The following is a 113,459-nucleotide window of genomic DNA, read 5'->3' as shown; positions in this document are numbered from 1 at the left end:
GCATCCCGAGCGAGGCGGTGTGCGGCCCGAGGAGCGCGGCCGGCGGCGTGAACTCGGAGCAGGAATGCCCCCAGCCGTATTCCGGATCGGTGAAGGTGCCCTGGTGGCAGAACGGGAAGCCGAAATGCTGCTTGCCCGGCTCGGTGAGCACGTTCAGCTCGTCGTTCGGAATGTCCTCCGAGACCCAGTCGCGCCCATTGTCGGTGAACCAGAGCTGCTTGGTCGCCGGGTTCCAGTCGAAGCCCACGGAGTTGCGCACGCCGCGGGCGATCACCTCGGCGTTCTTGCCGTCGAGGTCCATCCGCCGGATCTGGGCGTGGGTCTCGGGCGGCATGTTGATGTTGCCCGGCGCGCCGACCGGCACATAGAGCTTGTTGTCCGGCCCGATGGCGATGAACTTCCAGCCATGCGCCTCGTCCTTAGGCAAGTCGTCATAGACCACCGTGCCCTTGCCCGGATCGTCGAGGTGCTTGGCGATGTCGTCGTAGCGCGTGATCTTCGAGAGCTCGGCGACGTAGAGCGCCCCGTCATGCACCGCGACGCCGTTTGGCCGGTGCATCCCCGAGAACAGGGTTTTGACCACGCGCCGGCCCTCGGCATCGGGCTGCGGCAGCACGGCGTAGACCTTGCCGACGGTGCGGGTGCCGACGAAGACCGTGCCGTCCGGCGCCTGGACGATGGAGCGGGCATTGGCGAGCCCGCTGGCATAGACCTCGACCTTGAACCCCTCCGGCACCTTGAGCTTGTCGAGCGGCAGCTTGGCGGCGGCGGTGGCCAGCGGCGGCCCGGCGACCGGCGCAAGCTTCGAGGCCCCCGCCCCCTCCGGCCGCCCGTAGAGCGCCGAGCCCTTGTCGACCGGTGCGGCCGCCGGCGCCGCGGCGGGCGCGGGTGCCGCCGCCTTCGGGGCCGCCTCCTGCGCGAGAAGCGGCAGCGGCGCGAGCAGCGCGGCTCCCAGGCTCGCGACCAGGGCCGCAAGGCCCACGGACAGGCTCGATCTCATGGCGTCACTCCCGATTCCAGGCCGACCTTCGCCGCGACCCGGTTGGGATACATTATTCAACCCGTGCGACGGTTTCGCCAAGGCGTGGGAGGTGTGGCTCGCGGTTGTTTGATCGGGGCAGCCTGCCGCTGCCGCACCTCACGATGCTAGAGGCTTCAATTACCAAGCCCTGCTACGCAAGTGACGGCGAGCCGACTTCTGCGAAGCTAGCTCCATTCAGTAAATTTGTGTAATTATTGATCTGCAGTTCGTAGAAATTCCAGTCTTTTGCGAAAATAAAAAGTAATACGGACTACGGTTCTTATAAAGGTATAGATACTTTCGAATACAAGGATGTATAAAATAGTAAATAATAAGACTCGTAGCGCCATTTTTGCGATTAATGCCAAGTTTCGAATCTGTTCATAATAATCATGAAAATTGTCCATCAAATATTTAACGCAATATTCCGTGGTAGTAGATGATAAGCTAGGTATAAAAATGAGCAAAGAGAGAAAAACAGAAGATATTGATACAAGATTAAAATATGAAATATTACCAAATATCTCTTCAGACAATGCTATGATTTTGTTTCTGCGTAAATCTTGCTCTATTGACCCCTCTTTCTTGCTAGGCAAAACGTTCGCGTTCGATAGGAGAAAAAAGAGAACATTAAAACCGAATCCCGCAAGAATGGATTGCGCTGTTATAATGGCGGCAAGTGCATTATCGCTTAACTCACTAAATCCTGTTGCGAATATTAAACTAATAAAAATAATGGTGCCCGCGTATAAAACGCGGGACTGCTGAGCTCCTGTATTATAATCGTAAAAAGTTTCACGATTATATTTATAGATCTGCCCTATATTAAACATTTTCGCTCTTAGCTATTATTTCTGTCCCCAGAACGCGAAGCATTTCCTTTTGAGTTTCTTGGAAATCGGGATGCCCATCGGCATCGAGGGTTACGTTAAGTGGGAATTTTGTAGCGAAACTGCCACTGTCGAGCATATAAATAGTTTTTTTGCTCCCATTTACTTTTGCAATAATTGTACAGTCCTGGATATCAGTATCTTGTACAGCAATAAGCTCGTTTTGGTTGACAACCTCTGCTACGACTCTCTTGATATCCGAATTCGTCCTTCCAAAGAATGGCAGTAACTTCTGGGAAACTTCTCCTTCAAATCCGTCGTCGCGCGAATGTTTCTTGAAAGTAATTATCGAACTTTGGGAAAATACATTTGGCTTAGCAATAGAAGATGAGTGGCGCGACAAAGTAATGCGGACTTCTTTAGCTTCCGCTTTGCTTAAGTTAATTGAATCCAATCTATACGTGTGGGCTTTGATGTCATCGTAATCTGGAAGCATTTTCTGGATAGTTGTCTGCAGGGCTGTGTAACCGCCATGCTGACCAAGATACTAAGACGCAATATAAATACGTCCTTCGTCAGAAAGATAGATCAGGAAGTGAAACGGGCGCAAACTTACACTATCGGCAGGTATTTTTCCTTTATGCGTGTTCTCAAAGGCGTGGCCTGAATAGGGGTTCTTGAAGGTACCAATTATTGTTCGAGGGTTCTCGCGTTTAATATTTAGAAGAATAATTTCTGATCGGAAGCGCAGTCGATCAACGCTCTTTTGATCGCGAAAATCGATGGGCGTTTGTTTTTTCATGTTATCTTCAAGTAAGTTGAAATTATCACTTGTAAATGCCGTATGTATTACATCCCCTTTGTCGGATTCTTTTGATCTTGATAGGTAGTGAAAACTAACGGAGACCGCCTCCTTTTTCTTCTTCGCTGCCACGATGATGCCTTTCTTGCGATTTAATATTTGACGTCAGTATGAGCGTTTTTGATCGTTATAGTTTTTATTACAACATTTGATAGTTGGCAAGACATGTCATTTTTACATGTTATATTGATATTGAACTGTATAAAATTCCATTTTTACCGAAGTAAAGTTTGTAAAAGTTTTTGTTCTGGGCAAATTATCATCTTGGTGAGGACCGAGAAATTGATTATTTTCGATTTCGTTGTGAAATTACTTTTGTATTTGCGAGCCGACGGGGGCTAATTTGACCGGATATCTACCGCGCCGCTGATGGCGCTGATCGACCGCGGGTTTTCCGCGTGCAGCCCCGGCGAACCGTGTCGATGCCCGCGGTACCTTGCGTAGGCCGATCGGCAAGTTGGAGGGTGGAGCGTAATCCCCTAGGTGACACCAATGGAATCGCGATCGCTCCAAATTCGGCGCGAATTTGAAGCCGAGGGACGCCCCCTTTGGAAATGCCGCACTGGCGATCCTGTGTGCGGCAGATCACAGACATTGTAGAGAGCGAATGAAAATCTGCGATCTGTATTCGCGGATATTGAACAGCAAGAAAATTTCAATCGATAGCGTGGCCGCGGATCGCCCGGTAACTGCGCCGCACTCGAGCGACGCAGCGTGTGTGTCACCTCGCGTAAATCCTCATCGCTCTCGCCGCCTCGCGGCGCATTGGAGGTTTTGGCTATGGCTACACTTCTTGCTCGCGGTTCTGTCCCCACCAATTCCAGCACGACCGGCAAGCACGGCACGCGCGCCGGTACCATCCTGACGCTCGTCGTCTGTACGCTGGCGGCCCTCACGCTGCTGACGGTGTCCGTGCGCTACGGGATCACCGCCGATCCCATCCTCGAGCCCGTCGCGGCAGCCTCCGAGTAACGGGACTGCGGCGCCTTCCCCGTCTGCCGGGTTCGGTGGAGCGGGTCGAACGAGAGGCCCCGGCGCGAGGTTCTTGCGCTCGGGCGCCGATGAACCCCACGCGCCGCGGCACGTGACGAGGGCAGGCCGTCCCTCCGCGCATGGACGAAACCGGGTGGGACGTGCATGCGTCCGGCCAGTCTCCGCCGCCCCGTCCCTGCCTTGCCCCCTGCCCCGCCCCCGCCCGGCCCGAGCGACGCGCCCAACGCCTTCCGGCTGGCGCTGCTCTACACCGTGGTCTTCGTCGAGATCGGCATCGCGATGCCGTTCATGCCGGTCTGGCTGAACGCCCTGCATCTCGATGCCGGGCTGATCGGCGGGCTGCTGGCGCTGCCCATCGCCATCCGCATCGTCGCCACGGCGCCGCTGATGGGGCTGATCGACCGGGGGTTTTCCGCACGCACGCTCCTGCTCACCGGGAGCCTCGTCCTCGCCGCGACCTACGCGCTGATGCCGGCCGGCGCCGCCATCGGCTGGGGCCTGCTCGCGGTTCTGATCGCGATCAATGCCGTGGCCGCCGCGCCGATGGTGGCGAGCATCGACTACCTGACGCTGGCCGCCGTACGGCTCTCCGCCGAGGAGGAGAGCGCGGCGCAGGCCGGCGCGGGCCGGGCCGGGACCGCGCGCCCGAAGAGGCGGCTGGATTATCCGCGCATCCGCATGGCCGGCTCGATCGGGTTCCTGGGCGCGAACCTCGCCGGGGGCGCGCTGCTCGGGGTGCTCGGCGAGGCGTTCGCCGTGCCGCTGCTGCTCACCGGGCTGGCGCTGATCGCCTCCGCCGTCGCCTATGCCAGCCGGGACGTGGCGGGCGGCGCGGGCCGGGTCTCCCCCGGCACGGAGCGCCCTCGCCTGCCCCGCAAGCTGTGGCTGGCCATCGCCGCGGCGGCCCTGATCCAGGCGAGCCACGCGGCGATCTACGCCTTCGGCTCCATCGCCTGGAGCACGGCCGGGGTGCCGGGCGCCTGGATCGGCGCGCTCTGGGCCATCGGCGTCGCCGCCGAGATCCTCCTGTTCGCGGTAATCGGCCGGGTGCCGGCGCCGTGGCGCTCGCCCTTCCGGCTGCTGGCGCTCGGCGCCGCCGCCGCGATCCTGCGCGCCATCGGCATGGCCTGGGCCGGCGATTCCCTGCCCGCCCTGGTCGGCCTGCAGATGCTCCACGCCTTCACCTTCGGCGCCACGCATTTCGGCGCGATGAACGCCGTGTCGGCCTTCGCCCCCGACGGCGCCCGCGGCCGGGCCCAGGGCACCGTCAGCTCGGCCACGGCGCTGTGCTCGTCCATGGCCACGCTCGGCTGCGGCGTGGTCTACCGGAGCGCCGGGCCGGCCACGACCTTCGCCCTGATGGCGCCGGTGGCTTTCGCCGGGCTCTGCCTCGTCGGATTCGCCGCCAGGGTCGCCCGGCGCGGCGGATGATGCTCCGGATGAGCGCGCGGATGCGCATGCGCGCCATGTTCGGCGTGCGCGTGGCGTGCGTGAGCACCGCCGTCAGCATGGGACGGCTGCCGGGGAAGACACGCTTTGGTCACCATGTTGACCTCAAGGTGCAGGGCATTCCCGTCCCCGGGACGGATTCTGGAGACCTTTTCCCGTGCTGATCGAAGCCGGCACAGCCCATCCCGACGGCGCCGGCGCCACGCCCGGCGCGGGCGGCACGATCGCGCTTACGGGCCGCTGGACCGCCGACCAGGGCCCCGCCGTCGAGCGCGCCGCGGCTGCCATCGCCTTGCAGGGAAAGGCGAATCCGGTTCTGATCGACCTCGCCGGGATCGTCCGGCTCGACACGCTCGGGGCCTGGGTGCTGGAGCGGACGCGGGCCGAGATCGAGGCTGCAGGCGGGCAGATGGCCTATGCCAACCCGCGGCCGGAGCACAGGATTCTGCTCGGGGAGGTCGCGCTGCGGCCGGTCGAGACCCCGGCCAAGCCGCGGGTCGGCCGGCTCTACGGGATGCTCGACGGGGTGGGGCGCAGCGTCGTCGTCGGCGGGCGCGAAGTGCTTGCTGGCGTTTCGTTTTTGGGCGAGGTCGTGGCCGCCATCGGCCGCGTCGCCGCCCGCCCCTCCAGCTTCCGCTTCACCGCCCTGGTGAACCAGCTCGAGGCCATCGCCTATCGCGGCGTGCCCATCATCGCCCTCATCTCCTTCCTCGTCGGCGGCATCGTCGCGCAGCAGGGCATCATCCAGCTCCAGCGCTTCGGCGCCCAGAGCTTCGTCGTGAACCTCATCGGCATCCTCGTTCTGCGCGAACTCGGAGTGCTCCTGACGTCGATCATGGTGGCGGGTCGTTCCGGCTCCGCTTTCACCGCCGAAATTGGGTCGATGCGCATGCGGGAAGAGGTTGACGCGCTGCGCGTCATGGGCCTCGATCCGATCGAAATCCTGATTGTTCCCAGGATCTTGGCGCTGATGATCGGCCTGCCGATGCTCGCCTTCATTGCCAATCTCGCGGCGCTTTCGGGCGGCGGCGTCACGGCGATGATCTATGGCGGGCTGACCTCCGAGGGCTTCCTGTCGCGCCTGCAGAACGCGGTGTCGGACCATCACCTCTGGGTCGGCCTGCTCAAGGCGCCGTTCATGGCGCTGACCATCGGCATCATCGCGACGATCGAAGGCTTCGCTGTGGAGGGCTCGGCGGAGTCGCTTGGCCGCCACGTCACCGCCTCAGTCGTCAAGTCTATCTTCATGGTCATCGTGCTTGATGGTTTATTCGCGGTGTTCTTCGCCGCGATCGAATTCTGAGTGGGATCAGCGCCTTGCGCGCAGACCCTCAACCGGGACACAGCGTGACCTCATCGCCTCGCCAGCCGGGCCGGGACGCCATCATCCGCGTGCGCGAGCTCGTGGTGGGCTTCGGCGCGCGCAACGTGATGAAGGGGCTCGACCTCGACATCTGGCGCGGCGAGATTTTGGGCTTCGTCGGCCCCTCGGGGCAGGGCAAGTCGGTGCTCACCCGGACCATCCTCGGCCTGATCCAGAAGCGCTCGGGCACCATCGAGATTTTCGGTGAGGACGTCGACGGGCTGACGCTGGCCCGCCGCCGTGAGCTCGAGAAGCGCTGGGGCGTGCTTTTCCAGCAGGGCGCCCTCTTCTCCGGGCTCACGGTGAAGCAGAACATCCAGATGCCGATGCGCGAGCACCTGGACCTGTCCGAGCGCCTGCTCGACGAGTTCGCGCGCCTCAAGATCGAGATGGTCGGCCTGAAGCCCGATGCCGCGGACAAGTATCCGTCGGAACTCTCGGGCGGCATGATCAAGCGCGCGGCCTTGGCCCGCTCGCTGGCGCTCGATCCCGAGATCCTCTTCCTCGACGAGCCCACTTCCGGCCTCGACCCGATCGGCGCCGGCGAGTTCGACGAACTCGTCGCGACGCTGAAGCAGACGCTCGGGCTGACCGTCTTCATGGTCACCCACGACCTCGACAGCCTCTACACCGCCTGCGACCGCATCGCGGCCCTCGGCGACGGCAAGATCATCGCCGAGGGGCCGATCGAGGCGATGCTCGCCAGCGACCATCCCTGGCTGCGCTCGTATTTCCACGGAAAGCGCGCCCGCGCGATCGCGCCGCGGCCGAGCGTGCCGACCGGGAGCGTGGCTCATGCCTGAGCGTGTGCCCAACGCCGTCCCGTGTGCGATGGCGCACCGAAGCTATGCCGCTCATCGCGAGAAGGCCTGACCGATGGAGACCCGTGCCAACTACGCGCTGATCGGCGCCTTCACCATCGCGATCGTGCTCGCCGGCTTCGGCTTCGCGTTCTGGCTGAACGGCGGCTCACGCAGCGCGGCGAACCAGGCCCTGCGCATCGTTTTCTCGGGAAGCGTCGGCGGCCTCGCTAAAGGCTCGACCGTGTCGTTCAACGGCATCAAGGTCGGCGAGGCGACGGACGTGCGCCTGCTGCCGCAGGATCCGCGCCGGGTCGTCGCCCTCGTCGAGGTGCTGCCCTCGACGCCGCTCCGCGCCGACACCCGCGCCCGCCTCGACTCGGCGATGCTGACCGGTGTCTCGCAGATCTCGCTCTCGGGCGGCAGCGCCGATGCGCCGGTCCTGAAGCCGGCTGCCGACGATTCGATCCCGACGATCTTCGCCGATTCCGGCGACATCCAGGACATGATGACCGCCGCCCGCCAGATCGCGCAGCGGGCCGACGACATGCTCTCACGCCTCGACAAGGTGATCTCGAGCAATGAGGGCGCCATCAACCGCACGCTGGCCAATGTCGACACCTTCTCGAAGGCTCTGGCCGATGCCGGTCCGGCTATCGGTACGCTGGTCAAGGCGATTGACGGCGAGAAGCTCAACCGCGTCATCGACAACGTCGACCGCTTCTCGACCGCGCTGGCCAATTCCAGCCCGAACATCGAGGCTGGCCTCACCGATGCCCGCGCGATGATGGCCAAGCTCAACTCGGCGTCCGACCAGATCGATGCCGTGCTCAAGGGCGCTCAGGGCTTCCTCGGCTCGGCCTCGGGCGAGCAGGGCTCTTCGACCTTCGCCGAAATTCGCGAGGCCGCGATCTCGGTGCGCGATGCGGGCAAGGCCTTCCGGTTGCTGTCGGAAAATCTCGACAAGCGTACGGCCAACATCTCGTCGAGCGTGACGCGTCTCAGCGGGTCGAGCCGTCGTGAGGTCGAGGCGCTGGCGACCGACGGCCAGCGGACGCTGAACACCCTGAACCGGGCCGCCAAGAGCCTGGAGCGCGATCCGTCTCAGGTGATCTTCGGCGGCAAACCGTCGTTGCCGGAATACAACGGTGGCCGCTGAATGCGGCCTGTGTAGCCCAATGTGCCGCGTCGCACCGGCACAATCGAAGCTTTGCCGTAGTTTGATGCTGGCAGGCTGCTTCCCGGCCCGGAAAGGTGGACGATCTCGCCCATGACGACGGCCACGACCTTCGCGTTCTCGGCATTCCGCCGTGGCCCGATGCGGCTGCGCGCGGCCGGACTCGCGCTGGTTGCCGTGCTGGCCTCGGGCCTCGCCGGATGTGGCGGCGGGGCGACGCCTCTGACCTTCGACCTTGCTGCCGTGCCCGGCAATGCCCGCGCTGCCGGTTCATCGCGCTCGATCGTCGTCGCCGAGCCGATCGGGTTGCAGACCCTCGAAGCCGACCGAATCCTGGTACGCGAGCCCAACGGCTCGTTGTCCTTCCTCGGGGGCGGGCAGTGGTCGGACCGTCTGCCGCGCCTGATCCAGACGCGCCTGATCCAGAGCCTCGAGAATTCCGGCCGGCTGCGCTCGGTGACGCGGCCGGGCGACAAGGTGGTCTCAGATTACCAACTCGTCAGCGAGATCCGCGAGTTCGACGTCGCCGCTGGCTCTCGCGAGGCCGTGGTCGACATTTCCGTCAAGATGATCGCCGAAGGCAGCGGCCGCGTGGTCAATGCGCGCGTTTTCTCGGCGCGCATCCCGGTTGCCGCGGTCGATGCCGGCAATGCCGCGACGGCGCTCGACGCGGCGCTCGGTCGTGTGCTGACTGATATCGTGCGTTGGGTGAATTCCGGCCGCTGATCTACCCCGCGAGCCGAGCCCTTGGCCGAACTGCCATCTCGCGAAGTCTGGCTCGAAGGCCCCGGCGGCGAGCGGATTGGCGCGCTGATCAGCGGGGGCAGGGGCTGGTTGATGTTCCAGCGCGGGCCAGGCGATGCAGGGCTGAGCTCCCGCAATCCCGCCTATGACGGACCGGCCAATGCGCTGATCGACTACACGCTGTCGAACGGCCAGCGCGACCAGTATCCGGCCTCCTGGACGTATCCGGCTGAAGTGGTCGAGCGTGCCCTCGATCACTTCAGGCACACGGCCGAGGCGGCTCCGTTCATCGTCTGGCACGACGACGAGGTGGAGGGCTGACGGCTCTCGCCGTGTCCTATCGCTTTCGGTGTTCCCGGCCAGCGGTGGATAACAGCTGTCCGAAACCGGACCATGCCGGAACAGGCCTCACTGCATGCCGTTCCCGACTCCCGAACGCACGCGTTCGCGGCAGTTTTCTTAACAGCGGACTTCGATGCAGTTTCCCAGCAATGATCATGACCATGCCTGCGCCCGCGCGTTCCGCGCCTTCATCGGCAGCAAGCCCTTCCCGTGTGTCGGTGCCAAGTCCGCGGTCGCGAAGGAGCGTATGAAAGTCTTGGTGGCCCGCGACATCACCTCCGGTTGGGACGACATGCGGATCTACCCCGCGCTACTCGCCTTCATCGCGCGCTACCGCAGAGATCCCACGCTGTTCCAGAGCTTCGTGGTAGTGTTCGAGGGCCCGGACAATCTCTCGGAGGAGGCCTTCGAGGAGCACCTTTGGGTCCGCGTGCAATCCTTGTCCGACAAGGATTCTTGGCTTGGCCAACCCCTCGACAAGCGCGTGCATGGCGACCCGGACAATCCGCATTTTTCGTTGAGCTTCGGTGGCGAGGCCTTCTTCATCGTCGGGCTGCACCCGCGGGCGAGCCGGCCGGCGCGGCGGTTCTCATCGCCAGCCCTCGTCTTCAACCTCCATGCTCAGTTCGAGCAACTGCGCGAAGAAGGTCGCTACGAGACCCTGCGCAACTCCATCCTGAAGCGCGATGAGGCGCTCGCGGGCTCGACCAACCCGATGCTCGCTCGCCATGGCGAGGCTTCGGAGGCGCGCCAGTACAGCGGCAGGGCCGTCGATGAGTCCTGGAAATGCCCGTTCCAGTCCCGCGCCAAGGACGCCGTTCTCGATGGGCGCTGAGTGCCGCCACCACGAGATCCATCCCCGCTCCGGGACGGCTTTCACCCTGGCCAAGGGCGATCGGTTGACTGTGATCGATCCGTGCGGCGAGCAGGTCGCCGACCTGCTCGCGTACAATCACCACGACATCGGCGAGGTAATTTCGTCCGGCCGCACCCTCGATTATGCGAGCCGCATCTATCTGACGACGGGCGATGCGCTCTATTCCAATCGATCGAACGTGCTGCTGCGGATCGTCGAGGACACGGTCGGCCGGCACGATTTCCTGCTGACGCCCTGCTCGGCCGACACATTCCGCATCATCTACGGCGATGCCGATCCGCATCGTGGCTGCTTCGGCAACCTCGCCGCTGCACTCGCACCGTACGGAATTGAGCCGGACGCCATCCCGGTTGCCTTCAACTGCTTCATGAACGTGCCGATCGACGGCGTGACGGGCAGCTTCACCGTCGAGCCGCCGCTGAGCCGGGCCGGGGACCGCATCGTGTTCGAGGCCGAGACCGACCTGATCATTGGCCTCACGGCCTGCTCGGCGCTGCAATCGAATGGCGGCAGCTTCAAGCCGATCCACTACAAGATTGTTCGGGCCGGCCCAGAGGAGGGCGGACACTAGGTCAGAAGTGGCTGAACGAGCCGCGCTCGAACGTCTGCACGGAGCCATCCTCGCGCACGAACGATGCAGGCCCCTCCCCGGCTTCGACGGCGCCGATCTCCGCCACCACGACGCCGGCCTCACGTGCCTCGGCCAGGAAGCTGTCGAAGGCATCGGGCGGCACCGCGCAGAGCACTTCGTAATCGTCGCCGCCGGTGAGTGCGGTGGAGAGCAGCGCCGGGTCGACGCGAAGCGCCTGCCGGGCGGCCGGTGACAGCGGCACGTCGGCGATCCGGACGCGGGCCGTCACCCCTCCCCCCAGCATCTTTGCGAGGTCGCCGGCGAGGCCGTCGGAGACGTCCATAGCCGCGCGAGCGTGCCGGCGCAGGGCTGGAGCCAGCGCGAGGCGCGGTTGCGGATGACGATAGCGGTCGATCAGCGCCGCCTTGCTCTTCGGATCGAGCGCAGGCGCCTGCGCTCCCTGAACCACGAGCCCGAGCGCCGCATCGCCGATCGTGCCGCTGACGCAGAGCCGGTCACCGGGTCGCGCCCCCTGCCGTCGCACCATCGTCCCGGTCGGTACTTCGCCGAAGGCCGTCACCGAGAGCAGCATGGCGCCTCCTGCCCTCGTGGTGTCGCCGCCGAGCAGCGGGCAGCCGAAAGCCTCGCTCGCCTCACGCAGGCCGTCCGCGAAGGCAGAAAGCCAAGCTTCGGTCCAGTCGTCGGGTAGCGCCAGAGTGAGAAGGAACCCACGCGGGGTCGCGCCCTTGGCGGCGAGATCCGAGCAATTCACGCCGAGCACCTTACGGGCGATGGAGGCCGCCGGGTCGTTGGGGAAATAGTGGATGCCAGCGACGATGGCGTCGACCGTGACGACGAGGTCATGGGCGGGGCTCGGCGTGAGGCTCGCCGCGTCGTCGCGCAGGCCTTCGGCTCCGTGGCCAGCCAGCGGCGCGAAGTAGCGCGCGATCAGCGCCTCCTCGCCGGGCCGCCCGTCACTCACCCCTTCTGGCCGGCCGGGAGGGCCAGCTCCTCGGCGCGGACGTCGCGGGCGACGCGGTCGAGGACGCCGTTGACGAGGCCGGGCTCGTCGCCCTCGTAGAAGCTGTGGGCGACGTCGACGTATTCGGTGATGGCCGAGCGGGCCGGAACGTCACGGCGGAACATCAGCTCGTAGGCACCGGCACGCAGGATGGCGCGCAGCACGGCCTCGATGCGCTTCAGGGGCCACCCTTTCACGAGCGCCTTGTCGAGCACCGGATCGATGGCGCGCTGCTGGTCGACGGTGCCGCGCAGGATGTCGCGAAAGAAGCTGGCATCGGCCGGCGGATGAGTAATGCCCTCGACCTCGCTACCGATCCAGAAGGCTTCGAACTCCGCCAGCGCCTCAATGGTACCCTTGCCCGAGATCTCCATCTCATAGAGGGCCTGAACCACGGCGAGCCGCGCGCCGCTGCGCTCGGACTTGGCCTGCGGATCCTTTTTCTGCTGCGGGGCGTGGCTCATCGTGCCTGCTCCGCGGCCTGGCGCTTCAGGGCAAGGACGGTGAGCGCGGCGCGGGCCGCGCCGCCGCCCTTGTCCATCTCGTCTGGCTTGGCACGGGCCATGGCCTGCTCGTGGTTCTCGACCGTGAGAATGCCGTTGCCGAGTGGCAGTCGTTCGGCAACCGACAAATCCATCAGGCCGCGCGCGCTCTCGTTGGAGACGGTGTCGTAATGGCTGGTCTCGCCGCGGATCACACAGCCCAGCGCCACCACCGCGTCGTAAGGCAGTTCGGCCCGCTTTGCGGAATCCACCAGGATCGCGATGGCAGCCGGCAACTCCAGCGCACCCGGAACGGTAACGAGTGTCGTCTCGGCGCCGGCCTCGTCGAGGGTCCGACGAGCGCCGTCGAGCAGGGCGTCGGCGACGTCATCGTAGAAGCGTGCCTCGATGATGAGGACGCGAGCACCGGCGGCATCGATCGGCGCGGGTGCCTCGCGGCTGTGAGAGACCATGGAACCGTGATCCGAAGGGAGAAGCGGCGCATCCTCGCGGGCCGTCACCGGACTGTCGCGGTGTTCGGGCGCCGCGAGCGTTAGCCCGGAACGGGCCGGAGCGGCAAGGCAGAGGATGCGAGGCTGATGTGCTCGCGCCTCACGCCGCCTCAGCAAAGTACTGCGCGCGCATGCGCCGCTCGTAAGCGACTAGGTTGGCCCGTGCCACCGTCGCGTCGCGCAGCGGCGTCTCGAAGACCGGGCAGAGCAAGCTGGCGATGAAGGCGCAAGCCGTCGCGTCTGAGCCCGAGGGTGTCGCGCCCAGGAGGTACGGCTTGTCACCGAGGATGTCGGCGAGCGCCCCGATCGAGCGCATGCCCATCGCCTCGATCTCGGATTTGGCATGTCGGCCCAGGCCGTGTCCGTGCAGATCACGGAGCACCTTCCGGCGGATCGCGGCCTTGACGAGTGGCCGAACCGGAGCTGGCACGGCCGCGAAGAAGGCCGCCGGTCCGCGCTCGAAATTAGCGTCGTCGCACCATCGCGCGTGAACCACGGCCCAATAGAGCTGCTCCTCGAGCATCTTCTCGACAGCCCAGCCCACCGCCTTCTCGGCCGGCCCGTAGCCCGCATCGAAATCGATGCCGTGCGCCTGCTCCAGGTGCCAGCGGATTATGGTCGAATCGGCCACCACGGTATCGCCATCGCGCAGGTAGGGCAGCTTGCCTTTCGGTGCCTTGCGAAAGCCTCGGTGGTCGCTGGTGAAGGGCAGGCCAGCCATCTTCAGGAGAAGCAGCGCCTTCATCACGAAGGGGCTCGGGTCGGGCAGCCCGAAATTCGGTCCGAAAGTGTAGAGCGTGATCACCGGCTTCCCCCTCGTCGGCGACGTGTAGCCTCGGCCGCTCGGCCCGATTCCGTCAAGCCGAGGACGCGGCATCGAAAAAATTCGGGTGACTGTCGGCTCGCCGCTCGTCCGTGCGTCTTCGAAGTGAGGCCGGCATGGTCTCGGCGGGACGTAGGAGGCACCGATGCGCGTGATGGTTCTGGTCAAGGCGACGACGGACAGCGAGGCGGGCCAGCTGCCCGCCAAGGAAATGTTGGCGGCGATGGGGGCTTATAACGAGGAGCTCAAAGCAGCCGGCATCCTCGTCACGGCCGACGGCTTGAAGCCCTCGTCCAAGGGCAAGCGTGTGGCCTTCGACGGCGCCGATCGCACCGTCATCGATGGCCCCTTCGCCGAGACAAAGGAGCTCGTCGCCGGCTTCTGGATCTGGGAAATCAAGGACATGGACGAGGCGGTGGCCTGGGTGAAGCGCTGCCCCAACCCGATGCCCGGACCGAGCGAGATCGAGATCCGGCCGTTCTACGAGATGTCGGATTTCGCCGATGTCCTCGGGGGCTGATCGCCATGGACGAAGACCGGATCGCGGTCGCCCGGCGCTGCTACCAGGCCTACGCCGATGGCGACCGCGCTGCGATCGAGGCGGTGATTGGAGACGACTTCTCTTTCACCAGCCCGGTCGATAACGCACTCGACCGGAAGACCTATTTTGAGCGTTGCTGGCCGAACCATACGCACTTCGCAGGCTTCCGCTTCGTCCACCTCGTGGCCGACGGGGAGCGCGTCTTCGTGACTTATGAAGCGTGGACCCATACGGGCAAGGCGTTCCGCAACACCGAGATTCTGACGATCTGTAGCGGCCGGCTCGTCGCGGTCGAGGTCTATTTCGGATGGTCGCTGCCGCACGAAGCCACGCCAAGCGGCTTCGTCGAACGCTGACTCGCTTCAGAGGCCGAGCGAGCCGCGAGCCTCCGTGAGCCGCGCGGCATAGCGGGCGATGAGGTCGACCTCGAGGTTGACCTGTTCGGCCGCGCGGCGTTCGCCCCAGGTGGTCACGGAAAGCGAGTGCGGGATCAGCAAGATCGAGAAGAGATCGCCCTCCACCGTGTTGACGGTGAGCGAGGTGCCGTCGAGGCAGACCGAACCCTTTTCGGCGATGAACGGTGCGAGCGCGCTTGGAGCGCGCAAGGTGAAGCGCGTGCTTGCGCCCCACGGACCGTCGCTGCCGGTCACTTCCTCGCGCGAGACGATCTCGGCGATCCCGTCGACATGGCCGGTTACGAGGTGCCCGCCGAGTTCGTCGCCGATCTTGAGCGAGCGTTCCAGGTTGATCCGACGACCCTCGATCCAGGTGCCGAGCGTGGTGCGCGCCAGCGTCTCGGCGGCGGCATCCACCGAGAACCGGCAGCCCGAGCCGTGCGGCTCGATCGCCACCGCGGTCAGACAGGGACCGGAACAGGCGATGGAGGCGCCGAGCGCGATCGTCGCTGGATCGTAGGCGGAGTCGATGACGAGGCGCCGCAGCCGGTCGTCGCCTTCGACGGAGACGATTCGGCCGACGTCACTGATCAGGCCGGTGAACACGGTTCAGTTGCTCCGCTCGTAGGTAACGGCATGGTCCGGTCCCAGCATCAGGGATTCGGCCTCGCGCAGGTGGCCCGTGGCGAGCGCGTTGTCCAGATGCGGACCGATCGCGGGTAGGCCGCCGCCCGCGCCAATCGCTGTCGGACCGGTGAAGACGGTGAGGACGTCGACGAGGTCGGCCGCACCGAGCGCATCGGCGAGGCTCGGGCCGCCCTCGCTGCAGAGCCGGGTGATTCCGCGCTCGGCGAGAGCGCTCATCGCGGCATGCAGGTCGACACGGCCGTCCGGCCCGGCATCGACGCAGACCACCTCGACGCCGAAGGACGCGAGCATCCGCTTGGCATGAGCCGGGGCGTTGCGTGTGCTGATCGCCAGCGTTGGCACCTCGCGAGCGCCGCGAACAAGCCGATAGGCCGAATTCAGCCGCAGATCCGAATCGAGTACCACGCGAAGAGGCGAGCGCTCGGCGAGCCCTGGCAGGCGGACGGTTAGGGCGGGATCGTCGGCCCTTACCGTGCCGATCCCGACGAGGATCGCGTCGGCATGGGCGCGCCAAAGGTGCACTGCGCCGTCGGCGAGCGGCCCGGTGATGCGCAGCCGATCGTTGCCGGCATGGGCTGCGAACCCGTCCTGGGTCCGGGCGAGCTTCAGGTGCAGGCTCGGCCGCCCACGCGTGATGCGGCTGATATGGCCGCGATGGTCGCGGACAGCGTCGTCCCGCAGCAGGCCAGTCTCGACCGCAATGCCCGCCTCGCGCAGCAGTGCATGGCCTCGGCCAGCGACACGCGGATCGGGATCCTCGATCGCGGAGACGACGCGCGTGATTCCGGCCGCCGTGATCGCGTCCGTGCAGGGCGGCGTGCGGCCGTGATGCGAGCAGGGCTCGAGGCCGACATAGAGCGTCGCGCCACGGGTGAGGTCACCGGCCATGGCCAGGGCCACGGGCTCGCCATGGGGGCGTCCGCCGGGCGCGGTCACGCCCTGCCCGACGATGACGCCGTCCTTGACGACCACCGCGCCGACGGAGGGGTTCGGCCAGGTCCGGCCGAGATTGCGCCGGCCCAGGGCCAGCGCGAGCCGCATGAAGCGCTGATCGGCCGCCGCCTGCTCGCTCACGCGCCGGATTTCGCCGTCCGGCCGCGCTTGCGCGGCGCTCCGGATTTCTCGGGCGCTTCGCCGAAGGGCAGCGTCGCGTCGCCGGCGAGCGTGCCGAGCAGGTCCTTGAAGTCCTGCGGTTCGGCGAAGTTCTTGTAGACCGAGGCGAAGCGTACGTAGGCGACGTCGTCGAGGCCCTTGAGCCCCTCCATGACCGCCTCGCCGATGGCCTCGCTCGTCACTTCGTTCTCGCCGCCGCTCTCGAACTGCCGAGTGATGCCGGAGATCAGCCGCTCGACGCGCTCGGGATCGACCGGGCGCTTGCGCAGGGCGATGTCGATGGAGCGTTCCAGCTTGTCGCGGTCGAAGGGCACGCGCTTGCCTGAGCGCTTGAGCACCATGAGCTCGCGCAATTGTACCCGCTCGAAAGTGGTGAAGCGCCCACCGCAATCCGGGCAGACGCGGCGGCGGCGGATGGCGGCGGAATCCTCGCTCGGGCGCGAGTCCTTCACCTGCGTATCGGGGCCGCCGCAATAGGGACAGCGCATCGGCTCAAAAAACCTCGCTGGCGCCGGAACAGAAAACGGCCGCGGACATCGATCCGCGGCCGTTTCTAGCGTGGTGGCGAAGGCGCCGAAAGGGCGCCCGCGCGACTAGTAGATCGGGAAACGCGCCGTGAGGGCGTGCACCTGCTCCTTCACCTTGGCCTCGATCGCGGCATCACCGCCCTCGCCCTTCTCGACGAGGCCGTCGAGCACCTCGACGATGAAGCCACCGACCTGCTTGAACTCGGCGACGCCGAATCCGCGCGAGGTCGAAGCCGGGGTACCGAGACGGATGCCCGATGTGATGGTCGGCTTCTGCGGGTCGAACGGGATGCCGTTCTTGTTGCAGGTGATGTCGGCCCGCGAGAGCGCAGCCTCGGCGGCCTTGCCGGTGAGGTTCTTGCCGGTGAGGTCGACGAGCATCAGGTGGTTGTCGGTGCCGCCCGAGGTGATGTGGTAGCCGCCTGCGATCAGGGTCTCGGCCAGAGCCTTGGCGTTCTCGATCACCTGCTGCGCGTAGACCTTGAACTCGGGCTTGAGCGCCTCGCCGAAGGCCACAGCCTTGCCGGCGATGACGTGCATGAGCGGGCCGCCCTGCAGGCCGGGGAAGATCGCCGAATTGAACTTCTTGGCGAGCGCCTCGTCGTTCGTGAGGATCATGCCGCCGCGTGGGCCGCGCAGGGTCTTGTGGGTCGTCGTGGTGGCGACATGCGCATGCGGGAACGGCGACGGATGCAGGCCCGCGGCGACGAGGCCGGCGAAGTGGGCCATGTCGACGAAGAAGTAGGCGCCGACGGAATCGGCAATCTCACGGAACCGCGCGAAGTCCCAGTGGCGCGGATAGCCTGAGCCGCCGGCGATGATCACCTTCGGCTTGTGCTCCTCGGCGAGCTTCTGGACCTGATCCATGTCGATGCGCTGGTCCTCGCGGCGCACGCCGTAGGAGACCGGCTTGAACCACTTGCCCGATACGTTCGGAGGGGCGCCGTGGGTGAGGTGGCCGCCGGCGGCGAGGTCGAGGCCCAGGAAGGTGTCGCCCGGCTGCATGAGCGCCATGAACACGCCCTGGTTCGCCTGCGAGCCGGAATTCGGCTGCACGTTGGCGAAGCCGCAATTGAACAGGCGCTTGGCCCGGTCGATGGCGAGGTTCTCGGCCACGTCGACATACTGGCAACCGCCATAGTAGCGGCGGCCCGGATAGCCCTCGGCGTACTTGTTGGTGAGCACCGAGCCCTGGGCCTCGAGCACCGCGCGGGAGACGATGTTCTCCGAGGCGATCAGCTCGATCTCATGCCGCTGGCGGCCGAGCTCCTGCTCGAGGGCCTTGGCGAGTTCGGGATCGGTCTCCGTGACGTGGGCGGAGAAGAAGCGGCTGGTGGCGTCGTTGGCGGCTGCTGTACCGGCGCTCATGAAACTGGCCTCGTTGCTTGTTCTTTGGGGGTGTCGCGCACCCGTCGACCCGTGGGCGTTCACAGGGGGCGTCTCAGGCTGCAGTTAGTACACGCAGGTATGATGCACGCCAACCACAGCTGAATTTGCCGCGACCCTGAAATTTTTTGACGATGAAGGCCTCATGAGCCTCCCACAGCTCGGGTTTTTCCTTCCTCGACACCCGCTTCCGTAGTTGTCCGAGCCATGCCCCGGACGGCGCCTGGCCTCACTCCGAACTGGCGCTGGAAGGCGCGGCTGAAGGCGCTCTCGGACTCGTATCCGACCTCGGCGGCGATGCGGGCCAGCGGGTCGCTGCTGGTTTCCAGGCGCTGATGCGCCAGACCGAGGCGCAGCCCGGCGAGGAAGGTTAGGGGAGCGGTGCCTGCGACCCTCCGGAAGCTCCGCACCAAGGTCGCACGGGAGACATGGGCGGCGCTCGCGATCTCGTCGAGCGACCAGTCCCGACGGGGATCTCCCAGTAGCGCCGCGGAGGCGCGCGCCGTGATCGGATCGGAGAGGAGGCGCAGCAGACCGCTTCCCGTCATCCTGCGTTCCAGATGTGCACGCAGTACCATGAGCAGCAACGCGCTCGCCAGATCAGTAGCGATGGCGCCCGAGCCCGCCGCGGCGTGGCTGAGCTCGTCGCGGATCGTCGCCACGAGCGCGCGCAGCCGCAAGGCGGTTTCCTCGTCCGCATGCATCACCACGAGAGGCGGCAGCAGCGCAAGGATGGGGCTCGACGACGCCTGCTCGAAGCGCAGGCGTCCGCAGATCAATTCGGTCTCCGGCTTGCCCTCGCCGTTGCGGACGAGGCGGACTGCTCCGTGCGTCTCGACTGTCCTGGACGTCTCCACCACCCTGTCGGACACGCCGCGCACGGTGTGCGCGTCCCCCTGCGGCAGCACGGCGATGTCCCCGGCCCCGAGCAGCACCGGCGCCTCGCCCGCACGCTCCATCAGGCAACGACCCTCGGCGACGATGTGGAACGGCGCCCAGCCGGCGGCCTCCGGGGGATGCGCAGAATGCCAAGCATGGCTGTACCAGCAGAGGTCCTGCAACTCCGGCCGTACCCTCAGCATCGGCGCGAGCCCGGTCAGCGCATCCGGGGCCCCCTCCTCCGGCTTTTGCTCCATGCGACGTCCTCGATGTCTCGCGCCTCGCCTGAGCGATATCAGTGATTGATCCGCGCGGACATGAGGATGCGCCGTGCGGCCATCGCGGCACGAGCCGTCCTGGCATACCTCATCGATCAACGATCCTCTCTCGTGCGGGATTTCAGCCGATGACTACGATTCCTCTTTCTCCTGCCGATAACGTCGCAGCGTCGCGTCGGCGTTATCTCGCCTACCTTCCTGTCAGCCTGTTCGGTTCCGTCATGGGACTGACCGGGTTGAGCGTGGCGTGGCACCTCGCATCCTCACGCCACGGCGTCTCGCCCCTGATCAGCGACGCAATCGGCTGGCTCGCCGTCCTGGCCTTCGTCGCGCTCACCGGTGCCTACGGCGTGAAGGCGGTGACGGCACCGGATGCGGTCGCCGCAGAGTTCAAGCATCCGATCGCGAGCAGCCTGTTCGGCACGGCGATTATCAGCCTTCTGCTGCTGCCGATCGTGCTGGTCCGCTACAGCGCCCCGCTCGCTGACGGCCTCTGGATCATCGGCACCGTGCTGATGATGCTGTTCGCCTGGCACATCGTCAGCCGCTGGATGAGCAGCCGCCAACAGGTCGCCCACGCGACGCCAGCCTGGATCGTGCCGGTGGTCGGCCTGCTCGACGTGCCGCTCGCCGCTCCCTCCCTCGACCTGCCGATGACGCACGGGATCAGCCTGTTCGCGTTCAGCGTCGGCCTGTTCTTCGCGGTGCCGCTCTTCACGCTGATCTTCTCCCGCCTGCTCTTCGAGGAGCCAATGCCGGAAGCTCTGCGGCCGACGCTGATGATCCTGATCGCGCCCTTCTCGGTGGGCTTCACGAGCTACGTCGCCACCACGGGCCAGATCGACACCTTCGCGGAGGCGCTGGTCCTGCTGTCGCTCTTCATCCTGGCGGTCCTGCTGCGCCAGCTGCGCGACCTGCCCTTCGCCTGCCCGTTCCGCCTCTCTTGGTGGGCGGTCAGCTTCCCCCTCGCGGCAACGGCCGGGGCGGCGATCCGCTACGCCGGGCATGCCGGCCACCCCGTTCTCGACGGGATCGCGCTGGCGACCCTCGCACTCGCTACGGTGGTGATTGCCGGCCTCGCGATCCGTACCCTCGTCGGGGTCGCCAGGGGGGAACTGAAGTCGCTCAGCTGACGCCAGCGACGTGACACGGCCGGCCGATCGGGCCGGCCGTGTCGTGGTCTCAGAAGGCGCAGATCAGCCCGACCCCGGCGACCATCAGGATGGCGCCGAGCAGGCGCGGCAGCCCGACCTCCCGGATCGGCGCACCGAGCAGGCCGAAATGATCGAAGGTGAGTGAGGTCAGGATCTGCCCGACCATGAATAGGGCGACCACGGTCGCAGCGCCGAGCCTCGGCAGCAGGAAGATGATGCCGATGATGTAGAGCGCGCCGAGGCAGCCGCCGATCCACGTGAACCACGGCGCCCTGGTCACGACCTGGAGGGACGGCAGAGGCTCCCGGATGGCGATCAGGACGATGCTCAGCACCAGTCCGCCGGCCAGGAAGTTCGTGAGCCCCGCCCAGAACGGCGAGCCGAGGGCCCCCCTGAGATTCGCGTTGGCCGCCTGCTGAAGCACGAAGGCCGCGCCGCCGAGGAGCGCGGCGAGGTGGAGGCCGATCGCCACGATGGGTGCCAAGACGGTGTTCTCTCTCGCAAACCAAATGAGGAAAGACCCGCACCTCTGTTCGAGAGGAGCGGGTCTTTCAGTGTCGTCTGCGCGAGGCTTGAGGAGCCTCGCTGCCGATGCCGAAAAGATCAGTTCTCTTCGTCGAACTGTTCGAAACGCTCGGGCTGGGTCGAGGCGGCGCTCGCCACCGGGGTCGGTGCCTCGATGGTCGAGGGCACGTTCACGCCGTCGCGCTTGTAGATGTCGTCGCGGAACTGGACGGTGCCGTCCGGCGTCGCCCAGGCGGTGATGTAGGTCCAGTAGACCGGCACGGGCTGGGTCAGCGTCGCGTCGATGCGCTGGCCGCTCTCCACGGCCTGCTCGACATGGGCGCGGTCCCAACCGGGCGTGTCCTTGAGCAGCCAGGTGATGTACTCGCGCACGTTCTGCAGGCGCACGCAGCCCGAGGAGATGAAGCGGAAGTCGTCGCCGAACACGCCGCGCGAGTTCGTGTCGTGCATGAACACGCCGTAGGGGTTCGGAATGTTGATGCGCACGACGCCCATCGAGTTGAAGTCGGCGCCCGAATCCTGACGGTAGCGGTAATGCGTGCCCTCGTCAGAGTTCCAGTTCACCGAGCGTGGTGAGATCTCGGTCTCGCCGCGGAAGATGCGGATCTTGTTGTCGGTGAGGTAGTTCGGATCCTTCTGCATCTTGGGGATGAGGTCCTTCTTCACGATGGAAGCCGGGACCGTCCAGAAGGGGTTGAAATTGATCTGCGTCGCCTTGGTATTCATGATCGGCGACTGGCGGTCGATCTTGCCGACGCCGGCGGCGTGGATCGTCACGACCTGACCGTTCTCGACCGTCTGGACGAGGGCGGCGGGCAGGTTGGTGATGACGAAGCGGCGGCCGAGATCGCCCGAATAAGAACGCAGACGGATCAGGTTGGTCTCGAGCTGGCGCAGGCGGATGTCGGCGGAGACGTTCATCGCGGCCTGCGTCGCCGGGCTCATCTGGCCGGTCTGGCTGAGGCCGTGGCGGGCCTGGAAGCGCTTCACGCCGGCCGCGACGTAGGAATCGTAGATGCCGCCGCTGCCGGCCTGGGCGTCGAGGTCGCCCGTGGCGATCAGGCGCTGACGCAGGGCGCCGACGGCCGGGCCGCGCGAGCCGATCCGCAGGCCGCCCGCGCCGGAGACGGGCTGCCAGCCGCCGCGCGAGACGATCGCGCGATACTTCTCGATGACCTGCTCGGTTGCCGCGATGGTCTGGGGCGAGAGGATCGGTGTCGAGGAGCGGCGAACCTGCATTGTCTGCGGCGCCGCGTAGTCCTGGGCCCACTCGGCCTGGCCGACATCCTCGCGTGCCGAGGCAGGCGAGAGGAGCGGGAGCAGCAGCGCTGAGCCGGCCAGCAGGGCGCTGGCGAGGCGGTGGGCGGGGCGTGAGGTGATGACCTGGTTCAGCATCGATCCAATGCTCTGATCCGGTTGAGAGGGCGGAGATACGGAGCCGGCCTGACTCGATACGCGCCGGAAATCGCCTGCCGCCCTTGATGTCGGGCTAGCGTTAAGAACGCATGATGACCGGGCCATATTGTGGCGCTTCACGCCTTGGCCGTGTGCTGGCACACGTCGATTTGATTGCCGCGTCGATTGCGGCGTGCGCGCAACAGTCCGGTGCGACGGTTCTTAGGCGATCTGGCGGGGCGCCGTTCGCCGGTCTAGAGAAGCGGTGATGACGATGGCTGAAGCCTGGACCGGAGGAGGCGTGCGCTCTCTGCGCAGGCTGACGGCCGTCCTGGCGCTCTACGCCTTGGTGATGCAGACCTTCCTCGGCGGGCTCGCACCGCTGCCGATGGCGTCTGCCGCCGGCCTGCCCTTCGACGTGCATTGCCTCGACAAGGCCGACGGAGCCGGAAGCGGCGATCCTGCTGCGCCGCACACGCCCGCTCACCAGCATGGATGTTGCTGTACGGCTGCACAACCCGTCGCTGCCTCGCCCCCGCCGCTGCCCGCGATGGCCTCGATCGCCTGGCCGCCGCGTCTTGCCGTCCAGCTCGTCTGGCGGATGACGGTTGCCGCGCCCGCCCGCGCTCCCCCCGGAACCCTCGCCAGCGCTCGCGCGCCTCCCGTCGCCTGAACCGATCGCCGCACATCGCGCCATCAGATCCTTCAGACGTCGGAAGCCCTTCATGTCGAACCGTTTTTCTCGGGCCGTGCTCTTCGCCGCCCTCCCCCTCAGCCTGTCCGTCTCCGCCGCCCTTGCCCATGCGGTGCTGGAACGGAAGGAAGCCACGCCGAACGCGAGCTATCGCGGAGTCGTGCAAATCATGCACGGTTGCGAGGGCAAGGCGACGACGCGCGTCACCGTCACCATCCCCGAGGGCGTGATTGGCGCCAAGCCGATGCCGAAGCCCGGCTGGCAGCTCGCCACCACCAAGGGCAGCTACGCCAAGGCCTACCAGTCCTTCCACGGCAAGGTCTCCGAGGGCGTCACTGCGATCACCTGGAGCGGTGGCAGCGTCGGCGACGACGAGGTTGACGAGTTCACCTTCTTCGCTCGGATCTCGGACGATTTTGCACCGGGCTCGACCGTCTACTTCCCCGTCGAGCAGGAATGCGCCGGCGCGGGCGACAAGGGCCTGCTCGCCTGGACGCAGGTTCCGAAGGCTGGGCAGAACCCGCACGATCTCAAGACGCCCGCGCCCGGCGTGAGGATCGTCGCGGCAAAGGCCGGCGGCCAAGCCGCCGTCGCCATGGCGACTCCCGTCAAGGCGGGCGACCTCACGATCGAGACGCCGTGGCTGCGGGCCACGCCGAGCGGCGCGAAGGTGGCCGGCGGCTATGTCACCATCGCCAATGGCGGCACCCAGCCGGACAAGCTCGTGGGCGCGTCGATCCCGCAATCGGGTCGTGGCGAGATCCACTCCATGTCGACAGAGGGCGGCGTGATGAAGATGGCCCCCGTCGAGGGGGGGCTCCCCGTTCCGGCCGGTGGCCATGTGGCGCTGAAGCCCGGCGGGTTTCACCTGATGTTCCTCGACCTGAAGGACGGCCTCAAGGCTGGTGAGTCGGTCCAGGGTACGCTCGTCTTCGAGCATGCGGGCACGGTGCCGGTGACGTTCAACGTCGCCCCGATCGGCGCCCAAGGACCGGCTGGGGCCTCCGGCGGGGCCGAGCACCAGCACTAGCGGCGGAACCGCGCGCCCGGCGCGCGGTGGTCTCTTCCTTCTCTCTTTCGACGACCCGAAGTCCCTCGCCCATGCGTGCGAGCGCGGCGCGGGCGTGGAGCCGACGACCATGCCCCTCACCTCCACCAAGGGCGGAGCCAGCGCGCTCGCCTTCCTGCTTCTGACCTCGACGGCCGCTCTCGCCGAGCCGCAATCCGCCACCCTGCCCGAGCTCAGCGTCGAGGGCATCTCGACGCCGAAGGCCGGCTCGCTCACCGTTCCGAGCGTCGCCGAGCAGCGCAAGGTGGTGAATTCCACCGTCGGCTCGGTGGCCTTCGTCGACGCGGACGAGTTCAAGAACAGCTACGCCAACACCCTGCGCGACGTCCTGAAGGACACGCCCGGCGTCTTCGTGCAGGAGCGCTACGGACAGGAGCTCAGGCTCTCGGTGCGCGGTTCGGGCGTCGCCCGCGGCTTCCACCTGCGCGGCATCGAGCTGCTGCAGGACGGGATCCCGCTCAACCTCGCCGACGGCAGCGGTGACTTCTACCAGGTCGATCCGCTCTCCCTGCGCTCGGCCGAGGTCTACAAGGGCGGCAACGCGCTGACCTTCGGCGCCACCACCCTCGGCGGCGCGGTCAACCTCGTCACGCCGACTGCCCATACCGCTTTCGCGCCGAATATCTATCGGATCGACGGCGGAAGCTTCGGGACCATCCGCGAGAATTTCCAGGTCTCGCGGATCTCAGGCCCGGTGGACGTGCTGCTCAACGGCACCATCACCAATTCGGACGGCTACCGGGTTCACGAGACTCAGCGCACCCAGAATTTCAACGCCAATCTCGGCTACCAGATCGCGCCGGGCATCGAGACGCGCTTCTACGCGGGCGTCTACCTGACGGACCAGAAGCTGCCGGGCTCGCTCAGCCTGTCGGATGCCCTCAACAATCCGCGGATCGCCAACCTCTCGGCGCTCAGCGGCAACCAGTCGCGGCAGGTGGAGACCGAGAGGTTCGCCAACCGCACCTCCTTCGCCCTCGACGTCGGGCGCCTCGACGTCGATTCCTGGGTGATTCACAAGAACCTGTATCACCCGATCTTCCAGGTGATCGACCAGGACGGGTTCACCTACGGCATCTCCCCGCACTGGTCCGGAACCTTCGAGATCGGTGGATTCCGCAACGACACGATCCTCGGCGTCAGGGCCTTTGCCGGCGTCAACGACGCCCGGCAGTACCTCAACACCTCGGGCTACCGTTTCACCCAGACCCTGAACTCGGTGCAGAGCGCCTCGAACTACGAGGCCTATGGCGAGAACCGGTTCTGGTTCCTGCCGGACGTCGCGCTGATGACCGGGCTCAAGGCCTTTTCCTCGAACCGGACCTACAGCGACAAGGGCGGCCTGCCGGCCGTGCCCAACGCCAATCCGGCCCTCAACTTCGCCGGCAACCTCGTCGGGAAATACGACAGCGTGACCTATCAGGGCATCAACCCGAAGGTTGGGTTGATGTGGCAGCCGCTGCCGGACATCCAGGTCTTCGGCGACATCACCCGCAGCCGCGACGTGCCGGACTTCTCCGACCTGAACCAGGTGATCGGCACGACCACGCAATTCGTGCCGCTGCGCGCCCAGCAGGCCTGGACCTACGAGGCTGGCAGCCGCGGCAAGGTCGACCGGCTGAGCTGGGACGTGACGCTGTACAGGTCGGAGATCCGCGACGAGCTGATCAACTTCTTCGCCAATCCGGGTGCGGGCATCCCGGCGGCGACCTTCAACGCGCCGCGCACGGTCCACCAGGGCGTGGAAGCGGCGGTCTCGCTCGAGGTGCTGCGCGACCTGACCGGCATCGGCGACACGCTCACCGCGACGCAGATCTGGACGCATAACGACTTCCGCTTCGTGAACGACCCGCAATTCGGCAACAACCGGATCGCCGGCATCCCGCAGGACGTGCTGCGCACCATCCTGACCTACACCCATCCGAGCGGCTTCTACGTCTCGCCGTCGATCGACTGGGTGCCGCAGGGCGCCTTTGCGGATCACGCGAACACCCTGAAGGTGCCGGGCTACGCGCTGGTCAACGTCCGCACGGGCATCGACTTCGCCAACGGCATCTCGCTGTTCCTGGATGCCCGCAACCTGGCGGACGAGCGCTACGTCTCCGACATCGCGGTGGTGACGAACGCCTCGACGGTGCCCGGTGGGCCAGCGGCCTTCTACCCGGGAAATGGCCGCTCGTTCTTCGGTGGGGTCAGGGCCTCGTTCTAAGGTGCTTCGGCCCCAGCCCGTTGGCATGGGCATGGCGAGTATGCGCGCACCCGGATAGACGGATCGCATGCGCCTTTCCCCACAGCAGGACTTTGCCGTCGCACCGCCCCCGGAGGTTCATGTCGGGCGGGACGGCTGGCTCATCCTCACCGGTGGCTCCAACCGCGTCCTCGAGCAGTTCGGCCGGCCGGGCCTCGCGCGACATGCCCTGTGGCAGTGGCGCAAGCACCTCGCCGACCGCTGCCGCCGGAGCCGCCGCCTCGGCGCGACCTACCTGCACGTCGTCGCGCCTGAGAAGCTGACGATCTATTACGACGCAGTGGACGGCTTGGTTTTCGACCCCGAGCGTGCTCCGGCCCTGCGGCTCCGGCGGTGGCTTCGAGGCTCGGCCGGCGCGCGCGCGCTGGTCGACCTCGTCGGCCCGATGCGGGAAGCACGGTGGCGGACGCCGCTCTACCGGCGCACCGACACGCACTGGACCTTCGAGGGGTGCGACCTCGCCTACCGCACGATCCTCGGTGGCCTCGGCGTCGCGCCACGCGACGACATCGCGGCGCGGCGCATGCGGCAGACCCTGCCCTTCATCGGCGATCTCTCCTCCAAGCTCACGCCGTCACCCGTCGAAACCATCGAAGACTGCCTGTTCGAAACCATGGCGCGGCGCACGCATGCCAACCGTCTCATCACGCATTTCGAGGCGCTCGGGCGGCCCAGGGACGCTCATATCGGTGCCCACGCGGTTTTCCGGAACGACGATCCCGCGGCCGACCCGCGCCGCCTCGTGCTGTTCGGCGATTCTTTTGCCGAGCACGGAGCCATGGACACTGTAGGTGTGCTGACACCCTTCCTCGCCGACACATTTCGCGAAGTGCATTTCCTGTGGGCGACGAGCATCGACTGGAACTACGTCGCCAGCGTGCGCCCAGACTTCATCGTCAGCGAGATCGCCGAGCGCTTCATGATCGAGCCGCCGATCTACGGCATGCGGATCGACGCGTTGGCCGAGTTGGCGATGGCACGCAAAGCGGTGGTGTGAGCGGGTTGCTGACGGAAAACCTCAGTCAACGATCTTAAGTCGCCGTGTTAAAAATCGTCTTTAAGCGCCTGTATCGGAATAAAAAAGAGAGGGCGCCTGCCCTCTCTTTCCTGCTTTGCTTTCAGCCGGCACTGGTTCAGTACACTCCACCGGTCTGCGCTGCGGCGCCAGCGCCGTCGGGTACGGCCGTCGGGGCTTCGGGCCTTGCGACATAGGCATCCGGCGGAGCCGTGCCCGGCTTGAAGGCCTCCAGGATGGTGCCTGCCCCGTCACCCGCGCCGGCGCGAGCGCCGGAGCCCGCGGCGACGCGGATCAGTTTGATGCCAGGCGGCACCCGGAACGGGGTCGGCGGCTTGTCCTTGAGGGCGACCTTCAGGAAGTCGAGGGCGATCGGCGCGGCGAGGCCGCCACCGGTGGCGCGGTCGCCGAGCGAGCGCGGCTTGTCGAAGCCGAGATAGACGCCCACTGCGAGATCCGGCGAGAAGCCGACGAACCAGGCGTCCTTGGCATCGTTGGTGGTGCCGGTCTTGCCGGCCAGCGGCTTGCCGATCTGCTTCAGGATCGTCGCGGTGCCGCGCTGGACCACGCCTTCCATGATCGAAACCATCTGGTAGGCGGTCAACGGATCGAGCACCTGCTCGGATTCGTCGACGAGCTTCGGCTCGTCCTGGCCGGACCATTTCTCGGCCTCGCAGCCGATGCACTTGCGATTGTCGTGCTTGTAGATCGTCTCGCCTGTGCGGTCCTGGATACGGTCGATCAGGGTCGGCCGGATACGGCGGCCGCCATTGGCGAGCATCGAGTAGGCGGTAACCATCCGCATGACCGTGGTCTCGCCGGCGCCGAGCGACATCGGCAGAACGGGGAGCAGGTCGTCGTAGACGCCGAAGCGACGGGCATATTCCGCGATCAGCGGCATGCCGATGTCCTTGGCGAGCCGAACGGTCATCAGGTTTTTCGAGTGCTCGATGCCGTAGCGCAGCGTATGCGGGCCGCCGGATTTGCCGTCGTAGTTCGAGGGTGTCCAGGCTTCCTGGCCGGGACCGGCCTCGATGGTGATCGGCGAATCCTGCACGATCGACGAGGGCGTGTAGCCGTTGTCGAGCGCGGCCGAGTAGACGATCGGCTTGAACGACGAGCCGGGCTGGCGCATCGCCTGCGTCGCGCGGTTGAACTCGGAATCGTCGTACGAGAACCCGCCGACCATGGCGTAGACGCGCCCGGTATAGGGTTCCATCGCGACAATGGCGCCGGAGATCTCGGGCTTCTGACGCAGCCGGAACCGCCCCTGGCCGCCCTCGATCGCCTCGACATAGACGATGTCGCCGGGGCTGAGCGCCGATGCGACGCTGCGACCGGTCCATTTCACGCCGTCCGGCCCGATGATGCCTGTCTCCCGGTCCTTGCTGACGACGTTGCCGGCTTCGCGCTTCGGCTGAAGACCGATCTGGGCGTTGCCGCCCTGCGTGCTCAGAACCACGGCGACGCGCCAGGGCGCGATGTCGTTGAGGAGCGGCACCTCTGAGACGGCGAGCCCCCAGTCGCGGCCCGTCAGGTCGACCTTGTGGGTGGCACCGCGCCAGCCATGCGACTGGTCGTAGCGCACCAGCCCATCGACCAGCGCCTTGCGCGCCCAGCCCTGCATCTTGGGATCGACGGTGGCGCGGACCGAGAGGCCGCCCTCGTAGAGCTTGGTCTCGCCGTAGCGCTCGGCGATCTCGCGGCGGACCTCTTCGGTGAAGTAGTTCGACACGGCGGCGTTCGGGAAGGCGACGCGCGGGTTGACGCCGAGCGGCCGCTTTTTGGCCTCGTCGGCCTCCTGGGTGGTGATGTACCCGTTCTGGGCCATCAGGCCGATGATCTCGTTGCGGCGCGCCAGCGCCTGCTGGGTGCGGCGATAGGGGTGGTAGTTGTTCGGCCCCTTCGGCAGGGCGGCGAGATAGGCCGCCTCGTTGATGGTCAACTCGTGGACCGACTTGCCGAAATAGTCGAGCGCGGCTGCCGCGACGCCGTGCAGGTTGCGTCCAGGCACGATGGTGCCGAGGAAGATCTCGTTGAGATAGAGTTCGAGGATCTTGTCCTTCGAGTACGTCGACTCGATCCGCAGCGCGATCAGCGCTTCCTTGATCTTGCGATCGTAGGTCTGCTCGCTCGACAGCAGGAAGTTTTTGGCGACCTGCTGGGTGATGGTCGAGGCGCCCTGCTTCTTGCCCGACGAGGCGTTGGTCACGAAGGCGCGCACGATGCCTTCGGGATCGATGCCGCCGTGCTTGTAGAAGTTCTTGTCCTCGGCCGAGAGGAAGGCTGCGACGACGACCTTCGGCATGGCCTGGATCGGCAGGTAGAGCCGGCGCTCATGGGCGTATTCGGCGAGCAGCGAGCCGTCTGCTGCGTGGACGCGGGTCATCACCGGTGGCTCGTAATTCGCGAGCGCGGCGTGGTCCGGCAGGTCTTGGCTGTACTTCCAGTAGAAGAACGCCCCGATCACGGCCGCGACCAGGAACAGCACGGTGCCGGCCGAGAACAGGATCCCGAAGAACCGCAGGATGAATCGCATCCGGATGTCCGTTTCGTCGCTTGGCCGCCCGTCGACGGTCCTGAGGGCCGGCGTCGGGACGATGCGGCCTCGAAGGGCTGTGGCGTCGGCGCGGTCGCGAGCCGTTCAGGCAGCCTCGGCCCGACCGGGCTCGTTCGGCGCCGTATCGACACTGGTTCTATGGTGAAACTGCGGCGGGCGCGACGGCTCTCAGCGCTGCCGCGGCATCTTCCGGCCGCTGGCGCCTGGTCCGAAGGGCACTGAGCCGGTGGTGCTCGGCGGCGCGCCGGTCGGCTGGGCCGAGGTGGCGCGACCGGCGAAGAACAGGTCGATGGCCTTGGCCATCGAACCGGTGACGCCGGCACGCCATTCGTCGGATTGCAGTTTCTCTAGATCGCTCTTGCTCGACAGGTAGCCGAGTTCGACCAGAACCGAGGGCACGTCCGGCGAGCGCAGCACGACGAAGCCGGCCTCGCGATGCGGCTTCGTGCTCATCTCCATCACCGGCGAGAGCTGGCCCATCAGGCGGTGCGCGAAGCTCGAAGAGAAACCTCGCGTCTCCCGCAACGTGAGCTCCGCCAGGATGTCGGTGACGTCGGCCGGCCCGATCGCCGAGTCGGTGCCGGCTGCGGCGTCGGCTTTGTTCTCGCGCTCGGCGAGCTTGGCGGATTCGGAATCGGTCGCCTTCTCGGAGCCCGTGTAGATAGTGGCGCCCTTCACCTGCGGCGCGGCCGAGATCGAATCCGCGTGGATCGAGATGAACAGGTCTGCCTTGGCGTCGCGGGCAACACGGACCCGCTCGCCGAGGGGGACAAACACATCGCGGTCCCGCGTCATGGTCACGCGATAGCGCCCGGACGCTCTCAGCCGGTCGGCCAGCGAGGTCGCGAAGCCGAACACGATGTCCTTCTCCTGCACGCCGGTCTTGGCGATCGCTCCCGGATCGGTGCCACCATGGCCGGCATCGACAACGACGAGAGGCCGGCTGTCGAGTGCCTCGACGGGTGGCGCTTTGCGAAGGGACGGCGCGGGATCGCTCGCCACGGCCGCCTTGCGGAAAGCCTCGCGTTCGGTGCGCCGAAAGGCGATCGAGAGCAGCGTCGCGCCGTCGCGCCGCGTCTTCGTCTCGACCCCGTCGACCACTGCCGGTCCGGCGAGATCGACCACGATGCGTGAGCGACCCGGCGCGAACAGGCCATAGCGGTAGGAGGTGACGACGCCCTCTCGCTTGGAGCCTGCCTCGGGCGCGATCTGGAAATTGACCTCGGGCAGGTCGATCACCGCCCGGTCCGGCCGCTCCATGACGAAGGCATGGGCCTCGACGGGCTTGGACAGGACGAGGGTCAGGGTGGTGGCGCCGCCCTGCGCGGCGAGTTCGGCGCCGATCGCCACGGCGCTCATCCGGCCCTTGTCGTTGTCCTGGGCATGGGCCGCCGCGCCGACGAGAAGCGTCAACGCGAGGATCACGGTCGGGACGGAGCGGGCGCGTATCGGCATCGGGAGGCGTCGGGAGATCCGCGGGGCCTTTCCTCTACGAGATAGGACGATCGTGGTTAACCGGACCTTTCCGGCCAAGTCGAGGCCCGAAACGGAACGCTGCCGTGGGGTGACGCTTTGGCAAATGCGGGATCGCATGGGCGGTCACATGGAAACGACTGGCAAACCAAGTTGTCGCGGCAGACTCTTGCCAAAAGCCCGTTATGAACGCTAATGAAACTGACCCCATCCGGTCCCGACGGTCATCGTTGCGGCCTTCGGACGCGGAAGCCCCCTCGCGTTCCCTCGCGCCCGGCTCCTCGTGGTGATCTTCGGACATGTTTCGAGGCTGGATCGGAGTCGGCAAGCATGGCGAGCCGTTCTCTCGCCGTACCTGTTTCGAGTGACATGCGGCCGGCATAACCGGCCAGGAATCTTCGTGAGGCCGGAAGGGATGGGAGGACACACAGCATCGGTTGCCGTTGCTTGTGCTCCCCGCGCACGCCTGTCGCGTCGCGCCGTCTCCTCTCTCCCGCCGGCCATGTTCAACCCCAGATGCGCCGATCGCCGGCGCCCATCGGCGGTTGACGGCAAACCCCTTTCCCGACGCCTCTCGCCCCAGAGCCCCCAGGCCTCGGCGACGAGCCCGGTACGCGCCCTCCCCGTTTCGGCCTCGCGGCCGCGGAAGGCGCCGCCGGGACGGCAAGGTCCAAGGAGTGTCCCGTCTGCCGCCATGTCGAAAGTTCGTCATGGCCAACACCAACAAGATGCTCATCGATGCGACGCACCCAGAGGAGACCCGGGTCGTCACGGTTCACGGATCTAAAGTCGAGGAATTCGACTTCGAGTCCGCCAGCCGCAAGCCACTGCGCGGCAACATCTATCTCGCCAAAGTGACCCGGGTGGAGCCTTCGCTCCAGGCTGCCTTCGTCGAGTATGGTGGCAACCGGCATGGCTTCCTCGCCTTCAGCGAGATTCACCCCGACTATTACCAGATCCCGATGGCCGACCGCCTCGCTCTGATCGAGGCGGAGAAGCAGGAAGAGGAAGAGCACCACGAGCGCGAAGAGCGCCGCTCGCGGGGCCGTCGCCATCGCGGGCGCCGCGCCGAGGCTGCCTCCGCCAAATCCGACGAGTCGGTGAGCGTCGAGGACGATCAGGCGCCCAACGCGGAGGAGCGCACGGCTGAAGCTGCCGAGGCTGCCGAGACTGCTCCCGAGGGAGAGGAGGCGGCTCCCGCCGCCGAGGCCGGATCGGAGTTGCCGGCCGCCGTGCTCGATCCCGCCTCCCGCACGGAAGGCGAGGCCGAGGGAGAGGCCGGTGAGGCTGCGGCAGCCGAGTCGGCGCCCGAGCCAGCCGAGGTCGCCGCGATCTCAGAGGCTCCGCACCCCGCCGAAGCGCCGACTGCATCCGACGCGACCGCTTCTGCCGAGGAGGACGAGCACGACGAGTCGGATGAGGACGAAGACGAGGACGAGGATTCCGACGACGACTCGGATGACGACGAGGACGACTCGGATGACGAATCCGAGGACGAGGACGGCGAGCCCCGCGTCGCGCAGATCGGCGGGGCTGGCGATGCGATGGCCGAGCTCCCCGAGCGTCCCCGCGCCTATCGCCGCCACTACAAGATCCAGGAGGTGATCAAGCGTCGCCAGATCATCCTGGTCCAGGTCGTCAAGGAAGAGCGCGGCACCAAGGGCGCGGCGCTGACCACCTATCTGTCGCTCGCCGGACGCTATTCCGTGCTGATGCCGAATACCGGCCGCGGCGGTGGCATCTCGCGAAAGATCACGTCGGCGGCCGACCGCAAGCGTCTGAAGGAGGTCGTGGCTGATCTCGACGTGCCGGAGGGCATGGGCATCATCCTGCGCACGGCCGGCGCCTCGCGCACCAAGCCCGAGATCAAGCGCGACTTCGAATACCTGATGCGGCTCTGGGAGAGCGTGCGCGAGTTGACGCTGTCCTCGACCGCGCCGGCGCTGGTCTACGAGGAGGGCTCGCTGATCAAGCGGGCGATCCGCGACCTCTACAACAAGGAGCTGGAGGAGGTCCTGGTCGCAGGTCCCGACGCCTATCGTGAGGCGAAGGAATTCATGCGCATGCTGATGCCGGGCTCCTCGAAGGTGGTGAAGCCCTACACCGACACGGTTCCGCTCTTCGCCCGCTACGGCATCGAGCAGCAGCTCGACGCGATGTTCTCGACCCACGTCACGCTGAAATCGGGCGGCTACCTCGTGATCAACCCGACCGAGGCCCTCGTCTCGGTCGACGTGAACTCGGGCCGCGCCACCCGCGAGCACGATATCGAGGACACCGCACTCAAGACGAACCTCGAGGCGGCCGACGAGGTCGCCCGCCAGGTGCGTCTGCGCGATCTCGCCGGCCTCGTCGTGATCGACTTCATCGACATGGAGGAGAAGCGCAACAACCGCGCCGTCGAGAAGCGCCTCAACGAGGCCCTCAAGAACGACCGTGCCCGCATCCAGGTCGGCCGGATCTCACCCTTCGGTCTGCTGGAGATGAGCCGCCAGCGCATCCGCACCGGCGTGCTCGAATCCTCCTCGATCCCCTGTGCCCATTGCGGCGGTTCGGGCATGGTGCGCGCCGCCTCGTCGGTGGCGTTGCATATCCTGCGCTCAATCGAGGAGGCGTTGGTCAAGAGCAGCACCCATAACCTCGTGCTGCGGACCCGCACCGAGGCCTGCCTCTACATCCTCAACCAGAAGCGCGCGCATCTCTACGAACTGGAGTCGCGGTTCGCCGTCACCGTCACGGTTGCCGCCGATGACCGGCTTCCGGCGACCTCGCCGTTCCAACTCGATCGCGGCGAAATCGCCGTGAAGTCCGCCGCGCCAGTGACCGGCGTACGCGCCGTCGCCATCTCGCCGACCTACGAGGTCGAGGACGACGAGATCGAGGACGAGATCACGGAGGATGCCGAGGCAGACGCCGAGACGGAGTCGAAGGATGGCGCCGAGAGCCGCGAGGCCGGAGGCGAGTCCAGCGACGAGAACGGCCGTCGCCGTCGCCGCCGTCGCCGCCGTCGTGGCGGCCGGGGCGGTGCGGAGGATGATCGCGCTCGCGGTGACGACGAGGGAGACGAGTCCGGCGAAGCCTCTGAGGATGCCGAAGAAGGTTCCGAGACCGAGGTCGCTGCCGGTGCCGAGGCTGACGAGACCGTCTCTGAGAGCGACGGCGAGAGCGAGGGTGACGGCGCGCGTCGCCGCCGCCGGGGTCGCCGCGGCGGTCGTGGCCGCGAGCGTGGCGGCCGCGGCCGTTCGGATCGGGACGACGAGAACGCCTCCGAACAGCGCGAAGCCGGCGAGTCGGTTGCCTCCACCGAGGAGCCGGTCAGTGCCGAAACGGTGATCGCCGTGTCCGCCGAGGCGGCCCGGGAGACCGTTCTGGACGGCGCCGAGCTGCCCGCGAAGGACGAGGCTCCGGTTCAGGACGTCGTCGATCTCCCCGTAGAGACCGCGCCGGCTGCAGAAGCGGCTCCGGCACCTGCGCCTCAGCCCCTGCCCGAGCCTGTCGCCGTGGCCTTGACGCCGGTAGACCCCGACCGTCCGAAGCGCGCCGGCTGGTGGTCACGCACCAAGGCAGCTTTGACCGGCGAGTAGGACGCGATCGGCGGCACAGTTCGCCGATTGGGCCCAAACTGACGAAGCACCAAAGATGCCGAGCCGACCTGTCGGCTCGGCATCTTCGCTTTGGGCCTTGGCGCCGCCAGCGCTCTGGCCGCCGCAGCGCATCATCCAAAAATCACTCTATGTTGTTGGGATGGGCTGCGTGCACATGCAACTGCCCCATGTCGCTGAAAGTTTTGCGATGCATCATTGCATCAATATTACCTTTCAGTCGCGGGCGGCCCTCCGTTAACCTCGGATTTGCAACTGAGGACTAACGATGAACCTCGTCGCGCCCGTCTGTTCGGCCGATGGGAGATGCCAACATCATGCTCGGACGTTTCCGCAAGCCTCGCCTTATCATGGATGCGGCGGCCAGCTCTGCGTCCGCCCCGGTCGAGGAGCGCGCTCTTGCGCCAGCTCCCGTTGCCGAGCCTGCCCCTCCCGCGATCGATCTCGATCTCCTGGCCCGTCAGGCCAACATGGCTGCCGACGCTTCCGAGGCGGGCATGGCGATCGGCTGGCTGACCCACGACGCAGCCCAGATCGCCGACCAGGCACGCACCATCGCTGCCGCAAGCGAGGAAGTCGCCGTCTCGACAGTCGAGATCGCCAGCCGCTCGCAGAACGCTGCCGCCACTGCCGAGCGCGCCCGCACGGGCATCGCCGACTGCGCCGGAGATATCGCCCAGGCCGGCGCTCGCATGAGCGCCATCGAGACCCATGCCGGCAAGATCGCCGGTTGCCTCGCCGCTTTCGAGCGGGCTGCCACCCAGATCGAGGAGATGGCGAGCGCCATTGCTGGCATCTCGGCCCAGACCAACCTGCTCGCCCTTAACGCCACCATCGAGGCAGCCCGCGCCGGCGAGGCCGGCCGCGGCTTCGCGGTGGTCGCCGGTGAGGTCAAGGCTTTGTCCGGCCAGACCGCCAAGGCCACGGAAGAGATCCGGACGCGGCTCGACGGCCTGCGCGGCGAGCTCGCTGCCATGCGCGACACCGTCACCCATACCCGCGAGGCCGTCGCGGCCGGTGCGGGCGCCGTCCAGCGCGCGAATCTCCGAGTCGAGGCCGAGAGCGGCGCCGTCGCCGAAGCCGCCGCCGAGATGCGGGCCATCGCCGACGTCATGGGCCAGCAGCAGCAGGCTACCGGCGAGATCTCGTCGAGCGTCGAGCGCATCGCTGCCGGTACCGCGAAGGCGCGCAGCGAGATTTCTTCGGCGATCACCCGCCTCGTCGGCCTGGAGACCACCAGCCGGGCTCTGCTCGATGTCGATGCCGCAGACAAACGCCCCATCCTGCTGGCTCGACTGCCGGCCGACATCGCGGCTTGGAAGCGCGGCCTGGCCTCGGTGCTCGTCGGGCTCTCGCCGGCCGATCTCGCTGTGGCGCGGCGTCCGGGTGCCGATGCGGCGGCCGAATCCGGTCTCGACAGCGCCCTTCGCGGTGTCCTCGGTGAGGCGGAGCGTCAGGCCAAGCTCATGGTCGAGAGCGTCAAGGCCCAGGACTGGGGCGTCGCCACGACCGCATTCCAGGGCTTCGAAGGGGCCTGCGCCGAGGCTGTGCGCCTCTCCGGGTCAGCGGCGAGCCTGCGCGCCGCCTGAGCGGGCGCGTCAAGCGAGCCAGGTTCGTAGCCGCCGCACCGCTTCGACGCATTCCGCCCGACAGCCTGCGAACGAGAAGCGGACATGGTGGTGGCCCTGCACCGGGTCGAAATCGAGCCCGGGTGTCGCCGCCACGCCCGCCTCCTCAAGCATGCGACGGCAGAAGGCGGTGGCGTCGTCCGTGAGCCGCCCGACATCCGCGTAGAGGTAGAACGCGCCGTCCACCGGATGCGTCTCGCCGAGGCCGAGGCCCGGCAGGGCGTCGAGCAGAATCGCCCGGTTCTGCGCATAGCCGTCGCGGATCGCGCCAATCTCGTCGAGGGTATCGAAGGCGGCGAGTGCCGCGACCTGCGAGAGGTAGGGCGCTGAGATATAGAGGTTCTGCGCCAGCCGCTCGATCGGGCGCACCAGGGCTTCCGGTACCACCATCCAGCCGATGCGCCAGCCGGTCATGCAATAGAACTTCGAGAACGAGTTGATGATGACCGCGTCCGGGTCGAACTGCAGCGCCGTCGCTGTCGGCACGCCATAGCTCAACCCGTGATAGATCTCGTCCGAGATGAAGGGGAGGCGGAGCGTCTTCGCCGTCGCGCAGAGCTCGGCAAGGCGGGCCGGCGCGATTACCGTGCCGGACGGATTGGCCGGACTCATCACCAGCACGCCGTCGAGGCCGCCCTGCCCGTGCACGTCCTGGATCAGGCCGCTCGTTGGCGCGAAGCGGTCGGCGCGCTGCAGAACCATTGGCACCGGCACCAGATCGAGCGCGGTGAGGATGCTGCGATAGGCGGGATAGCCCGGCTGAGGCACCCCGACCCGAGCACCTGCATCGAACAGCGCAAGGAACGATAGGATGAACCCGGCGGACGAGCCTGTGGTGACGACGACGCGCTCTGGTGGAACAGTGACGCCGTAGGTCTCGGCATAGTGGCGCGCGATACGCTGGCGCAGAGCCGGCATACCGAGCGCTTCGGTATAGGGGACGCGTCCGTCGCTAAGGGCCGCTTGCGCTGCGGCGATGACCGCTCGCGGGGCCGGCGCCGACGGCTGGCCGACCTCCATGCGGATCACGCTCTCGCCGCTGCGAGCCTTGGCGGCAGCCGCAGCCATCACGTCCATGGCGAGGAAGGGGGCCACGGCTTGGGCGCGCCGCGAGATTGTTTCGAAAGTTTGGCTCATCGGGCTTCGATCGGGCGATATGCGCCCGCTGGCAAGGGCCGGACGGATCACGGGCACGATGAACGGTACGCCTCAGCCCTCGCCGCTTGTGGGTTGCGGCACCCTCGCGGCCAACCGCTTCGGCGCGATCAGGCGGTAGCTGCGGGTGACGAGCGCTTCGACCTCCGACCAGTCCGGGCTGTCGTCCAGTCGCATCCCGATCCAACCCTTGGGGCCGACATAGGGCGGCGCGAAGAAGCGGCTCGGGTCGGCGCCGATCAGGATTTCCTGCGCGTGCGCGGGCGCCTTCATCCAGACCGAGGGACGACCGTCGCCTTTGCGGGGCATCGCGAAGATCTTCTCCCGCACCCGGAAGGTCGGGCCGCCGAAGGTCTCCTTCTCGGTCGCCTCAGGCAGCGCAAGGCAGATCTTGCGCAAGCGCGCGACGCCGTCATCGCTCATGGCCGAGGCTCCCATCCGTTCGTCGCAGGAGTTCTATCCGATCGCGCCGTGATTTGACCCCGCGCCGCGAAAACGCCTAACCCCTCCTCTATCGCAGGCCCGGAAGCGCGCCGCGTCGCAGCCGCCGTTGCGAGGCCCGCCTTGAATTCTTCGAGGACATCGATGCCCCTCCTTCGTTCCGCCTCAGCGTTCGCCCTCGCTGCCGCTCTGGCTCTCGGCGCCGTTTCATCCGTCTCTGCCGAGGATGCTCCGGTCTTCAACGACGCCCAACGCAAGGCGATCGAGTCCATCGTCAAGGACTACCTCGTGAAGAACCCCGAGGTGCTCCAGGAGGCCGTCGCCGAAGGCGAGCGCCGCGCCCAGGAGACGCAGAAGCTCGCGCAGGCCGCCGCCCTCAAGGAGGCGAGCGCGACCCTGGTCGACTCGCCCCACAGCGTGGTCGCCGGCAACCTCCAGGGCGACGTCACCCTGGTCGAGTTCTTCGACTACAATTGCGGCTATTGCCGCAAGGCGCTCTCCGACGTGCAGACGCTGATGAAGAGCGACCCAAAACTGAAGGTCGTTCTCAAGGACTTCCCGGTTCTCGGCAACGAATCCGTGGAAGCCAGCAAGATCGCCCTCGCCGCCAAGCAGCAGCTCAAGGGCGACAAGATGTTCGACTTTCACGTGAAGCTTCTGGAGAGCAAGGGCCGCGTCAACGGCGAGCGGGCACTGGCCGTCGCCAAGGAATTCGGCCTCGACGTCGAGCGCCTGAAGAAGGATGCCGCCGGCCCCGAGGTGAAGGCTGCGCTCACCGAGAATATGGGTCTCGGCGACAAGCTCAGCCTCTCGGGCACGCCCGCCTTCATCATCGGCGACGAGATCCTGCCGGGTGCCGTGGGCGTCGATCCGATGAAGAAGACCATCGCCGACGTGCGCCAGTGCGGCCACGCCAGCTGCTGATCACGGCCGATCCGCGACGGGACTACGGGTGCGTGGCCCCTTGTCGCAGCCTTCACCGGTCGTCTAAGACCGGCATCGTCACGGCCGGGTCCGCCTGGCCGCCACAGCCTTAAGGGCCCATGCTCGCCATCCACGTCCTCAACGGGCCGAACCTCAATCTGCTCGGTCGCCGCGAGCCGGTAATCTACGGCAGCACCACGCTGGCCGAGATCGAGCGGGATTGTGCGGTACGGGCAGGCGAGCTCGGCATCGCGCTGACCTTCCGGCAGACGAACCACGAGGGCGAACTCGTGAGCTTCGTTCAGGAGGCGGGCGAGGCGGGGGCCGGCGTGTTGATCAACGCGGCCGCCTACACCCACAGCTCGATCGCGCTGCGCGATGCGATCGCCGGGTCCAAGGTCACGGCCGTCGAGATCCACCTCTCGAACGTGCATGCCCGCGAGGAATTCCGCCACGTCTCGTTGATCGCTCCGGTCTGTGCCGGGGTGGTCTGCGGCTTCGGCGCCTATAGCTACCGTGCGGGGCTCGACGCCCTCGCGCATCTTCTCCGGGGGCGCCAGCCCCCCTCCCCCGACGCATAAGACGGCAGGCGATGGCCAAGAGCGAACCCTTCGATCCGGACCTCGTACGCGAACTCGCCAAGATGGTCGCCGAGACGGATCTCACCGAGATCGAGGTCGAAAAGGGCGATCTGCGCATCCGCGTCGCCCGCAAGATCGAGCAGATCGCCGTGCAGGTCTCGCCGTCGGCTTCTCCGATCGCGGCTGCCGCGCCGGCTCCGGCCGCCATCGCGACCGCTTCGGCCCCTGGCACGCCGGCGCCTGCCAAGGGCGCGGCCCATCCCGGAGCGGTGCCCTCCCCGATGGTCGGCACGGCTTATCTGCGCCCCTCCCCCGAGGCGAAGCCGTTCGTCGATGTCGGCTCCAAGGTGGCGGCCGGCGACAAGGTGCTGCTCGTCGAGGCGATGAAGACCTTCAACGAGATCGTCGCTCCGCGCGCCGGCACCGTCACCGCGATCTTCGTCGAGGACGGCACTCCCGTCGAATTCGGCGAAGCTCTCATGGTGATCGAGTAGAATGTTCGACAAGATCCTGATCGCCAACCGCGGCGAGATCGCGCTGCGGATCCTGCGGGCGGCCAAGGAGCTCGGGATCGCCACCGTCGCGGTCCACTCCACGGCGGATGCCGACGCGATGCATGTGAGGCTTGCCGACGAGAGCGTCTGCATCGGGCCGCCGGCGGCGCGCGACAGCTACCTCAACATCCCCTCGATCATCGCGGCCTGCGAGATCACCGGGGCCGATGCGGTGCATCCCGGCTACGGCTTCCTATCCGAGAATGCCCGCTTCGCCGAGGTGCTCTCCCACCACAATATCGGGTTCATCGGCCCCAAGGCCGAGCACATCCGGGTGATGGGCGACAAGATCGAAGCCAAACGCACGGCGAAGCGTCTCGGCATCCCTTGCGTGCCGGGTTCCGAGGGCGGTGTCACCGATACGGACGAGGCCAAGCGCGTCGCCGCCGAGATCGGCTATCCGGTGCTCGTGAAGGCTGCCTCCGGCGGCGGCGGGCGCGGCATGAAGGTCGCCCGCACCGAGGCCGATCTCGAGCAGGCGCTCACCATGGCTCGCACCGAGGCCAAGGCCGCCTTCGGCGACGATGCGGTCTACCTCGAAAAATATCTTGAGAAGCCGCGCCATATCGAGGTGCAGGTTCTCGGCGACGGACGCGGCAACGCCATCCACCTCGCCGAGCGCGATTGCTCGCTGCAGCGCCGGCACCAGAAGGTCTGGGAAGAAGGCGGCTCGCCCGCTCTCAATGCCGAGATGCGCGCCGAGATCGGCGGCATCTGCGCCAAGGCGATGCAGGAGCTGAGCTATCTCGGTGCCGGCACCATCGAGTTTCTCTACGAGGACGGGCGCTTCTACTTCATCGAGATGAACACCCGCATCCAGGTGGAACATCCGGTCACGGAGATGATCACCGGCATCGACCTGGTGAACGAGCAGATCCGCGTGGCGGCAGGCAATCCGCTCTCGGTGGCGCAGTCGGACATCCACGTGAACGGCCATGCCATCGAGTGCCGGATCAATGCCGAGCATCCCTCGACCTTCCGCCCCTCCCCCGGCCTGATCACCTATTTCCATCCGCCGGGCGGCCTCGGCGTGCGCGTCGATTCCGCGGTGTTCCAGGGCTACCGCATCCCGCCGAACTACGACTCGCTGATCGGCAAGCTGATCGTACACGGGCGGACCCGGAACGAGTGCCTGATGCGGCTGCGCCGGGCGCTGGACGAATTCGTGGTCGACGGCGTCGACACCACGCTGCCGCTGTTCCGGACGCTGGTGCGCAATGCCGACGTCCAGAACGGGCTCTACGACATCCACTGGCTCGAGCATTTCCTCGAGCGCGAGGGCCTCGACGAAGGCTGACATCGGCCATGCGGGAACAGTGAGGCTTCGCGACGGTTCCTCGGGCATCCGGACGGCGAGCGGGGTCACGCTCGTGACGTCGTCCATGTCCGATGGAGTTTCCTCGTGTTTCGTTCGACTTCCGCCGTAGCTGCTCTGCTCATCACGGCTGCGCCTGCCTTCGCCCAGAGCGATCGCGGCAATGCCGCTCAGCCGAACCAGCCGGTTCCGCAGACGGGTCAGACCTCGGGTGGCCCGCGCCAGACGCCACCAGCCCCCGAACCGATGCCGCGCGCCGGCGTCAGCGACCCCGCCGCGGGCACCGGCGCCATCGATTCCGCCAAGGGCGGCAATGCCGCGCAGCCCAACAAGCCTGTGCCGAATGTCGGTGGCACCTCGGGCGGCCCGGCACGCTGACCGAACCGGCGCCGCCGGCCCGATGACGCGGCCGGCGGCGCTGATTCTTCGCTGGCGCTCGTGAAGCGGGCGAGCGAGAAAAGGGGATGCACGATCGGATCCCCGTCGAGATCACGCCGGACATCCTGCTGAAGGCCTATGCCGCCGGCATCTTTCCGATGGCGGAGGATGCCGACGATCCCACGATCTATTGGGTCGAGCCCCGCGCGCGCGGGGTTCTGCCGTTGGATCGCTTCCATGTGCCACGCCGTCTCGCCCGTACCGTGCGTTCCAACGTGTTCGAGGTGGTGAGCGACCACGACTTCGACGCCGTCATCGCCGGCTGCGCCGCGCCCCGGCGCGAGACGAACCGCACCTGGATCAATGCCCGCATCCGCGACCTATACGGCGCGCTGTTCGATGCCGGTCGTTGCCACACGGTCGAGGTCTATGCCGAAGGTCGTCTGGTCGGCGGCCTCTACGGCGTGTCGCTCGGGGCGGCCTTCTTCGGGGAGAGCATGTTTCACGAGGTGCGCGACGCCTCGAAGGTGGCGCTTGTCCACCTCGTCGCGCGGCTGCGTGTGGGCGGCTATCGCCTCGCCGACACGCAGTTCCTGACCGACCATCTCAGCCAGTTCGGCGTCGAGGAAGTACCGCGGCACGTCTACAAGCGCCGCCTGAACGAGGCGGTCGCACGGGAGGCCGACTGGGCGGTCTGGCCGCGTGACCGAGCCGTGAGCGGAGCGGACGTGCTCGCAGCGCTCGGTCCGGAGCCGATCTAGCGGAAGATCCGGTCGAAGATCGATTCCGGCTCGCGCGGAGCGGGCGGACGTTGGGCGGCAGCCGTCGGACCCTCGTTCGTCGGGAAGAACTTCCGGGAGGGCTTCTGCTTCGGCTGCACGGGCACACCGCGCGGCCCCTCGACGTCGACCTGGCCCTGCTGGTTCATCTGGGCGGCCGCCTTGGTCGGATCGTTGCCGCGATCGCGCTTCTTCTTTTCGGCGCGTGAGGCCAGGGCCGGAGTGTCCTCCTGCTCCTTCACCTCGGCGATCACGTCGGTGCCACCCTTACAATCGACGAGCCAGACGTCGTAGATCGGGTGCTCAATCGCGTGCAGGCCGGGGCTGGAGGCAAACATCCAGCCGGTGAAGATGCGGCGGTACTTGTTGTCGAGCGTGACCTCGTCGACCTCGAGGAAGGCCGTGGTCTTCGGGGTCTCGGTGGGCGGCCGCGAATAGCAGACACGCGGCGTGAGCTGCAGGGCGCCGAACTGCACGGTCTCGTCGACGGCCACCTCGAAGGACACGATCCGGCCGGTGATCTTGTCGAGGCCGGAGAACACCGCCGTGGGGTTCTTGATCTTGTCGGCCGAAGCCGGGCTCGCGGCGAGGCCGAGAACCGTCGCCAGGAGAACGGTCGAGCGGAGAAGACGTGCGGTTCTGCGGCTCAAGGCGCGCCCCTCTCGAGACTGTGCTGGGCGTGAGGCCGGAGCTGCGCCGGCATGGGGCGCTCTAGACACGGTAAGCTTGGTGGAAAAAGGGCGGCCAAGAGCAGGCTACGAAAAAGTGGACACAGCCATTTTGCGTGAAGCCTGCTCTAACTCTTTGAGTCGATCACGATTTCTGCGCCCGATCGGTCTGATCAACCGCAACGTGATCTGCCCGCAGGCAGCCGACTTCAGGCTCCCGGCGACCACGGCACGTAATCGCCCGAGGCCGGGGCAGCGGCGCCGCGCGCGAGCTGCGAGCCTGCCGGGCGGTAGGCGGCGGTGGTGCCAGTGAGGTTTTCGAGATGCGGCTTCTGCCACTCGCGGGGATGGTAATCCTCCTCGCTCGGGGGGATCTCGCCGTTGTGGCAGAGCCAGGCACGCCATCCGGGCGGGACGCGCGAGGCATCGGCATAGCCGTTATAGACGACCCAGCGCCGCTCCGGCCCGACCGAGCGGTCGATCAGGGGGCCAAGCGCTTTGTAGTATTTGTTGCCGAGTTCGTCGGCTCCGACGTACTGCCCGCTGCGCGCGGTCATGAGTGCCAGCGAAACGGTCTGCCCGTTCCACCAGGTGAAGATGCGCAGGAGCGTGTCCTTGAGGGCCATGATTCCTCGGTCGCAGGCGCGGGCCAGCCGTCAGCGCCGCCCTTATGAGCGGGGCATCGGCGCAAGTCCAGCGTCGCGCGGCGGCGATCCGGGCCGAGAGGAGCGGACCTCGTCACCGTTCGGCGCGATGATCGCGAGCCCCACGGCTCGCGGGCGCTCTCCGCTCAGGTACCCGCGCAGCGCGCTTCTCGGCGAGGAAGCCGGTCATGTACTCGGTGGCGAAATCAACGAAAGTCCGCACCCGGAGCGGCAATCTGCGCTGCAGGGGATAGACGACATGCGCCGGCAGAGCGCTGGCGTGCCACTCTGGCAGCACGCGCACGAGACGGCCGTCGGTGAGATCGTCCTCGACGAGCCAGTCTGGCATGATCGATATGCCGAGACCCATCCGGGCCGCTTCACGGAGGCTCGTAACGCCCTCGGAGGTCATGACCGGCTCGATGTCCAATCTGCGCTCGTCGCGGTCGGAATGCAGCTCGATCAGCTTCGTCCCGCCGAACTGGGCGTTGTTCAGACTGAGCCAGGGCCAATCGCGGAGATCCTCCGGATCCCGGGGAACCGGTCTGCCGGTGACGAGCGACGGCGATGCGACGAGATGGCGTTCGATGTGACCGACCGAGCGGGCCACGACGCTGTCGTCGGTCAGACTGCCCGCAATGACGCCGGCATCGCAGCCTTCCTCGATCATGTGCAGAGGCCGGTTGGAATAGGCGAGATCGAAACTGACGGCGGGATGCGCCTGGATGAAGCTTGCGATCAGCCGGCTTACCACGCTCTGGCCCCAGTCGATCGTCGAAAAGATCCTCAGATTGCCTTGGATCGCGGTCTGGTCGTTGCGAAGCCTCTGCTCCGCCTCCTCCGCCATCTCTAGGATCGATCGAGCGTCGACAAGGAAGCGACGGCCGGTATCGGTCAGGCTCATCCGGTGGGTGTCCCGGCGCAGCAGGACCGCGTCGCACTGATCTTCCAGGCTCTTCAGCTGGCGGCTGAGCCAGGATTGCGTCACCTGCAGCTTCACAGCTGCCGCGGAGATGCTGCCGCTCTCCACGATCGTGACGAAGCTCTTCAGCAGGGCAAAGTCTTTGAACATGCTTATTCGCTATACGAATAAGCGACAGTCGTGCCAGTCGTCTACCGCACGAACTTGCCCCGGCACATCTCACGTCCATCGGGATTGAGACCAGACACAGGAGGCAGACATGTCGAACACGGCGCAGGGCAGCAGGGTCGCCATCGTCACCGGGTCGTCCAAGGGCATCGGGGCGGCGGTCGCCGAGCGTCTGGCCAGCGACGGCCTGGCGGTCGTGATCAACTATGCGAGCGGCGCGGAGCCGGCCGAAAAGCTCGTGGCGAAGATCCAGGCGGCAGGCGGCCGAGCGATGGCCGTCAAAGCCGACATCGGCAACCTCGCCGAGGTGCGGGCGCTCTTCGCCGCGGCCGAGGCGGCGTTCGGCGGCGTCGACGTCCTCGTCAACAATGCCGGAATCATGAAGCTCGCGCCCGTCGCCCAGACCAGCGACGAGCTCTGGAACCAGACCATCGCGATCAACCTCACCGGTACGTTCTACGCGCTGCGCGAGGCGGCCCAGCGCCTGCGCCAGGGCGGCCGGATCGTCAGCTTCTCGTCGAGCGTGGTGGGACTCTACCAGCCGAGCTACGCGGCCTATGCGGCCACGAAGGCCGGCGTCGAGGCGATCACGCACATCCTGTCCAAGGAATTGGGACCGAAGCGGATCACGGCGAACGTCGTCGCGCCGGGTCCCGTCAACACCGATCTCTTTACGCACGGCAAGACCGAGGACGACATCAAGCCGATCATCGGGCGGACGCCGCTCGGTCGGCTCGGCGAGCCGCGCGACATAGCCAACACGGTCTCATTCCTGGTGGGACCCGATGGGGCCTGGATCAACGGTCAGGTCCTGCGTGCCAATGGCGGCATCATCTGAGCCCAGCGGACGAGGAGCTTCAACATGAGCACAATCGCGCTCGTCACCGGCGCCTCGAGCGGTTTCGGCCGCATGATCGCCGAAGACCTCGCCCGGTCCGGACTGATCGTCTACGCGTCGATGCGCGGCACTGCCGGCAAGAATGCCGGGACCGTCGCCGACATCGCGGCCTGGGCCGCGCGAAGCCGCACCGACCTGCGGACCATCGAACTCGACGTTCGGGAGCAGCTTTCCGTCGATGCCGCAATCGAGCGGATCATCGCGGAGCATGGCCGGCTCGACGTGCTCGTCCACAATGCCGGCCACATGGTGCTCGGGCCGCTCGAAGCGTTTTCCGCCGAGGAGCTCGCCGCACTCTACGACGTCAACGTCCTCGGCACACAGCGCGTGAACCGCGCCGTGCTGCCTCACATGCGGGCGGCCCGCGACGGCCTGCTGGTCTGGATTTCGAGCAGCAGCGTGATGGGCGGCATCCCTCCTCTGCTCGGGCCGTACTTCGCCGCGAAGGCGGGCATGGATCAGGTTGCGGTCTCCTATGCGCGTGAACTGGCGCCGTTCGGCATCGAGACGACGATCGTCGTGCCCGGTGCCTTCACCTCGGGCACGAACCACTTCGCCAATGCCGGCACCCCGGCGGATCAGGCACGCGCCGAGGACTACACGGCCGGCTGGCCGAGCGACTTCGCCGACAAGATGGTGAGGGCTCTCGCCGCGACGGTGCCGCCGGAGGCCGACCCTGCCGAGATCGGCCGTGCCGTCGCCGAGATCGTGCGGATGCCCAAGGGCAAGCGGCCGTACCGCGTGGTGATCGATCCGGCGAGCGACGGTGCCGTCGTCGGGTATGCCGTCGTCGACCGGCTGCGCGAGCAGTTCCTCGACCGGATCGGCTTCCCGGAGCTGCGCCGCCCCACGGCCCTCACGGCCTGACGGGCGCCCCGATCGTCGCCGTTCTCGCTGGTCGAAAAGGCGTCGTGAGGGCGGCCCCAGAGCGCAATTTAGCGTGCTTGTCGCGCCTCCGGGACCATCAGACGCCGACACTGCATGGGGGCGGCCACTCTTCTCTTCGGCAGGCCGAACGAAGCTGACGGGCGCTGTTTGCGCCTCCGAGACGGACGTCAGGAATCACGGCGCTCCGCCCACGGTGTGTGCCGCCGTGAGCGCCCTCCAAATATCACCCGCGACTCGTCTCCGACCTCCGAATCTCCGAGCCTCCGGTGAGTCGATCCGCTCCGAGCGGCGACGTCGCGACATGGATGCGTTTCCGCCCCCAAACCCTGTCGCATATCCGCCACGCCCACCTCCGCGATCGACGGCATTTTAGCGGCGTTCGTCACTGCCCGTTCGCGATGCTGTGGAGCAAAAATTTTATCGAACTCAAACGGTGAAGCCGGATCGACACTTAGCTGGCACCGTGAGTTATCCACAGGATTTGCGGCGCAGACCACAACATCTAGCGCCGCTTCCTCGTTCCAACACCACTTATTGACGTCCGGAATCTACCAGGGTTAGTGTTCGATCAACGCTTCGGCTGGGCTGAAACGGGGTTGTCGAGTCCCCGTCCGGCCATCGCAGCGGCGATCGACAACCGGTGGGTTCGTTGTCGGCGCCGTGCTCCGGCCGGGTGTCAGCCAAACGTTCAGTCCATGCCGGCATGTCCGCCGGCAGGGCGCGCCACGCGCGTCGAGGGGGAAGCGATTCATGCGGTTCGAGCGGCGTTACACCACGGCCAACCAATCCCCGTACGCGGCCATCGCGTTCCGTGAGGCGGTGAGCGAAATTCGCAATCCGGACGGCTCGGTCGTCTTCCGGCTGGACGGCATCTCCGTGCCTGAGAGCTGGAGCCAGGTCGCTGCCGACGTGCTCGCGCAGAAATACTTCCGCAAGGCCGGCGTCCCCGCGCGCCTCAAGAAGGTCGAGGAGAACGACGTTCCCTCCTTCCTCTGGCGCTCCGTCGCGGACGAGAAGGCCCTCGCCGAGCTTCCCGAGGCTGAGCGGATCGGCTCCGAGATCTCCTCGACCCAGGTCTTCGATCGGTTGGCCGGCTGCTGGACCTATTGGGGCTGGAAGGGCGGCTATTTCTCCTCGGAGGAAGACGCCTCGGCCTTCATGGACGAGCTTCGCTACATGCTCGCCAAGCAGATGGTCGCGCCGAACTCGCCGCAATGGTTCAACACCGGCCTGCACTGGGCCTACGGCATCGACGGCCCCGGCCAGGGCCACTTCTACTGTGACTGGAAGACCGGTGAGCTGACCCGCTCGTCCTCGTCCTATGAGCATCCGCAGCCGCATGCCTGCTTCATTCAGGGCGTCCAGGACGACCTCGTGAACGAGGGCGGCATCATGGACCTGTGGGTCCGCGAGGCGCGCCTGTTCAAGTACGGCTCGGGCACCGGCTCGAACTTCTCGATGCTGCGCGGCGAGAACGAGAAGCTCGGCGGCGGCGGCAAGTCCTCCGGCCTGATGAGCTTCCTCAAGATCGGCGACCGGGCTGCCGGCGCCATCAAGTCGGGCGGCACCACGCGCCGCGCCGCCAAGATGGTGATCGTCGACATCGACCACCCGGACATCGAGGCTTTCATCGACTGGAAGGTGAAGGAGGAGCAGAAGGTCGCCGCCCTCGTCACCGGCTCGAAGGTCGTTTCCAAGCACCTCACCGCCGTGATGAAGGCCTGCAGCCAGTGCGAGGCCGAGGGCGACGCCTGCTTCGACGCCGAGCGCAACCCGGCTCTCAAGCGCGAAATCAAGGCTGCCCGCAAGGCGATGGTGCCGGATTCCTACATCAAGCGCGTCGTGCAATTCGCCAAGCAGGGCTTCACCAAGCTCGAATTCCCCGTCTACGACACCGACTGGGATTCCGAGGCCTACCTCACGGTCGCCGGCCAGAACTCCAACAACTCGGTCTCGCTCACCGACGACTTTTTGCGCGCGGTGGATGCGGACGGGGAGTGGAACCTGACCTCCCGCACCACGGGCAAGGTCGTGAAGAACCTGAAGGCCCGCGATCTCTGGGAGAAGATCGGTGAGGCCGCCTGGGCCTCGGCCGATCCGGGCCTGCACTTCAACACCACGATGAACGACTGGCACACCTGCCCGCAGGGCGGCCGGATCCGGGCTTCGAACCCGTGCTCCGAGTACATGTTCCTCGACGACACCGCCTGCAACCTGGCCTCGGCCAACCTGCTGACGATGTACGACCGCGCCACCAAACACTTCGACGTCGAGGCCTTCGAGCACCTCAACCGCCTCTGGACGGTGGTGCTCGAGATCTCGGTGATGATGGCGCAGTTCCCCTCGAAGGAGATCGCCGAGCTCTCCTACCGCTACCGCACGCTGGGTCTCGGCTACGCCAATATCGGTGGCCTGCTCATGACCATGGGCCTGCCCTACGACTCGAAGGAAGGCCGCGCGCTCGCCGGCGCGCTCACCGCGATCATGACCGGCGTGAGCTACGCCACATCCGCTGAGATGGCCTCCGAGCTCGGCCCCTTCGCAGCCTATGAGGACAATGCCGACGCGATGCTGCGGGTGATCCGCAACCACCGCCGCGCTGCCCACGGCGAGGCCAAGGGCTACGAGTTCCTCTCGATCGCGCCCGTCCCGCTCGACCACGCCAACATCCCGCAGGGCGATCTCGGCGCCCATGCCCGCGCCGCCTGGGACCGCGCGCTGGAACTCGGCGAGGCCCACGGCTACCGCAACGCCCAGGCGACGGTGATCGCGCCGACCGGCACGATCGGCCTCGTCATGGATTGCGACACCACCGGCATCGAGCCCGACTTCGCCCTGGTGAAGTTCAAGAAGCTCGCCGGCGGCGGCTACTTCAAGATCATCAACCAGGCGGCCCCCGACGCCCTGCGGGCGCTCGGCTACCGCGAGAGCGAGATCGCCGAGATCGAGGCCTATGCCGTCGGCCACGGCTCCATGGGCCAGGCCCCTGCGATCAACCCAGCGAGCCTGCGGACCCGCGGCTTCACCGACGAGAAGATCGCGGCGGTGGAGAAGGGCCTGAAGTCGGCCTTCGACATCAAGTTCGTGTTCAACCGCTGGACGCTCGGCGATGACTTCCTGAAGGACACCCTCAAGGTGCCCGCCGAGAAGCTGGCCGACCCGACCTTCGAGCTGCTGCCCTTCCTCGGCTTCTCGAAGAAGGACATCGAGGCCGCCAACATTCACGTCTGCGGAGCGATGACGCTGGAGGGCGCGCCCTTCCTCAAGCCCGAGCACTACGCGGTGTTCGATTGCGCCAACCCGTGCGGCCGCACCGGCAAGCGCTACCTCTCGGTCGAGAGCCACATCCGCATGATGGCTGCCGCGCAGCCCTTCATCTCGGGTGCGATCTCCAAGACCATCAACATGCCCAACGACGCCACCGTCGAGGATTGCAAGGCGGCCTACCGCCTGTCCTGGACCCTGGCTCTGAAGGCCAACGCGCTCTACCGCGACGGCTCGAAGCTCTCGCAGCCGCTGAACTCCGCCCTCATCGCCGACAACGACGACGAGGACGATGCCGTCGAGGCCGTGATTCAGGCCCCGGCCGCCGCCAAGGCTGCCGTGGTTGCCGAAAAGATCGTCGAGCGGGTGATCGAGCGCGTCGAGCATATCCGCTCGCGCGAAAAGATGCCCGACCGCCGCAAGGGCTACACCCAGAAGGCCGTGGTCGGCGGCCACAAGGTCTACCTGCGCACCGGCGAATACGACGACGGGCGGCTGGGCGAGATCTTCATCGACATGCACAAGGAGGGCGCTGCCTTCCGAAGCCTGATGAACAACTTCGCCATCGCGATCTCCCTCGGCCTCCAATACGGCGTGCCGCTGGAGGAATACGTCGAGGCCTTCACCTTCACGCGCTTCGATCCGTCGGGCTTCGTGCAGGGCAACGACGCGATCAAGAACGCGACCTCGCTGCTCGACTACGTCTTCCGCGAACTCGCGATCTCGTATCTCGGCCGCACCGACCTCGCCCACGTCAACCCGTCCGAGATCGGTGGCACCGCGCTCGGCGGCGGCGAGGGCGACACGACCCGCGAGGCCGGCAAGCCCGGCCCGGCTGCCTCCAGCGTGGTCTCGCGTGGCCTGCTGCGTGGCTCGGCCGACCGGCTCACCCTGATCCAGGGCGGTCCCGGCTTCGCGACCACGGGCGTCGGATCGGTCAGCGCCTCCGCTCCGGCCGGCAACGTGATCCACGCCACCCGTGGCGCGACCGCGCTGAAGGCTGAGCCGGTCGAAGCAGGCCATGCCGAGACGATCGCGGACACCCTCCCCTTCGCCAAGCCCGAAAAGGCCGAGCGCACGGTCGCCGACCGCCGCGCCGAGGCAAAGATGAAGGGCTATGTCGGCGAGGCTTGCCCCGAATGCGCGAACTTCACGCTGGTTCGCAACGGCACCTGCCTGAAGTGTGACACCTGCGGCGGCACGACCGGCTGCTCATAGTGTGACGACTGTGATCTAGCCATTCAGAGAGACGAGCTTGAGAGGCTTATTTGCCGAAATGGCTCTCAAGTAAGTTTCGATGGCATTGGTTCTTCGGGCGGCCCGATCCGGGCCGCCCAAATCCTAACGCGAACGAAACATGAATATTTCCGAGCTTGATCGGCTGCGCTGGCGAGCGCCACGATGATCGCTACCGAGATCGAGCGTAAGCCGCCCGATCAGACCGGCTTCGCCGTTCATCCGCGCAGGAAGTGGCAGAGGGCCTCTGCTCTCGGATCAGCCGCAATTGCCGCCTCCGGAAGGATTCAGATGCGGCTCTTTCCTCCGCAAAATGCCTTCCTCTATGCCGTCGCCGTCATAATCATCGTCGGACGCCGCGGATGTGCCGCCTGAATTCCGGGATGAAGTCCAAGACGAGACATCGTTCGACGAACAAATGAAGCTTGACGAGATCGCGAATTCTGGTGGCAAGCTGACCGACGAAATCTGACGTCGGGCGTGGCCATGATCAATCAATCGGCGCAGATCATCCCCCCGCTTCGGGTTGAGCCCTCCCCGGCCGATGCTTCGATCGAGAACGTTGCAGCGCGGCTCGAACGGCTGCCGATGACGGGATACCAACGCAAGGTCTTCGCGATCATCGCCTCAGCCTGGCTCGTCGACCAGATCGACGTGGCTCTCCTGACGTTTCTACTGGGCTCGATCACGGTCGCCTTTGAGCTGACACCGACGCAGGCAGGGCAACTCGCGGCCATGACGTTCGCGGGACAACTCGTGGGCAACATTCTGGCCGGAACAGCCTCGGACCGCTTTGGCCGCAAGGCGGTGTTTCAGGTGACGATGATCGTATGGGGTTTGGCGAGCCTCGCGGCGGCCGCGGCTTGGAGCCTTCCGGTGCTGATGGCATGCCGCTTCGTCATCGGCGTCGGCGTCGGCGGCGAAGCGCCGGTGGCACAGGCGATGGTGTCCGAGATCGTGCCTGCAAACGTACGCGGGAAGTACATCGCCATCATGGAGGGATTCTGGGCCGTCGGCTTCGTTCTCTCTGGCGCCCTCAGTTTCCTCATTCTCCCGATACTCGGCTGGCGGTGGGCCTTCGTGGCCGTTGGCCTGCTCGCCCTCGTGGTGCTGATCGTTCGACGGTCGATGCCCGAATCACCACGCTGGCTTGCCGACCGAGGCCGTCTTGCCGAGGCCGACGCGGTGACACGACAGATCGAGACCGAGGTCCAAAACCGGATCGATGGACCGTTGCCGCCTGTCGTCCAGGTCGCGAGCGCACCGAACGTCTTGCATCAGAACCCGATCGCGACCCTGTTCTCCCCGGACTACCGGCTTCGAACCATCATGGCCTTCGGGCTCTGGTTCTTCGCCTTGATCGGGTTCTTCGGGCTCAATTCCTGGATCGCCGTGCTGCTCAAGGACAAAGGATTCTCGATCGTCGGTTCGGTGGGCTTCGTGACGCTGATCACGATCGGGGGGATTCCAGGCTTCGCAGCGGCTGCGATTCTTCTGGAGCGCATCGGGCGGAAAGCGACGACGGCGCTATTTCTCATCTGCGCCGCCGTGGCCGCCTATCTCTATGGCAACGCGACGAACGAGACCTGGCTCTTCGTTTCCGGTTTCGTGATGCAGTTCTTCATGTTCGGCATGTGGAGCTGCCTCTACGCCTATACGCCCGAACTCTATCCGACTCGGGCTCGGGCGACGGGGGCGGGCTTCGCCTCCGCTTTCGGCCGAGTGGGCGCCATCCTCGGGCCCATGATCGTCCCGGTTCTTGTCCGCGATTATGGGCCGGCGACGGCCTTCCAGGTCGGAGCCGGCGGCTTCCTCATCGCGGCGCTGCTGGTCCTCATACTTGGTGTCGAAACGCGGGGCCGCGTCCTGGAATCGGTCTCGCACTGAAGCGCGTCCTGCAGGCCGGAAGTGGCGTCTCCTCCGTAACGGCTTGTGCAGGGGGGCAGAGCCGCGTGACGCGGCAGCCTTCTTCGAGCGATGCGGGGCGCTAGGCGATCCCAAGCGCCCGGATCAGGATGAGGCTGATCCCTAGCAGGACCAGCAGGGAGCCCGTCACGGCCAAGGTCACGCGGCCGCCGACCTTTGCAAGGACTCTGACATCCACGCCCAGTCCCAACCCAGCCATCGAGATGATCGTCAGAAAGCCGGCGAAGGTCGTCACGGGTTTTGACGCTCCGTCCGGGATCAGTCCGATCGAGCGGCTCGCCGCCAGGACGAGAAACGCGATGATGAACCAGGGCACCATCTTGGTGAATCCAAGACGCCCGGATCGGGCTTTCGTCGTGGCTCCCTCAACCGGAAGCCTTGGGCCGATGAGAGAAAAGGCGACGACCACCGGGCCCAGCATCAGGACCCGGACGAGTTTCACCAAAGTTCCGACCTGCATGCTGAGAACGCCGACGGGGACCGTCGCAGCGAGAACTTGTGGGACGGCGTAGACGGTCAGTCCGGCGAGAACTCCGTATTGATGCTCGGACAGGCCCAGGAGCGGGATGAAGAGCGGGAGTCCAAGGACGACGATGACGCCGAGCACGGCCGTGAAGGCGATGGACGCAGCGACGTCCTTGCTGTCGGCGCCGATCACCGGAGCGACGGCGGCGATTGCGGAATTTCCGCAGATCGAGTTCCCGCAGGCGACTAGGATTGCCATCCGTGGCGGCAGTCCGAGCGCTCGACAGATACCGAAGCTCGCCGTGATGGCGAGGACGACCGTGCCGACGATCCCACTCAGCAGGGCCGGTCCCGAAGCGACGATCGTCCCTAGGCTGATGGAAGCACCGAGAAGTGCAACGGCCACTTCGAGAACCTGCTTCGCGCTGAAGGCGATACCGGCCTTGTAGCGCTCTCCCGGCGTCCAGAACGATCGGATCGCGATCCCGATCAGGATCGCGATGACCAGAGCCTCGACATAGGGATGCCCGGTGCTGTGCTCTTCCAACGCCTGCACCACCATCGACATGCCTGTGATCGCTAGGCACAGCAGGATGCCCGGCAGGACCGATGGCCGACCGAGGTCGAGCGCTCCGAAGACACGCGCGTGGATGGGCGAGGCAGTAGAGTGGCTGATCGTCACGGCTTGTCTCGATGGTTTCCTGCGACGCCCCTTGGCCGATGCTCAGTAGGTCACGGCGAGATAATCGGCGATGATCTTCGCGTCGCTCTCGCCGATCTGTGCCTTGTAGACCTTGATCATCTTGTGAACTTCGGTCTCCCAGAACTTGTCGCCCTTCTTGGGCGGCTGGGTCGCGATGTAGTCGACCGAATGGCAAACCATGCAGTTTCCGGTTGCTGCATCAAAGCCAGCCCTATGGGCATCATCCTTCGGCGCTTTGAATTCGGCCGTCGGTTCGGGAATTTCGATGGTCCGTGGGCTGGCCTTGGCGATCCCGATTGACGCCACCAACAGAGCGGCGGCCGCAAGATTTGACCGTTTGGACATCTCGCTCTCCTTCAGGCAGCCGTGACGCGGGTGCTTTCGACGACGTTCCGCATGTAGCCGGCCGGATTCCAGCGCGGCTCCATGGGTTGCTCGCCGCCATCATTGCCGGTCGCCTTGACGCGGATGACGTGCTGGCCCGCCGGCAGATCCACTTGAAGCGTCCACGGGCGGAAGGCGTAACGGCCAAGATCCTGGCCAAGCTTCGCCGTGAGCCAGCTCTTCCCGTCATCGGTCGAGACCGAGACCGCCTTGATCCCAGAACCGCCATTGAAGGCAATTCCGCGCAGGTCGACCGATCCAGCCTTCACCTTGGTGTTGTCGAGGACGTTCGTCACGAAGGAACGAACACCGAACCGATTGATCGGGACGGTCGATTTCGGTGCCTGACCGGGGTCGGTGCAGGCGCAGTCGTTGTCGGGGATGCGGTAGGCGGTCTTCATCCAGAAGCCGTCGAACGGCTTGTCCAGGACGGTGATCGCTTCGAGGTGTTTGACCCAATAGGTGCCGAAGTAGCCCGGGACGACGAGTCGGAGCGGATAGCCGTTCAACCACGGCAGCTCTTCGCCGTTCATGGCCCAGGCGAGCATCACTTCGCCGTCGCGGGCATGATCGATGCGAAGTGCCTTCGCGAAATCGGGCGTCTCCGACAGCACCGGCCCATCGAGAGCCTCGAAGACGACATCGAGAGCCCCCGCCTTGACGCCGGCCTTGTCGAGAACGTCCTTCAGGGCGACGCCGGTCCAGCGGGCGCATCCCATAGCGCCGTTGGCCAACTGGCCCCCCGCGACCCGTGGCTCGAAGAAGCCTCGCGAGTTGCCGGAGCACTGGCTTACCGCGACGATCTCTGCCCTAGGCAGCGCCTTGATGTCTTTGAGCGAGAGGGAAAGAGGCTGATCGACGTGACCCTTGATACCGAGACAATAGGTCTCCGGATCGATCTCGGTCGGAACACCAGCCAGATGGTATCGGACGAAGAATGCGTCGTTCGGCGTGATGATGCTCTCGTCAAAAACCGAGAAGGGTGTCTCAAGCTGTGGAGGCCGGGCGGTGGTCAGGAGAAGGGGACGCTTCCCCGGATAGGCCACCAGCGGCCGTTCACCGTTCCCGAATGGAAGGGAGACGCCATCTGCTGCTCGGGATCGGCCAAGGCCGACGCCCGCGCTTGCGAGTGTCGCCGCCCCGACACCCTTCAACAGGTCGCGTCTCCCTAGGCCCATTTTCAAATCTCCCTCTAGAACCAGCGCTGGGTCTGCATCATGTTTTCAGTCTTCGGAAAAGATACGCGAAATTTGAGTCATACTTATTGTGTAAGTATATTTAGAATAAACAATATATAGTCGACATGTATGCGAGCCTTTTTCTTGAAAAATCTTGTCAGGCGACTGAAGTATCTGACGCCCGCGCAGGCCCTCGCCTTCGGCTTGTGAGAAGGTGAGATATGAGTTTCGGCACGATCTTCGCTTGCGCTAAAAGCTGGTGCCGAATCTAAGAAACGGCACCAGATCAGTTGAGAGAAACGCCGGAACGTGAGCGCTACACATCCTTGTTAGGACGTTGAACGTCTTCACGGCCAATACATTCTCTCTTCAGTGTCATAGGCAGACATTATCGGTTTGTACGAAGTGTGGTGGCAACGTTGCGTGTTCGGCGGAGGGGACATGCCAATTGTGCAGTGCCGTTGGACTGATAGCTGCGCTAGAAAGCACATGCTTGGTCTGTCGCTTCAAACCTTGATGCTGACCGGACGCGCGGCCGCCAATGGTGTGGCTGCTTCATGAGTGGGATCGATTTAATGTACGCGGCGATCGCCGAAGCATTCACCATCACGCTCGGCTTGGCCTTGATCCAACGCTTCACATCTTATCCCGCCGCCACGACCGTGATCCTGACGATCGCTCTGGTGACCCTGATTTACGCGATCGGTGCAGTCTTGAACTGGCAAATGCTAGGCAGCCTGTGCAATTCCGGCGGCGCGTCATTCTTCCCGAACTCGTATTGCGTCGGTCTCGCCACGTACTGAGACGGGGCCTTCTCCAGCACTCTATTCACAGTGAGGCCGTGGATCCCTAACCTGTCGCAAGGTTGATTGAGATCCACGGCCAGGCTGGGCGAACCGAGAGGACAACACCTCGGAGCGGTGACGAGAGCTACCTCGATCCGTCAGCCAGCTTTGCCAACGGTGTCCGGCGCCACGTTGCCGTTTCGACGCAGGGATTCGGGTCCGAAGACGTAGGCGAGCAACGCGCAAAGGAGGACGGCGCACGAATATTTCATCGCGTCTCCCATGCCGCCCTCGGTCACGCTAGCGAGCCACGCGATGCCCAGAGGAGCGAAGATCGACGGGAAGCGACCGATGGCGACCGCAGTGCCGTAACCAGATCCACGGATCTCGGTCGGGAACAGTTCTGCGACATGAACCATGCCGATCGCCCATGAGCCTCCGATACCGCCGAATGCGAAGATGCCGGCGATAACGAACAGGGGGATGGAGGCTGTCGAGAACATGACCCAGAGAGCGGCGCTCAGCGCCAGTAGCGTCACAGACCCCGCTACCCTCCTGCCGACCCGATCCGACGCCATGCCGCAGAGGATCGAGAAGACGAACATCGAGAGGTTGAACAAGCCCAGGGTTGCCACAGCAGTGGTCGTGGTCATCTTGAGGGTCGTGACCATGAATGGCACCGCGAATACCGTCTCGGCGTAGTAGATGCAGGCGAGTGAAACGTAGATCAGGGAACCCCAGATCAGATTTCGCCGAATCTGCGGGTTCTGCTTCATGGCTGCCATGAGCGAAATCCGCTCGCGCCTGGATTCCTTCAGCTTAGCCATCGTGGCGACGTAGGAGGGGCTCTCCTCGAGTTGGAGACGGACGAAGAGGATCACCACTGCAGGCAGAACTGCGAGGAAATACATCGCACGCCATCCCAGCCAATCGAGGATCAAGGCAGAAACTCCGGCCGCATAGACGACGCCGAGAGCGTAGCCCGCGAACATCCACCCGGCGCCCAGACCGCGGTTCTTGCTGTCCCAGGATTCGACGACATAGGGAACGCCCACGGTCAGCTCTCCTCCGCCCCCGACGCCGGTCAGAAACCGTCCGATGGCAAATGAAAGCGGGCCCGTGGCGAAGCCCGTCAGGGCCGTGACGCTGCCATAGGCGAAAATCGAAAAACCAAGTGTCTTCCTACGGCCGATTTTGTCCCCGAGCATTCCGAAGACGCAGCTGCCGAGCATGTAGCCCGCGATGAAGACCGAGCCGATGGCGCCCATCGTCTGAATGCTGACGCCGAAATCCAATGCGATCAGCGCGAGGGTCATGCCATAGATATTGATAGCGTAGGCGTCGAACAGATAGCCGAGCGTTGCCGCCAACGTGATCGTATTGCGAGCCTTCTTTGTGATTTGAGGCTCTTCGAAAGGAATTTCGCTTGCCGTTGTCGTGGGGCTGATCGGAACAGCCCCTTCTACAATGACGCCGACACCTGACGACATGATGAATTCCTCCCAATACGTCTTGATGGATTAATCGCTCGGTCGGGCGACTTTTTGCCTCGACTTCGCTTATCGAAGCCTAAAGTCCATTGCAGATTTGAATCTACGGTGTGGCGTACACCTGACCCTCGGCCGATGGCTTCTAGATTTTGATCGTCCGATCAGAACGATTCTGCGATCTTCGGATTACTAGACATGAGATTCACGGCATATCTCCATGTTGCAGCGCAAAGACGTCGCCACATCAATGATTGGCTGCCAATCGTCTCTGCGGCTAATATTTATTTGGAAGATGGTGATAGGAGTGGCCTATTAACTGGCCGTGGCGTTGCCTCGACTGATCGCCATCACGCGGCGCATGGGACTCTGCCGTGCGCTTGCGCGCCGGTGAATTAGGATCGGGCTATGGGCCGATCCGAATTTTCTAATATTTTCGCGTTCTGCGCGCGGACAGACTGCTTTCGTCCTGGGGGCATTGGTCTGGCAGCAGTCCGCTTAGCCATTCGATCGTTGCGGCGGTAGCGCCTCGTCGCCCGCAGACCCCAACTACGAAGACGAACCGGGAGGAAAAGAAATGGCAGTTGGAGGCAATCAGCCTATCGTCGACATGCGGAGCCGACCCGCTTTCCTGCACAAGTTTTTCGGATCGACACCGAACACGCCCGAATACGATGTCGTTCGGTGGCTCAACAAGCGCGTTGGAAGCCGGGACATCGATCATTTCACGAGGGCCCGCGATGCAGCTGGTTTCATTGCCGAGATGGACGAAGCGGGCATCTCTGCAGCCGTGATGGTGGCCCGGAGTGTGCCCGGCGTACGGGTGACCAACGACGCCCTGGCTGAGGTCGCTTCCGCCGCTCCGAAACGACTGTTGGGTGTCGCTTCCGTCGATCCGATCGAACTCGGCCCGGAGGGGGCGCTCGAGGAGGCAACACGGGCCATCCGACAGCTTGGCCTGAAAGGGCTGAATCTCGATGCCGGCTTCTACAAGGAGCACCTCAAGGCGAATGACGACCGTCTGATGCCGCTCTACGAACTCTGTCAGACCCTGGAGGTGCCTGCCTTCATCATGTCAGGCCCGACGACTCCCAACCTGGCGTTCAATGATCCATTCGCAGTAGACGTCGTCGCGAAGACATTTCCTCGCCTTAAGCTTGTCTGTTCCCACGGCTTCTATCCGCGTGTGCACGATATTGTTACGGTCGCGTTCCGAAACGAGAACGTCTTCGTATCGCCGGATATGTACACGTTTGCCCCAGGCGGAAAGCTGTACGTCGAAGCCGCGAACGGCTTCATGAAGGATCAGTTCCTGTTCGGCAGTTCCTATCCGTTCCGGCCGATGCGCCAGGGGGTCGACGACTTCCGCAATCTCGGGCTCTCGGCGGACGCTTTCGCGGCTGCGACCTACCTGAATGCCGGCCGGATCTTCGGCGTCAGTTTCGAGAAATGAACCTTCGTCCGTGAACTCGGCGCGCGCCTTGTTGCTGTGATTCCAGGCTTCGGGGAGCGCGCCCATCGCGTTGGATAGGCAGTCGACATCATGGCCGAGCACAATCTTTCCCACCTAGACGTACCCGACATCCAGAAATTCAACGAGGCGCAGCATCAGGTCCATAGCCTCCTGCAATGGGTGGCCCGCGTCGAAAACAGCTACGGGCCTGATGCCGGAAGGAAGGAGCCCATCCGGCTGCGGTGGTGCGACGAACGACGTGCCATCACGACCCACGGTCTCATAGACGGCCTGGAACTCGAACTTCGGGTTGCGGAGATGACTCTCCAGTTTCTCGAGCATGGAAAGCCGTCCAATCACGCGTTTTCGGCGGAAGAGCATTCGCCGGCGCATGCCGAGGCATGGTTGCTGATCGAGTTGCTTCATCGGGGAGTTGATCGCTCAAGGTTCACGAAGAAGCTCCCCTACGATGCTTCCCAGCTTCTCTCCGGCGACGGCCAGGAGTTCAGTCCCGAGCAATATTCAGATGAGTTGGTGCTCCTCGCCGAATGGATGTCGCGCGCGGCTCGCGCACTTCAGAGCGCCGACAAAGGCTCAGACGGCAATGGCGACCGAAAGGTCCTCGTTCGGCCCGAGGATCTCAGCATGGAGTTGCTGTGCTCGGGGCACGTCGTGGGGTTCGCGCCCGTTGGATCGGTCTTGGACGAGCCATACTTCTACGTTCGTGGGCGCGACAGTCAGGAGCGACCGCGCGAAGACGTCATTGCTGCCTCGCACATCTTCGGGAGTGCCGGAGCCGGCCAACTCGATACGTTCGTCCGCGGTCATTGAAGTCGCATTGATCGATGGCCGAGACGGCAGCGTCCGTCCAGCATCTCGATCCGTTCGCTAGCGAGCCGGGCCTCGATCTCGAGCCCGGCTCGTATTCGTTCTCGCAACAGATCTTCGCCGGGATGGCCTGAGCCGATCAGATTCGTTCGGCCTTCTGCGGCACTGCAAAAGTCGGGCAGGCAAGCGGTGGCAGCGTGGCGTCCCAGTCGGGAGCGGCGACATTGGACGTTCGGCTTAAAATCTGATCGAGGCCTCCGCGCTTGTTGAGGTTCTTCACCGCAGCAACCAGAGCACTTGCGATCGGCGTGAGAAGCTCTCCTTCGGACCAGTACAATCCGACGTCCTGACTTACGATCGGGTCGACGAGATCGAGAGCTTTGGTTCCAGGGTGGAGGCCCGGCATCCGCGTGAAATGCTCGGGAATGATCGTGCAGAGCCCACCGAATTGAACTTGGAACATCAAATGCAGGATCGACTCGGATTCCAATTTGGGCTCGGGGACCAAGCCGACCTTGGCAAATACGCTATCCACGAACCGTCGTTCATGCATGGACGGCCGCAGCATAGCCAAAGGAAGCTTCGAGGCCTCATCCCAGCTCATTGTCGTTCTGTCGGCATATTGTTCCGTGTCCGGGACAAGGATGCAAATCTTTTCCGTATAGATCTTGATGGTATTCCGGCGTCCAAACTCAGCTTCATCGAGGTATGTCAGCGCTGCGTCCAGAGTAAAATTATTTAAGCCGATCTTCATCGCGTCGTTTCCGATGAAGCGCACATCCATCACGACGTTAGGATGCTTTTGTCGTACCAGTTGCAGGAGCACCGGAAGGACCGGCGACATCGAGGGCATGGCGCCCATTCTCAGCCGCCCCGAGAGGTTGGCCCGCATCTCCGCGATCTCGTCGAGCATTGCATCGCAATGTCCTACAACTTTGCGTGCCCATTTCGCGATGATCTGACCTTCGGTTGTCAATCCATGGAAACGTTGCCCACGTCCGCGGAGAAAGATCGGTGCTCCGAGCTCCATCTCAAGCTGTTTGATGCCGACCGAGAGGCTAGGTTGAGTGACATGGCACTTTTCGGCCGCTCGACCAAAGTGTTCTTCATCTACAACGGCAAGTAGATAATTGAACTGACGCAGGAACATCCGAGCTCCGCTCTATAATGCTGGCGCACTGGCGCGTTTTCACTTTCGCCACTCAGCGCGTGCAACATATTTCTTCATGAGACGAAGCGGAAAGTAAAGCTGCCCATGGCATGAGATCCCATGCCCAAATGCCCGAAACGCATGGCATCGCCACGCCTTAGTGGAACGCCAGGGTCGTGGCCATGATTCCACTCGTCCCTAGAAGGACGGTTGCGGCAACGGTCCTGAGGGTCTTCTGCTCGACGTGGTGTGAGATCCAGGCACCTGCCGGACAACCGACGACGAGGCCAGCAGTGAGCGCGATCGCAATTGTGTAATCGAGAGAGCCGAAGAGCATCGCGCCTCCCGTCGCTGTGATCGCTACCGGGATCTGGATTGCCTGGCCGAGGCCGACCGCTCCGAGCACGGGGAAGCCCAGCCACATGAGAAGGGGCACCAGGACAAGCGGCCCTCCGGTTCCAGTCACGCTCGAGATCAGGCCGACCATGCATCCGACCAGCAGCGAGGCAGCAGCCCCGAGCACAACCTCTGGGCTCGCGGGAAAATTCACTCGACTTCTGAGAAGGTTATGAATGCCCGCAATGCCCGCAAGGCACGCTATCACGACTTGCACGACGAACGGGTCTGCTGCCCGAACGATCCATGCTCCGGCTAAAGCTCCGGGTATTGCGCCAGCGCAGAGAAGGCCGGCCAGCTTGTTGTCGATCGATCCATTGCGGCCGAACGCGAGTGTTCCGGCCAATCCGGTACCGATATAGCCCACCATGGCTGCCGCCGCCGCCGTTCCTACGGGAACGCCGAAGGCAAGCGAGAGAATGGGCACGATGATGACGCCACCGATGCCGACGCAGCCGATCATGAGGCCCGACAGCGTGCCGACCAGGACCAGATTGACCGCGAGAGGAGTGACGACTGCGGAAAGCATGCCGGCTTACCCGAACTTGTCGTAGCGGATGCGATCGGGGGTAACCTTTCCGGTGCCGATGAGAGTCCGGAGAGCCCCATCGACCATCGGCGGCGGCCCAGCGAGGTACGACATCATTCTGTCGCTGAATCGGCCCTGCATGTCCCGGCCGCAGACCTCGTGCACCAGTCCGGTTGCAAAACGGATGTCCGGATGGGCGCCCTCCACCGGACCCTGCGGTGGTGCGTCCGACAATGCGATCGTCACCTCGAGATTGCCGCGGGCCCTGTCCACGTACCGGCTGAACTTATCGAGGTAGAAGCAGTCGTCGACCGTTCGTACCCCGAAAAAGACATGGCCCCTGTGGCTCTCGAAATGACCCTCGTTGGTCGCTCTCTCGAGAATGGACATCATTCCAGCGATACCGGAGCCGCCGGCGACCATCAGGAGATCATGACCTTCATCCGGGTGGAACGTTGCGCTGCCCAGGGGGCCGAATACGTCGATCTTGTCTGCCGCAGCTGCGCGCTCGAAGAGCCAGTCCCCGAAGCCGCCCCCTGGCTTGCGTTTGACCACCAGGGATAGGCGACGGGTTCTGCGCTCGTAATTCACCATCGAGTATGCGCGCATACCTTCGAGGCCGGGGATCTGCAGCAGGACGAACTGGCCTGCGTCGAACGACATCGGCTCGGCGAGAACGACATCGAAGTGGATGACGTCCGAAGTCAGCCTGTCGAGCCGCTCAATCCGTCCGTTGTGGTGTGTTGGAAGTTCATAGCGGGCGAAGCCCTCCACGACGTTGGCAGGCACCCGAAGCGAGCAATCTCCGAGCGGGCGGCTTTGACACATCAGGATGTCACCCTTGGCGGGCTTGATCTTCATGTGCCCCGGAGCATCCGGCCAGCAATTCGCGACGTCCCCGGAATCCAGCCGAGCGCGACAGGATCCGCAGGTTCCAGAGGCGCACTCGTAGGGCAATGTCAGACCCTGCCGAAGGCCGGCCAACAGCAGGCTTTCGTTCTTGCTGCATGCGAAGGCGGTCAGGCCCGCTTTGGACTGCACCTCAACGAGGCAGGTGTCGTTCGAGGGCCGTACCACCTGATCAATCACGTCCTCGTCCGTGCGGAGGTTCGATGAGGACGTTCCGGTTCTATTTGAAGAAATCGTCGTCATCGTCGCCCTCCTCGTCGAAGTCGTAGGTCAACTCTCCGTCGATGAGGGCGAGAACCTTGTCTCCTTCCTGCTTGACTTCGTAGGTCTTCAGATCTCTCTCCGTCTCGCCGATCATCGACAGGTTCCGGAGATCCCAGGCCCAAAGATGCTTGGTGCAGGTTAGGATGCAGTTCGCGATGACCCCCGACTCGGCAAGCGGCTCCTCCATATGCGGGCAGATCGGCGGCATGGCCCTAAAGCCGCCGCCATAGTTCGCAACAAGCACGGAGACGCCATCGACATCGATCAGCTTGACGGAATTCGTCTCCACATCGGAGACTTCACACAGATACTTCCAACTCATGTTTCCTCCGCGGGAACGCAAGTGGTTCCAATCCTGCTTCAGCATTCCAAAGCAGATAGCGAGCAAAACTGGAATACTTGTTCCGGCCAATTGCCCAAGAACATATGATCGTATCTGCTAGATCGGCCAGTGCGATCCTTTGTCGAGGCGCCTATTTTGAAGACGCACTTCGCGACTAACAAAAATCGGACGTCCCTCTTCGATCCGAAACTTGTCGATATACTTTCCGACAAGGAACAGCCGGCTCTCCCCTGAGTCGACATGGGAGTTGGTGCCGTCGAGGAGGTGCTGATAGACGGCGACGGAACTGACGGCAGAGGCATTCTTGCCATCAGCATCGACATCGATGGTGCAAACATTGGTGTGACGGCTGAGGGGGGAATGATCGGTGTTGTGCTTGGGAAGGAGCTTAATCAAGCTCTCCATGTCTCTGCGACTGCCTTGCAAGTAGGTCATGTCGTAGTTGATTTCGGGGCTGAAGGACTTGATTGCGTAATGAAAATCGTCGGCGCAGAGATCGAGCCAGTCGTTCCAGCGCTGGTCGTCGAGATAGACGGTTGCTCGGCCAATTGCCTCGCGGACGGCGCTTGCCGCGTCCATGGCGGTACCCTCCCAGAATTGTTTGTGTGTTGATTATCTTCGGGTCGTCTGGGCGGCGGATCGAACTGAACTGCCGCCCAAGAACGTCTCGCTACTCCGCAGCGATCAGTTCGCGTTCTGCGAAGATTTTTTCCGGATCGTTCGGCATCCGGTTCATCCAGCGGCCCCACTCGTCATAGTAGTGGCGCATGCCGTTCTCGTCGTGAATGGTTTGGTTTTCCTGGCGACCATGAAGGATTCGGCGAGGCTCCGAACCCGGTCGCATCGTCGTGCCCTGCCCCTGCACGCCGATGAGGTCTTCATGCAGGTTTCGACCGAATGGTCCCCAGATGGAGTTGTGGTGGTTGATCCGGGTCTGCCGGTCTTCGGCACTGTCGCTCTTCAATCCCAATCCGCGGAACTCGATCATGAGCTTGTTCGGACCGAGCGGGGTGACCGTGTCGCACCGGAGGGCGGAACCGCGCAGGTTGAAGTTCATGCCGGGGAACAGGTCGATCATGTACCATTGATTGGGCGGCAGATGCGGGAAGGAGAGCCCGGCTCGACTTTCGAAGCCCTCGTACTGATCATAGTTCACCTCGAATGTCCCGACGACGATGTGGCCATTCTCGAAGGACTCGTTCTTCCGGGCAAAGTACGCGTCGTTGAAGCCGGTGACGCGGTTATGGTAGTGCATGAAATCGTGATAGAATTCACAATTCGTATCGTGCCAAAGCTTGTAGTTGGTTTCCACGATAGCCTTGTGGTAGTGAAAGACTTCGAGCGGCTCGGCCTCAAGTGTCTTGCGGAGGCATTCGAACGGCTTGCCTGCCCAGTCTTCGAGCGAGAGGGGATTGTCGTCGAGATTCACCCAGACGAACCCACCGAATTTGACTTCGCAACGAAGGCGGCGAAGGCCTACGTCCTCTTTGCAAAGACGATCCTGGTATCCCTCCTTCTCGCGGCTGACGTAGACGCAGTTCCCTTTCATATCGAACTGCCACGCATGGAACATGCAGGTCATCCGCTTGGGATTTCCCGACGGCTGAGGTTCGAAGAAGCTTCCCGACGGGCGCCGTTCGATGATCATCCCGCGATGCGGGCAGACGTTCAGGAACGCGCGGATCACGTTGTCTGGGCCACGGCAGACGATGACTGGCTCGCGCGCGATGCTGGTCGTTCTGAAGTCGTAGGCCTTCGGGAGCTCAGATTCGTGGCAGACGGGGATCCAGGTCTTTTTGAAGATCTTCTCCATCTCCTCCTCGAAGATGGCCTCTTCAGTATAAATCCGACTATCGATCCACTCGCTGCTCTGCAGGGGTGGTTTTGCGGTCCACTGACTGTGGTTTCTAGCGGGCATCTGGTTTCCTCCCAATACAGCCGTGTATCGTGCGCCCATGACGAGCCGCCGAGACACGCCACAGAACGGGGGATGCGATGAGCCGTTACGTCAGGCAGACAACCGTCTTCTAATAATCGGACGATGTATTTGCATGTCGATCGAAGATATGCTTGCCGCACTCGTCTCTAGCTTCGCATCACTGGTCTGAGGATGGACCAGGGGATCAGCGACCGATAATTGAATCTCTTTATGGGCTCATAGGTCTGGCGGGCTGGGCCAAGCCGATTAGGCTTTGCCAGAGGGCCTCGTCAGGGCCGAGCCAACCCACTGATGACGCAATGTGGCTTGGGATTTGAGCGCGAAAGAGAGCCCTGGGCCTGCAATCCAGGTAGTCGGGCGGCGATCTGGCGAAGCTCGCTCCGATCTTGCGGTTGGGCCGCGGCAAGCGGGCGGAACCGGGCGAGGAGATTTTTGGGGCCCGGGAACGAGGCGGCGACTAACTCCCCGCTTGCCGTTCGTTGAGATCGCGGCCCGGGCGGCCTATGCAAGGCCCCATGGAAATCCAAACGTCTGCCGAGCGATTCTCGGCGCCCCTCGCCTGCACAATGCAGTCTTCCAGAAAGGCGGCGCCGTTCCTGCCGATGAGCCGCGCCGAGATGGCGGCGCTCGGCTGGGATGCCTGCGACATCGTCCTGGTGACGGGCGACGCCTATGTCGATCATCCGAGCTTCGGCATGGCGATCATCGGCCGGCTGCTCGAAGCGCAGGGGTTCCGAGTCGGTATCATCGCGCAGCCCGATTGGCAGTCGGCGGAGCCGTTCAAGGCGCTGGGCCGGCCGAAGCTGTTCTTCGGCGTGACCGGCGGCAATCTCGATTCGATGGTGAACCGCTACACGGCCGACCGGCGGCTGCGCCATGACGATGCCTATACGGCCGGCGGTGAGGGTGGCCGGCGCCCGGACCGCTGCACCATCGTCTACACCCAGCGCTGCCGCGAAGCGTTCAAGGATGTGCCGATCGTGCTCGGCGGCATCGAGGCCTCTTTGCGCCGCATCGCCCATTACGATTACTGGTCCGACAAGGTGCGCCGCTCGATCCTGGCGGATGCCAAGGCGGATCTGCTGATCTACGGCAATGCCGAGCGCGCCGTGGTCGAGGTGGCGAACCGCATGGCCGCCGGCGAGACGCCGCGCGAGCTCGATTCCATCCGCGGCGTCGCCCTGTTTCGCCGCGTGCCCGAGACCTACACCGAGCTGCCGGCCGACGATCTCGAGTCTGCCGACGAGGCCGCCAACCGACGCCCCGGCGACACCGTGATCCGGCTCCCCGCCTACGACGAGGTCAGGGACGACAAGGAGGCCTATGCCCGCGCCTCGCGCGTGCTGCACCGGGAGGCCAATCCCGGCAATGCGCGCCCGCTCGTCCAGCGCCACGGCGACCGCGACCTCTGGCTGAACCCGCCGCCCATCCCGCTCTCCAGCGACGAGATGGATGCGGTCTACGACCTGCCCTACGCCCGCGCGCCGCATCCGTCCTACGGCGACGCCAAGATTCCCGCCTGGGACATGATCAAGTTTTCGGTGACGATCATGCGCGGCTGCTTCGGCGGCTGCACCTTCTGCTCCATCACCGAGCACGAGGGTCGCGTCATCCAGAACCGCTCGGAGGGCTCGATCCTGCGCGAGATCGAGCGGATCCGCGACAAGACGCCGGGCTTCACCGGCGTGATCTCCGATGTCGGCGGGCCCACCGCCAACATGTACCGGATGGCCTGCAAGGACCCGAAGATCGAGGCGGCCTGCCGGCTGCCCTCCTGCGTCTTCCCGGACATCTGCCCGAACCTGAACACCTCACACGACGACCTGATCCGGCTCTACCGCAAGGTCCGCGAGGTGAAGGGCGTCAAGAAGGTGATGGTCGCCTCCGGCGTGCGCTACGACCTCGCGGTGAGGAGCCCCGAATATGTCGAGGAACTCGTCACCCACCATGTCGGCGGCCGCCTGAAGATCGCGCCCGAGCATACCGAGCGCGGGCCCCTCGACCTGATGATGAAGCCAGGAATCGGAACCTACGACCGCTTCAAGGAGATGTTCGAGGCGGCCGCGAAGAAGGCCGGCAAGAAATACTACCTGATCCCGTATTTCATCGCGGCGCATCCGGGCACGACCGACGAGGACATGATGAACCTCGCGCTCTGGCTCAAGAAGAACGACTACCGCGCCGACCAGGTGCAGACCTTCCTGCCCTCGCCGATGGCGACCGCGACGGCGATGTATCACACCGAGCTGAACCCGCTGCGCGGCGTCCGGCGCGGCGGCAGCGAGCAGGTCGATGCGATCAAGGGCCTGCGCCAGCGCCGGCTTCACAAGGCCTTCCTGCGCTACCACGACCCCGAGAACTGGCCTGTCTTGCGCGAGGCTCTGAAGGCGATGGGCCGCGCGGACCTCATCGGGCCGAGGCCGGACCAACTCGTGCCGTTCTCGCAGCCGCCGGGAACGGGCGCGGGTCCGGGTGCGGGCAAGGCGGGAGGCCGGCAGCGACCCATGCGTCATCCCGGCGCCCCGCGCTTCACCACGAAGGGCGTGGCGCTGCGGAAGTGATGCTTTCCCGCGTCTGAAAAGCGGATGTGCCGATGGCGGCTTCCGGCCCCCCAGCGGTCGACGCGGATGCCCGAGGCAGCATCTCGTTTCTGGCCGTCGCTCTGGCCTTCGCGAACAGCCTGAATGGTCGCAATGGGGCAGCCGTCGAAATCCGGCGAGGCTCAGCGCCGGGACTGATGGCTGGCTTCAATCCCTCGGCAGTGCAGATCCGACGACCACCACCGGATCACTCATCGAGGATTGTGAGGACACCCTCGTCCGGCTCGATCCTGACCTTGTCACCGGTCTTGATGAGGGTCGTGATATCGCCGTCCACAAAGCGGTCGACCATCGTGAGATCCCCGAAAGCCGCGCCCTGAGCGAGGATCGGATTGACGGTATTGAAGACGAGCGCAAGCGGCGTGATCTTCAACTGCTGCATCTCCCGCAGCATCCATGCCGAGGCGACGCCGCCTTTCGCCGTTTTCAGGACGAGTATCTTGTCGACGTAACTTTCGCCGAACAGCTTGTGGGCAGGTCGTGAAAAGACGCCGGTTTTGCGATCGAGGTCGTAGCGGGCGCTAAAGTTGTCGTCGGCGACGAGGGCGGTTCCCTCGACAGCGGGTCCGAGACCGCGATGACAGCGAAGTACGATTGGCATCAGAGGACCCTCCCGGCTACGGCACTGGCAACACAGGCTTCCATGCTGGCGAGCGTCGGCTTGTACCCGTACCCGCCGATGATGTTCACGAGCTTGGCTGAATTCGACATGAGGCGCTTCCAACCGTTGGCCTCGGCCATCTCACGCGCATAGCTCTGATAGAAGCAGACACCCGAGAGCAGCAAAGCACCCGAGGCCTCGATACGGGCCGTGAGGCCCATCCGATCCGCCGCGAATTTGATTTCGGGCGAGGTCACTGCCAGGAGCGTGGTGTCGCGGTGAACGCGCTTCCCGTCGAGATGCGAGGCGACCTGCTCAAGCTCGAGAAGCGAGAGTTGCGGCGCCGAGAAAACGACGACGTCGACTTTGTCGCCTCGCGCAGCGTAACCCTCATAGAAGGTCTCGAAATCTGATTGCGTGATCGCCTCGGCCGACGGAATCGGCCCCCCATGAAAGGCGTCTGACAATGTCGGCGCCTCCGGGGTCACGCCCGGCATATGGAAGAGCGCAACCGATCCGAAGCTCGCCAGCGCTGCACCGAAATGCTTGAGCTCGTCGGAATTCGGCGCACGCACGCAGTTCGAAACAACGGGAACTTCCCAATAGCTGTTGGTTGCCCGGCCGACGATACCGCCGAGCGCACCCCAATCGCTGAGCGATGCGGGCTGGTGCTCGAGGGCGAAATGGCGCGTGCCGACCCTGTTCTGCTCCAGATGGTATGCATAACGCGGCGTTCGGCCCGTCAGTCCCGCTGACAGGGCCGAGGGACCGCCCTCGAAATTGGTTCGGGCGCCCAGCACGCTGTTTGAGTAGATCACGACACCGGTGTCGCCGAAGGCGAGATGTTCTCCTCGCACGGGCGGCAGGATGGTCTGGTAGTTGATACAAGTGTTCGTCATCAGCACGCCGAGTGCCTCGAACGCCATGATCAGCCGCTCTTCAAGCGACGCCATGTCATCGGTCTGTTTCAGGCGCCGATAGGCGTCGAAATCGACTCCACGCGGGTCGGTGATGGTCGGAATGCGCACACGGCGCTCCGCCTCCGGCTTTTTTGCCATCTCCTCCAGGAAAGCGACACCGGACGGGCCGGTCGCTTCCGTATCCGCCATGATGTGCGCTTGCCCGACGGGCACGAGATCCTCTGCGTCGAAGAATTGGCCGACGGCGATCTGATGCTCAATGGCCCAGCGACGGACGGGGCCAAAAGCCCCTGCCCGCATGGCCTCTTCTTCTTCAGTCAACCGCATCTTTAAGCATCTCCAATGGGGGCATGATTAGGGTTGTGCGGTATTTCAAAGCTTCGCCGCCGAAGCCTCGACCGGTGGCGACAAAACGGTCTCTTCATCATCTTGGAATGGGCGGTCCGGCCGCATGAAGAGCGTGAGCAGCGCCCCGACGAACAGCAGTGCGATCGACATGGCAAAGGGCAGATGCCAGTCGCCCGTGCGGTCGATGACGAAGCCGAAGGCGAGCGGCGAAACGATGCCCGCGATGGCGAAGCCGAAATTCATGAAACCGCTTGCCGTCCCCGAATACTGGGGCGCGATGTCCATCGGTACCGACCAGAGGGGACCGATCACCAGTTCCATGCAGAAGAAGGCGAGGGTCAACGCTACCGCGACGACGTGTATGTCCTTGAGAAAGAGCACTGGCAGAAGACAGATCAGAGACCCGATCAGGCCGCCAGCGATCAGGTAACTGCGCGCCTTCAGAAGATTGCCCGTGCGGTGAAGGATGCGATCGCTCCAGATGCCACCGAGCGTGTCTCCGACGATGCCGGCACAGAGAATTCCTCCGGCGAACAAGGCCGATTGCTTTAGATCGAGGCCGTAGCTCTTTAAGAAGAAGGACGGCAGCCAGTTGAGATAGACCCAAAGTGTCCAGGCATAGCAGAAGTCCACCAGCGTGACCGGCAAGATCCGCCGGAGCAGCCTCGCGACGGGGACCTTCTTTCGCTTCTGCCGCTCGCCGGACAGGGGCAACAGTCGAAGATCTTCGGCTGTCGTCCCCGAATGCTTTGCCGGATCGTCGCGGAAGTAGGCCACCCAGGTTATCACCCAGGCGAGGCTGATCGTCGCGACGAAGAAGAATGAACCGCGCCACGAGAACCAACCGATCAAGAGGGCGATCAGTGGCGGCGTGAGCGCGTTGCCGACACGGGCCGCAGCGTGAGTCAGGCCTTGCGCCATTCCCCATTGTGCCGGGGGCGTCCAGCTCGCGATTGCGCGTGTCGCGGTAGGAAGCGCGGGCGCCTCACCGAACCCGAGAAGAACCCTGCAGGCGACCAGCCCGATCAGGCTATCGGCAAACCCAATGAGTAGGGTCGCAACCGAGAAGATGCAGCCGCAGATCGCGAGCGTCACCCTTGGGCCGAACCGATCACCAGCCCACCCGCCGAAAAGCTGTATGAGCGCATAAGGATAGGCGAAAGCCGAGAAAACGAGACCGAGTTCAGTATTCGAGAGCTTGAGATCTGACTGAATGGCGCCCGCCGCCGTGCCGATGTTCACCCGATCCATGTATAGGACAAGATACATCGTGCAGATCAGCAGGAAGATCCGTTTCGGGGTCGTGAAGCGGGCAAAAGCCTGTCGCACTACGTCCTCCCATGCCGAACCGCCGGCGTAGACTGCCGATCGGCAGGCCTACATGGGCGCTTAAGCTAGATAGCTATATAGCTTTGAATCATGCATGATTCTTCCGGTTTGGCAACCCGATGTGGAATAAGTCTAAACCGATCGGTGGCCGGACGTGCCCGCCCGAGGTTCGCAAGCCTTTGCGTTAGCCACGGATCTCGATCGGGCTCACATGCGGCGGGACATAGATCCGCTGCATCGAGATCGGGTGGTCGCGATTGCTGCGCCCCATGACGTCGCTCATCAGTCCGAACGAGGCAGTTGGCAAGCCGAGCAGGCGGCAGACTTTCTCCGGCAGCCGATCACACCAGATCCGTTGAGAGGCGTGATAGGTCGGTGCGTTGAAGCGCTGGTTCAGCAGGCTTCGCAGCACGACGCGGTGCAACTCAGGCATTGGGATGTCCAGAACACCCCGGAAACGCTCCGCGTCGATGTAGAAGTCCGACAGCACCGAAAAACGCCCGGCGACGTCAAGCAACCGACGAATTCGGATGACTTCATCGGCCGCCAAGAAGTCATGCCATGGACCTCGTTGGCGGATGATCCGGCGATCGATCGCACGCGCGGAGATCGGCAAGAGCTCGCCACCGGCGTTCGAGAGGAAGCGAAAGTACCAGAGGTCACGCTGATCTTGATCGATGGTCGCGACAAACGTGCCGTGACCATGGCGGCGATCGACGATCCGCTGCTCCGAAAGGATGCGCAAGGCTTTCTGAACGGTGCCGAGGCTGAGTCCGGTCCGCGCGGACAGGTCGATCTCGTTCGGGAGCTTTTCACCGGATCTCAATGCGCCGGCATCGACGAGCCGGGTAATGCCGTCGACGAGGCGCTGATACTTCGGCCCGCTGCCTGCGCCAGAGGCGACGCCGCGCAAATCGTCGGCCAATGCGGCAAGTGGGTCGTCCATAAATCCGATGCTCGGCGGCCTGAACGCTTTTCGACAGTAAGGAGGCCGGCGCCTTAAAACTCGAGCTTGTACCAGCGATCGTCGCAGGTCGACAGCACGGCAGCGCCAAGCCAGTAGACTCACACCAATTGCAATAGCTATATAGCTCTAAATCTCTTGGTTCGTTAGCCCGAGGACCCCGGAGCCTCGACCCGATTTGTCCGGTTCAGCATGAAGGCGAAGGCATCATCGTCACGGTCTGGCTCCAATCCTACGGCTGCGAGTGAAGGCACTGGTCGGGCGCGTGATCGCTTGCGCGTTCTGCGGTTGGGATTGCCGCGACTGAGGAAGATCGGCGGGTTCGGTGGTGTTCGCATCACGCGTCGACCGAGGGGATCGATCCGCCTCGTCGTTCTCGCGCTGCCCACAGGCCTCGTAACCGGCTTGATCGTTGCTCTGGTCAAGGTTCTCGTTGCGTGGCTTCAAACGCACACGCTCGGATTCGATGCAGAGCACCAGCTTTACGCCTTGGGATGGCGCGAGGGGCTGCGTGCAGCTGGCGTCCTCGGAGCGGCCGGTCTTGTCATCGTTGTCGTTTCAGCTGCCGCGGAACGGAGGGAGCGCCGGCGAAAGCTTGCGCCTCCCGTCGACGCGATCGAAGCGAATGCAATGCGCGGCGGCTTGCTCGGCCTTCGCGACGGCATCTCGGTTGTGGGACCGATTCTCACCTCGGTTGGAGCGGGCGCATCGGTCGGGATCGAAGCGGCCGTAACGCAGGTCGGCGCGACCCTGGCCAGTCTGTTCGGCCAAGCGCAACGGTTGCCGCGATCGGAGATGCGCATCCTGGTCGGATCGGGTGCTGCTGCCGCTATCGGCGCAGCTTATGGCGCACCCTTGGCGGGGGCTCTTTATGCATTCGAGCTGATCCTCGGAGAATACTCGACGCGCATGCTGGCTTCTGTCGGCCTAGCAGCCGTCGCGGGATCAGCGATGTCGAGTGCTGCTCTCGGGCACGGGAGCACCTTTCAGTTTCCGCCGATCTCTCAGGTCGACGGCACTTCGTTTCTCGTCGCCGTGCTTGTCGGCAGCCTCTGCGCCCTGCTTGGCATCGCAACGATGGTGCTGACATCGGAATGCGAGAGAGGGCTTCGGCGCCTCCTGAAAAGCCCGCTGTCGCGCTTCGCTGCGGGTGCTGCGGTTCTGGCGGGACTGGCGGTCGCCGCCCCAGGTGTCCTGGGCAGTGGCCATGCGGGGATCGTGGACACAGTCGGTGGACGGATCGTCGGTACGGCGGCACTCGGGCTCCTCTTCGCGAAGATCGGCGCGGCTTCGATCAGCCTCGGCGTCGGTTTTCGAGGCGGCTTGTTCAGTGCCTCGCTCCTGATCGGCGCACTGACCGGAAGCGTTGTCGCTTACGGTTCGAGCCTCGTTCCGAGCCTGCCCCAGTTGGATTCCTCGCTTTGCATTGCGATCGGAATGGCTTCTGCAGGAGCTAGCATCATCGGTAGTCCCCTTGCGATGATCTTCCTCGTCCTCGAAACGGGAGCGAGCCTCGATGCAACAGCAGCCGTGGCGGTCGGGGCGATCGTCGCATCGTTTCTAACGGGCCGCCTATTCGGATACTCGTTCGCGACGTGGCGCTTCCAGCTCAGAGGATTGGGGATCGAAGGCGGTCGGGACGTCTCGCGTTTCTCCGCGCTCTCCATCCGATCGCTTGTCAGACCACCTAAACAGACGCTCGATGCAGAGGCGGGCATCGAAGAAGTCCTGCGCGCCGTATCGGTCGCGGGAAGTCGCGGCACAGCAGTCAAAGGGCGTGACGGTCGCTTTATCGGTCTGATTGACCCGGACCTCGTGGAGATCGCATCGGTCGAACGAAGCCTGCCCGTCGTCGCCACGGACCTCATTTGCAATCCACCGGTCAACGTATCCGAATTCGCGAGTCTGGCTGAGATTCTCGATCTTTTCCGGAAGGACGATCGGGCCACCGTGGCTGTGATCGACTCGATTGATAGCCGGAAGTTGATTGGCTGCGTCCGCGCCCGCGATGCTTATGCCTCTGCCGCGCACGTTCCGGATTAGGCGGCGTCCGATGATCGCGCTCACGCTTGAGTGATAGACCATGCGGCACGATCGGCTCGAACGGGCCTGTGACGGTGTTCGGTCACACTTCGGTGCCAACGATCGAGGGCAACGCCTTCAGAAGCCTCTCATCTGGCTATCGCCCTGCTCTTGATCGGCAAAGATCATCTGTGTCGATATTTCCCGATCTGGCCTCCGAATGACTGATCCGTCGCGCGAAATCATGACCATACCGCACGTCCTTCGTCTCGGCCTCGTCGGCTACGGTGAAATCGGAAGCACGCTGGGACGCGGCTTGCGAGCCGCGGGCCTTCAGGCGGTCACAGCCTACGACAAATATGCCTTCGATGGGCCCTATGCCGCCCTCATCCAAAGCCGGGCGCAGGAGGTGGGCGTCACTCTGGCTCGCTCGAACGAAGAGCTGGCGGAGGCGGCCGACATGATCGTCAGTGTGACGCCGGGCTCGGCGTCGCTGGAGAGTGCCGCGGCTTTCGCTGGATGCCTCGATGGCCGGCACAGCTTCGTCGACCTCGCCTCCGCGACGCCGACAATCAAGCTCGGCGTCGCGGAACGGCTGGCAGCAGGCGGTGCGCTCCTCGGCGACGGCGCGATCGAGGGCACGCCGAAGAGCGGGCACGCACTCCCGATCCTCGTCAGCGGGCCGTCAGGGGAACGGATGCGTGATGCGCTGACACCGTATGGCATGCAGATCCGCTTCGTCGGTGACAGGCTCGGCACGTCATCGGGCATCAAGATTCTGCGCTCGGTGCTGATCAAGGGAATCGAGGCGCTGACCGACGAGATGATGCCGGCCGCCCGCCATTACGGCATCGACGAAGCCGTGCTTGCCTCTGCCTGCAAGACGCTGGGGCGACCGTGGATCGAGACGGTGGAATCGTTGATCCCTTCGGGGACGATCCACGCCAAGCGTCGGGCGGAGGAGTTGGAGATGTCCGCTGACGCCGTGGCCGAGGCCGGGATCGACCCGATCATGGCGCGAGCGATCGTTGCGCGCCTTCGCTGGAAGGAAGGCCTCGGTCTGAAGGAGAGGCTGAACGGGATCGAGCCGGCAGACCAGAGGGCTGCCTATGCCGAGATCGAGAACGCCCTCGACGGGTGAGGCGCCCCTTGCCGTCGCCCGGCAGCGGGACGCCTGGCTCTCCTCAGGCTTTCGGGAAGCCGTAGAGCTCGGCCGGGTTGTCGACCAGGATGCGTTTCAGCGCAGCCTCGTCCGGCGCATAGGTCGGGAGCAGGTCGATCATCAGGGCATCGTCGGGCTTGTTGCTCTGGCTCTCGGTCGGGTGCGGCCAGTCGCTGCCCCAGACGACCCGGTTCGAAGCGGCGGCAACGTAGGCGCGCGCCACGGCGACGGAATCCGAATAGCTCGGCGGCCCGACCTTGGTGTCGTTGTAGAAGCCCGACAGCTTCACCCAGGTGTTGCCCTGGTCGAGCAGCCGGTGGATCAACTTGAAGGTGTCGCTCTCGGCGCCGGCCGGCTCCGGGCAATGCGCGAGATGGTCGAAGACCAGCCGGCCGCGGATCTTGAGGAAGGTGTCGGCGGCGGCCACGATCTTGTCGCCCGGCATGTTGACCTGACAGTGCCAGCCGAGGGCGTCGACACGCTGGGACAGGGGCTCCAGCATGTCGAGCGTCGTCGTACCGGCCTGGGCGAGGTTGAAGCGGATGCCGCGCACGCCGAGGTCGTGCATGCGCTGGAGTTCGGCATCGGTGACCGACGGTTTCACCACGGCGACGGCGCGGAAGTTCGGGCCGAGCGCGGCCATGCCCTCCAGCGTCGGGCGATTGTCGATCCCGTAGAGCGAGGGCTGGATGACCACGCCGCGGGTGGTGCCGAGGCGCTTCTGCAGGGCGCGATAGTCGTCCGGGGTCGCGTCCGGCGCGGCGAGGCCGCCGGCGGCGGGCGCGAAGCGGCTGTCGTAGATGTGGAAATGGCAATCGGTGGCGTTGGCCGGGACGCGGATCTTTGCGGCCTCGCTTCCGGTGGAGTAACGCACGTTGTGCTGGGCGGCAGCCCGATGGGGGCCGATCCCGACCGTGGCACCGAGAGCCGCGGCCGCCGCGCCGCCGAGGATGTTGCGCCGGCTTTGGTGGGCGTGCGTCATGATCTCCTCTCTGTCGTTTTATGGGTGAGCCGTTCAGGCGGCTCCCTTGATCCAGCCGAGTCCCTCTTCGGTGGTGGTGGCCGGGTGGTACTCGCAGCCGACGCTGCCGGCGTAGCCGACAGCGGCGAGCGCCTCGAAGATCGGGTCGAAGGCGATGGTGCCGGTGCCGGGCTCGTGACGGCCGGGATCGTCGGCGATCTGCACATGGGCGATCAGGGCAGCGTGTTCGCGGATCAACGCCGCCGGATCGTGGCCGAGGCAATGGCAGTGATAGGCGTCGAAGAGCAGCTTCACGTTCGGCCGTCCGACCTCGCGGATCAGCCGGACCGCGACCAGCGGATCGTCGACGACGTAATTGGCGATCGAGCCGGGGCCGATCGGCTCGATCATGATCTCCATGCCGCGCTTCGCAGCCGCATCGGCCGCCAGGCCGAGGCTCTCGCGGTAGGTGTCGAGAAGCCGTTCCTCCGCCACGCCGGCCGGGCGCACACCCGCCATGGCGTGGACGAAGCGGCAGCCGCCGATCTCCTCGACATAGTCGAGCGTCGGCTCGATGCTTTCGCGAAACGCCTGGGCCCGATCGGGCAACGCGGCAAAGCCCTTTTCGCCGCGGGACGGATCGCCCGCCGGGAAGCTCGTCTGGACGAGGGTGAGGCCGGAATCCCGCATCCAGCCCGCGACATTTTTCGCTGGCGTTGCGAAGAGGTTCGGATGCTCCATGATCCGAAAGCCGTCACGCGCCGCTGCCGCGAAGCGCTCAGGCAAGGGATGCTCGGTGTAGAGGAAGCCGAGATGGGCGCTGAGACGGTCGGCGTAGGGACCGAGATGGATCGGCATCGATACGTCCTCGTGGGGAATGCGGCTCAGCCGAAGGCGGCCCGAAGCTCCGCGACCTGGGATTCGTCGAGCATCCGCAGTTTTTGGCCGCGCAGGGTGACGAGGAGCCGCGCCGTCTCCTCCAGCTCTTCCGCGGCGTAGACCGCGCTGGTCAGATCCTTGCCGCTGACGATCGGGCCGTGATTGGCGAGCAGCACGGCCGCGTGCCGGCCGTCGAGCGCCCGGATCAACTCGCCGCCCCTGGCGTCGCCGGGTCGGAAATACGGCACCAGAGGCACGCGCCCGACGCGCATCACGACATAGGGCGTGAGCGGGGGGATGCAGTCCTCCGGGTCGGTATCGGCGAGACAGGACAGGGCGGTGGCGTAGGTCGAGTGCAGATGCACCACCGCGCCGGCCGCGGGCCGCGTCTCGTAGAAGGCGCGATGCAGGAAGACTTCCTTCGAGGGCTTGTCGCCGCCGACGTGGTTGCCGTCGCGATCGAGCCGGCTGATCCGAGCCGGGTCGAGAAAGCCGAGGCAGGAATTGGTCGGCGTGATCAGATAGCCGTCGTCGAGCCGCACGCTGACGTTCCCGGCCGAGCCGACAGAAAAACCCCGGTCGAACAGCGACTTGCAGAGCCGGGCGAGGTCGTCGCGAAGGGCCGCTTCCGTCATGCCGTTCCTGCGATATGGGCGAGCGCCTTGTCGAAGAAATCGACGGCGCCGAAATTGCCGGACTTGAGCGCGAGGCCGAGCCGCGGCGCTTCTTCCGAGACGAGGACCGGGACGCCGGGATCGATCTCGCGGCCGACCGTCAGCGCGGAGAGGCCGAGCGCGCCGACCACCGCGCCGGAGGTCTCGCCGCCCGCGACGACGAGCCGGCGCAGGCCCCGCTCCACGAGGTTCTTCGCGAGCTGTCCGAAGATGCCGTCGAGGGCCTCGGCCACGGCCTCGCGGCCGTATCGGGCCTGGGCGGCAGCGATGTCCTCCGGGTCGGCCGAGGAATAGACCAGGGGGGCCTTGCCGGCATTGTCGAGGACGAAGCGCAGCACCGCCTCGCTTTCGAAGCTGCCGTCCATGACCGCATCCACCGAGATCATCTCGACGGGATGACGCTCGCGGTGATGGGCGATCTGGCCGCGCGTCGCCCGCGAGCAGCTCCCGGCGAGGATCGCCTCCGGGCCGTCGACGGCAGGCGCCCCGGCGCCGCTGCCCGAGGCCTCGCCCCGCGCGATGAAGTTGTGCGGCAGGCCGCGCGCGATCCCGGAGCCGCCGGTGACGAGGGCTGCGTCGGCGATCGCCGCGCCGATCGTGGTGAGGTCGTCGTTGCCGATCGCGTCAACCACGACGAGGATCTCGCCGCGCCCCGCCGCCGCCGCGAGCGCCTCGGCGATCGCCTGCGAACCGGCGGCCACGACCGGCTGCGCAACGTGCCCGACGGGACCGCGCGACTGCGCCGCGAGCACCCGGCGGATGTCGGGATCGGTCATCGGCGTGAGCGGGTGCTTCTCCATGCCCGACTCGCTGAGCAGCCGGTCGTTCACGAAGAGATGGCCGAGATAGATCGTGCGGCCCGCGCCCGGAAAGGCCGGGCACACCACGACGCCCTTGGAGCCGAGCCGCTCGGCCAGGGCCTCGGCGACGGGGCCGATATTGCCGGCCGGCGTCGAATCGAAGGTCGAGCAGTACTTGAACACGATCTGCCGGGCGCCCTGGGCTCGCAGCCAGTCGAGCGCGGCGAGCGACTGCGCCACGGCCTCGTCGGCGGGGATCGAGCGGCTCTTGAGCGAGACGATACCGGCTTCGACCCGGGCCGCAGCGGGAGCGGTCGGGATGCCGAGGAACTGCGCCGTGCGCAGGCCGCCTTCACCCTCCAGCCCCTTGGCGATGGTGGCGGCGATGTCGCTGGCGCCGGTGAAATCGTCCGCGATGACCCCGAGCAGCATGGTCAGCCCCTGCCGCCCGCCCGGCCCTCGATCAGGGCACGCATCCGGTCGACGGCGGCATGCGGCGCCGTCAGTACCGGCACCGAGACCGCCTTGCGCACGGCCTCGGCGGCGCGCGAGGTCGAGAAATGCGCGAGCATGATCGCGTCGCAATCGGCGAAGTCCGGCGCGCGCTCCGCCACGAGGCGGTTATGGGTCTCGGCGTCGCCCTTGCGGAGGCGGTCGATCGCGCCTTCCACGACGATGGTGCGCAGGCTCGCCTTCTTCTCGGAGCCGGCGACGAACTCGTCGAACTCGTCGGTCATGGTGCCGACGGAGGGGCCGAAGGTGGCGAGCATGCCGACCTTGCCGCCTTTCGCGATGGCCCCCTCGAACATCGCCTCGTTCGGCTTCACCACCGGGATCGGCAGCACGTCCGCGAGGCGCTCGATGGCCGGGCCGAAGGCGGAGCAGGTGATCAGGATGCCGTCAGCGCCGTGGGCGTGGCCGTAGCGGCCGAAGGCGACGAAGCGCTCGATCATCGCCTCCGTGATCGGGCCGTCGCCGTCCTTGGCACGGTCGATCGACAGGCCGTCGTCGAGAAGGTTGATCGGCTCGGCCTCGGGCCAGTTCTCGGCCATCGCCGTCTGGATCGGCTGCATCGCGACCGGGGTCGCATGGAGGAGGACGATACGAGGAGCCATGACGGGACCGTTCTGAGAGCGGGCAACCTTGTAAGCGATTTCAGACTATACGCAAGATATCGCAGGTTGTCCCGTCGTTGGAGGATCAGGTGCGCCGGCGCGGCGGGGCCGTGCTGCCGCGGGCGATCAGCTCCGCGTCGATCTCGGTGAGCCGGACGGAGGGCCGACCGGCCATGCGGGCGACGAGATGGTCGCCCGCCGCGCGGCCGATGGCGGCGGAATGCACGTTGATCGTGGTCAGCGGCGGGGACAGGAAGGCTGCGAAATCCGAGTCGTTGTGGCCGATGACCGAGAGGTCGCCGGGGATGTCGAGCCCGCGCGAGCGCGCCTCGATCATCGCGCCGAAGGCGATCTGGTCGGTGCCGCAGATGATCGCGGTGGGCGGTTCCACGCCGGAGGCCAGCATCTGGCGGAACCCGTCGCGGCCGCCGCCGATGCCGTAGGAAATCTCGACGTCGTGCTCCGGCAGCATGGTGAGGCCGCGCGCCGCCAGCGCCTTCCGGATGCCGTCGACGCGGGCGCCGCCACGGTCGTTGTCCTTGCGCAGGCCGGAGATCACGCCGATCCGGATATGGCCGAGATCGAGCAGGTAATTGGCGGCGCGGGCCGCCGAGGTGGCGTTGTCGAAACCGATGCAGGCGCGCTCGGTCGAGAGCGTAAAGGCCTGGACCATTGGGATTTTCTGCCGCTCGATGCGCGCGTGCAGCAGGGGATGGTGGATGTCGCCGACGAGCATCAGCCCGTCGATTCCGCGCTCGATCAGGAAGGTCGCCTCGCGCAGCACGTTGTCGATGTCATAGCCGGAATTGGCCGCGATCAGCGTGTAACCCTCCTGCCGAAGGCGCTCCTGGAAGCTCGACAGAAGGCGGATGAAGGCCTCGTTCTCGATGTTCGGGACGACGGCGCCCACCGCCATGAAACGGCGCATCGACAAGGCGCGGGCCGCGCCGTTGGCGACGAAGCCGAGCTCCTCGGCGGCCTTCATCACGGCTTCGTGCTTGTCGGCTCGGACACGGGCGGTGCCGTTGAGGACCCGCGACACGGTGGCCGTGGACACTCCGGCACGCTCGGCGACGTCCTTCGTCACCGGAAACCGCAACGGCTCCTGGCTGATATGCGGTTTCGTCACACTCTGAAGACCTCGTCGGACCAAGCGGCGCGCTAGTTCACATTTCACTCGCGCAGCGCGCAAGCCACCCGGCGGATTCGGTGCGCCGGGAGAAATATATTGACATCGACTTGCCCGCGCTGTCACTTGTAATCGCTTTCAAGAAGGGCGTCCCGGGCAGGCAGCGAGCACGCTTCCAGGCCTCAGGAGACACCGCAGGGCCCCACGGCCGGGAGGAACGGGATGGCTGCGCTTGCGCGCCAAGATGCCGATCGCGACGCACCGTCTCCGGTCGAGTATGCGGCCGCGATCGACGTGGATACCGGCATCGCCGTGAAGGCGGATGGCCAGACGCCCGCCGCGGCCCAACCGGCCGAGCCGCTCGTCACCAGCCTGAAGCGCGCCGCGAGCACCACGCCGCGCGCCTTCCGCGACCTGCTGGCGCTCGACGATTTCGAGCGGCACGCCAAGCGGCGCTTGCCGCACATGATCTTTCAATACGTCGCTGGTGGCGTCGAAACCGGCACGGCGATGCGCCGCAGCGCTGCCGCCTATTCCGACTACGCCTTCCTGCCGCGAGCGATGGTCGACACCTCCGCGCGAAGCTGCGCGACGGAGCTGTTCGGCAAGATCTACGCGGCGCCCTTCGGCATTGGCCCGCTCGGCGGCTCGGCCTTCATCGCCTATCGCGGCGACCTCGTTCTGGCCGAGGCTGCCGGTGCGGCGAACATCCCGATGATCCTGAGCGCGTCGTCGCTGATCAAGCTCGAGGACGTCCACGCCCAGAACCGCGACGCCTGGTACCAGGGCTACCTGCCGGGAGACCAGAACCGCATCGACCGCCTGATCGATCGCGTCGAGCGCACCGGCTACGAGACCTTCGTCGTCACTGCCGACACGCCGACGCTCGGCAACCGCGAGCACAACACCCGCAGCGGCTTCTCGATGCCGATCAAGGTTACGCCGAAGGTGCTCTGGCAGAGCGTCACGCATCCGCGCTGGGCGCTCGGCGTGGTGGCTCAGACCTTCATCAAGCACGGCGTCCCGCATTTCGAGAACACCGAGGCCGAGCGCGGGCCGCCGATGATGTCCCAGGGCGCGGTGCGCAACACGATCGCGCGGGACAAGCTCTCCTGGACCAATCTCGAAGCGATCCGCCGCCGCTGGAAGGGCAACCTGCTGGTCAAGGGTCTGCTCAACCCGGCCGATGTCGAGATCGCCCGCTCGTGCGGTGCGGACGGCGTGATCCTGTCCACCCATGGCGGGCGCCAGCTCGACCACGCCATAGCACCCCTCGACGTGCTGCCCGAGATCGCCGCCAACAAGGGATCGATGAAGGTCATCGTCGACAGCGGCATCCGCCGGGGCACCGACGTGCTCAAGGCCGTGGCGCTCGGCGCCGACTTCGTGCTCCTCGGGCGCCCCTTCATGTTCGCGGCGGCCCTCGGCGGAGCGCCCTGCGTGTCGCACGCCATCGGCATCCTGAAGGACGAGATCCTTCGCGACATGGCCTTCCTCGGCGCCAACCGGCTCGACGAGCTCGGCCCCGAGATTCTTCGCAAGGTCGAGCGCCGTGTCTGAGCGGCCCATCCATCATCCAGAGAGCGGATCGCAGCATGGCTGAGGCTACGACCAAGACCGTGCAGGCCATGTTCGCGCTGGTGGTGAAGGGCGCCTTCGATGCGAGCCTGATCCCGGCCTTCGAGGCGGAAGGAGGCAGGCTCGACATCCTGTGGGGGCCGACCACGGTCATCCAGGGCAAGCTCGCCGAGGGCGCGCGGCCGGACGTGGTGCTGGTGCTCTCCGGCGCCATGGATACGCTGGAAGCCGAGGGGCTGATCCTTCCGGGAAGCCGGGTCGACGTCTGCCGCTCGCGCTACGGCGTGGCAGTCAAGGCCGGCGCGCCGCATCCGCGCATCGATACGCTGGAGGCCTTCAAGGACACCCTGACTGGCGCGCGCTCCGTCGCCTATTCGCGCTCGGGCGCGAGCGGCATCTACTTCGCCGGGCTGTTGCCGCGTCTCGGCATTGCCGATGCGGTCAATGCCAAGGCGACGATCATCCCCCAGGGCTTCACCGCGACGAAGCTCGTCTCGGACGAGGCCGACATCGCCGTCCAGCAGATCTCCGAGCTGATGGTCGTGCCGGGCATCGAGGTGGTCGGCCCCTATCCGGACGGCGCCCAGGAGGAGACCACCTTCTGTGCGGCGATCCTGCGCGAGGCCAAGGCGCCCGAGGAAGCGCGCCGCTTCCTCTCCGTCCTCACCGCCCCGGAAGCGGCCGAGGCCTACCGGGCGAGCGGGCTCGAACCCGCCTCCTGACGCCCGAGCCAGCGCTCCTTCACCCATCCCCCGCCACCGGGGGCACAGCCCGACGAAGACAGTCCCGCGAAACCATGCCGATCACCGAGACCACGAAAGATACGGTCAAGCTGCCCGCGATCCGCTGGGTGATGATCCTGCTCTGCTTCCTGATCCTCGGGATCAGCTACATCGACCGCATCAACCTCGCCATCGCCGCTCCTCACATCAAGAAGGAGCTCGGCTTCAACGACGGCGAGATGGGGCTCATCCTCGGCGCCTTCTTCTGGACCTATGCCTTCGGCCAGCTCCCGGCCGGCTGGTTCACCGACAAGATCGGCGCCAAGATCGGCCTCGCGCTCTCCGCCGCCTGGTGGTCGGTCTTCACTGTCGTCACGGGCTTCGCCAATTCGGTCGCGGCGATGTTCGGCTCGCGCATGATGCTCGGCATCGGCGAGGCCGGGTCGAACCCCGCCTGCGTGAAGGTCGTCTACGGCTGGTTCCCGAAACGCGAGCGCGGCCTCGCCAGCGGGTTGTTCGATGCCGGCCCGCAGGCCGGAACCGCCCTCGCGCTGCCGCTGGTCGCGTGGCTGATCCACGCTTTCGACTGGCGGATGTCGTTCTACGTCACCGGAGGCCTCGGCCTCGTCTGGGTGGCGCTCTGGCTGCTGATCTACCGCGAGCCCGAGAACGACCGCAGCATCACCCCGCAACAGCTGGCCGCGCTCCGTGAGGGCGTCGAGACCGACAAGGCCCCCGCCGAGCACGTGCCGTGGTCGTCCCTGTTCAAGTACCGGACGATGTGGGGGATGATGATCGGCTTCTTCTGCATGAACTTCGTGAAGTACTTCTTCATCACGTGGTTCCCGACCTACCTGGTCAGCGCGAAGGGCTTTTCGCTGGGCCAGCTCGGCACGCTCGGCGCGATCCCGGCCCTGATGAGCCTGCCCGGCAGCGTGCTCGGCGGCTGGATGACCGACCATCTTTTTCATCGCGGCTTCTCGCTCACCGCCTCGCGAAAGATCTGCCTCGCCGGCGGGATGCTGACCTCCTCGGTGATCGCCTTCGCGGCCTTCACCGACAGCATCGCGCTGATGCTGGTCCTGTTCTCGATCACCTATGCCGCGCTCGCCTTCACCGCGGCTGTGATCTGGTGCGTGCCGGCCGACGTGGCGCCCTCGAAGGCCCATGTCGCCTCGATCGGCGGCATCCAGAACTTCGCCTCGAACCTCGCGGGCGTCGGCATCACCAGCGTCACCGGCCTGATGCTCTGGCTCTCCGGCGGCTCCTTCCTCGGGCCGCTGCTGCTGGCCGGCGGCGTCTGCATCCTCGGCGCCCTCAACTACATCTTCGTGGTCGGAACCATCGAGCCCTTCGGCGGCGCCCCAAAAGCGGCGCCTCAGGCTGATCGGGCTCTTCCGGCCGCCAGCCCGACCACCGCCTGATTGTCACCGGCACGGGAGGCAGACCGAGCATGACCCAGGGCACGATCAGCCGCAGGACGATGCTCGAAGGCGCGGCGGCGCTTGCCGCGCTCATGCCAGGAACGGCGGCCTTCGCGGAGGGTGCGACAGGCAAGCCGCGCTTCGCCTATGTCGGCTGCTTCACCACCGCGCAGCGCAAGGCGCGCGGCGACGGCATCAACGTCTTCGCCATCGACGCCCAGACCGACGCCTGGACCCACGCCCAGCGCGTGCCCGACAGCGTCAACCCGTCCTTCCTGATCCTCAGTCGGGACGGCCGTTTCCTCTACGTCGTCCACGGCGATCTCGACTATGCCGACGCCTTCACGGTCGACCCATCGACCGGCAAGCTGACCGTCCTCAACCGGGCGGCGACGGGCGGCAAGAACGGCGTCCACCTCGCCATCGACCCGTCGAACCGTTTCCTCATCGTCGCGAATTATTCGAGCGGCAGCGTCGCGGTGCTCGGCATCAGGCCAGACGGAGGACTGAGCGACCAGCATCAACTCCTCCCGCTGGAGGGCACGCCCGGTCCGCACCGCGTCGAGCAGACAGCCTCCCACCCGCATCACGTGGTGTTCGACCCGTCCGGCCGCTTCGTGATCGTGCCAGACAAGGGCCTCGACCGCGTCTTCGTCTTCGGCTGGGACGCTGCCGCTGGCCGCCTGACTCCAGCGGGATCGGTCGACAGCCGTCCGGGCGCCGGACCACGCCATCTCGGCTTCCACCCGAAGCTGCCCGTCGCCTGGGTGCTGAACGAGCTCGACAGCACCGCCACGACCTATGGCTGGGATGCCGCGGGCGGAAAGCTCCAGCCCCGGCAGGTGATCACAACGCTGCCGAGCACCTTCTTCGGCGCCAGCACCGCCGCCGAGATCGCCGTCTCGCGGGATGGCCGCTCCGTCTACTGCTCGAACCGGGGCAGCGACGACGTGGCGATCTTTTCCGCCGATCCGTCCACCGGGCTGCTCGCCCCGAAAGGCTGGGAGCCGACGCAGGGGCGCGACCCGCGCTTCATCGCCTTCGATTCCGAGCAGGCCTTCTTCTACGCGGCGAACGAGCAGGGCGACACGCTCGTGCAGCTTCGCGCCGACCCGTCCAGCGGCGCCCTCAATGCCACCGGCCAGACGGTGAAGACGCCGAGCCCGGTCACCATCGCTTTCTCCGCAACGACGGGGTGAAGCGCACGACCTTTCGATTTGAGCGGGACGCCATCCCGCCGGACCAAACAGAAACAACGACAAGATCTTGGAGGACACCATGGGCGACGCCGACATCGAGAAAGCGAGTCTGGACCGCATCTTCAAGCAAGCCTTCGTCAGACTGATGCCGCTGCTCTTCATCGGCTACGTCATGGCCTATATTGACCGCATCAACGTCGGCTTCGCGGCGTTGAAGATGAATGCCGATCTCGGTATCGGACCGGCGGTGTTCGGCTTTGGGGCCGGCGTGTTCTTCATCGGCTACTTCTTCGCGGAAGTGCCGAGCAACCTGATTATGGAAAAGGTCGGCGCGCGGCGCTGGATCGCGCGCATCATGATCAGCTGGGGCCTGATCTCGGCCGCGATGATCTTTGTGCAGGGGGAGAAGAGCTTCCTCGCCATGCGCCTGCTGCTCGGCGCGGCGGAGGCCGGTTTTTACCCCGGCGTCATCCTCTACATGACCTACTGGTTCCCGAAGGAATACCGCGCCCGGATGTTCGGCGCCTTCTCTGTCGCGATCCCGGTCTCGCTCGCCATCGGTGCGCCGCTCTCGACTGCGATCCTCCAGCTCGACGGCCTGATGGGGCTCAAGGGCTGGCAGTGGCTCTTCATCCTCGAAGGCCTGCCGACGAGCGTCTTTGGCATCCTGTTTCTGTTCATGATCCCGGATCGCCCGAAGGACGCCACCTGGCTCGCTCCGGCCGACCGCGACAAACTGCAATCGATCCTCGATGAGGAGAAGCGGAGCGTGGCGGCGACCCATGGCAGCAGCCTCAAGACTGCTTTCACCGATCCGCGCATGGCGGCTTTATCCTTCATCTACTTCGCCAATACGGGCGCCAATCTGGGTCTGGCCTTCTTCCTCCCGCAGATCCTGAAGAGCACTGGCCTCACAGACATGCAGTCCGGCCTGATGACCGCGGTGCCCTACGTATTCGGCACGATCGGCGGCCTGGTCTTCGGCTATGTCTCGGACCGGTACAACGACCGCCGGCTGACGCTCGTCACGGCGCTGATCTTCACCGCGATCGGCATGGTCGGCGCGGGCTTCCTGACGGGATCGCTCTGGGCGGTGGCCTTCATGTCGCTCGCCGCGGTCGGACTCTATGGCGCCAAGGCCCCATTCTGGGCGCTGCCTTCGCTGTTCCTCACCGGCAGCGCCGCGGCGGCCGGCATCGCGGTGATCAACTGCATCGGCAATCTCGGCGGCTTCGTCGCGCCCTCGATCGTCGGCTGGGTCCGCCAAGCGACGGGCAGCTTCGAGGCCGGCCTCTACTTCCTAGGAGGCATGGCGCTTGCCGGGGCGATCACGACGATCCTCGTGGTCAACCAGCGCTTTGCTGACGCCCGCGAGCCACGGGGCACCCTGAGCAAGCAGGGCGCCTGAGTCGGCCCCCCGAGGGCGCTCCCGAGCGCCCTCGCCTTCCCTCACGCACGATGAGACGGGTCATGAGTACGGGACTTCGCAAAGGCCTGACGAGCTACGGGGATGCGGGCTTCTCGCTGTTCCTGCGCAAGGCCTTCATCAAGGCGGCGGGCTATTCCGACGATGCCCTCGACCGGCCGATCGTCGGCATCACCGACACCTCCAGCGACTACAACCCCTGCCACGGCAACGTGCCGGCGCTGATCGAGGCGGCCAAGCGGGGCGTGATGCTCGCCGGCGGATTGCCGATGGTCTTCCCGACCATCTCGATCCACGAGAGCTTCGCCCATCCGACCTCGATGTTCCTGCGCAACCTCATGGCGATGGACACCGAGGAGATGATCCGCGCCCAGCCGATGGATGCGGTCATCGTGATCGGCGGCTGCGACAAGAACCTGCCGGCGCAGATCATGGCGGCCGCGAGCGCCGACCGCCCGACCATCGTGATACCCACCGGTCCGATGGTGGTCGGCCATCACCGCGGCGAGGTTCTGGGCGCCTGCACCGATTGCCGCCGGCTCTGGAGTTCGCACCGCGCCGGGGAGATCGACGAGGCTGAGATCGAGGTGGTCAACGGACGTCTCGCCCCCTCCGTCGGCACCTGCATGGTGATGGGCACCGCCAGCACCATGGCCTGCATCACCGAGGCGATGGGCCTGGCTCTGCCGATGAGCGGCACCATCCCCGCACCCCATGCCGAGCGCGTCCGCCTCGCCGAGGCGAGCGGCCGGCGCGCTGCCGAGATGGCGGTATCCGGCGGCCCGCGCCCGAGCGAGTTGCTGACGCCCGGCGCCTTCCGCAACGCGCTCACCGTGCTCCAGGCCATCGGCGGCTCGACCAACGGGCTGATCCACCTCACCGCCATCGCCACCCGCACGCCGCACCGGATCGACCTCGACGCCTTCGACAAGCTCGGCCGCGAGGTGCCGGTGCTGATCGACCTGAAACCGTCGGGCCAGCACTATATGGAGCACTTCCATCACGCCGGCGGCATGCCGCAGCTGATGAAGCGCCTCGGTGACCTGATCGACCTCGACCAGCCCACCGTCGCGGGTGGGACGCTGCGGGACATCGTGGGACAGGCCGAGGATGTCCCAGGCCAGACGGTGATCCGCTCCGCCGAGGATCCGATCAAGCCAGTGGGCGCCATGGCGATCCTGCGCGGCAACCTTGCCCCGCGCGGCGCGGTGATCAAGCACAGCGCCGCGAGCCCGGCGCTGCTCCAGCACGAGGGCCGTGCGGTGGTCTTCACCTCGATCCCCGACATGGCCGCGCGGGTCGACGACCCGGATCTCGACGTGAGCCCGGACGACATCCTCGTCCTGCAGAATGCCGGCCCGAAGGGCGCCCCCGGCATGCCCGAGGCCGGCTACCTGCCGATCCCGAAGAAGATCCTGGCCACCGGCGTGAAGGACATGGTGCGCATCTCGGACGCCCGCATGTCCGGCACGGCCTTCGGCACCATCGTGCTGCACGTCACGCCCGAATCCGCCGATGGCGGACCGCTCGGGCTGGTGCGCACGGGCGACCGCATCCGTCTCGACACGCCGGGCCGCCGCATCGACCTGCTCGTCGACGAGGCCGAGCTCGAACGGCGCCGTGCCGAACAGGCCCCGGCAAGCACCCATGCGACACCGGACTGGGCGGCGCGCGGCTATGCCCGGCTCTACCACGATACCGTGCTTCAGGCGGATGAGGGCTGCGACTTCGCCTTCATGCGCCGCCCCGACCAAGCCTGACGGCTGAGAACAGGAGACCTCCATGGACGATGCCGACCTCATCCAGCGCCTGCGTGGCGTGACCACCGCCTCGCTGACGACGATCCTGCTGAAGAAGGGCCTCCGTCGAGTCTGGATGGCGGGAACGCGGCCGCTGACGCCCGGCACGCCGCGCGTCGTCGGCCGCGCCTTCACCATGCGCTTCGTGCCGGGACGCGAGGACGTCGCGACGCCGGCCTCCTGGTCCTCGCCGCGCTCCACGCGCGCCGCCATCGAGGCGATGCCGCAGGGCTGCGTCGCCGTGATCGATGCCCGCGGCATCCGCGAGGCCGGCGTCTACGGCGACATCCTCTGCGCGCGCATGCACAAGCGCGGCGTCGCGGCGCTGGTCACGGACGGCGTCGTGCGCGATGCGCAGGGCGTGGTCGACAGCAAGCTGCCGGTCTGGTGCGACGGCATCGCCGCGCCGCCCTCGGTCGCCTCGCTCCATTTCGTGGGCTGGCAGGAGCCGATCGGCTGCGGCGGCGTCGCGGTTTTCCCGGACGACATCATCGTGGCCGACGGCGACGGCGCCGTGGTGATCCCGGCCGCCCTCGCAGCCGAGGTCGCCGATCTCGCCGTGGAGCAGGAGAAGCTCGAAGCCTGGATCATGCGCGAGGTCGAGAAGGGCGTGCCGCTGCCCGGGCTCTACCCGCCGAACGACGAGACCCGCGCCCGCTACGAGCGCGAGAAGGGCTGAGGCGGAGCGCCCGCCGCAAGACGCACGACCAGCAGACGAAGAGGATGTGAGATGGATCTCGGATTACGCGGCAAGACCGCCCTGGTACTCGGAGCAGGCGGTGGTCTCGGCCGCGCCATCGCCGTCGCGCTGGCGGCGGAGGGTGCGCGGCTCGCCCTCGGCGACATCGATCAGGCCTCCCTCGACGCGACCCTGAAGGACGTCGAGGCCGCCGGGGCCGAGGGCCTCACCCTGCAATGGGACCTCGCCGATCTCTCGCAGATCGAAACCCATGTCGCGGCCATCGAGAAGCGCTTCGGCACCGTCGACGTGCTCGTCAACAACACCGGCGGGCCGCCGCCCACCCCGGCCTCGGGCCAGCCGACCGAGCTCTGGAGCAAGCACTTCCAGGCGATGGTGCTCTCGGTGATCGCGCTGACCGACCGCGTTCTGCCCGGCATGCGCGAGAAGAAATGGGGCCGGATCATCACCAGTACCTCCTCGGGCGTGGTCGCGCCGATCCCGAACCTCGCCGTCTCGAACGCGCTGCGCCTCTCCCTCGTCGGCTGGTCCAAGACGCTGGCACGCGAGGTCGGCCGCGACGGCATCACCGCCAACATCGTCCTGCCCGGCCGCATCGCCACCAAGCGCATCGTCGCCCTCGACGAGGCCAAGGCCAAACGCGAAGGCCGCACCGTGGAAGAGGTGCAGACCGAGAGCACGGGCTCGATCCCGCTCGGCCGCTATGGCGATCCCGAGGAATACGGCAGCACCGTCGCCTTCCTGGCGAGTGCGCGTGCGTCCTACCTCACCGGCTCGGTGATCCGCGTCGATGGCGGCCTCATCCCCAGCATCTGAGCGGAGGAGCTCACCCATGCCAGCCCTGACCAGCGACATAAGCGGCGTCGTCCCGATCGCGCCGACGCCCTTCCTCGACGATGGCCGCGTCGACGAGGCATCCCTCGACCGCATGACCGACTTCTTCGTCGGCGCCGAGGTCGACGGCATCACCATCCTCGGGCAACTCGGCGAGGCCCCAAAGCTCGATCACGCCGAGGGCGTCGCCATTGCGCGGCGCGTCATCGGCCGCACCAGGTTGCCGGTGGTGGTCGGCGTCTCGGCGCCGGGCTTCGCCGCCATGCGCTCACTCGCCCGCGAGGTGATGGAGATCGGGGCGGCCGGCGTGATGATCGCGCCGCCGAACACCTTGCGCACGGACGACCAGATCGTCGGCTACTACCGCAATGCGGTAGAGGCAATCGGTCCGGACGTGCCCTTCATCCTCCAGGACTATCCGCTGACCTTCTCGGTGCAGATGACACCGGCCGTGATCCGCCGGATCGTCAGCGAAAACGAGTCCTGCGTGATGCTGAAGCACGAGGATTGGCCTGGGCTCGAAAAGATCACGGCCCTGCGCGGTTTCGAGCGCGACGGCTCGATGCGCCACATCGCGATCCTCGTCGGCAATGGCGGCCTCTTCCTCGATTTCGAGGTCGAGCGCGGGGCCGACGGTGCCAATACCGGCTACGCCTTCCCGGAAATGCTGGTGGATGTGGTGAGGCTGAACGCGGCCGGCCGTCGCGACGAGGCGCACGATCTGTTCGATGCCCACTTGCCCTATCTGCGCTACGAGCAGCAGCAGGGCCCGCTGGGACTGGCGGTTCGCAAGTATGTGTTCAAGCGCCGTGGAATCTTCACGTCGGACGCCCAGCGCAAGCCCTCGATGGGGCTGACCGCGCAGGCGAAGACGGAGGTCGACTACCTGTTGTCACGCATTGCGCGGGTGGACCCGCGGGCACGCCTGCCGGCTTGAATCGCGTTGCCAGTGATCCGATCCGCCAATTCGAAGCGGGTCGGACCGTGAGCTCGACTACCGCGTCAGTGGCGGAAGCCACCAGCCTCGAAGACGCGGCGGTGGTGGGCGAGCCAAGCGGCGATCATTTCGGCAAAGAAGCCATTGCCGGCCTTGCGCGAAGTCGGGACAGAGGCGGCCTGGAGAGCAGCAGCAACGTTCATGGCAGCGAAAGCCTCATGGCGCCGGGGCGCCGATTATTGCGACGCAATATAAAATGCTCTCGATCCCGCGTTGCAGCAATAAGATTATCGGCGTCGCTTGTATGCGCGAAGAGCATGGCTCATGCGGGGATGAGTTAACGATTGGCTTTGGAGGTCATAGCTCGAGCGCCAGCTGGGCTGCACTCGAGCACTCCCGGTCGAGCCGGGCATTGCCCCCCAGTGAACGTCGGAAGTGCTCGGCGTAATCGGATCATCTCGAACGCCGGCCATTGCCGAACCGCTCAAGCCGGGTTCGCGCCGAGCCGCCTGGAAATGGTGTCGGCCGACCTTCGCAGCAGCCTTCCCAGGCGCTCGAGCACCTCTGGAAGCGCCTCGCTCTCCATCAGGCTGATGGCGACACCGCCGACCGGCTTGTTCGAGTAGTCCAGGATCGCCGCGCCGAGGCAGATCATCCCCTCGCGGATCTGCCCATTGTCGATGGAGTAGCCGCGCTCGCGAATCTCGATGAGTTCGGTCTGGAGCTGCGCGAGCCCGCTGATGCTGGTCCGCGTCATGGGCTTCGGCCAGCCCTTTTCGAGAAGGCGTTCCAGCTCGAGGTTTGACAACCCCTCCAACTGTGCCTTGCCGGTCGCTGTGAACTCGGCAGGCAGCCGCATCCCGATCCGGAATGTGAAGCCGAGCGGCTTATCGCTGTTACGGCACGCCAGATAGACGACCTCCCGGCCATCCAGAACCGTGAGCGTGACGGTGTGCTCTGCGAGATCCATGCTCTCCATGAAGTGGCGCTGGAACTCCGAGACGATGTCCTGCCGCGCCAGGAAGCCGTTCGCCCAGCGCATCGGATGAGGCCCTAGGCGGAACGAGCCCTCGTTAGACCGCGTGAGCAGCCCGAGATCGACCATTGCTGCGAGCAGCCCGTGAGCCGTGCTCTTCGGAATGCCGACCGCCCGCGCGAGATCCGCCGAGCTAGGCTCGGTCTCCGCCGCGCCGACGAAGTCGAGAATCCGCACGGCGCGGCGCAGAGCCGGCACGCTCTCGCCGCCTGATGGATGCGCATCGTCGTCCATAAGTCGCGTTGACTCACTCAATTGAGACAAGGTACGTTCAATTAGAAAAATTTAGTTCAATTAGTTGAACAAGACAAGCGAGTTGAAAGTGGCGTTGAACCTGAATGCCCCCAGCCTGCTGCGGGAAGCCTGCCTCATCGACGGGCAGTGGCACGCATCGCAGGAGCGCGACTTGATCGTCGTGACCAATCCTGCCGACGGCTCTGTCGTAGGGCGCGTCCCGTCACTGGTGGCCAATGACATCGAGACCGCCCTCGATGCGGCCGACCGAGCCTTCAGGAGCTGGTCGAAGACTGCCGCGAGCGAACGATTCGTGAAGCTGCGGGCCTGGCGCGACCTGATCGTCGCCAACGCCGACGACCTCGCTGCGATCATGACCGCCGAACAGGGCAAGCCCCTGGCTGAAGCCCGCGGTGAGGTCTTCTACGCGGCATCCTTCATCGAGTGGTTCGCGGAGGAGGCCAAGCGGGTCAACGGGGACATTATCCCCTCGCCGCAGGCCGACAAGCGCATCCTCGTGTTGAAGCAACCGGTCGGCGTCTGCGCGGCCATCACGCCGTGGAACTTCCCGGCGGCGATGATCACCCGCAAGGCGGCCCCGGCTCTCGCAGCGGGCTGTACGATCATCGTCAAACCGGCCGACCAGACGCCGCTGACGGCGTTGGCGATTGCTGATCTCGCCGTGCAGGCTGGCATTCCTGCTGGGGTGCTCCAGGTCGTCACGGGGCCTGCCGAGGTCATCGGCGGCGTGCTGACCGGGAGCGACCGCGTCCGCAAGCTCTCGTTCACGGGTTCGACGAAGGTCGGGCGGCTGCTGATGGCGCAGTGCGCACCCACGATCAAGCGGCTGTCTCTGGAACTCGGCGGGAATGCGCCCTTCATCGTCTTTGACGACGCGGATCTCGATGCGGCGGTCGAGGGCGCCATCGCCTCCAAATATCGCAATGCCGGACAAACCTGCGTCTGCGCCAACCGGATCTACGTCCAATCGCGCGTCTACGACGCGTTCGCACGCAAGCTCGCGGACCGCGTCGCCGGGCTAAAGGTCGGCGCCGGGACCCAGGAGGGCGTGCTGATTGGGCCGCTGATCGACGAGGCCGCGATCCGCAAGGTCGAGGGACATGTCGCCGATGCGCTCGCCGAGGGAGCGAAATCTCTCGTCGGCGGACGTCGCAGCGACGCCGGCACCCTGTTCTACGAGCCGACCGTCCTCGTCGGCGTCACTCAATCCATGCGGATCGCTCACGAGGAGACCTTCGGCCCTGTCGCGCCGCTTTTCCGGTTCGAGACGGAAGAGGAGGTCGTGCGGATGGCAAACGACACCGAGTTCGGGCTCGCCTCGTACTTCTACACCGAGAATGGCCGCCGGGCCTGGCGGGTCGCGGAAGCGCTCGAATACGGGATTGTGGGCCACAACACCGGTATCATCTCGAATGAAGTCGCACCCTTCGGCGGCGTGAAGCAGTCCGGGATGGGGCGCGAAGGATCGAAATACGGCATCGAGGAATACACCGAGACGAAATACTGGTGCTCGGCCGTTGGATGATCGCGGTTTGTCCGAGATGCGCCGGGGCGGCTGAGGCGGTGCCCAGACGATGAAAAGGCACCCGGCCGCCAGCGGGTTTCGCTGCGCGGCCGGGTTATCGAGAACGTTAAGCCACCGAAACTGGCCGCAGCCTAGTTTGAGCCAAGTCGGGTCGTGATCGCCTTGGTCTCCAGGTAGTTCGAGAGCACGGCCTGACCCATTTCTCGGCCCCAGCCGGACTGTTTATATCCGCCGAAGGGCAAAGCCGCATCGAACACGTGATAGCAGTTGACCCAAACCGTTCCGGCTCGGAGCTTGTGGGCGACTTGTTGAGCGCGGCCGGTGTCTTTGCCCCAGACGCCGGCGGCGAGGCCGTAGACGGAATTGTTAGCCTCGGCGATCAACGCATCGTCAATCTCGTCAAAAGGCGTGGCGACGAGGACTGGGCCGAAAATTTCTTCGCGCACCACCTTCATGCTTGGGTTGACGTCCGTAAGGATGCGCGGGGCTACGAAGTAACCCTTGCCATTCGGTACGTCGCCACCGCACACGATCTCCTTGGCGCCCTCGTCGCGGCCGGCAGCGATGTAGCCATTCACCCGTTCGTACTGAACCGACGAGACCAGCGGGCCCATCTCGGTGCCTTCCGACAGGCCATGGCCGAGCTTGATCTTGCTGGCCTCCGCGGCAATGCCATCGACAACTTTGTCGAAGATCGAGCGATGCACGAAGAGGCGCGAACCCGCGTTGCAACACTGACCGTGATTGAAGAAGATCGCAGCATTGGCGCCCGGAATGGCGAGCGACAGGTCAGCGTCTGGTAGAATGATGTTCGGCGACTTGCCGCCGAGTTCCAAAGAGACGCGTTTGAGGTCGTGCGAGGCGGCCTTCACGATGAGCTTGCCAACCTCGGTCGAGCCAGTGAACGCAACCTTGTTGACATCAGGGTGGCCAGCGAGTGCCGCTCCTGCAGTCTCACCGAAGCCGGCGATGATGTTGACGACGCCGTCCGGTAAGCCAGCTTCGAGAAGCAACTCGCCGAGGCGCAGCGCCGAGAGCGGGGTCTCCTCCGCAATCTTGAGCACGACGGTGCATCCGGTGGTCAGCGCTGGGGCAAGCTTCCAGGCCGCCATCAGCAGCGGAAAGTTCCACGGGATGATCTGGCCGACGACCCCAATGGGTTCGGGACGCGTCACCGAGAAGAAGTCGGAGCCGGGCGCGGCTAGCGCCGAGATCGGTATCGACTTGCCCTCAATCTTCGTCGCCCATCCTGACATGTAGTGAAACATGTCGGCCGAGAGTGTCACGTCCGCGGCCTTGGCGACATTCTTCGGCTTGCCGTTATCGATCGCTTCCAGTGCAGCGAGTTCGTCCGCATGCTCCAAAATCAGGTCGCCGATTTTATGTAGCAGGCGCCCGCGGGCAGACGGGCTCATCTTCGACCACGGCCCGCTTTCGAAGGCGCGGCGGGCTGCCTTCACAGCGAGGTCGACATCGGCTTTGTCGCCCTCGGCGACCTTGGCGATGACCTCGCCCGTTGCCGGATCGGTCACCTCAAACGTCTTGCCAGATCGAGCGGGAACCCACTTCCCGTCGATGAGAAGGTGGCGCTCCTTGCCGAGCCAGGCGCGTAACTCGGGCGGCAGTGTGGGCGACGAAGAGGGAATGTCGGCACGAATGTTCATGACGTTTCTCCCGAACAATTTGCAATGTCGATTCGCTTGCCGCGCAAGACTAGGCCTCTTGTATCCGGCGCATCAACCAGATTGCCAAGATTAGAACTGATACAACAATGTTAAACTGCCAAGCTATACGGCGAGACAGCTAGCGCGCGGATGAGCTGTGTTGACTGATCGGTGCGGCGTGCACGAGCCGACATAACGCTCGCAACCGCCGGGGCAACTGTACCGGCCTGGCTGTACCGCGATTGTGACCGCGAAATTTTGCGCGTCGTCTCTTGCGCGACCGCAAGAATCTCGTCCCGCTGCTGGCTCCTAGTCCAAACCCGGGCCCAGTTCCGCCTCGGCCCTTAGGCTCTGGGCGCTTGGGCGCACTCTAAGGAGAGTACGCGGCTTGGCTTCGGGTGGAAGAAGTTCAACCCAAGCAACGGCTTGGGAAAAATGGCGCGCCAATCAGAATAAAACTGCGAACACCTACATCATTGAAATAATTAGATAAATTTTTAGCCGCAGTCCGGCTGTTTCTGGATGATGGAGGTCGGCTGACAGCGGACTGGAAGCTTTAGGCCCCCCTTACTTGGAAGCGGACGTCGACCTTGGGGCGGGTATCGATCCATGCCGGCCGTTTACGCGTGGCCGCGCAGTTCCCGAAAGCAGACCTCGGTTCTGCCTGTGCTCCGGCAGCGCTGCGCCCAACCCGGTCATTCCAAGCCGTTGGTCGGCGGTTCAGAAGCGGACATCGGGGCTGATCGGAACGGATCGAGGATTGACGGGCCGAGCGACGCTTGGGGGGCGGGGGATCGCCCGGTCCGTTGCCGGCAGATCGAGAAGATTCAGACGGTTCACAATCGTAGCTGCCGCGTGTTTCCAGAATTCTTCTGAGACTCGAGCAGGCCGTGTAAGACGGTAGAGGCGAAGCTCCAGACGGGTCGAGCGGCCTGTGGGGCAGGAAAACCGCTCGACCCGCCGTCACCCGCGCCGTGTTGAGACGACCGGCGGGCGACGCGGCCTCGTAGCGGCTTCGTGTTTCTGGATTTGATCTAACCCCAGCCGGCCCGGTGAAGCCGATCGCTTAGGTTTTGGCGGCAGTCGTTTCCGGTCCCAGCCAAGCTTGCGCGGCAGCGAAGGTCCGAAACTCGTGCTCTGATCGCGTGAAGGGCCGCGGGTGGTTTGAGATGGCCTGCCGTTCGGTGAGGCGTGCTCGCCAGATCACGGGCCGATGCCGTGTGCCAGCCGTGCGAGTGAGGTTTCCAACCGGCTCGCCCCGCAAATGGATTTCGTAGGAGCCTAGCGCAACACCGATCAGTCGATACGTCATCATCGGCTAACGTCTGGCGCCGCGAAACGACCAAGCCGCCAGATCGGTACGGAGCTTTCTCGTTGCCGGGACGCAGTTGATGTCGGCGCCCTGTGTAGCGGTTCGCGCCGGACCCGACTGAAACCATTTGAGGCCTCCGGCCGTATCGTGCGGTCTGAGGCAAGCCCCACACAGCATAGCCTCGGCTTCAAGGCCCGTCCCATTGGCTCACATGGGCGGGCTTTGTTGCTTCTGAACAATCGCCCGTACCCCCGGTTTCACCAACTCGGGTGTCTGCAGTGCTGCTCCGCCCGACCTCAGAGGCCGTCCGTGTTCCTCCTAGTTCACGGCGGCTTTTGTTGTGCTTAGCTTATTGCAGGGCGCAAATTTCCCGACATACGTTGTGGCGCAATAGCGCAGAAGCTGCGAACGATCGAGATGTGGCGCACCCATCGTCGCAAGCCGTGCCGACTGCTTCTGCCTTGATCCTGTCGGCATGATCTCCCAAGAACTCAGCCCGCCCGGTTCGCCGAGCGGGCTTTTTCATGAGTTCATTTCGCCCAAACACCTCGGAATGAAAGCTTGCCGTGAACGATAAGACGACCGCTTTCGTCCCGGACATCGGCCGTGAAATCGCGCTCGTCCCGACTCGGGAGCTTGTCCTTTGCAAGATGCGTAAGGGTGCCGATGGCCTCTTCGCCCGCGTGCTTTTCGGTGGGGTGGTCTGCTCCCTCCGTATCGACTTCACCCCAATCACCATCGTGAATTTCAAAGTAATATCGAGGCATGGCCGTCCATGCAAAGATGAACTGAGCCATCTCGCCAGATCAACATCGGTTTCTTAGTCTACTTGTTAACAAACTTAAGATCGATAGGCTCATTTCCACCAGCTGCTTCGCGCCCTAAACTTTGCGAATGAAACATCTCCTTTCGCCTCAGTGCCAAGCCATACTCACCAGGAAGCAGCCGGCCCTAATCAGGAACGGAGTCAAGATCACTCAGGTAAAAGTGATAAAGAGTCGCTGCACAAGCTATGCCAGAGAGAATGGTCTGTGCCATCAGCACGCGGCGAAACACCGCGAGGGTAAGCTTATCGAGCGAGTCGAGGATTGATTTGAAGCCTCGAGGACACCCTCTCTTTTTAGCAATCGTCGGGAACGTTTTTTCAGACCCCAACATAAAGCGTGCCCAACCCCAACCGTGGCTGCTATCTACGCCGCCCTTGCAGGTTCGGGATCTAGGATGAGCGATGACACGGCTTCCCTCATCGTGGCGCTTGCAACCGAGGTCGCCGAATTGCGCGCGCAGCTTGCTCAGGCGCAGGACATGCTCGTTGAAATTGCCGTCGATGGTGGCGAACTGCATGCCCGCATCAATGAGGTACAGGCCGAACTAATCGAGACACGTGCCGATCGCGATGCTTGGCGCGCTAGGGCGCACCTTGAGTCGGCGTCCATTCGAGCTGCACCTGCTGGCCCGGTCTCGCATAGGCAATCAGAACAATCTTAGTGCCATCCTGGTGTACGAACACCGACGTCAGAACGTTGTGGCTCCCGCGTGCTTTCTGACGGGCACGGGCAGCATCAATGAGCTGCCGGACCTGGCATGCAATATCATCTCGTGTCTCGTAGCTATACACCTCATCGCCCCACTCTGTGGGGCCATCATCGTGAACGTCAAAAATATAATGCGGCAAGGCTCCATCGGCAAATTCAAATAGCCGAAAACGCAAGGCGGCCGCGCGGCTATGACTGAATCAATACTTCCGCAAAGACTGATTGTTCCTGCGACAGATTGCTAGGAAACTCGCCCTCAACAGCAAAATGCTCAATGAATCGCAGGCCATCCCACAGGTCGATGGCGTGACCGTTTACCATCGCTTTGACCTGGCTTTTTGCATGCTCGTCATCAGCAGCTCGCAACGATCGAACATTGACGACAGTCCCATCCGACCGGAGCAAAAGCACCCGATAGAAAGGCCGCGTCCTAAGAAAATATGACGCGCTAGGTATGGCTTGCTCCTCGACTGTTAGGCGGGAGCGCAAGCATCTCTCAGTCGCCGAAGCTGCCCCCACCACCGACACGATGCACAAAGACGGTGGTGAGCCCGTCCAGGCTGCCGCGATCGACCTGCCGTTTTTGAGCTTCGATGATCAGCGCGAACGTGACGCTCGATCTCGGCATGGTCGGCAAACACGATGCCTTCGTCGTCCCATTCCACGGGACCGTCATCGACCACGTCAAAGGTGTAGCGAGTCACTGCGGCTCCTCAAATGGTGAGAAAGCCGTACGTGAGTGGAGAGTGATTGTTCCGAGCGGCTTTGGGTCACCGGGCCGAACGTAACGCGCCGTCGATCCGGTGTCGGTCATGACGGGATCCTTGCTGGCGAAAATGGAATGCGCTGGAGAAGAACCGCAAAAGTGTACCGCAGCTATGAGGTCGGCAGAGCAAGCGTGCGGAATTAAACGGCAAGCTCACTCGCGCCGTTGTGAGTTACGCACTATATTAAAAACCAATATATGTTGTACAAAAGCTGATTGTCTGCGTCTATGCCGAGACATCATCGGTAATTACCCGGCGCCGTTGATTGAGAGCTCTTCGTGCTCCCGCCGAGCCTCAGGGGAGCGGTGTCATGCCTCGCTACTTCTTCGACATACACGATGGCATGGACGCCATTGATAACGAGGGGCTGGAGCTTCCCGACCTTGAAACCGCACAGGGTGAGGCAGTTCTCGCGGCCAGTAACTACGTCGTTTCTCCCAAGACTTTGAGTGAGAAGGGGGGCGCCGTCATCGTGGTCGTTCGAGACGGTCCCGACAACGTCGTCATGACTGCCCGGCTCGTTTTCGATGTTGTGGTGCCGGAGGCCTTCTCTAAGGAGATCGCCCAACTGTAAACTTGGTGACAGAACTTCGACGCTGGCAGTGGGTTGGAATCGGATCAAGGGGATCCGGGTAGCCCATGTCCCGCTACTGCTTCGACATTCACGACGACCATTCGCTGATCCGGGACGATGTCGGCGACGAATGCGCCGACGCTAAAGTCATCCGACAGATGGCGATGGAAACGCTACCGCAGATTGCGCGAGATGAGATCCCCAAGGACGGAGATCAGCAGGCCTATACGGTGCTTGTTCGCAACGAGCGCAACCTCACGCTCTACAGCGGCGCAACGGTTCTCATAGGCGGCCTCGCAGAAGACGACGCTCAAAACTTTGCGGCCTTCGTCCGCGCATCAGACCGCCTCCAGGCTAGTCGAACAGGCCGAGTTGTGGCGAGGGGCGGCCAGGGTTTGCTGAAGTCTGTGACTGCCTAGCCAACACGGCCCGGCCCTCGCCGAGGTCGCGGGCTGCTGTGCGCTATCAGACCGAGCGCGTCGGCGACCTTCCGGGGCGGCGCTCTCGGCCTAGGTTTCTGTCGTTGACTGCCGCCAACCACCTCCGCTTAGCGCGGGGTGGCATCTCTAGGCGCAGCGAAGGGTGCCCGGTCCATGACCACGCGGATTAGCAACTCGGCGTTTACTCAATATCGGCTGACAGCACTGGCCTCGGACGGGCACGTGCTCGACACGATCAAGCTCAACGCAGCCGACGACGCCGCCGCTCTATCCTTAGCTCGGGTCATGGCAGAGAAGCACGCGGTCGAGCTTTGGGATGGCCTGAGGTTCATCGAGCACATCAAGCCGACCGGCTGAGCCCATTTGGGGCAATACGCGGTTATGGGTGCGACCTTCGCGCCAGCGACCCAGACCTTCCCGGGCCAGCTTCTCGCGGCTAGCCTCCGAGGATGACAGACCCAGCACGCGTCCTGATCATCATCGGCACGCCATACGGTCTCCGCCACCTCGCTAGCTCATCCGAGCGGAAGGCGGCATGGCCTGCCGAGGCCGTCCTGAGGAGCCTTGGGAGGGACGTGCGGTCCTCCAGCCTTTGAGTCCAGTGTGCCGACCTTGAAGCAGCCAAACGGCTCACGGGCTACCTTCGAAGCGTGAAGGCCGAGGTGCTGGCCGAGGCGGAGCTGGGCGTTCGACTGGGCTGATAGAGGAAATCTCGCTGATTGCCCGCTAAGCCTGAACTCCGGTAGCGGTCTCGATGAGAGGGCGGCATCGCGCGGACGCCACCCTCCTTGAGTTGTCTCAGCTCACATCGCGCGGCTGCGCTTCATCATTCTCTTTTTCTTCATCATCTTCTTAGAGCGCATGCCCTTTTGCATGCCGCCTTGGCGCATGCCGCCCTGTTCCATACCCATGCCACCCTGGCCCATCTGGCCACCTTGCTGCATGCCGCCACTCATGCCGCCACCACCCATGGCACCACCGCCGCTGCCGCCCGCCCCCTGAGCTGACGCCGCGGAGGCAACGCCGAGGCTGAGTGCGATTGCAACCGCCGCGGTCATCATTCGATAGTTCATCGTCATTTCCAATCCAGCTTTCGCATGTGCCGACTCCGTTATAATTTCCGAAGCCAGTCGTGCCGGGAAAGCAGATCGTCCTACGCTTGTTCCCAAATTGATGATTGAGCAGCAAATCGGCAGTTGATTAGGAAATTTTTCGATCGTTTTCCCATCATAGTTTGGTGAACCCAAGAAGCCGACCCGGAATACATCATATGTAATGTCTATTGGAGTTGGAGACCGGCATGACTCCCTATCAAGTCAGCGTGTGGGTGCCGAGCGCGCGCCCCGATCAGGCAAAACTTATCAAGCTCTTTGGGACGTACGCCGATTGCGACGACGAAGCCTTGCGGACGGTTGCCGACACGATGCCGCCTGAGTGGCAGGTGGACCGCATAACGGGTGTGCTTTCGCGTTTTGAGGCTGAGATACTAGACCTCGTCCCTGGTGAGGTGCGTGAGCTGCCCCTCAGCCGTTAGCATTTTCGCCGCATAGACACTGCCCCCGCCAATCATCAGCCGTGCGCGACAAAAAAATCCCCCGGCTGCTGAGGCAACCGAGGGCGTCATATTCGTTGTCGCGATTGGCCGAATTACTGCTCAGTACCCGTAGCCGTAATAGCTGCCGCAGTACGGCGAGCCATAGGCGCTGTAGCCATACCCGTAGCCGCACCCATCGCCGTAGTAGCCGCTGAGGCCGTATCCGACGCCCAGGCCCAGCCCGGCGCCTGCCAGCCCGTAGCCTAACCCCCGGCCGTAGTAGCCGCGACCGCGACCATACCCGCCTGCAAAGCCACGGCCGGCGAAACCTCTACCGGCGAAGCCAGGGCCACCGAAGCCGCGTCCTCCCCCGAAACCACGTCCTCCTCCGAAGCCGCCGCCCCCGCCATGGAAGCCGCCACCACCTCCGAAGCCGCGAGCGTCGGCAGAAGCAGGTAGGAAAGCCAGGGCGCCTATGAGCGCCGTTGCGGCAATCGCGATTTTCTTCATGTCATGGACTCCGTGGCCAAATCCGGCCGCTGTCTGAGATGAAGTAACAACAAGCGAGACGGAGGAATTGTTCGTCCATAAAGGTGCGCAAATGCACGCCGTTACGTACCTAATTGTTTCTGTGGCCAAGGTCTCGCCAGGTGCCGCGGCTATCAAGACCACCGAGCCAGCGCCGCCTCGGCCTCCGCCGGGTTCACCTCGATCTTGTAGACCGTCTGCCGGGTCAGCCCCGTGGGCGTCGCGATGGCACTGACGCCAAAGTCCTTGTCCAGGGCATCCCGCACGGCCACGAACTGGTCCCGCGTGAAGCTGGGCTTGCGGCCCCGGTAGGCGTCCTCGCCGTTCAAGGCTGACACTGGGATGGGCTCACGGAGCCTTCGGGTTCAATGCCCGATGCACGCTGCCCTTGCCGATGCCGAGCTTGGTGGCGATTGCAGCCATGCCGATCCCTTCACCTCCACCGCCTTAGCCCGTGCAGTTGGCTTGCGGCCCTTGTAGGCGCCCTCTGCCTCAGCCTTGGCGATGCCCGCGCGCTGCCTCTCCAGCATCATCTCCCGCTCGAACTAGGCGACACCGCCGACAATGCTTTGCAGATGCGTGCGGGCTGCGGCCATAGCCCGGGGAGCGGTCGGAGAATCAGCGATCCCCGACCACTACCACCAATCGCCCAGCCATCCGCTCACCCAGACCACGAAGGCGGCGCCCGCCCAGAGACCCATGGCTCGTAGGACGACAGACCACGTTGGTTCGCGGGGCTCGGCCATGGCGTAGACCTAAGGCGGCCGAGCGGCTTCCGCCGCCCTCTGAACGGCCGGACAACGCGCTTACCGTCTTCTCGTCCGATCAAGACGTTCCTCGGCCCTTTGCCGGACCAGCGGACATGCACAACGACCGGCTTGCCGCGTTCGCGGTAGGTGGGACCGATCGTGGCTTCACGACGTCGATGCCGGCGGCTTTGGCGCGGCGGGTCATGAGGACGTCCATACCCCGACAAGCGACGGCACCTTTCGCGCGCGCGGTTACGACGTGGTGAAGCGTGTAGGGGACGAACGGAAAGGCCTTCAGCGATCCACTCCCGGTGGCGTTGCCAACTGCACGCAGCGCACGGTTCACGCTTGCCGCGACAAGATCCCAATAATTATCGTTGGCGGCCACCACCGACCGGAACTTGTCCGGGAAGGCCTTCAGCTTCTAGCAATACTCGGCGGGATAGGAGTCGAGTTCGAGGATGCGTTCGGGCCCACAACTCTGGCCATGCGTATGCTCGGCCTTATGCAGATACATGCGCCCGTCGTCGACATCGGCCGTCTGCCACTTTGCCGGCCTAAGACCGAGATCGGAACCGAACCGCAGGAAGCCAGCGGCTAACTCGGCATGCAGATGCTTAGACACCTTGAAGCGGCCGCCGCGTCTGCCTGTTCGACGGTCAAGCTCTTCCGCTTCCGCGAGCTCGTCTTACGATCGGCCTTCTAGTTCGAAGCTTAACGCCAAGAATCGCGCCGGAATGGGAGACGGGCCGATCTGGTGTACGGCCGTCGATAGTGATCGAAATAGTCTCGATCATCCAAACGCGGGTCCGCGTAGGCGTTTGCCATTGTTTTGGCCCAGCCCGCACCGATCTCAGCAAGACCAGATGGAATTGCCGTAAACGCGTTACGACCCACACTCGGTCCAATAATGTCGTCGTTGGGACGGATATCACGATCGCAGGCTTGTGACGGAATAGTCACGCAGCCGAGACCCATCAGCAAGGCAATCGCAAAAAAGCAAGCAGTCGTGCTTCCTGTCGAGCACATGTTTAGTCTCCACGTCCTACGCTGGAACTAGCCGAGTGAAAGGCGGTTCCGTCAATCGCGGCCGCAGCGGCAGCTTGGCGAAGGCGGCGTCCGTCGTCGCTCTGACCACGTTTCAGCGGATCGTCCAAAAATCGCTAAACCGTGCATGAACCGGTTACAGATCTCCCATGGGGCACGAAGCTGTATCCGTGCGACCTGATGACCTCGCTATTTCGGGTATGGTAGAAATTAGCTTGGAGACGTCTGTGAATGTACTTGCGGCTTCGCATTGTAAATAATTCGGACGGCCGCCTGAAGGCAGCGACCGTCCGAGTAGCACCTACGACCTAAGCGAGCGTACGAACCTTGGGCTCACGGTCCCAATAGCGCTTTGTTGCAGCCTTCGCGAAAGCGCCGAGATCCACCACGCCTTCGTCAAGCTCGACACCAGCTTTGTCGAGAAGCGGTTGAGCGCCGGCGTTGTGTCCTATCGCTTTCAAATGGCCGAAAGCATCCATGACCCATTGCACAGCCGCTCCCTCTTTGAGGAGGTTCTTACACGCGTCGTCCGATAGGATAACGGCACATGCGTCCACGGTCACAGACGGCTGACCGAACAGCTGAGCGTCAGCCTTCAGCTTCGAACCGTCCGACAGCGGCACTGCGCCGACCTTCGGTGCGATCGTGATCGAATGGCCGCCCGCCTGCGTTACGGCAGCCATCACCTTCTTCAACTCCCCGGCATCGGTCCCATCCGCGATCAGGATGCCAATGGTGCGCCCTTCCAGCGTATGCCGCTCCAGCGGACCACGGATGATGCGCAAGGCTGGCGACGGCTCCATGTCCAGGACCGGCGCGGCAGTCGGGGAGGGAGGGGGCAATTCCATTGCCAGCCCATCGGCAACACGCGTTGCCAGTTCCTCGTCGACATTACGTAGGTTGGCAAGCATCGCCACCCGGATATGCTCCAAGCTGACCTTGGACAGTTCGAAGACCAGCGCAGAAGCGATATGTGCCTGCTCGGCTGGGTCCATCGAACGGAAGAACAGCCTCGCTTGGCTGTAATGGTCGGCGAAGCTCTCTGGTCGGACACGGCGCTTCTGCCCTTCCTCGTCTGATGGGAAGGTCACATAGCCCTTGGATGGGTCCTCGCGAGCGCCGCCCAGCTCGCCTGCTCGAGCAAGGCTATTGGGTTCGTAGTTGGCGCGTCCCTTCGGGGCAGCCATTTGCATATGGCCGTCTCGCTGCTGGTTTATGAACGGGCAGCCCACCGCCGAGGCGCGCCCCTTCGCGGCGTTGATGGGAAGCTGGTGGAAATTGACCGATCCCAAGCGCGATAGCTGTGTATCCGTGTAGCTGAACAGGCGGCCCTGAAGCAGCGGATCGTTCGAGAAGCCAATGCCGGGCACCACGTGGCTGGGAACGAAGGCTGCCTGTTCGGTTTCTGCGAAGTAATTATCCGGGTAGCGATCAAGCACCATGCGCCCGACAATCTTAACTGGGAGCACCTCTTCGGGGATGATCTTGGTCGCGTCGAGTACATCATAGGGCTGACTGTTGGCGAAGGCCTCGTCGAAAAGCTGCACGCCGAGTTCCCATGTCGGATAATCGCCGCGGCCGATCCGCTCGAACAAATCACGGCGTTGGAAGTCCGGGTCCGCCCCTGAGATTTTCACCGTTTCGTCCCATATGGTTGAGGCTAGACCAGCTTTTGGCTTCCAGTGGAACTTAACGAAGGTGCTTTTCCCTTCCTGATTGATGAGACGGAAGGTGTGGACACCAAAGCCCTCCATGTTGGCGAAGGTGCGCGGCAGCGTTCGGTCCGACATGGCCCACATGATCATGTGGGTCGACTCCGGCATCAGGCTGATGAAGTCCCAGAACGTGTCGTGAGCAGTTGCCGCCTGCGGGTAGCCGCGGTCGGCCTCCATTTTGGCAGCATGGATTAGGTCTGGAAATTTGATTGCGTCCTGGATGAAGAACACCGGGATGTTGTTGCCGACGAGATCCCAGTTGCCTTCTCGCGTGTAGAATTTGACAGCGAAGCCGCGAACGTCCCGGGGGGTATCGATCGAGCCCGCCCCTCCCGCAACGGTCGAGAAGCGGGTGAACACCTCGGTTCGCTGTCCCTTGCGCTGGAACAGGTCGGCCACGGTGATATCTGCGAGGCTCTCGGTGCACTCGAAATAGCCATGCGCAGCGGAGCCGCGGGCGTGCACGATCCGCTCCGGGATGCGTTCGTGGTCGAAGTGATTGATTTTCTCGCGATAGACTTCGTCTTCAAGAAGCACCGGCCCGCGCGGGCCAGCCTTGAGCTGGTTTTGGTTGTCGGAGACAGGCGTACCATGATTGGTCGTCAGCACCGGGTGATCGGCATCGGTTGTTTGATGGGTTTCCCCGCCGTTTCCGGTGGTGCGGACGGTGCTGTCGGTCATTAGGAACCTCGTTCGGTTCGATGATCGAACCTATGGCCGCCAGCTAGGCTTAAGTTGAATTAGTTTTAGATAGCCATAACGTCGCATCTAGTTCTCGAAGCCGAAAAAGGTTGAATCGATTGGTGTATCAGCGGCGCGCAAAATATTTAGGGTACCATACCGAACGAAACTATTTGGACGTTCTGCGCGTACCTCCACGGCTAGGTTGGGCTGGAACGGCTGAGCGAGGGAGCCCGAATGGTTTTTATTTCACGCTGGATCATGAGCATTGCTTATTTCCTAGTCGCGCAACACGCAGCCGATGCGGCAGCGCGGAAAGTGCGCGTACCGGATCAATTTGACGGCTCATGGACCATTACAGCCGTCACCAACGACGGGCCGTGCCCAGCCTCCACCACCTATCAAGTGCAGGTCAAAGGACGCAACGCCTCGGTTCCCGGCGAAAATGTCGACATCGCCGGCGGCGTTTCGGCAAGCGGGATGGTACAGGCTACGATCACCAAGGGTTCGAATAAATTGCCAATCTCGGGCAATCTCAAACGCCAAGGCAGCGGTAGCGGGACTTGGCGCACTAGTGGCGGATTTGTTGCTTGCAGTGGAAGCTGGAATGCCAAGCGTATCGGGTAAATCGCTTCAATGTCCGGTGCTTCAGGTAGGGACTGCGCGTCAGAAGAGCGCTGCTCTGCAGCATTCAGTTGCTCATAGCATTTTTATGCGTCGGGCCTTTAAGAAGGACGTGCATGGGCACGCACAATGATCGACGCCACGCTGCCGATATCTGTCGCGAACATGGCTGGGGCGTCGGAACACAGCTGGCCGGTAGCGACGGCTTCGGAACGACGACGATCGAGATCACGGCTCTCGGCAACCAAGTGATGCTCGCTCGAACCATAGGCCAAAACGGGCGTCCAGCTTCCTATGCCAGGGATCGGCCTTGGCGGCTCTCTGATCGCGATTGGAAGAAGATTGCCTAGTAACCTTCATGTCGTGGTGTAGGATCGTTGACGCATTCCGCATGAAGCGTTTGGTCTGCGCATGTCACCAGCCGCTCTCCGGGCATTCGGGAGCCCGCTCGCACTTCAGGTGTTAGATGGCAGGCTTAAAAGGCGCCGTGTTGCGGAGAGCAGTAGTCACATACGCTGGCTCACGGCATTATCCGCCGCCCATTAACGACTGGATCCGGTGCATCCACGGTCCACGATTTGCCCGAAAGTCAGCAGCGGCTTCGGCATAGGTAAAGCCGTAGCGCACGCCGGCGGCGTCGCATGTCTCACTCGGCATGACGGCGGCGTCATCCGTTAGCGCACCGCACAGGTGTTCCAGAGCACCATAATGACTGAGACGTTGGCGCCGTCGATCGACTCACCGTCCGGATAAGCCACAATAGCGCGATAGGCACGCTCCGCCGTGTCGAGACTTGAGCTAGCGGCGCTATGACCGATGTCCTTGATATCCACTTAAACGATCCCAGGCTGTTACTCGGAAATTTTTGATCGAACTTAATATTTTCGCTTTAGCTAGCTAGAGTTGGCGCCTTTGGCGCATCAATGTTCACAGCAGCGCCGCCGGCAGCATTAATATCGACAAGGGCCGCAAGATCGGCCTCGTTTAAAATATTTTTAGCCGGGTCCGTGACCACGATTTCCGCATATTCAGCATGTAGAAAATCTCTCAACTTCTTGAGAGCCCATTCGGCAGTGGGACATCTGTATGTAATACGATTATGACCATTTAAGCCGGTCACAGTATAGGGCGTTATATCAGACATCGATGCCCGCTGCGCCCATCAACGCGCGATGCTTGATGAGACTCACCCGGTGATGACGGATCTGAAGAACCAGTTGTCGCACATCGTGAGCGGTCAGGCTGCCGTGATAGCGCGACAGACAGTCGGACAGCCTGTCATGCCTGCGCGGTGCGTGCGCTCTGCAAGCCCGAGAAGGTCAAGCGCTTGAAGCGATGGAGGCACGAGGCGGTGCTGGAGGCCATGCAGAAGCGGCTCGATGCCATGCCTGATGCCATGGCGGTACGACGAGCAACGGTCGAGCACGTCTTCGGAACGCTGAAGGCTTGGATGGGCAGCACGCCCTTCCTGACGAAGGGCCTGAAAGGCGTAAGAACCGAAATGAGCCTCGCGATCCTCGCCTACAACGTGAAGCGGATGATCCGCCTGTTCGGAGCAGCCGAACTCATCCAGGCCATACGAGCCTGAAGAGGCCCACCCCGCCACCGTCATCATCCTGTAGATCGGCGCTGGCGGCCACCCTCAACGCGTTTTGACACGGCCTCGACCCAACTAGGTCGTCCCGCGCAGTGCGTAAGTTTCCCGAACGCGGACCTAAGCTTAGGACATCGTACAGCGAACAATGGCCGCGAAGCAGCCGGCTGAAGCCGGCCGCAAGCAATTTTCCTAGATTGGCGAACAGATTGCCGATCCCATTGCTCCGCCTCATTAACGATCGTAACGCGTTGCACGAAATAGAGATCTGCGGTCAGCGCTCATTGCTGCGAATGGTCATTTTGGCATCGGCCTCGGTCCTGCCTTGGCGATGCGGACAGGGATCGCCTTCGCCGCTGGCGTCTTAGCCTGCTCGTCATGATGCGAGAGCGGGATGAGCACGTTCAACTCGGGATAGTAGCCCCCGCAATTGCCCTCCGGGATGCTGTATTTGACCACTCTGAGCCCCTTCACGGCTCGCACATACTGGTCGTTGGACTCCGTGACGACGTCGACGGTATCGCCGTCCGCGAGGTCGAGCCGGGCGATGTCGACCTCGTTCATGAACAGCACCTGCCGGGTGCCTTTCACCCCGCGAAAGCGATCGTGATAGCCGTAGACTGTGGTGTTGAACTGGTCGTTCGAGCGTAGCGTGATCAGGTCGAGCACGTCTGCGTGCCGGGCCGGCATGTCAGGATCCTCGTCGAGGCCCTGAGGCACGACGAAATTGGCCTTGCCCGTTTCGGTATCCCAGCGACGCTCGCGCGCGGCGAGCGGCTTGTGGGTGCCGCCCGGCTCGAACAGACGCGCGTTGAAATCCTTGAACACCATCGGATAGGTCGCCTCGATGGCGTCGCGCACCTTGGCGTAGTCGCCGACCCAGGAATCCCAGTTGACCTTGGGGTTCGGCGGCAGGGTCGCCTTGGCGATGCCCGCGACGATCCAGGGCTCTGAGCGCACGTGATCGCTCACCGGTTTGGTGACGCCGATGGAACCGTGGAAGCAGGAGGTTGAATCTTCCATCGAGACCGCCTGCGGACCAGCCGCCTGCTCGTCAATCTCGATCCGTCCGAGGCAGGGCAGGATGTAGGCGACCGCGCCGTTGACGAGGTGAGACCGATTGAGCTTGGTCGAGATCTGCACGGTCAGACGCATGCTGCGCCAAGCTTCCTCCATCCGCTCCGTATCAGGAACCGCGCGCACGAAATTGCCGCCGAGGCCAATGAAGGCCTTCACGCTTCCAGCGATGATGCCCTCGCAGGCCTCGACCGTGTTCAGACCCTTATCGCGCGGCGGCTCGAAGCCGTAGAGGTCGGCGAGTCTGTCGAGGGGCACCAGCTCCGGTTTCTCGGCGATGCCGACGGTGCGCTGGCCCTGCACGTTGGAATGACCGCGGACCGGGCAGAGCCCCGCCCCCGGCTTGCCGATATTCCCGCGCAGCAGCATGAGGTTCACGAGCATCTGAACCGTTTCGGTGCCCTTACGATGCTGGGTCAGCCCCATGCCGTAGATGCCGATGACCCGCTCAGCACGTCCGTAAACGGCGGCGGCGGCTTCAAGCGCCTCGCGCGTTAGCCCCGATCGTTTTTCGAGCACTGCCCAGTCCTGGCGATCGCAGAAGCCGACGAAATCCTCGAAGCCGTAGGTGTGCTCGGCGATGAACACGGCGTCGAGCACGCGCGGCCGCCCCTCCGCCTGCATCTCCCGATCGGTCGCAAGAAGGGCCTTGCACATTCCGGTGATCGCCGCGATGTCGCCTCCCGCCTTTACCTGATGATACTGCGTCGAGATCCGCGTGGACGACTTGGTCAGCATCTCCACGGGCGATTGCGGGTCGGTGAAGCGCTCCAGTCCACGCTCGCGCAGCGGGTTGAAGGTGATGATAGGAACCTTGCGCCGCCGAGCATCCTGCAGCGGATGCAGCATCCGCGGTGCGTTCGAGCCGACATTCTGGCCGAAAAACAGGATGCAGTCCGTGCTCTCGAAATCCTCCAGCACTGTGGTGCCCACCGGCACGCCGATCGACGCCTTCAACCCCGTCGAGGTCGGCTCGTGGCACATGTTGGAGGAGTCGGGCAGGTTGTTGTTGCCGTAGAGCCGCGCGAACAGCCCATACATGTACGAGGTTTCCAGCGAAGCGCGGCCGGACGAATAATAGACGACGGATTTCGGATCGAAGCCGCACAATTCGCGGCCGATCTCCGCAAACGCGTCTTCCCATGAGATCGGGGCGTAGCAGTCGCTCGCCGGATCGTAGCGCAGGGGATGTGTAAGCCGGCCTTGCGCCTCCAGATCGTAATCCGTCCAAGTCAGCAACTCGGCGACCGTATGCTTCGCGAAGAAGTCGGGACCGACGCGCTTGCGAGTCTGCTCCCAAGCCGTTGCCTTGGCGCCGTTCTCGCAATACTCGAAGGTCGCGGGCTTCGCCGGCTTTGGCCAAGCGCAGGACACGCACATGAAGCCGCCCGGCTTGTTCTGCTTCAACAGCAGAGCCGCGCCCGTGATAGGGATCTGTTCGCGGGTCAGAATCTCGACGAGCGAGCGGGCCGAGCCCCAGCCGCCCGCTGGATCGTCGTAGGGCTCGATTTCGACGTTGCTCACAGGCTGGCTCCTCGCTGATCCTCGGCAACCTCACCTCGAATCGGGAGTTCCAAGGCTTGCAATGGGCCGCGGCCCGCCTGATCTGCCCGCGCACATCATGGCTGGCGCAGATTGGGATCGCCGGAGGAGGGGCGAAGCGGCCGAGACCGTGGCAAGAGGAACGGCTGCTCCGAGAAACGTCGAAAAGCGGCTTCTACTAGGAGGTTGGACGCGAAGCTGCTGAGCTGTGATGGTCAGGGGAACGACCGCTTCTTAGGCTTTGCCTCCTGAAAGCGGACTGGCGACAATCAACCCTTTCCAGCAACGCCGCTTTCAACCCAACCTCGCCGTTCACAGGCGATCGCGCCACCCTCAAAAGCAGACATTCCTTCTGCGGTTTCTGCAGCCCCAAGGATCTCGTGTCGGATTTTCATGGTGCCAAAGCGGAATGTCAAACGCAGTCGATAGCAGTGTGGCGTTGGTTTAGGTCCGCGTGTGGGGAAGTATCCACCGATCTCCTTACTGTTTTCAACTTCACGGAAGACTTTCTCAACGCCTGCCTCCGACCTCGTCCAGGTGCTTGAGCAGATCGGCGGGATCCTCGTAGACCCTGACGGCCCCGGAT

Annotated in this window: 106 protein-coding genes and 4 pseudogenes (1 of these 110 running past the window's edge); 51 read left to right on the top strand and 59 right to left on the bottom strand. The window is 64.6% G+C overall.

The annotated features are described in order from the left end of the window. The 4 genes from HCU64_RS16460 to HCU64_RS16445 form a co-directional block, all read right to left on the bottom strand. Positions 1-1,000, bottom strand: partial view of a PQQ-dependent sugar dehydrogenase gene (locus tag HCU64_RS16460; RefSeq protein ID WP_233385194.1) — the 5' portion only. The gene continues 281 nt to the left of window position 1, outside the view; only the first 1,000 of its 1,281 coding nucleotides appear in the window; its start codon is at positions 998-1,000; its stop codon lies off the left edge, out of view. A gap of 233 nt (positions 1,001-1,233) precedes the next feature. Then, a complete protein-coding gene (locus HCU64_RS16455) occupies positions 1,234-1,854 on the bottom strand; it encodes a hypothetical protein (protein ID WP_233385193.1) in 621 nt (206 codons plus the stop codon). Beyond that, positions 1,847-2,347, bottom strand: a complete 501-nt coding sequence (locus tag HCU64_RS16450; RefSeq protein ID WP_233385192.1) for a hypothetical protein — start codon at positions 2,345-2,347, stop codon at positions 1,847-1,849. Before HCU64_RS16450 ends, HCU64_RS16455 begins: the two co-directional genes overlap by 8 nt. Positions 2,348-2,398: 51 nt before the next feature. Next, positions 2,399-2,785, bottom strand: a complete 387-nt coding sequence (locus HCU64_RS16445) for a hypothetical protein (RefSeq protein WP_233385191.1) — start codon at positions 2,783-2,785, stop codon at positions 2,399-2,401. Positions 2,786-3,493: 708 nt separating this feature from the next. Between HCU64_RS16445 and HCU64_RS16440 the strand changes: the two genes are divergently transcribed. From HCU64_RS16440 to HCU64_RS16400, 9 genes are all read left to right on the top strand, one after another. After that, positions 3,494-3,685: a hypothetical protein gene (locus tag HCU64_RS16440; RefSeq protein WP_233385189.1), complete on the top strand. Its 192-nt coding sequence runs from the start codon at positions 3,494-3,496 to the stop codon at positions 3,683-3,685. A 165-nt stretch (positions 3,686-3,850) separates the two neighbouring features. Then, complete coding sequence (locus HCU64_RS16435; RefSeq protein WP_233385187.1) at positions 3,851-5,137, top strand: MFS transporter; 1,287 nt, start codon at positions 3,851-3,853, stop codon at positions 5,135-5,137. Positions 5,138-5,312: 175 nt separating this feature from the next. Further along, positions 5,313-6,458 (top strand): ABC transporter permease, encoded by a 1,146-nt coding sequence (locus tag HCU64_RS16430; protein ID WP_233385185.1) that lies wholly within the window; start codon positions 5,313-5,315, stop codon positions 6,456-6,458. Positions 6,459-6,586: 128 nt separating this feature from the next. Then, positions 6,587-7,321, top strand: coding sequence for an ABC transporter ATP-binding protein (locus HCU64_RS16425; protein WP_233385283.1), 735 nt, complete (start codon positions 6,587-6,589; stop codon positions 7,319-7,321). Positions 7,322-7,394: 73 nt separating this feature from the next. Further along, on the top strand, positions 7,395-8,477 hold the full coding sequence (locus HCU64_RS16420) for an MlaD family protein (RefSeq protein ID WP_233385184.1): 1,083 nt from the start codon (positions 7,395-7,397) through the stop codon (positions 8,475-8,477). A gap of 159 nt (positions 8,478-8,636) precedes the next feature. Beyond that, entirely contained in the window at positions 8,637-9,221 is a 585-nt protein-coding gene (locus tag HCU64_RS16415; RefSeq protein WP_233385282.1) for an ABC-type transport auxiliary lipoprotein family protein, read from the top strand. A 21-nt stretch (positions 9,222-9,242) separates the two neighbouring features. After that, positions 9,243-9,560: a hypothetical protein gene (locus tag HCU64_RS16410; protein ID WP_233385182.1), complete on the top strand. Its 318-nt coding sequence runs from the start codon at positions 9,243-9,245 to the stop codon at positions 9,558-9,560. 154 nt (positions 9,561-9,714) lie between these two features. After that, positions 9,715-10,416, top strand: coding sequence for a guanitoxin biosynthesis heme-dependent pre-guanitoxin N-hydroxylase GntA (gene gntA, locus HCU64_RS16405; RefSeq protein ID WP_233385180.1), 702 nt, complete (start codon positions 9,715-9,717; stop codon positions 10,414-10,416). After that, positions 10,406-11,029: a DUF1989 domain-containing protein gene (locus tag HCU64_RS16400; RefSeq protein ID WP_233385179.1), complete on the top strand. Its 624-nt coding sequence runs from the start codon at positions 10,406-10,408 to the stop codon at positions 11,027-11,029. Before gntA ends, HCU64_RS16400 begins: the two co-directional genes overlap by 11 nt. Before the next feature lies 1 nt (position 11,030). Here the strand turns inward: HCU64_RS16400 and thiL are convergent, their stop codons facing one another. The 4 genes from thiL to HCU64_RS16380 all read right to left on the bottom strand — a co-directional run bounded on the left by thiL (position 11,031) and on the right by HCU64_RS16380 (position 13,849). Beyond that, positions 11,031-12,011, bottom strand: coding sequence for a thiamine-phosphate kinase (gene thiL / locus HCU64_RS16395; protein ID WP_233385177.1), 981 nt, complete (start codon positions 12,009-12,011; stop codon positions 11,031-11,033). Beyond that, positions 12,008-12,514, bottom strand: coding sequence for a transcription antitermination factor NusB (nusB, locus tag HCU64_RS16390; protein WP_233385176.1), 507 nt, complete (start codon positions 12,512-12,514; stop codon positions 12,008-12,010). Before nusB ends, thiL begins: the two co-directional genes overlap by 4 nt. Beyond that, positions 12,511-13,005: a 6,7-dimethyl-8-ribityllumazine synthase gene (ribH, locus tag HCU64_RS16385; RefSeq protein WP_233385175.1), complete on the bottom strand. Its 495-nt coding sequence runs from the start codon at positions 13,003-13,005 to the stop codon at positions 12,511-12,513. Before ribH ends, nusB begins: the two co-directional genes overlap by 4 nt. Before the next feature lie 139 nt (positions 13,006-13,144). Next, complete coding sequence (locus HCU64_RS16380) at positions 13,145-13,849, bottom strand: glutathione S-transferase family protein (protein ID WP_233385174.1); 705 nt, start codon at positions 13,847-13,849, stop codon at positions 13,145-13,147. 163 nt (positions 13,850-14,012) lie between these two features. On the opposite strand from HCU64_RS16380, the gene HCU64_RS16375 reads away from it, so the two are divergent. Together HCU64_RS16375 and HCU64_RS16370 are read left to right on the top strand one after the other, a co-directional pair. Beyond that, the gene (locus HCU64_RS16375; RefSeq protein WP_233385173.1) at positions 14,013-14,387 is read left to right on the top strand and encodes a YciI family protein; all 375 of its coding nucleotides are present in this window, start codon (positions 14,013-14,015) and stop codon (positions 14,385-14,387) included. A gap of 5 nt (positions 14,388-14,392) precedes the next feature. Then, positions 14,393-14,764, top strand: coding sequence for a nuclear transport factor 2 family protein (locus tag HCU64_RS16370; protein ID WP_233385172.1), 372 nt, complete (start codon positions 14,393-14,395; stop codon positions 14,762-14,764). 6 nt (positions 14,765-14,770) lie between these two features. Here HCU64_RS16370 and HCU64_RS16365 read toward each other — a convergent pair whose 3' ends face one another. The 5 genes from HCU64_RS16365 to HCU64_RS16345 all read right to left on the bottom strand — a co-directional run bounded on the left by HCU64_RS16365 (position 14,771) and on the right by HCU64_RS16345 (position 19,613). After that, positions 14,771-15,409 (bottom strand): riboflavin synthase, encoded by a 639-nt coding sequence (locus tag HCU64_RS16365; protein WP_233385171.1) that lies wholly within the window; start codon positions 15,407-15,409, stop codon positions 14,771-14,773. 3 nt (positions 15,410-15,412) lie between these two features. Then, a complete protein-coding gene (ribD, locus tag HCU64_RS16360) occupies positions 15,413-16,525 on the bottom strand; it encodes a bifunctional diaminohydroxyphosphoribosylaminopyrimidine deaminase/5-amino-6-(5-phosphoribosylamino)uracil reductase RibD (RefSeq protein WP_325169988.1) in 1,113 nt (370 codons plus the stop codon). Beyond that, positions 16,522-17,052 carry a transcriptional regulator NrdR gene (nrdR, locus tag HCU64_RS16355; protein ID WP_233385169.1) on the bottom strand — a complete coding sequence of 177 codons (531 nt, stop codon included), beginning with the start codon at positions 17,050-17,052 and terminating at the stop codon, positions 16,522-16,524. Before nrdR ends, ribD begins: the two co-directional genes overlap by 4 nt. A gap of 105 nt (positions 17,053-17,157) precedes the next feature. Further along, positions 17,158-18,459 carry a serine hydroxymethyltransferase gene (gene glyA / locus HCU64_RS16350; protein ID WP_233385168.1) on the bottom strand — a complete coding sequence of 434 codons (1,302 nt, stop codon included), beginning with the start codon at positions 18,457-18,459 and terminating at the stop codon, positions 17,158-17,160. 161 nt (positions 18,460-18,620) lie between these two features. After that, positions 18,621-19,613: an AraC family transcriptional regulator gene (locus HCU64_RS16345; RefSeq protein WP_233385167.1), complete on the bottom strand. Its 993-nt coding sequence runs from the start codon at positions 19,611-19,613 to the stop codon at positions 18,621-18,623. A 149-nt stretch (positions 19,614-19,762) separates the two neighbouring features. On the opposite strand from HCU64_RS16345, the gene HCU64_RS16340 reads away from it, so the two are divergent. Further along, positions 19,763-20,767, top strand: coding sequence for an SLAC1 anion channel family protein (locus tag HCU64_RS16340; RefSeq protein WP_233385166.1), 1,005 nt, complete (start codon positions 19,763-19,765; stop codon positions 20,765-20,767). Between the two features lie 49 nt (positions 20,768-20,816). Here the strand turns inward: HCU64_RS16340 and HCU64_RS16335 are convergent, their stop codons facing one another. Together HCU64_RS16335 and HCU64_RS16330 are read right to left on the bottom strand one after the other, a co-directional pair. Further along, positions 20,817-21,272 carry a DMT family transporter gene (locus HCU64_RS16335; RefSeq protein ID WP_267922424.1) on the bottom strand — a complete coding sequence of 152 codons (456 nt, stop codon included), beginning with the start codon at positions 21,270-21,272 and terminating at the stop codon, positions 20,817-20,819. A 119-nt stretch (positions 21,273-21,391) separates the two neighbouring features. Beyond that, positions 21,392-22,708 carry a L,D-transpeptidase family protein gene (locus tag HCU64_RS16330; RefSeq protein WP_233385165.1) on the bottom strand — a complete coding sequence of 439 codons (1,317 nt, stop codon included), beginning with the start codon at positions 22,706-22,708 and terminating at the stop codon, positions 21,392-21,394. A 268-nt stretch (positions 22,709-22,976) separates the two neighbouring features. On the opposite strand from HCU64_RS16330, the gene HCU64_RS16325 reads away from it, so the two are divergent. The 4 genes from HCU64_RS16325 to HCU64_RS16310 all read left to right on the top strand — a co-directional run bounded on the left by HCU64_RS16325 (position 22,977) and on the right by HCU64_RS16310 (position 27,716). Continuing rightward, positions 22,977-23,381: a hypothetical protein gene (locus HCU64_RS16325; protein WP_233385164.1), complete on the top strand. Its 405-nt coding sequence runs from the start codon at positions 22,977-22,979 to the stop codon at positions 23,379-23,381. 52 nt (positions 23,382-23,433) lie between these two features. Beyond that, positions 23,434-24,432, top strand: a complete 999-nt coding sequence (locus HCU64_RS16320; RefSeq protein WP_233385163.1) for a copper chaperone PCu(A)C — start codon at positions 23,434-23,436, stop codon at positions 24,430-24,432. 109 nt (positions 24,433-24,541) lie between these two features. Beyond that, the gene (locus HCU64_RS16315; protein WP_233385161.1) at positions 24,542-26,680 is read left to right on the top strand and encodes a TonB-dependent receptor family protein; all 2,139 of its coding nucleotides are present in this window, start codon (positions 24,542-24,544) and stop codon (positions 26,678-26,680) included. A gap of 67 nt (positions 26,681-26,747) precedes the next feature. Next, the gene (locus HCU64_RS16310) at positions 26,748-27,716 is read left to right on the top strand and encodes an alginate O-acetyltransferase AlgX-related protein (RefSeq protein WP_233385159.1); all 969 of its coding nucleotides are present in this window, start codon (positions 26,748-26,750) and stop codon (positions 27,714-27,716) included. A 136-nt stretch (positions 27,717-27,852) separates the two neighbouring features. On the opposite strand, the gene HCU64_RS16305 is transcribed toward HCU64_RS16310, so the two are convergent. Beyond that, positions 27,853-30,273, bottom strand: a complete 2,421-nt coding sequence (locus HCU64_RS16305) for a penicillin-binding protein 1A (protein WP_233385156.1) — start codon at positions 30,271-30,273, stop codon at positions 27,853-27,855. 189 nt (positions 30,274-30,462) lie between these two features. After that, on the bottom strand, positions 30,463-31,749 hold the full coding sequence (locus HCU64_RS16300) for an N-acetylmuramoyl-L-alanine amidase (protein ID WP_442785976.1): 1,287 nt from the start codon (positions 31,747-31,749) through the stop codon (positions 30,463-30,465). A gap of 728 nt (positions 31,750-32,477) precedes the next feature. Here HCU64_RS16300 and HCU64_RS16295 point away from each other — a divergent pair. Both HCU64_RS16295 and HCU64_RS16290 read left to right on the top strand, forming a co-directional pair. Continuing rightward, positions 32,478-35,351 (top strand): Rne/Rng family ribonuclease, encoded by a 2,874-nt coding sequence (locus tag HCU64_RS16295; protein WP_233385155.1) that lies wholly within the window; start codon positions 32,478-32,480, stop codon positions 35,349-35,351. A gap of 335 nt (positions 35,352-35,686) precedes the next feature. Next, positions 35,687-36,958: a methyl-accepting chemotaxis protein gene (locus HCU64_RS16290; RefSeq protein ID WP_233385154.1), complete on the top strand. Its 1,272-nt coding sequence runs from the start codon at positions 35,687-35,689 to the stop codon at positions 36,956-36,958. 9 nt (positions 36,959-36,967) lie between these two features. Here the strand turns inward: HCU64_RS16290 and HCU64_RS16285 are convergent, their stop codons facing one another. Beyond that, positions 36,968-38,134, bottom strand: coding sequence for an aminotransferase class I/II-fold pyridoxal phosphate-dependent enzyme (locus tag HCU64_RS16285; RefSeq protein ID WP_233385153.1), 1,167 nt, complete (start codon positions 38,132-38,134; stop codon positions 36,968-36,970). A 72-nt stretch (positions 38,135-38,206) separates the two neighbouring features. Then, a complete protein-coding gene (locus HCU64_RS16280; protein ID WP_233385152.1) occupies positions 38,207-38,575 on the bottom strand; it encodes an MmcQ/YjbR family DNA-binding protein in 369 nt (122 codons plus the stop codon). Positions 38,576-38,737: 162 nt separating this feature from the next. Between HCU64_RS16280 and HCU64_RS16275 the strand changes: the two genes are divergently transcribed. The 6 genes from HCU64_RS16275 (at position 38,738) to aat (ending at position 43,106) form a co-directional block, all read left to right on the top strand. Continuing rightward, on the top strand, positions 38,738-39,517 hold the full coding sequence (locus HCU64_RS16275; RefSeq protein WP_233385151.1) for a DsbA family protein: 780 nt from the start codon (positions 38,738-38,740) through the stop codon (positions 39,515-39,517). A gap of 119 nt (positions 39,518-39,636) precedes the next feature. Beyond that, complete coding sequence (gene aroQ, locus HCU64_RS16270) at positions 39,637-40,098, top strand: type II 3-dehydroquinate dehydratase (RefSeq protein WP_233385150.1); 462 nt, start codon at positions 39,637-39,639, stop codon at positions 40,096-40,098. 11 nt (positions 40,099-40,109) lie between these two features. Beyond that, complete coding sequence (accB, locus tag HCU64_RS16265; RefSeq protein ID WP_233385148.1) at positions 40,110-40,592, top strand: acetyl-CoA carboxylase biotin carboxyl carrier protein; 483 nt, start codon at positions 40,110-40,112, stop codon at positions 40,590-40,592. A gap of 1 nt (position 40,593) precedes the next feature. After that, positions 40,594-41,949, top strand: a complete 1,356-nt coding sequence (gene accC / locus HCU64_RS16260; protein ID WP_233385145.1) for an acetyl-CoA carboxylase biotin carboxylase subunit — start codon at positions 40,594-40,596, stop codon at positions 41,947-41,949. A 105-nt stretch (positions 41,950-42,054) separates the two neighbouring features. Next, positions 42,055-42,345, top strand: coding sequence for a hypothetical protein (locus HCU64_RS16255; RefSeq protein WP_233385144.1), 291 nt, complete (start codon positions 42,055-42,057; stop codon positions 42,343-42,345). An 86-nt stretch (positions 42,346-42,431) separates the two neighbouring features. Further along, positions 42,432-43,106: a leucyl/phenylalanyl-tRNA--protein transferase gene (gene aat / locus HCU64_RS16250; RefSeq protein WP_233385143.1), complete on the top strand. Its 675-nt coding sequence runs from the start codon at positions 42,432-42,434 to the stop codon at positions 43,104-43,106. Here aat and HCU64_RS16245 read toward each other — a convergent pair. The 3 genes from HCU64_RS16245 to HCU64_RS16235 form a co-directional block, all read right to left on the bottom strand. Continuing rightward, on the bottom strand, positions 43,103-43,774 hold the full coding sequence (locus HCU64_RS16245) for a DUF2155 domain-containing protein (RefSeq protein ID WP_233385142.1): 672 nt from the start codon (positions 43,772-43,774) through the stop codon (positions 43,103-43,105). The two genes, aat and HCU64_RS16245, sit on opposite strands and share 4 nt — an antisense overlap. 227 nt (positions 43,775-44,001) lie before the next feature. Beyond that, entirely contained in the window at positions 44,002-44,418 is a 417-nt protein-coding gene (locus tag HCU64_RS16240; protein ID WP_233385141.1) for an NADH:ubiquinone oxidoreductase subunit NDUFA12, read from the bottom strand. A 112-nt stretch (positions 44,419-44,530) separates the two neighbouring features. Then, the gene (locus tag HCU64_RS16235; protein WP_233385140.1) at positions 44,531-45,508 is read right to left on the bottom strand and encodes a LysR family transcriptional regulator; all 978 of its coding nucleotides are present in this window, start codon (positions 45,506-45,508) and stop codon (positions 44,531-44,533) included. A 109-nt stretch (positions 45,509-45,617) separates the two neighbouring features. Here HCU64_RS16235 and HCU64_RS16230 point away from each other — a divergent pair, with 109 nt between their 5' ends. The 4 genes from HCU64_RS16230 (at position 45,618) to HCU64_RS16215 (ending at position 53,699) form a co-directional block, all read left to right on the top strand. Further along, complete coding sequence (locus tag HCU64_RS16230) at positions 45,618-46,364, top strand: SDR family oxidoreductase (RefSeq protein ID WP_233385139.1); 747 nt, start codon at positions 45,618-45,620, stop codon at positions 46,362-46,364. Between the two features lie 24 nt (positions 46,365-46,388). Continuing rightward, on the top strand, positions 46,389-47,291 hold the full coding sequence (locus HCU64_RS16225; protein WP_233385138.1) for an SDR family oxidoreductase: 903 nt from the start codon (positions 46,389-46,391) through the stop codon (positions 47,289-47,291). Positions 47,292-48,062: 771 nt separating this feature from the next. Then, a complete protein-coding gene (locus tag HCU64_RS16220) occupies positions 48,063-51,794 on the top strand; it encodes a vitamin B12-dependent ribonucleotide reductase (protein WP_233385137.1) in 3,732 nt (1,243 codons plus the stop codon). 504 nt (positions 51,795-52,298) lie between these two features. Then, positions 52,299-53,699 carry an MFS transporter gene (locus tag HCU64_RS16215; RefSeq protein ID WP_325169987.1) on the top strand — a complete coding sequence of 467 codons (1,401 nt, stop codon included), beginning with the start codon at positions 52,299-52,301 and terminating at the stop codon, positions 53,697-53,699. Between the two features lie 100 nt (positions 53,700-53,799). On the opposite strand, the gene HCU64_RS16210 is transcribed toward HCU64_RS16215, so the two are convergent. From HCU64_RS16210 to sorA, 3 genes are all read right to left on the bottom strand, one after another. Beyond that, positions 53,800-54,855: a YeiH family protein gene (locus HCU64_RS16210; protein ID WP_233385277.1), complete on the bottom strand. Its 1,056-nt coding sequence runs from the start codon at positions 54,853-54,855 to the stop codon at positions 53,800-53,802. A 72-nt stretch (positions 54,856-54,927) separates the two neighbouring features. Beyond that, positions 54,928-55,251: a SorB family sulfite dehydrogenase c-type cytochrome subunit gene (gene sorB, locus HCU64_RS25640; protein ID WP_233385135.1), complete on the bottom strand. Its 324-nt coding sequence runs from the start codon at positions 55,249-55,251 to the stop codon at positions 54,928-54,930. Positions 55,252-55,262: 11 nt separating this feature from the next. Next, complete coding sequence (gene sorA, locus HCU64_RS16200; RefSeq protein ID WP_233385134.1) at positions 55,263-56,468, bottom strand: SorA family sulfite dehydrogenase catalytic subunit; 1,206 nt, start codon at positions 56,466-56,468, stop codon at positions 55,263-55,265. A gap of 557 nt (positions 56,469-57,025) precedes the next feature. Here sorA and HCU64_RS16195 point away from each other — a divergent pair. Next, on the top strand, positions 57,026-57,271 hold the full coding sequence (locus HCU64_RS16195; protein ID WP_233385133.1) for a hypothetical protein: 246 nt from the start codon (positions 57,026-57,028) through the stop codon (positions 57,269-57,271). Positions 57,272-57,411: 140 nt separating this feature from the next. Here the strand turns inward: HCU64_RS16195 and HCU64_RS16190 are convergent, their stop codons facing one another. Then, positions 57,412-58,743 carry an MFS transporter gene (locus HCU64_RS16190; RefSeq protein WP_233385132.1) on the bottom strand — a complete coding sequence of 444 codons (1,332 nt, stop codon included), beginning with the start codon at positions 58,741-58,743 and terminating at the stop codon, positions 57,412-57,414. Positions 58,744-59,317: 574 nt separating this feature from the next. On the opposite strand from HCU64_RS16190, the gene HCU64_RS16185 reads away from it, so the two are divergent. Both HCU64_RS16185 and HCU64_RS16180 read left to right on the top strand, forming a co-directional pair. Continuing rightward, complete coding sequence (locus HCU64_RS16185) at positions 59,318-60,193, top strand: amidohydrolase family protein (protein ID WP_267922422.1); 876 nt, start codon at positions 59,318-59,320, stop codon at positions 60,191-60,193. A 90-nt stretch (positions 60,194-60,283) separates the two neighbouring features. Then, positions 60,284-61,024 (top strand): hypothetical protein, encoded by a 741-nt coding sequence (locus HCU64_RS16180; protein WP_233385130.1) that lies wholly within the window; start codon positions 60,284-60,286, stop codon positions 61,022-61,024. A 136-nt stretch (positions 61,025-61,160) separates the two neighbouring features. On the opposite strand, the gene HCU64_RS16175 is transcribed toward HCU64_RS16180, so the two are convergent. The 7 genes and pseudogenes from HCU64_RS16175 to HCU64_RS16145 form a co-directional block, all read right to left on the bottom strand. Beyond that, entirely contained in the window at positions 61,161-62,171 is a 1,011-nt protein-coding gene (locus tag HCU64_RS16175; RefSeq protein WP_233385129.1) for a LysR family transcriptional regulator, read from the bottom strand. Positions 62,172-62,328: 157 nt separating this feature from the next. Continuing rightward, a complete protein-coding gene (locus HCU64_RS16170; protein ID WP_233385128.1) occupies positions 62,329-63,096 on the bottom strand; it encodes a sulfite exporter TauE/SafE family protein in 768 nt (255 codons plus the stop codon). 6 nt (positions 63,097-63,102) lie between these two features. Then, the gene (locus HCU64_RS16165) at positions 63,103-63,870 is read right to left on the bottom strand and encodes an FAD-binding oxidoreductase (RefSeq protein ID WP_233385276.1); all 768 of its coding nucleotides are present in this window, start codon (positions 63,868-63,870) and stop codon (positions 63,103-63,105) included. Positions 63,871-63,918: 48 nt separating this feature from the next. Further along, positions 63,919-64,248 (bottom strand): annotated as a pseudogene (locus HCU64_RS25450) (2Fe-2S iron-sulfur cluster-binding protein); the annotation flags it as partial. Then, positions 64,226-64,591 carry a Rieske 2Fe-2S domain-containing protein gene (locus HCU64_RS16155; RefSeq protein ID WP_233385127.1) on the bottom strand — a complete coding sequence of 122 codons (366 nt, stop codon included), beginning with the start codon at positions 64,589-64,591 and terminating at the stop codon, positions 64,226-64,228. The pseudogene HCU64_RS25450 and the gene HCU64_RS16155, both read right to left, overlap by 23 nt. Before the next feature lie 117 nt (positions 64,592-64,708). After that, positions 64,709-65,191, bottom strand: a complete 483-nt coding sequence (locus HCU64_RS16150; protein ID WP_233385125.1) for a nuclear transport factor 2 family protein — start codon at positions 65,189-65,191, stop codon at positions 64,709-64,711. A gap of 91 nt (positions 65,192-65,282) precedes the next feature. Then, positions 65,283-66,425, bottom strand: a complete 1,143-nt coding sequence (locus tag HCU64_RS16145) for an aromatic ring-hydroxylating oxygenase subunit alpha (RefSeq protein ID WP_233385124.1) — start codon at positions 66,423-66,425, stop codon at positions 65,283-65,285. A 641-nt stretch (positions 66,426-67,066) separates the two neighbouring features. On the opposite strand from HCU64_RS16145, the gene HCU64_RS16140 reads away from it, so the two are divergent. After that, a complete protein-coding gene (locus HCU64_RS16140; protein ID WP_442785975.1) occupies positions 67,067-69,112 on the top strand; it encodes a YgiQ family radical SAM protein in 2,046 nt (681 codons plus the stop codon). Between the two features lie 226 nt (positions 69,113-69,338). Here the strand turns inward: HCU64_RS16140 and HCU64_RS16135 are convergent, their stop codons facing one another. The 4 genes from HCU64_RS16135 to HCU64_RS16120 all read right to left on the bottom strand — a co-directional run bounded on the left by HCU64_RS16135 (position 69,339) and on the right by HCU64_RS16120 (position 73,274). Continuing rightward, positions 69,339-69,752 carry an aconitase X swivel domain-containing protein gene (locus tag HCU64_RS16135; RefSeq protein WP_233385122.1) on the bottom strand — a complete coding sequence of 138 codons (414 nt, stop codon included), beginning with the start codon at positions 69,750-69,752 and terminating at the stop codon, positions 69,339-69,341. Further along, positions 69,752-70,999, bottom strand: a complete 1,248-nt coding sequence (locus HCU64_RS16130) for an aconitase X (protein WP_233385121.1) — start codon at positions 70,997-70,999, stop codon at positions 69,752-69,754. Before HCU64_RS16130 ends, HCU64_RS16135 begins: the two co-directional genes overlap by 1 nt. A gap of 45 nt (positions 71,000-71,044) precedes the next feature. Beyond that, positions 71,045-72,289: an MFS transporter gene (locus tag HCU64_RS16125; protein WP_233385275.1), complete on the bottom strand. Its 1,245-nt coding sequence runs from the start codon at positions 72,287-72,289 to the stop codon at positions 71,045-71,047. A gap of 244 nt (positions 72,290-72,533) precedes the next feature. Next, positions 72,534-73,274, bottom strand: a complete 741-nt coding sequence (locus HCU64_RS16120; protein ID WP_233385120.1) for a GntR family transcriptional regulator — start codon at positions 73,272-73,274, stop codon at positions 72,534-72,536. Between the two features lie 231 nt (positions 73,275-73,505). On the opposite strand from HCU64_RS16120, the gene HCU64_RS16115 reads away from it, so the two are divergent. Further along, positions 73,506-75,356, top strand: coding sequence for a chloride channel protein (locus HCU64_RS16115; RefSeq protein WP_325169985.1), 1,851 nt, complete (start codon positions 73,506-73,508; stop codon positions 75,354-75,356). A 223-nt stretch (positions 75,357-75,579) separates the two neighbouring features. Further along, positions 75,580-76,476, top strand: coding sequence for an NAD(P)-dependent oxidoreductase (locus HCU64_RS16110; RefSeq protein WP_233385116.1), 897 nt, complete (start codon positions 75,580-75,582; stop codon positions 76,474-76,476). 43 nt (positions 76,477-76,519) lie between these two features. Here the strand turns inward: HCU64_RS16110 and HCU64_RS16105 are convergent, their stop codons facing one another. The 6 genes from HCU64_RS16105 to HCU64_RS16080 all read right to left on the bottom strand — a co-directional run bounded on the left by HCU64_RS16105 (position 76,520) and on the right by HCU64_RS16080 (position 82,055). Continuing rightward, the gene (locus tag HCU64_RS16105) at positions 76,520-77,479 is read right to left on the bottom strand and encodes an amidohydrolase family protein (RefSeq protein ID WP_233385115.1); all 960 of its coding nucleotides are present in this window, start codon (positions 77,477-77,479) and stop codon (positions 76,520-76,522) included. 33 nt (positions 77,480-77,512) lie between these two features. Beyond that, positions 77,513-78,316, bottom strand: coding sequence for a hydroxypyruvate isomerase family protein (locus HCU64_RS16100; RefSeq protein ID WP_233385113.1), 804 nt, complete (start codon positions 78,314-78,316; stop codon positions 77,513-77,515). 26 nt (positions 78,317-78,342) lie between these two features. After that, complete coding sequence (otnC, locus tag HCU64_RS16095) at positions 78,343-78,972, bottom strand: 3-oxo-tetronate 4-phosphate decarboxylase (RefSeq protein ID WP_233385111.1); 630 nt, start codon at positions 78,970-78,972, stop codon at positions 78,343-78,345. Beyond that, positions 78,969-80,243: a 3-oxo-tetronate kinase gene (otnK, locus tag HCU64_RS16090; RefSeq protein ID WP_233385110.1), complete on the bottom strand. Its 1,275-nt coding sequence runs from the start codon at positions 80,241-80,243 to the stop codon at positions 78,969-78,971. Before otnK ends, otnC begins: the two co-directional genes overlap by 4 nt. Before the next feature lie 2 nt (positions 80,244-80,245). Then, a complete protein-coding gene (locus HCU64_RS16085) occupies positions 80,246-80,926 on the bottom strand; it encodes an aspartate/glutamate racemase family protein (protein ID WP_233385108.1) in 681 nt (226 codons plus the stop codon). Positions 80,927-81,011: 85 nt separating this feature from the next. Beyond that, the gene (locus HCU64_RS16080; RefSeq protein WP_233385107.1) at positions 81,012-82,055 is read right to left on the bottom strand and encodes a LacI family DNA-binding transcriptional regulator; all 1,044 of its coding nucleotides are present in this window, start codon (positions 82,053-82,055) and stop codon (positions 81,012-81,014) included. A 222-nt stretch (positions 82,056-82,277) separates the two neighbouring features. Between HCU64_RS16080 and HCU64_RS16075 the strand changes: the two genes are divergently transcribed. The 9 genes from HCU64_RS16075 (at position 82,278) to HCU64_RS16035 (ending at position 92,674) form a co-directional block, all read left to right on the top strand. Next, entirely contained in the window at positions 82,278-83,615 is a 1,338-nt protein-coding gene (locus tag HCU64_RS16075; protein ID WP_233385106.1) for an alpha-hydroxy acid oxidase, read from the top strand. Positions 83,616-83,650: 35 nt separating this feature from the next. Further along, positions 83,651-84,355 (top strand): molybdate ABC transporter substrate-binding protein, encoded by a 705-nt coding sequence (locus HCU64_RS16070; RefSeq protein ID WP_233385105.1) that lies wholly within the window; start codon positions 83,651-83,653, stop codon positions 84,353-84,355. A gap of 74 nt (positions 84,356-84,429) precedes the next feature. Then, positions 84,430-85,779, top strand: coding sequence for an MFS transporter (locus HCU64_RS16065; RefSeq protein WP_233385104.1), 1,350 nt, complete (start codon positions 84,430-84,432; stop codon positions 85,777-85,779). A 29-nt stretch (positions 85,780-85,808) separates the two neighbouring features. Next, on the top strand, positions 85,809-86,978 hold the full coding sequence (locus tag HCU64_RS16060) for a lactonase family protein (RefSeq protein WP_233385103.1): 1,170 nt from the start codon (positions 85,809-85,811) through the stop codon (positions 86,976-86,978). A gap of 79 nt (positions 86,979-87,057) precedes the next feature. Beyond that, positions 87,058-88,386 carry an MFS transporter gene (locus tag HCU64_RS16055; protein WP_233385102.1) on the top strand — a complete coding sequence of 443 codons (1,329 nt, stop codon included), beginning with the start codon at positions 87,058-87,060 and terminating at the stop codon, positions 88,384-88,386. Between the two features lie 62 nt (positions 88,387-88,448). Further along, the gene (locus HCU64_RS16050) at positions 88,449-90,164 is read left to right on the top strand and encodes an IlvD/Edd family dehydratase (RefSeq protein WP_233385101.1); all 1,716 of its coding nucleotides are present in this window, start codon (positions 88,449-88,451) and stop codon (positions 90,162-90,164) included. A gap of 22 nt (positions 90,165-90,186) precedes the next feature. Next, entirely contained in the window at positions 90,187-90,882 is a 696-nt protein-coding gene (locus HCU64_RS16045) for a ribonuclease activity regulator RraA (protein ID WP_233385100.1), read from the top strand. Between the two features lie 51 nt (positions 90,883-90,933). Further along, positions 90,934-91,719 carry an SDR family oxidoreductase gene (locus HCU64_RS16040; RefSeq protein WP_233385098.1) on the top strand — a complete coding sequence of 262 codons (786 nt, stop codon included), beginning with the start codon at positions 90,934-90,936 and terminating at the stop codon, positions 91,717-91,719. A gap of 16 nt (positions 91,720-91,735) precedes the next feature. Next, the gene (locus tag HCU64_RS16035; protein WP_233385096.1) at positions 91,736-92,674 is read left to right on the top strand and encodes a dihydrodipicolinate synthase family protein; all 939 of its coding nucleotides are present in this window, start codon (positions 91,736-91,738) and stop codon (positions 92,672-92,674) included. Between the two features lie 65 nt (positions 92,675-92,739). On the opposite strand, the gene HCU64_RS16030 is transcribed toward HCU64_RS16035, so the two are convergent. Continuing rightward, positions 92,740-92,877: a hypothetical protein gene (locus tag HCU64_RS16030; protein WP_183506838.1), complete on the bottom strand. Its 138-nt coding sequence runs from the start codon at positions 92,875-92,877 to the stop codon at positions 92,740-92,742. Positions 92,878-93,158: 281 nt separating this feature from the next. Then, on the bottom strand, positions 93,159-93,944 hold the full coding sequence (locus tag HCU64_RS16025) for an IclR family transcriptional regulator (protein WP_233385095.1): 786 nt from the start codon (positions 93,942-93,944) through the stop codon (positions 93,159-93,161). A gap of 94 nt (positions 93,945-94,038) precedes the next feature. Here HCU64_RS16025 and HCU64_RS16020 point away from each other — a divergent pair, with 94 nt between their 5' ends. Then, positions 94,039-95,490 carry an NAD-dependent succinate-semialdehyde dehydrogenase gene (locus HCU64_RS16020; protein ID WP_233385274.1) on the top strand — a complete coding sequence of 484 codons (1,452 nt, stop codon included), beginning with the start codon at positions 94,039-94,041 and terminating at the stop codon, positions 95,488-95,490. Between the two features lie 131 nt (positions 95,491-95,621). On the opposite strand, the gene HCU64_RS16015 is transcribed toward HCU64_RS16020, so the two are convergent. The 4 genes from HCU64_RS16015 to HCU64_RS25290 form a co-directional block, all read right to left on the bottom strand. Further along, the gene (locus tag HCU64_RS16015) at positions 95,622-97,154 is read right to left on the bottom strand and encodes an aldehyde dehydrogenase family protein (protein WP_233385094.1); all 1,533 of its coding nucleotides are present in this window, start codon (positions 97,152-97,154) and stop codon (positions 95,622-95,624) included. A gap of 1,842 nt (positions 97,155-98,996) precedes the next feature. Further along, complete coding sequence (locus HCU64_RS16010) at positions 98,997-99,263, bottom strand: DUF6894 family protein (RefSeq protein ID WP_233385093.1); 267 nt, start codon at positions 99,261-99,263, stop codon at positions 98,997-98,999. A 154-nt stretch (positions 99,264-99,417) separates the two neighbouring features. Further along, entirely contained in the window at positions 99,418-99,810 is a 393-nt protein-coding gene (locus tag HCU64_RS16005; protein WP_233385292.1) for a hypothetical protein, read from the bottom strand. A gap of 687 nt (positions 99,811-100,497) precedes the next feature. Next, positions 100,498-100,629, bottom strand: a complete 132-nt coding sequence (locus HCU64_RS25290; protein ID WP_267922420.1) for a hypothetical protein — start codon at positions 100,627-100,629, stop codon at positions 100,498-100,500. 449 nt (positions 100,630-101,078) lie between these two features. Between HCU64_RS25290 and HCU64_RS15995 the strand changes: the two genes are divergently transcribed. From HCU64_RS15995 to HCU64_RS25285, 3 genes are all read left to right on the top strand, one after another. After that, entirely contained in the window at positions 101,079-101,342 is a 264-nt protein-coding gene (locus HCU64_RS15995) for a DUF6894 family protein (RefSeq protein ID WP_233385092.1), read from the top strand. A 65-nt stretch (positions 101,343-101,407) separates the two neighbouring features. Beyond that, positions 101,408-101,761 carry a DUF6894 family protein gene (locus HCU64_RS15990; RefSeq protein WP_233385091.1) on the top strand — a complete coding sequence of 118 codons (354 nt, stop codon included), beginning with the start codon at positions 101,408-101,410 and terminating at the stop codon, positions 101,759-101,761. 243 nt (positions 101,762-102,004) lie between these two features. Beyond that, the gene (locus HCU64_RS25285) at positions 102,005-102,139 is read left to right on the top strand and encodes a hypothetical protein (RefSeq protein WP_267922419.1); all 135 of its coding nucleotides are present in this window, start codon (positions 102,005-102,007) and stop codon (positions 102,137-102,139) included. 446 nt (positions 102,140-102,585) lie between these two features. Here the strand turns inward: HCU64_RS25285 and HCU64_RS15985 are convergent, their stop codons facing one another. Beyond that, positions 102,586-103,029: a hypothetical protein gene (locus HCU64_RS15985; RefSeq protein WP_233385090.1), complete on the bottom strand. Its 444-nt coding sequence runs from the start codon at positions 103,027-103,029 to the stop codon at positions 102,586-102,588. A gap of 53 nt (positions 103,030-103,082) precedes the next feature. On the opposite strand from HCU64_RS15985, the gene HCU64_RS15980 reads away from it, so the two are divergent. Then, on the top strand, positions 103,083-103,316 hold the full coding sequence (locus tag HCU64_RS15980) for a hypothetical protein (RefSeq protein ID WP_233385089.1): 234 nt from the start codon (positions 103,083-103,085) through the stop codon (positions 103,314-103,316). A gap of 120 nt (positions 103,317-103,436) precedes the next feature. Here the strand turns inward: HCU64_RS15980 and HCU64_RS15975 are convergent, their stop codons facing one another. The 5 genes and pseudogenes from HCU64_RS15975 to HCU64_RS15955 form a co-directional block, all read right to left on the bottom strand. Continuing rightward, positions 103,437-103,826 carry a hypothetical protein gene (locus tag HCU64_RS15975; RefSeq protein WP_233385088.1) on the bottom strand — a complete coding sequence of 130 codons (390 nt, stop codon included), beginning with the start codon at positions 103,824-103,826 and terminating at the stop codon, positions 103,437-103,439. A gap of 152 nt (positions 103,827-103,978) precedes the next feature. Then, positions 103,979-104,182 carry a helix-turn-helix domain-containing protein gene (locus tag HCU64_RS15970; RefSeq protein ID WP_233385087.1) on the bottom strand — a complete coding sequence of 68 codons (204 nt, stop codon included), beginning with the start codon at positions 104,180-104,182 and terminating at the stop codon, positions 103,979-103,981. A gap of 10 nt (positions 104,183-104,192) precedes the next feature. Continuing rightward, a pseudogene (locus tag HCU64_RS25635) lies at positions 104,193-104,413 on the bottom strand (recombinase family protein); the annotation flags it as partial. Positions 104,414-105,017: 604 nt separating this feature from the next. Beyond that, a complete protein-coding gene (locus tag HCU64_RS15960) occupies positions 105,018-105,218 on the bottom strand; it encodes a hypothetical protein (RefSeq protein ID WP_233385086.1) in 201 nt (66 codons plus the stop codon). 730 nt (positions 105,219-105,948) lie between these two features. Further along, the gene (locus tag HCU64_RS15955) at positions 105,949-108,036 is read right to left on the bottom strand and encodes a catalase (RefSeq protein ID WP_233385085.1); all 2,088 of its coding nucleotides are present in this window, start codon (positions 108,034-108,036) and stop codon (positions 105,949-105,951) included. Between the two features lie 237 nt (positions 108,037-108,273). On the opposite strand from HCU64_RS15955, the gene HCU64_RS15950 reads away from it, so the two are divergent. Both HCU64_RS15950 and HCU64_RS25630 read left to right on the top strand, forming a co-directional pair. After that, the gene (locus HCU64_RS15950; protein WP_233385084.1) at positions 108,274-108,663 is read left to right on the top strand and encodes a heme utilization protein; all 390 of its coding nucleotides are present in this window, start codon (positions 108,274-108,276) and stop codon (positions 108,661-108,663) included. Between the two features lie 113 nt (positions 108,664-108,776). Continuing rightward, positions 108,777-109,010: a DUF7241 domain-containing protein gene (locus HCU64_RS25630; RefSeq protein ID WP_442785974.1), complete on the top strand. Its 234-nt coding sequence runs from the start codon at positions 108,777-108,779 to the stop codon at positions 109,008-109,010. Positions 109,011-109,334: 324 nt separating this feature from the next. Here HCU64_RS25630 and HCU64_RS15945 read toward each other — a convergent pair whose 3' ends face one another. Next, entirely contained in the window at positions 109,335-109,493 is a 159-nt protein-coding gene (locus tag HCU64_RS15945; RefSeq protein WP_233385083.1) for a hypothetical protein, read from the bottom strand. Positions 109,494-109,549: 56 nt separating this feature from the next. Further along, positions 109,550-109,804 carry a hypothetical protein gene (locus HCU64_RS15940; protein ID WP_233385082.1) on the bottom strand — a complete coding sequence of 85 codons (255 nt, stop codon included), beginning with the start codon at positions 109,802-109,804 and terminating at the stop codon, positions 109,550-109,552. A gap of 120 nt (positions 109,805-109,924) precedes the next feature. On the opposite strand from HCU64_RS15940, the pseudogene HCU64_RS15935 reads away from it, so the two are divergent. Next, positions 109,925-110,248: pseudogene (locus HCU64_RS15935) on the top strand (transposase); the annotation flags it as partial. A 303-nt stretch (positions 110,249-110,551) separates the two neighbouring features. Here HCU64_RS15935 and HCU64_RS15930 read toward each other — a convergent pair. Together HCU64_RS15930 and HCU64_RS25445 are read right to left on the bottom strand one after the other, a co-directional pair. After that, entirely contained in the window at positions 110,552-112,855 is a 2,304-nt protein-coding gene (locus tag HCU64_RS15930) for an FdhF/YdeP family oxidoreductase (protein ID WP_233385081.1), read from the bottom strand. Between the two features lie 528 nt (positions 112,856-113,383). Further along, a pseudogene (locus tag HCU64_RS25445) lies at positions 113,384-113,459 on the bottom strand (HAD family hydrolase); the annotation flags it as partial.

The sequence above is a fragment of the Methylobacterium sp. C25 genome (assembly GCF_021352225.1).
In the GTDB taxonomy this organism is placed as follows: domain Bacteria; phylum Pseudomonadota; class Alphaproteobacteria; order Rhizobiales; family Beijerinckiaceae; genus Methylobacterium.
The sequence above is the reverse complement of the archived record's forward strand: the minus strand, read 5'-3'. Positions and strand labels throughout refer to the sequence as shown.

Excerpts from the sequence above, each read along its gene's own strand:
- HCU64_RS16455 (WP_233385193.1), bottom strand. The coding sequence starts at position 1,854 with ATGTTTAATATAGGGCAGATCTATAAATATAATCGTGAAACTTTTTAC.
- HCU64_RS16450 (WP_233385192.1), bottom strand. The coding sequence starts at position 2,347 with ATGCTTCCAGATTACGATGACATCAAAGCCCACACGTATAGATTGGAT.
- HCU64_RS16440 (WP_233385189.1), top strand. The coding sequence starts at position 3,494 with ATGGCTACACTTCTTGCTCGCGGTTCTGTCCCCACCAATTCCAGCACG.
- HCU64_RS16435 (WP_233385187.1), top strand. The coding sequence starts at position 3,851 with ATGCGTCCGGCCAGTCTCCGCCGCCCCGTCCCTGCCTTGCCCCCTGCC.
- HCU64_RS16425 (WP_233385283.1), top strand. The coding sequence starts at position 6,587 with ATGAAGGGGCTCGACCTCGACATCTGGCGCGGCGAGATTTTGGGCTTC.
- HCU64_RS16420 (WP_233385184.1), top strand. The coding sequence starts at position 7,395 with ATGGAGACCCGTGCCAACTACGCGCTGATCGGCGCCTTCACCATCGCG.
- HCU64_RS16415 (WP_233385282.1), top strand. The coding sequence starts at position 8,637 with ATGCGGCTGCGCGCGGCCGGACTCGCGCTGGTTGCCGTGCTGGCCTCG.
- gntA (WP_233385180.1), top strand. The coding sequence starts at position 9,715 with ATGCAGTTTCCCAGCAATGATCATGACCATGCCTGCGCCCGCGCGTTC.
- HCU64_RS16400 (WP_233385179.1), top strand. The coding sequence starts at position 10,406 with ATGGGCGCTGAGTGCCGCCACCACGAGATCCATCCCCGCTCCGGGACG.
- nusB (WP_233385176.1), bottom strand. The coding sequence starts at position 12,514 with ATGAGCCACGCCCCGCAGCAGAAAAAGGATCCGCAGGCCAAGTCCGAG.
- ribH (WP_233385175.1), bottom strand. The coding sequence starts at position 13,005 with ATGGTCTCTCACAGCCGCGAGGCACCCGCGCCGATCGATGCCGCCGGT.
- HCU64_RS16375 (WP_233385173.1), top strand. The coding sequence starts at position 14,013 with ATGCGCGTGATGGTTCTGGTCAAGGCGACGACGGACAGCGAGGCGGGC.
- HCU64_RS16370 (WP_233385172.1), top strand. The coding sequence starts at position 14,393 with ATGGACGAAGACCGGATCGCGGTCGCCCGGCGCTGCTACCAGGCCTAC.
- nrdR (WP_233385169.1), bottom strand. The coding sequence starts at position 17,052 with ATGCGCTGTCCCTATTGCGGCGGCCCCGATACGCAGGTGAAGGACTCG.
- glyA (WP_233385168.1), bottom strand. The coding sequence starts at position 18,459 with ATGAGCGCCGGTACAGCAGCCGCCAACGACGCCACCAGCCGCTTCTTC.
- HCU64_RS16345 (WP_233385167.1), bottom strand. The coding sequence starts at position 19,613 with ATGGAGCAAAAGCCGGAGGAGGGGGCCCCGGATGCGCTGACCGGGCTC.
- HCU64_RS16340 (WP_233385166.1), top strand. The coding sequence starts at position 19,763 with ATGACTACGATTCCTCTTTCTCCTGCCGATAACGTCGCAGCGTCGCGT.
- HCU64_RS16330 (WP_233385165.1), bottom strand. The coding sequence starts at position 22,708 with ATGCTGAACCAGGTCATCACCTCACGCCCCGCCCACCGCCTCGCCAGC.
- HCU64_RS16325 (WP_233385164.1), top strand. The coding sequence starts at position 22,977 with ATGACGATGGCTGAAGCCTGGACCGGAGGAGGCGTGCGCTCTCTGCGC.
- HCU64_RS16320 (WP_233385163.1), top strand. The coding sequence starts at position 23,434 with ATGTCGAACCGTTTTTCTCGGGCCGTGCTCTTCGCCGCCCTCCCCCTC.
- HCU64_RS16315 (WP_233385161.1), top strand. The coding sequence starts at position 24,542 with ATGCCCCTCACCTCCACCAAGGGCGGAGCCAGCGCGCTCGCCTTCCTG.
- HCU64_RS16310 (WP_233385159.1), top strand. The coding sequence starts at position 26,748 with ATGCGCCTTTCCCCACAGCAGGACTTTGCCGTCGCACCGCCCCCGGAG.
- HCU64_RS16305 (WP_233385156.1), bottom strand. The coding sequence starts at position 30,273 with ATGCGATTCATCCTGCGGTTCTTCGGGATCCTGTTCTCGGCCGGCACC.
- HCU64_RS16300 (WP_442785976.1), bottom strand. The coding sequence starts at position 31,749 with ATGCCGATACGCGCCCGCTCCGTCCCGACCGTGATCCTCGCGTTGACG.
- HCU64_RS16295 (WP_233385155.1), top strand. The coding sequence starts at position 32,478 with ATGGCCAACACCAACAAGATGCTCATCGATGCGACGCACCCAGAGGAG.
- HCU64_RS16290 (WP_233385154.1), top strand. The coding sequence starts at position 35,687 with ATGCTCGGACGTTTCCGCAAGCCTCGCCTTATCATGGATGCGGCGGCC.
- HCU64_RS16285 (WP_233385153.1), bottom strand. The coding sequence starts at position 38,134 with ATGAGCCAAACTTTCGAAACAATCTCGCGGCGCGCCCAAGCCGTGGCC.
- HCU64_RS16280 (WP_233385152.1), bottom strand. The coding sequence starts at position 38,575 with ATGAGCGATGACGGCGTCGCGCGCTTGCGCAAGATCTGCCTTGCGCTG.
- HCU64_RS16275 (WP_233385151.1), top strand. The coding sequence starts at position 38,738 with ATGCCCCTCCTTCGTTCCGCCTCAGCGTTCGCCCTCGCTGCCGCTCTG.
- aroQ (WP_233385150.1), top strand. The coding sequence starts at position 39,637 with ATGCTCGCCATCCACGTCCTCAACGGGCCGAACCTCAATCTGCTCGGT.
- accB (WP_233385148.1), top strand. The coding sequence starts at position 40,110 with ATGGCCAAGAGCGAACCCTTCGATCCGGACCTCGTACGCGAACTCGCC.
- accC (WP_233385145.1), top strand. The coding sequence starts at position 40,594 with ATGTTCGACAAGATCCTGATCGCCAACCGCGGCGAGATCGCGCTGCGG.
- aat (WP_233385143.1), top strand. The coding sequence starts at position 42,432 with ATGCACGATCGGATCCCCGTCGAGATCACGCCGGACATCCTGCTGAAG.
- HCU64_RS16240 (WP_233385141.1), bottom strand. The coding sequence starts at position 44,418 with ATGGCCCTCAAGGACACGCTCCTGCGCATCTTCACCTGGTGGAACGGG.
- HCU64_RS16235 (WP_233385140.1), bottom strand. The coding sequence starts at position 45,508 with ATGTTCAAAGACTTTGCCCTGCTGAAGAGCTTCGTCACGATCGTGGAG.
- HCU64_RS16230 (WP_233385139.1), top strand. The coding sequence starts at position 45,618 with ATGTCGAACACGGCGCAGGGCAGCAGGGTCGCCATCGTCACCGGGTCG.
- HCU64_RS16225 (WP_233385138.1), top strand. The coding sequence starts at position 46,389 with ATGAGCACAATCGCGCTCGTCACCGGCGCCTCGAGCGGTTTCGGCCGC.
- HCU64_RS16220 (WP_233385137.1), top strand. The coding sequence starts at position 48,063 with ATGCGGTTCGAGCGGCGTTACACCACGGCCAACCAATCCCCGTACGCG.
- HCU64_RS16215 (WP_325169987.1), top strand. The coding sequence starts at position 52,299 with ATGATCAATCAATCGGCGCAGATCATCCCCCCGCTTCGGGTTGAGCCC.
- sorB (WP_233385135.1), bottom strand. The coding sequence starts at position 55,251 with ATGTCCAAACGGTCAAATCTTGCGGCCGCCGCTCTGTTGGTGGCGTCA.
- sorA (WP_233385134.1), bottom strand. The coding sequence starts at position 56,468 with ATGGGCCTAGGGAGACGCGACCTGTTGAAGGGTGTCGGGGCGGCGACA.
- HCU64_RS16195 (WP_233385133.1), top strand. The coding sequence starts at position 57,026 with ATGAGTGGGATCGATTTAATGTACGCGGCGATCGCCGAAGCATTCACC.
- HCU64_RS16190 (WP_233385132.1), bottom strand. The coding sequence starts at position 58,743 with ATGTCGTCAGGTGTCGGCGTCATTGTAGAAGGGGCTGTTCCGATCAGC.
- HCU64_RS16185 (WP_267922422.1), top strand. The coding sequence starts at position 59,318 with ATGGCAGTTGGAGGCAATCAGCCTATCGTCGACATGCGGAGCCGACCC.
- HCU64_RS16180 (WP_233385130.1), top strand. The coding sequence starts at position 60,284 with ATGGCCGAGCACAATCTTTCCCACCTAGACGTACCCGACATCCAGAAA.
- HCU64_RS16175 (WP_233385129.1), bottom strand. The coding sequence starts at position 62,171 with ATGTTCCTGCGTCAGTTCAATTATCTACTTGCCGTTGTAGATGAAGAA.
- HCU64_RS16170 (WP_233385128.1), bottom strand. The coding sequence starts at position 63,096 with ATGCTTTCCGCAGTCGTCACTCCTCTCGCGGTCAATCTGGTCCTGGTC.
- HCU64_RS16155 (WP_233385127.1), bottom strand. The coding sequence starts at position 64,591 with ATGAGTTGGAAGTATCTGTGTGAAGTCTCCGATGTGGAGACGAATTCC.
- HCU64_RS16150 (WP_233385125.1), bottom strand. The coding sequence starts at position 65,191 with ATGGACGCGGCAAGCGCCGTCCGCGAGGCAATTGGCCGAGCAACCGTC.
- HCU64_RS16145 (WP_233385124.1), bottom strand. The coding sequence starts at position 66,425 with ATGGAGAAGATCTTCAAAAAGACCTGGATCCCCGTCTGCCACGAATCT.
- HCU64_RS16140 (WP_442785975.1), top strand. The coding sequence starts at position 67,067 with ATGGAAATCCAAACGTCTGCCGAGCGATTCTCGGCGCCCCTCGCCTGC.
- HCU64_RS16135 (WP_233385122.1), bottom strand. The coding sequence starts at position 69,752 with ATGCCAATCGTACTTCGCTGTCATCGCGGTCTCGGACCCGCTGTCGAG.
- HCU64_RS16130 (WP_233385121.1), bottom strand. The coding sequence starts at position 70,999 with ATGCGGTTGACTGAAGAAGAAGAGGCCATGCGGGCAGGGGCTTTTGGC.
- HCU64_RS16125 (WP_233385275.1), bottom strand. The coding sequence starts at position 72,289 with ATGTATCTTGTCCTATACATGGATCGGGTGAACATCGGCACGGCGGCG.
- HCU64_RS16115 (WP_325169985.1), top strand. The coding sequence starts at position 73,506 with ATGAAGGCGAAGGCATCATCGTCACGGTCTGGCTCCAATCCTACGGCT.
- HCU64_RS16110 (WP_233385116.1), top strand. The coding sequence starts at position 75,580 with ATGACCATACCGCACGTCCTTCGTCTCGGCCTCGTCGGCTACGGTGAA.
- HCU64_RS16105 (WP_233385115.1), bottom strand. The coding sequence starts at position 77,479 with ATGACGCACGCCCACCAAAGCCGGCGCAACATCCTCGGCGGCGCGGCG.
- HCU64_RS16100 (WP_233385113.1), bottom strand. The coding sequence starts at position 78,316 with ATGCCGATCCATCTCGGTCCCTACGCCGACCGTCTCAGCGCCCATCTC.
- otnC (WP_233385111.1), bottom strand. The coding sequence starts at position 78,972 with ATGACGGAAGCGGCCCTTCGCGACGACCTCGCCCGGCTCTGCAAGTCG.
- otnK (WP_233385110.1), bottom strand. The coding sequence starts at position 80,243 with ATGCTGCTCGGGGTCATCGCGGACGATTTCACCGGCGCCAGCGACATC.
- HCU64_RS16085 (WP_233385108.1), bottom strand. The coding sequence starts at position 80,926 with ATGGCTCCTCGTATCGTCCTCCTCCATGCGACCCCGGTCGCGATGCAG.
- HCU64_RS16075 (WP_233385106.1), top strand. The coding sequence starts at position 82,278 with ATGGCTGCGCTTGCGCGCCAAGATGCCGATCGCGACGCACCGTCTCCG.
- HCU64_RS16070 (WP_233385105.1), top strand. The coding sequence starts at position 83,651 with ATGGCTGAGGCTACGACCAAGACCGTGCAGGCCATGTTCGCGCTGGTG.
- HCU64_RS16065 (WP_233385104.1), top strand. The coding sequence starts at position 84,430 with ATGCCGATCACCGAGACCACGAAAGATACGGTCAAGCTGCCCGCGATC.
- HCU64_RS16060 (WP_233385103.1), top strand. The coding sequence starts at position 85,809 with ATGACCCAGGGCACGATCAGCCGCAGGACGATGCTCGAAGGCGCGGCG.
- HCU64_RS16055 (WP_233385102.1), top strand. The coding sequence starts at position 87,058 with ATGGGCGACGCCGACATCGAGAAAGCGAGTCTGGACCGCATCTTCAAG.
- HCU64_RS16050 (WP_233385101.1), top strand. The coding sequence starts at position 88,449 with ATGAGTACGGGACTTCGCAAAGGCCTGACGAGCTACGGGGATGCGGGC.
- HCU64_RS16045 (WP_233385100.1), top strand. The coding sequence starts at position 90,187 with ATGGACGATGCCGACCTCATCCAGCGCCTGCGTGGCGTGACCACCGCC.
- HCU64_RS16040 (WP_233385098.1), top strand. The coding sequence starts at position 90,934 with ATGGATCTCGGATTACGCGGCAAGACCGCCCTGGTACTCGGAGCAGGC.
- HCU64_RS16035 (WP_233385096.1), top strand. The coding sequence starts at position 91,736 with ATGCCAGCCCTGACCAGCGACATAAGCGGCGTCGTCCCGATCGCGCCG.
- HCU64_RS16030 (WP_183506838.1), bottom strand. The coding sequence starts at position 92,877 with ATGAACGTTGCTGCTGCTCTCCAGGCCGCCTCTGTCCCGACTTCGCGC.
- HCU64_RS16025 (WP_233385095.1), bottom strand. The coding sequence starts at position 93,944 with ATGGACGACGATGCGCATCCATCAGGCGGCGAGAGCGTGCCGGCTCTG.
- HCU64_RS16015 (WP_233385094.1), bottom strand. The coding sequence starts at position 97,154 with ATGAACATTCGTGCCGACATTCCCTCTTCGTCGCCCACACTGCCGCCC.
- HCU64_RS16010 (WP_233385093.1), bottom strand. The coding sequence starts at position 99,263 with ATGGCTCAGTTCATCTTTGCATGGACGGCCATGCCTCGATATTACTTT.
- HCU64_RS16005 (WP_233385292.1), bottom strand. The coding sequence starts at position 99,810 with ATGCAGTTCGCCACCATCGACGGCAATTTCAACGAGCATGTCCTGCGC.
- HCU64_RS25290 (WP_267922420.1), bottom strand. The coding sequence starts at position 100,629 with ATGCCGAGATCGAGCGTCACGTTCGCGCTGATCATCGAAGCTCAAAAA.
- HCU64_RS15995 (WP_233385092.1), top strand. The coding sequence starts at position 101,079 with ATGCCTCGCTACTTCTTCGACATACACGATGGCATGGACGCCATTGAT.
- HCU64_RS15990 (WP_233385091.1), top strand. The coding sequence starts at position 101,408 with ATGTCCCGCTACTGCTTCGACATTCACGACGACCATTCGCTGATCCGG.
- HCU64_RS15980 (WP_233385089.1), top strand. The coding sequence starts at position 103,083 with ATGACTCCCTATCAAGTCAGCGTGTGGGTGCCGAGCGCGCGCCCCGAT.
- HCU64_RS15975 (WP_233385088.1), bottom strand. The coding sequence starts at position 103,826 with ATGAAGAAAATCGCGATTGCCGCAACGGCGCTCATAGGCGCCCTGGCT.
- HCU64_RS15955 (WP_233385085.1), bottom strand. The coding sequence starts at position 108,036 with ATGACCGACAGCACCGTCCGCACCACCGGAAACGGCGGGGAAACCCAT.
- HCU64_RS15950 (WP_233385084.1), top strand. The coding sequence starts at position 108,274 with ATGGTTTTTATTTCACGCTGGATCATGAGCATTGCTTATTTCCTAGTC.
- HCU64_RS25630 (WP_442785974.1), top strand. The coding sequence starts at position 108,777 with ATGGGCACGCACAATGATCGACGCCACGCTGCCGATATCTGTCGCGAA.
- HCU64_RS15940 (WP_233385082.1), bottom strand. The coding sequence starts at position 109,804 with ATGTCTGATATAACGCCCTATACTGTGACCGGCTTAAATGGTCATAAT.